Here is a 114175-nt window from a genome sequence, read left to right on the forward strand (position 1 = left end):
GGTGGATACCGCCGACCATCTGCGTGCCGTAATAGGCGAGCGCCTGCTCGGTGTGGAAAGTCCCGGTCTTGCCGGTCAGGCCCTGAACGAGGACCTTGGTGTTCTTATTGACGAGAATCGACATGAGGTCTGGTCCTTCCGTTAGCCGTTGATCGCGGCGACGATCTTCTTGGCAGCGTCGTCCAGATCGTCGGCGGCGGTGATCGCCAGGCCGGATTCGTTCAGGATCTTCTTGCCAAGCTCGACATTCGTGCCTTCGAGGCGAACGACCAGCGGAACCTTGAGGCCGACTTCCTGCACGGCAGCGACCACGCCTTCGGCGATGACGTCACACTTCATGATGCCGCCGAAGATGTTGACGAGGATGCCCTCGACCTTCGGGTCGGCCGTGATGATCTTGAAGGCCGCCGCCACCTTCTCCTTGCCGGCGCCGCCGCCGACGTCGCAGAAGTTCGCCGGCTCCTTGCCGTAGAGCTTGATGATGTCCATCGTCGCCATGGCGAGACCGGCACCGTTGACCATGCAGCCGATATTGCCGTCGAGCGCCACGTAGGCGAGGTCCCACTTGGAAGCCTCGATTTCCTTGGCGTCTTCTTCGGTCTCGTCGCGCAGCGCCTTGATGTCGTCGTGACGGAACAGTGCGTTGCCGTCGAACGAGACCTTGGCGTCGAGAACGCGCACGCGGCCGTTCTTCATGACAATCAGCGGGTTGATCTCGAGCAGGCTCATGTCCTTCTCGACGAAAGCCTTGTAGAGGATCGGGAAGAGCTTTTCGGCATCGGCCTTGGCTTCGCCTTCGAGCTTCAGAGCCGAGGTGAGCTTCGCCAGATCGTCGGCGGTGACGCCGGCTTCCGGGTTGATTGCGACGGTGAGGATCTTCTCCGGCGTGTCATGGGCGACGGCTTCGATGTCCATGCCGCCTTCGGTCGAAACGACGAAGGCAACCTGGCCGACGGAGCGGTCGACGAGCAGCGAGAGATACAGTTCACGGTCGATGTCGGCGCCGTCCTCGATATAGAGGCGGTTCACTTGCTTGCCGGCCTCGCCGGTCTGGGCGGTGACGAGCGTGTTGCCGAGCATTTCCTTGGCATGCTTCTTGGCTTCCTCGATCGAGAAGGCGAGGCGAACGCCGCCCTTGGCGTCGGGGCCGAGTTCCTTGAACTTGCCCTTGCCGCGGCCACCAGCGTGGATCTGGCTCTTGACGACATAGAGCGGGCCGGGCAGCGACTTCGCAGCCGCTTCAGCCTCGTCGGCGGAGAAGATCGCCACACCTTCGGCGACCGGCGCGCCGAAGCTCTTCAGCAGAGCCTTGGCCTGATATTCATGAATGTTCATGGGGATGATCCTGTTCTTACTTCAGCGAAGGCGCGATGTTGATGCAAGCTTCGCAAAGGCCGGCGACGGCCGCGACCGACTTCTCGAAGGCTTCCTGTTCGGCCTTGTTGAACTCGACCTCGATGATGCGCTCGACACCGCCTTCACCGATGATGGTGGGCACGCCGACATACATGTCCTTCACACCGTACTGGCCGGAGAGGTAGGCAGCGCAGGGCAGAACGCGCTTCTTGTCCTTGAGGTAGGATTCGGCCATTTCGATCGCCGAAGCGGCCGGCGCATAGTAGGCCGAACCGGTCTTGAGCAGGCCGACGATCTCGGCTCCACCGTCACGGGTGCGCTGGATGATTTCTTCGAGGCGTTCCTTGGTGACCCAGCCCATCTTGACGAGGTCGGTCAGCGGAATGCCGCCGACGGTGGAGTAACGGGCGAGCGGTACCATCGTGTCGCCATGGCCGCCGAGAACGAAGGCGGTGACGTCCTGGACGGAAACCTTGAATTCTTCAGAGAGGAAGAGACGGAAGCGGGCCGAGTCCAGCACGCCGGCCATGCCGACGACCATGTTCTTCGGCAGGCCCGAGAACTTCTGCAGCGCCCACACCATCGCGTCGAGCGGGTTGGTGATGCAGATGACGAAGGCGTTCGGGGCGTACTTCTTGATGCCGGCGCCGACCTGTTCCATGACCTTGAGGTTGATGCCGAGCAGGTCGTCACGGCTCATGCCGGGCTTGCGGGCAACACCGGCGGTGACGATGCAGACATCAGCACCTTCGATCGCAGCGTAATCGCTGGCACCCGTCAGCGAGGCGTTGAAGCCTTCGACCGGCGAGGACTGGGCGATATCGAGGCCCTTGCCCTGCGGGATACCGTCGGCGATGTCGAAGAGGACGATGTCGCCCAGCTCCTTCAGGCCGGCGAGATGCGCCAGCGTGCCACCGATCATGCCAGAACCAATAAGTGCGATCTTCTTGCGGGCCATGAAAGCTTCCTTTGCTCCGATCAACAGGCCCTCAATGTCGCAATTGCAGGACCTTTCGGCGCAAGGGCTTACGCTTCCCGGGTTAAAATTTCAACACATACTTTTGGACTGAAGTTTTTCAATCGGTTAGATGCAAAAATTCTTACGTCAACGTAAGAATATTCGTCATGCTTTCGTCACGACTTTGCTGTAACAGAGCTGTCTTGCGCTCCATATCTCGCATTGTGATCGGCGAGATATTCCGTGCTGCGGATTTCGATCAGGCGCGAGACCGTGCGGTCGAATTCAAACCCCTCCGTACCCTTGCGGGTGACGAGCAGGTTTTCGGGGGCGGCGGCCGCAGAGGCGAAGAGCCGGGCGCGATGATCGTAGATCGTATCGACGAGATTGATAAAGCGCTTGGTCTCGTTGCGTTTTTCGGCGCCCAGCAACGGCACGTGATCGACGAACAGCGTGTCGTAGTGCGACAGGATTTCGAGATAGTCCGCGGCACCCAGGGGCTTCTCGCAGAGATCGGCGAAGGAGAAGCGCGCAACACGGCCCGCTGCCTGCGGCACCGCAATGCTGCGCCCGCGGAAGGCGATGGTGGCCGGCGCCACGACGAGCCCCGCCGTCTCGCGCAGCCAGGCCGCATCCATCGCCCTGTCGGCCTTGTCGCCGAGCGGATGCCGGAAGACCGGCAGGCCGCTATCTTTCTCCATGCGATAATCCGTCAGCGAATCCAGCGGAACGATCTCGACATAGCGTTTGAGCAGATCGACGAAGGGCAGGAAAAGGCCGCGGTTGAGGCCGTCCTTATAGAGATTGTCGGGCTCGACATTCGACGTCGCCACCAGAATGCAGCCGCGCTGGAAAAGCTCGCCGAACAGCCGCGACAGGATCATCGCATCGGCGATATCGGTCACGGAAAACTCGTCGAAACAGAGAAGCCGGGCCTCCGAGACAAGGCTCTCCGCAACGGGCGGCACGGGATCTGCCTGCTTGGTTTCGCCGGCCTTCAGCTTCTGGCGATGCTTGTGGATGCGGTCATGCACATCGGCCATGAATTCATGGAAATGCGCTCGCCTCTTGCGCCTGACCCGCGCCAGTTCGAAGAACATGTCCATCAGCATGGTCTTGCCGCGCCCGACCCCACCATAGAGATAGAGCCCCTTGGGAGCGTTGACGGTCTCGGGTTTGCGGGAGGCGAAGAGCCAACCGAGCGCGCTGGACTTGCGCGCCGGACGCTGGGCGTGAAGATCGACAAGCAAACGGTCGAAGCGCGCGGCCATGGCTTTCTGCGCTGGATCCGGTTTCAGCTCGCCACTGGCGACAAGAGCCTGCAGCCTATCCGAGACGCCCTTGTCCGGATGCGTCAATCCGCTGTCCCAGTTCTTGGCCATGGGCGGCTTTTATCCGTGCCGTCTGAGAATGCAGATTAGCGCGAGAGGCTGACAGGCTGGCCCGAATTGGTCGTACCGCGGAACTGGGTATCGGCCGTCTTGTAGAGGCGTGCGATCGGGCTGCCGTTGCGATCCTTCAGCACGACCTGCTTGCCGGCGACTTCCCAGGAGCCCATGGCCGTCAGTTCGCCTGCGCAGCCGCGCGTGCCGCCGCGCGAACCGCTTCCGAGATTGGTCAACGTCAGGAACATGTCGCAGGAGGAAGCGCCGTTGGCAACCTTCCAGTTGCCGACCATGGCTTCCTTCTTGACATCAAGGCCTGCTGCCGCAGCAGCCGTATCGCCTGCAGTACCGGTGCCCGTCGCCATCGCGGTATCGGTCGTCGGCTTGTCGGGGAACTGGCCTGAAGTGTCGGTCGTCGGATCGGGCAGCTGGCTGGAAGAAACAGTACCAATCGGCTGCGCCTCCAGCGGCTGGATGTTCTGCTGCGTATTGACGCTGTCCATCGACGAAGTCCGCTGGCAACCCGCCAGAGCAAGCGCCATCATCAGTCCGCCTGCTACATGTACAACCCGCATGTCGAAACTCCTGATATCTGCCCGATACTGCTGCCCCGCAGCATTTCCGCCGAATTAACGTGAATCGCCCACACGAATCAAGACGAAACGGCCCGATTGTTCAAGCCGCCTCCTCACGTTTCGTGACTGCCGATTATGTAGGTCAGAGACGACGCTCGACCAGCATCTTCTTAATTTCGCCGATCGCCTTGGCCGGATTGAGGCCCTTCGGGCAGGCCTGCGCGCAGTTCATGATCGTATGGCAGCGATAAAGACGGAAAGGGTCCTCAAGGTTGTCGAGGCGCTCGCCGGTGGCTTCGTCGCGGCTGTCGATCAGCCAGCGATAGGCCTGCAGCAACACGGCCGGGCCAAGGTAGCGGTCGCCGTTCCACCAATAGCTCGGACAGGAGGTCGAGCAGCAGGCGCACAGGATGCACTCGTAGAGGCCGTCGAGCTTGAGGCGGTCCTCATGGCTCTGCTTCCATTCCTTGGCCGGCGTAGGCGATACCGTCTTCAGCCAGGGCTCGATGGAGCGATGCTGCGCGTAGAAGTTGGTGAGATCGGGGACGAGGTCCTTCACGACAGGCATATGCGGCAGCGGATAAACTTTAACCGCGCCCTTCACCTCGTCCATGCCCTTGGTGCAGGCGAGCGTGTTGGTGCCGTCGATGTTCATGGCGCAGGAACCGCAGATGCCTTCGCGGCAGGAACGGCGCAGCGTCAGCGTCGGGTCAATCTTGTTCTTGATGTATAGCAGCGCGTCGAGCACCATCGGGCCGCAATCGTCGACATCGATGTAGAACGTATCGACCGACGGGTTCTTCCCGTCATCCGGATTCCAACGGTAGATGCGGAATTCGCGGGTGTTCGTGGCGCCGGCCGGCTTCGGCCAGACCTTGCCTTCGGTCAGCTGCGAATTCTTCGGGAGAGCGAGTTCAACCATGTCCTGTTCTCCTCGATATCAGTAGACGCGCGCCTTGGGCGCGATCTTCTGGGGATCGATCCCGTCGGCGATGAGGTCGGTGTGCACCGGGCGGTAGTCGAGCTTGACGTCGCCCGCCTCGTTCACCCAGGCGAGCGTGTGCTTGCGCCAGTTGACGTCGTCGCGGCCGGCGAAGGGGCCGTCGACATAGTCTTCGCGGGCATGCGAGCCGCGGCTTTCCTTGCGGGCCTCGGCGCCATAGACGGTCGTGATGGCGTTGGCCATCAGGTTTTCCAGCTCCAGCGTCTCGACGAGGTCGGAGTTCCAGACCATCGAGCGGTCGGTGACCTTGATATCAGGCAGTTCCTTCCAGATCGCGGTCATGCGGCGGCAGCCGCTTTCAAGCGATTCCTGGGTGCGGAACACGGCCGCATCGTCCTGCATGGTGCGCTGCATCTTGTCGCGCAGGATGGCCGTCGGCGTACCGCCATTGGCGTTCCTGAGACGATCGAAACGGTCCATGATCTTGTCGCAGGCGGCGATATCGAGCGCCGGGACGGGGCCGACGCGGTCGATGACCTGGCCGGCGCGGATGGCGGCGGCGCGGCCGAAGACCACGAGATCGATCAGCGAATTGGAGCCGAGGCGGTTTGCGCCGTGCACCGAGGCGCAGCCGGCTTCGCCCACCGCCATCAGGCCGGGCGCGATGCGCTCCGGGTTCTGGCTGTCGGCGTTCAGCACTTCGCCCCAGTAATTCGTGGGAATGCCACCCATGTTGTAATGCACGGTCGGCAGAACCGGGATCGGCTCACGCGTCACGTCGACGCCGGCGAAGATCTTCGCGCTCTCGGAAATGCCCGGCAGCCGCTCGTGCAGAACGGCCGGATCGAGATGGTCGAGATGCAGGAAGATATGGTCCTTGTTCTTGCCGACGCCGCGGCCTTCGCGGATTTCCATCGTCATGCAGCGCGAGACGACGTCGCGCGACGCAAGGTCCTTGGCCGACGGTGCATAGCGCTCCATGAAGCGCTCGCCTTCGGAATTGACGAGATAGCCGCCTTCACCGCGGGCACCCTCGGTGATGAGGCAGCCGGCGCCGTAGATGCCCGTCGGATGGAACTGCACGAATTCCATGTCCTGCAGCGGCAGGCCGGCGCGGGCGATCATGCCGCCGCCGTCACCCGTGCAGGTATGCGCCGAGGTGGCGGAGAAATAGGCGCGGCCGTAACCACCGGTCGCCAGAACCACCATCTTTGCGGCGAAGCGATGGATCGTGCCGTCGTCGAGGTTCCAGGCGACGACACCGGTGCAGCGGCCATCGGCCGACATGATCAGATCGAGCGCGAAATACTCGATGAAGAATTCTGCATTGTTGCGCAGCGACTGGCCGTAGAGCGTGTGCAGGATGGCGTGGCCGGTACGGTCGGCGGCGGCGCAGGTGCGCTGCACCGGCGGGCCTTCGCCGTAGTTCTGCATGTGGCCGCCGAACGGGCGCTGGTAGATCTTGCCCTCGGCGTTGCGCGAGAAGGGCACGCCGTAGTGTTCCAGCTCATAGACCGCCTTCGGCGCTTCCATGGCGAGATACTGCATGGCGTCGACGTCGCCGAGCCAGTCGGAACCCTTGACGGTGTCATAGAGGTGCCACTGCCAGCTATCCGGCGTCATGTTCTGCAGCGAGGCCGCGATGCCGCCCTGGGCGGCGACGGTGTGCGAACGCGTCGGGAAGACTTTCGTGATGCAGGCCGTCTTGAGGCCCTGCTCGGCCATGCCGAGCGTGGCGCGCAGACCTGCACCGCCGGCGCCGACGACGATCACGTCGAAGGAATGGTCTACATAGGTATAGGCTTTGCCGTTGGCCGCCGGGGAGGAGATCGCTGCCATGGTGAATTATCCTGCGAAAGCGATTTTGAGGACGGCGAAAAGACAGAGACCGCCGACCAGGATCGCGAAGAACGTGTTGAGCATGAGGAGGCCGATCTTCACGCCTTCCGCATGCACGTAGTCCTCGATGATGACCTGCATGCCGAGCTTCATGTGAATGAGGCCGGAGATGACGACGAGGCCCATCAGGACGGCGACGATCGGGTTCGAAAGGGCTGCGGTGACTTCCGCATAGGAAGCGCCGTTGTAGCGGATGAGGAAGCCGACGAAGAACAGCATGAGCGGAACGTTGGCGACGGCCGTCAGGCGCTGGCGCCAAAAATGCTCCGTGCCGTCCTTTGCCGAGCCGAGACCACGAACCTTGCCGAGGGGAGTGCGCATGTCCATGGATGTTTCCTCAGCGGACCAGATAGCCGATGATCCAGATCAGCACCGTCAGGGCGACGGAGACGATCGGGGTCACGATAGCGAGCTTGGTGTTGAAGTGCTTTTCGTAGCCGCGGCCCATGTCCCACATGAAGTGGCGCAGTCCACCCAGCATGTGGTGCATCAACGCCCAAGTGTAGCCGAAGAGCACGAGACGGCCGATCAGCGACCCGAAGAGCCAGCTGGCCCATTCGAAGGACGCTTCGCCCGAAGCGGCGGCGATCAGCCAGAAGGCAACGAGCACGGTGCCGAAATACAGCGCCGCACCGGTGATGCGGTGCACGATGGACATGACCATCGTCGGGATCGGTTTATAGACTTGGAGATGCGGCGAGAGCGGCCGGCTTCGAGTGACATTCGCCATCTGAACCTCACGGAACCCCGGAGAGCCAAAAACTGGACAAATTTTCTCCGGAATTGCAGTATGTTGTGCACAATGCAGTGATTGCGACACTTACTCACCAGAAAGCGGAACCACAAGCCTCATTGCAGTGCAAAATGAATTTAATCGATTAAGAAGCGGACAGCGTTTGCGCCATTCCGGGACGCTTTTCCCGCATTAACGATATCGACAAAAATCGCAGGGAAATCCGTGACTTTCGCCGCCCCCTGCCCCATCTTGGCGTTAACGATTTGTTAAGCGTAACCCGGAAGGCAGGACAGAATGACTCTGTTTTCAGCGCCCCATGCGACCAAAGTTCTAGGACTTGCGATCGCACTCGCAACGAGCGGCATGACGGCCGCCCATGCCGGCGGCAACAGGGACGGCTTCGGCTGGTCCGAACCCAATATCGAAGGCCGCACCATCACGCGGCGTGACCGCGAGCGCCACCACCATCGCGAAGCCTGGCGGCATCGTGACCGCGAGGACCGCGGTTCGCGCTATTCGGAGCGCCGTCGCGAGCAGCGCGGCTGGGGCACGGGCGATTTCTACGGCGGCGCAATCACCGCCTATCGCGACCGTGGCAACGGCACCTATTTCTACATCGACAACGACGATTATTTCGGCGACGTGATCGAAGCACCGCGCTACAGCCGCGGCGGGCCGAAGGTCATCCAGGTCGTGCCGGGGCAGAATGACTGCTCATGGGAAATGGGCGTCTGCGTTATCCGGCCCAATTTCTGATCCGGAAATCTTCCGCGCAGAGCAGCTTCAGGCAGCGTCCGGACTGGCCTTGAACCGCCACACCGTGGTCTTCTTGACCTCGCTGTCCTCCAGCGCCCGCGTCACCGGCACCGTATAGGTCGCAAGCGCCTCCATGCGCTCGCGCGGGCAATAGGCGCGGCCGGGATCGCCGACCAGCACCGCCGCACCGCGCGCCGCAAGCCTTGAGAACCACGGGATCAGGACATCGGCGAAACCGCGATCGTAGAAAACGTCGCCGGCCAGCACCACGTCCCAGCCGTCATCGCGGCCCACCATATCCTCGACCGTGTAGTCGACCGACACATCGTTGAGCGCGGCATTCAGCCGGATCGCCGTCTCGCTCCACGGATCGATATCCGCCGCAAGCACGGCCGATGCGCCGGCCATGCGCGCGGCGATGCCGACGAGGCCGGAGCCACTGGCGAAATCCAGCACGGACTTGCCGGTGACGAGATCGTGATGATCGAGCACATGGCGGGCAAGCCCCTGCCCGCCCGCCCAGGCGAAGGCCCAAAAGGGCGGCGGCAGGCCGATCTTCTCCAGCTCCTCCTCCGTCTTCTGCCACAGGTCATGCGCCTCGGTCGCCAGCCGGAGTTTTATCTCCGGCACATGCGGCGGGGTCAGCACGCCGGTATTGTCCCGGATGAAGATTTCGGGGTCGGTCCTCACGTTCGCACCGCACCGAAATGGGAAATCCGGTTTTCGGAGAAAGCGACGCGAAAAGCAAAAGCGCGCAACATCAGCGCGGCGGGTTGTCGAGACCGCCCATGCGGCAGACCTCGATCCACTCCTCCTCCGTCACCGGCTGCACAGAGAGACGCATGGAGGTGACGAGCGACATGTTGGCGAGCTTCGGATTGGCCTTGATGTCCTTCAGCGACACCGGCTTGGGCATGTCCCGCACGGCGCGGATATCGACGCAGTCCCAGCGCGGATCCTCGCCGGCCGTCGTGTCCGGGTGCGACAGCGCACAGACTTCCGTGATGCCGACGATGTCGAGCCCCTCGTTGGAATGGTAGAAGAAACCCTTATCGCCGATCTTCATCGCCCGCATGTTGTTGCGCGCGAGATAATTGCGCACGCCGGTCCATTCGGTGCCCGCCTCGCCGGCGTCCTTCTGCATCTGCCAGGACCATTTGAAGGGTTCGGACTTGTAAAGCCAGAATGCCATGGGGCTTACGCCTCCGGATTATTGAAGACCCAGTTCCAGGCCTTCACATCAACGGCGGCGAACAGACCGGCCTTGGCATAGGGATCGTTTTCAGCGATCTGCCGCGCCTCTTCGATCGTCTCGGCCTTGACCACGACGAGGCTGCCGGTCGGCTTGCCGTCATCGCCGAGGAAAGGGCCGGCGAAGGCGAGCTTGCCGCCTGCATTGAGCTCGTTGAGATAGGCGACGTGATCCGGGCGCGTGTCCATGCGCACCTGAAGCGCGCCGGGCTTGTCCTGGCAGAGGAAGGCGAAAAGCATGGAAACGGTCCTTTCAGTGGTCATTCCTGGGTGATCGGGCGCGTCATCAGCTGCCCGATGGCGGTTTTCACGTCGAGCGTGCCATCGATGATGCGGGCGACCGCGTCGGTGATCGGCATGTCGATGCCTTTTTCCGCCGCCACGCCGGAGGCCACGGAGGCGGCAAAGGCACCTTCCACGAGATCGCCCGACCAGCCGGCGGCCGTGCCGTTGCGGCCGAGCGCGATGCCGAAGCGCAGGTTGCGCGACTGGTGGCTGGTGCCGGTCAGGACGAGGTCGCCGAGGCCGGAAAGCCCGGTAACGGTGATCCCCTCGCCGCCATGCGCCTCGACGAAACGCGACAATTCCGCAAGCCCGCGCGAAATCAGCGCCGCCCGCGCCGAATCGCCAAGCTGAGCACCCTCGATGATGCCGCAGGCGATCGCCAGAACGTTCTTCAGGGCGCCGCCGAGCTGCACGCCGATCCGGTCTGTCGAGGGATAGAGCCGGAAGGTGGGGCCGGAAAGCGCCTGCGCGAGCGCGGCACCGATCTCGGCAGACCGCGCCGCAACGACCATCGCCGTCGGCAGCCCCTTCGCGATATCGGCGGCAAAGCCGGGGCCGGAGAGCACGGCGACCTCGCGGCCGGGCAGTTCCTCTTCCAGCACCTCGGTCAGCAGACGGCCGGTGCCCTTTTCCATGCCCTTGGCGCAGATGACGACCGCCGTGCCCGGCGCCAGAAGCGGCGCGAGCTGGCGCGCGGCGTCCCGCTGTGCCTGCGAGGGCATGGCGAACAGCACGATGCCCGCGCCGCGCATGCATTCCACATCGGCACTGAAGGCTAAGGTTGCCGGCAGATCGATGCCCGGCAGCGCCTTTTCATTGCGCCGCGTCGTTCTCATGGCCTCCACCGCGGCTGCATCGCGGCCGATCAGGGTGACATCACCGCCGCTAGCCGCCGCCACGCTTGCCAGTGCTGTACCGAAGGCACCGGCACCGACCACGGCGATGCGCTTCGAAATCGTCATGCCTTGGCTCCCCGCTTGCCGGATCCGAGAAGGGTGGCCGCCTGTTTGTCGAGCGGCCAGCGCGAGCGCGGTGCCACGGCGAGATCGTCGGGCGCAAATCCGGCGGCCATGCGCTCCAGCCCCGCCCAGGCGATCATCGCGGCATTGTCCGTGCAGAGTGCGAGCGGCGGGGCGATGAAATGGAAGCGGTTCTTGTCGCAGAGCGCCTGCAACGTCGCGCGCAGTTCCGCATTCGCCGCAACACCGCCGGCCACGACCAGCGCGGGCATCGCCACATCGGGATAGAGCGCACGAAACCGCTCCAGACCGCGGCCGATGCGGTCCTTCAGCGTGCGCGAAACGGCGCGCTGGAAGGAGGCGCAGATATCGGCGATATCCTGCTCCGTCACCGGCTCGATCGACTGCGCCGCCTGGCGCACGGCCGTCTTGAGACCGGAGAAGGAGAAATCGAGCCGCGCCTCGCCGACCAGCGGACGGGGGAAGGTGAAGCGCTCGGGGTTGCCCTTTTTCGCCATGCGCTCGACAGCCGGGCCGCCCGGATAGGGCAGGCCGAGCAGCTTGGCCGTCTTGTCGAAGGCTTCGCCGAGCGCATCGTCGATGGTGGTGCCCCAGCGCTCGTAATCATCGACACCGCGGATCAGCACGAGCTGGGTGTGCCCGCCGGACACGAGCAGCATCAGATAGGGAAAGGAGAGCCCGTCCGTCAGCCGCGCCGTCAGCGCGTGGCCTTCGAGATGGTTGACGGCATAGAGCGGTTTGCCGGTCGCCCGCGCGATGGCCTTGCCGGTCATCAGGCCGACGATGAGGCCGCCGATCAGCCCCGGCCCACTCGTCGCGGCAATAGCATCGACATCGGCAAGTGATTTTCCGGCGCGCAGCAGCGCCTCGGAGATAAGGCTATCCAGCGCCTCGACATGGGCACGCGCGGCAATCTCCGGCACCACGCCGCCATAGGCGCTATGCTCTTCCAGCTGGCTCAGCACGACCTCGCCGAGAATCTCGCCTTTTCCCGAGGCATCACGAAGGACGACGGCCGCAGCGGTCTCGTCGCAGCTCGTTTCGATGCCGAGAATGGTCAATTGGGACGACATGAAGCACTAGGATTGATTGCGATGGGCCGGAAAGCCGGTTACGAGACATCCCGGTAACAATGGATCAAGGCGGATGCAAACAAAACCTTTCAGGATCGGCACCCGGGGCAGCCCGCTGGCGCTCGCCCAGGCCTACGAGACCCGCTCACGCCTGATGGCGGCGCATGGCCTGCCGGAGGATAGGTTCGAGGTCGTGGTGCTCTCCACGAAGGGCGACCGCATCACCGACCGTTCGCTGGCGCTGATCGGCGGCAAGGGCCTGTTCACCGAGGAGATCGAGGCGCAGCTGTCTTCCGGCGAGCTCGACTTCGCCGTGCACTCCTCCAAGGACATGCCGACCAGGCTGCCCGAGGGCCTGCATCTCTCCGCCTACCTGCCGCGCGAGGACATCCGCGACGCCTTCATCGGCCGCACCGCCCAGCGCCTGCTCGATCTGCCGCAGGGCGCCACCGTCGGCTCGGCGTCCCTGCGCCGCCAGGCCCTTATTCGCCGCCTGCGGCCCGATATCAACGTTATCGTCTTTCGCGGCCAGGTCGATACCCGCCTCGGCAAGCTCGCCGCCGGCGAGGCCGACGCCACGCTTCTCGCCTATGCCGGCCTGAAGCGCCTCGGCAAACTCGACGTGCCGACCGAGCTGCTCGATCCCGTCTCCTTCCCGCCAGCCCCGGCGCAGGGCGCGATCTGCATCGAAAGCCGCATAAACGACGACCGCATCAACGGCCTGCTTGCCGCCATCGACGACCGCCCGACCCGTGCTGCCGTCTCCTGCGAGCGCGGCTTCCTCGCCACGCTCGACGGCTCCTGTCGCACGCCGATTGCCGGCTATGCGACGGTCGAAGGCGATCATCTCCAGTTCCGCGGCATGATCCTGACGCCCGACGGCAGTGTCTTCCACGAAATCGAGACGAGCGGTGCGGCCGATAGCGCCGCGGACCTCGGCGAAGCGGCGGGGCAGGCGATCCGCGCGAAGGCGGGAGCGGGTTTCTTCGAAAGCTGGGGCTGATCCTTGCGCGTTCTCGTCACCAGGCCGGCACCCGCCGCCGCCCGCACCGCGCGAAAACTCGCCGCCCTCGGCCACGAGGCGGTCACGATGCCGCTTTCCGAAGCCGAACACGATATCGATGCCGCCCGCGCTGCTTTGGCGGAGCGCCATTCGGCAATCGCCATCACCAGCGCGGAAGTGGCGCGCCTCATCGGTAAGATCGGGCCCGCGCTCGACCGACATCTTCTGACCACCGTCTTCTCCGTCGGCCAGGCCTCCGCGCAGGCGGCGGAGGAAGCGGGTTTCCGCACGGTGTTGACACCCGGCGGCGACGGCAAGGATCTCGCCAACATGATCATCGAGCATTGCCGCGATTTCGGCATGCCGGCCGAACCGATCCTCTATCTCGCCGGACATCCGCGCGCCGCCGGTTTCGAAACACGGCTCAAGGAAGCCGGCATTCCACTGCGCACCGTCGAATGTTATCGAATGGCGCCGCTCGTTCCGCGGCGCACCGAAGTCGAGGCCCTGCTCAAACCGGTGCCGGACGCCGCACTGCTCTATTCGCGCGAGACGGCCCGCACCTTTTTCGAACTCGCGCCGCTGACGGAAACGCCCGAACGCTTTCTCTCCACATTGATGCTCTGCATGAGCGCCAATGTCGCGAAAGCCGTGCCGCAGCGCTTTGCCGCGCTCACCGTCGTCGCCTCGGCGCCGAACGAGGAAAGCCTGCTCGATCTCCTCTAGGCATTGGCAATGATGGACGAAATTGCCGCAAGGGTCTTTCCCTCGCTGCCTTCGCTGTCTAGGTTTAGTGCAATGCACATGAACGCGAGGAGATCGCCATGGAACCGGAAACCCCGTCTCGCCGCAAGAAGGCTGGTGACGAACCCGTGACGATCGATCTCGAAGCGGTTCAAGCCTCTGCCGAGACCGAAGCACGAACCGCCGAAGCGGATGCCGCAACGGCGGACACAGCCGAGACCGTAGCGGCGGAAGCCATTGCTTCGGAACCGGAAACCCCGCAATCCCAGGAAACCTTTGAAGAAAAGCCAGAGCCGATCGAACCGGCGCGCCCCGCCTATGAGGAACCGGTCTTCACCCAGACCGCCCCCGAGCCGCGCCGCGGCAATGCCGGCCCGCTTGCCGCCGGCATTCTCGGCGGCCTGATCGCCCTTCTCGGCGCCGGCAGCCTGCAATATGGCGGCTACCTGCCCGCCCTTGGCCCGGATCGTGCCGGCGACACCGGCGCACTGGCCAGCCTCTCCAATGAGATCGAGGCGCTGAAGACACGCCTTGCCGAAACGCCGGCGGCCAGCGGCGTCGATCTCCAACCAATCGAAACCCGCATCGCCGCTCTCGAAAAGGGCACCGGCGATAGCGGCGGCGCGACGGCCGCAAACCCGGAAGCGGTGAGCAATCTCGAAGGCGACGTGGCCCGCCTCAACACCGAGCTTGCGGCCCTGCGCGAGGCGATTGCCCGTACCACCGAAGCTGTCAACTCCACCGAAAGCCAGCTCACTCAGCGTATCGCAGCCGCCGAGCAGAAACTCGATGAACCGCGCAGCGATGTGGAAATGGCCCGTGCCGTGGCGGCAAGCGCGCTAAAGACCGCCATCGATCGCGGCGGGCCCTATCTCGCGGAACTCGAAGCCTTTGCCAGCATCGCGCCGGATGATCCGTCCGTCGTGGGCCTGCGTGAGCACGCCGCTGTCGGCGTCGCCTCGCGTTCCGATCTCGTGCGCGATTTCCAGCCGACCGCCGATGCCATCCTTGACGCCTTGCACCAGCCGGACGGCGATCAGGGGATTTTCAATCGCCTGATGTCGAGCGCCACCTCGGCCATCCGCGTGCGGCCCGTCGGCAGCATAGAGGGCGACACGCCGGAAGCCGTCGTCGCGCGCATCGAGAACAAGTTGCAGAACGGCGACTTCAAGGGCGCCCAGATCGAATGGCAGACCCTGCCGGAAGCGGGCCAGGCAGCGGCGGCGGAATACAAGCGCAAGCTCGACACGCGTGTCACCGTCGAAGGCCTGATCGGTGCGGCCGTCTCCGGCGCCATCGCTGGCAACCAGGGCTGAGGAGAGGACTTCATGGTACGCATTCTGGTCTTCGCTCTCTTCGTTCTCGCCCTTGCCGCCGGTTTTGCGTGGCTGGCCGATCGCCCCGGCGAACTCTCGATCATCTGGCAGGGCCAGCGCGCCGATATGAGCCTGATGGTCGCCGCCACGCTCGTCGTCTCGCTGATCGCCGCCGTTATGCTCTCCTGGTGGATCGTCCGCGTCATCTGGACGTCACCGCAGTCGATCCAGCGCTTTTTCCGCGCCCGTAAGCGTGACCGCGGCTATCAGGCGCTGTCCACCGGCCTGATAGCCGCCGGTGCCGGCGACGCCGCCGGTGCGCGCAAGATGCTCGGCCGCACCAAAGGCCTGCTGAGCGCCGATCAGGAGCCCCTCATTCATCTGCTCGAAGCGCAGGCCGCGATGATCGAGGGCCGCTACGACGATGCGCGCCGCAAATTCGAGCTGATGGCCGATGATCCGGAAACACGCGAACTCGGCCTGCGCGGCCTCTATCTCGAGGCCCGTCGCCTCGGCGCCAACGAGGCCGCCCGGCAATATGCCGAACGGGCCGCCGAAAAGGCACCGCAACTGCCCTGGGCGACGGAAGCAGCACTCGAGTACCGCTCCGAAGCCGGCGACTGGGACGAGGCGCTGAAACTGCTCGGCGATGGCCGCTCCGGCTCGGCGGAGGAGAAAAAGACCTATGCCCGCCGCAAGACCGTGCTGCTCACCGCTCGCGCCGCGGCAAAGCTCGACGCCGATCCGAAGGGCGCGAGAGAGGATGCCCATCAGGCGCTGAAGCTTGACGAGACCTTCGTGCCCGCCGGGCTGATCGAGGCCAAGGCGTATCTGCGCGAGGACAATCTGCGCAAGGCTGCTTCGATCCTGGAAAAGCTCTGGAAGACGACGGCGCATGGCGACGTGGCGAAACTCTATGTCCGGGCCCGCAGCGGCGATTCGGCCGCCGACCGGCTGAAGCGGGCGGAGAAGCTGGAAGCGATCCGCCCGAACAATGCCGAGGCGCTCTATGCCGTCGCCGAGGCCGCGCTGGAGACACGCAATTTCGCACTGGCCCGCAGCAAGGCCGAGGCCGCCGCGCGCCTTTCGCCGCGCGAAAGCGCCTTCCTGCTGCTGGCCGATATCGAGGATGCCGAGACCGGCGACCAGGGCCGCATCCGCCACTGGATGAACCAGGCGCTGAAAGCCCCGCGCGATCCGGCCTGGACGGCCGACGGCATCACCGCGCCGGAATGGCGCGCCGTCTCGCCCGTCACCGGGCGTCTCGACGCCTTCGAATGGAAGACGCCGGTCAGCGCGCTGGAAGGGCCGGTCGAGGAGGGATCGACGGATGCCGTCGACGAGGCGATCCGCACCCTGCCGCCGCTTGCCCTCGAGCAGAAGCCGGCCGCTAAGGTGGAAGAGGTCGTGAAGGTCGAGAAGGCGCCTGTCGAAAAACCCGTCGTGGTGGCCGCCGTCGTCGAGAAGACGCCCGTGGTCGTGGAAAAGGCCAAAGAGGAGGCATCGGTGCAGGAGGAGGAACGCCCGTTCTTCGGCCTGCCGGATGATCCTGGCGTGAAGAAAGGCGCTGCCGTCAAACGGGACGGCACGAGCGGCTTCCGCTTATTCTGATTGTTCTGGGGCTTGAGTGAACGGGGCTGAATCATCGATGTTCGAACGCTTGCAGCAATTTCTGGCGAGCCTTTCCGGCGGCGACAGCAAACCGGCCTTCGCCGCCGACGATCCGCGGGTCGCGGTCATGGCGCTCTGCATCCAGGTCATGGAAGCAGACGGCCAGGTGCTGGATGTCGAGAAGAAAGCGCTGCACGACCATTTCAGCGAGCTTTATAGCGTCGATGAAAAGGAGCTGGCAGCGCTGCTCGATGCCGGCGCCAGCGCAGAAAGCGAAGCGATCGATTTCTTTCACTTCACGTCCGAGCTGAAGCGCCAGCTTTCCGAGGACCAGCGTGTCGCCCTGATCGGCCTGCTCTGGGAGATCGTCTATGCCGATGGCGAGCGCAGCGAGATGGAAGACCATGCCATCTGGCGCATCGCGGACCTGCTCGGCGTTTCCGGGCGCGAGCGCATCATGAAGCGACAGGAAGTGGCCGAACGGGTGGGAGCTTCGGCAGCACAAAAGGAGCCGGACGAGGCCTGAGCCATGCTCGATTTCCCACGCAAGCAGCGCGCCAAGCGCCCCGTCCTTGTCGTCCTGCATCAGGAGACCTCCAGCCCCGGCCGTGTCGGGCAGATCCTGCAGCAGATGGGCCATGCGCTCGACATCCGCCGTCCCGTGCTTGGTGATCCCCTGCCCGAAACGCTCGCCCATCATGCCGGCGCCGTCGTGTTCGGCGGGCCTATGAGCGCCAATGACGACGAAGCCTATGTGCGCGACGAGATCGACTGGCTGAACGTGCCCCTGAAGGAGAACCGGCCCTTCCTCGGCATCTGCCTCGGTGCGCAGATGCTGGTCAAGAATCTCGGCGGCTGCGTCTTCGGCCATACCGAGGGTTGGACGGAGATCGGCTGGTATCCGCTCGCTGCGACCGAGGCCGGCACGGCGCTGATGCCCTGGCCTGACATGGTCTACCAGTTCCACCGCGAGGGCTTCGACCTGCCCTCCGGCGCGACTTTGCTCGCCACCGGCCATCACTATGAAAACCAGGCTTTCCGCTATGGCGACAATGCCTGGGGTATCCAGTTCCATGGCGAATTGACACTCGCCATGATGCATCGCTGGGTCGTGCGAGGCGCGCATCGCTTCGAACTGCCGGGCGCGCAGACGGGCCGTCTGCATCTCGATGGGCGCCTGCTGCACGATGCGGCGCTGCGGATCTGGATGACGTCCTTCCTCGACCGTATTTTTCACGAAGCCTGAGCTACAGCATTAAACATGTTGCCGCACCATCAGGCACGTGGCCTTGCTGGCGGGCCCTGCAATGGCTACATGTCGGGACGAAACCAATTGGAGACGTCAATGATAGCGGTCATCAACACCCTATTGTTCATCATCAGCATTGCATGGTTCCTGGTCATCGCCTCGGCGATCTTTTCCTGGCTCTATGCCTTCAATGTCATCAACGCGAACAATCAGGTGATCGCGACCATCGGTCGCTCGCTCTACCAGTTGACCGAGCCGATCTATCGCCCGATCCGCCGCGTCCTGCCGAATTTCGGCGGCGTCGACCTGTCGCCGCTCGTCGTGCTGGTCATCCTGTTCTTCCTCGAACAGGTCATCCGCACGGTTCTGGCGCCCGCGGTTCTCTGACAGTCGCTTCGACAACAAAAAACCCTCCGGATCGCTGGCGACCCGGAGGGTTTTGTTTTGAGATCCGAAAACGCGCCTGCGCTTACTTCGAGGCGTTGTAGCGCTCAACGGCTTCCAGAATCATCTTCTTGGCCGTGCCGACATCCTGCCAGCCGGCGATCTTCACCCACTTGCCGGGCTCCAGATCCTTGTAATGCGTGAAGAAGTGCTCGATCTGCTTCAGCGTGATTTCCGGCAGGTCGGTGTAGTTTTCGACCTTGTCGTAGCGGCGCGTCAGCTTCGGCACCGGCACGGCGATGATCTTCTCGTCCTTGCCGCCGTCGTCTTCCATGACCAGAACGCCGATCGGGCGCACATTGATCACGCAGCCCGGAACGAGCGGACGGGTGTTGGCGATGAGGACGTCGATCGGGTCGCCGTCTTCCGACAGCGTATGCGGCACGAAACCGTAATTGCCCGGATAGGTCATCGGCGTATAGAGGAAGCGATCGACGATGAGCGCGCCGGCTTCCTTGTCCATCTCGTACTTGATCGGGTGGCCGCCGACCGGCACCTCGACAATGACGTTCACGTCTTCAGGCGGGTTCTTGCCAACGGAAATCGCATCGATACGCATGGGGGCTCCCTCAGTGAGATGCAGTGATTTTCGGGCTTCCTAAAGCGAATCCCGCTGCGGCGCAACATGACTTTCGAATAGACCGGCCGGATCTGCCGTCTTCCTTGCAACCGGAGGATTTTTCATGCGCCTGACGCCGTTTCTGCTTTCCGTTTCCCTTGCCGCATCGATGGCCGTCGCCGCCAAGGCCAACGAGAGCGTCTATACAGACCGCGACCTCGACGCCTGCAAGACCATTTCGGGGGAAGAGGAAGGCGGAAGCGTCGACCTGCTCTGCAGCGGCTACAAGGACTTTGCCGTTTATTTCAAGGAAGGCGACCTCCGGCAGAGCATCGCCTATGGCCCGGTCAGCGACGCCTACATCGCCAAGGCGTTCGAGACCTTCGGGCCGTTCAATCACACCGGCGCCAAGATTGAGTGGCGGTTGGGCGCCGGTGGCACGCCCGTCGCTACCATCGTACGGTGGTTCGTCGCCGATCCCGAAACGACGGGCGAAGCGGATGCGCGCTATGGCCAGGTTCTCGTCGTCTCCACGGTGGCGACCAAGGACAACCCGACGAGCTGCGTCGTCGGCTATGTCGATGCGCTTGAGAACAAGGATGCCAACGCGCTCGCCCGCGCTGTGGCGGATGACGAGGTGGCCGGCTTTGCTTGCGGCGTAAATGAGCCGCAATGGCACGGCAAACGGGGGAAACTTGCGGGAGAACCGTCCCGGACCCTGCCTGGTGCCGCGGAATAGGCCTCAGGGCCAGACGAAACCGATCTTCTTCAGTTCCTTGTCGCCGAAATTCTCCATGCCCTCGGCAATGTCGCGGCCGCCGGCGGAGCGGAAGAATCGGTCGGCATGCTCGCTGTCTTCGAGGCACCAGGCGATCATGCCGTTGCAGCCGAGCGACTTCAAAAGCCGCTGTGCCTCGCCGAACAGCAGCCGGCCAAGGCCAATGCCCTGATATTCCGGGCGCAGATAGAGTTCGTAAATCTCGCCTTCCTGCGGCAGCGCGCGGGCGCGGTTGAGGCCGAGCGTGGCGTAACCGGCGACCGTGCCGGCGACATCGAGCACCAGCAGCGTCGCGGGGCCGCGCGTCGCCTTGCGCCACCAGCCCTCATTACGGCGATCGATCATATGGTTGAGCGGGATATGCGGAATAAGGCCGCCATAGGCCTGCAGCCACGACACCCGATGCGTCTCGGATATCGCGCGCGCGTCCTGCGGCTCGGCGCGCCGCACATCGATCGACAGTGTCTTCATAACACCACTCTTATTCCCGCACCGATTCCACCGGAATCCTTAAGACCCGCAAGGGCGCTGATTGCCCACAGGCGCGTTCCGCATGGCACCAATGAAAGTTAACGCTTTTTTAACAAGCGTCACAAGCCGTAAAACGATGACACACACATGAAAAACCCGGCCTCACGGCCGGGTTTGCATTCGTCCCGTTTCGGGAAAGGCGATCAGGCGGCGCCAGCGGCGCGCTGCTTTTCGAATCGCTTGCGATCGTTGGCGTCGAGGAACATCTTGCGCAGACGGATCGACTTCGGCGTCACTTCCATCAGCTCGTCGTCCTGAATCCACGACAGCGCGCGGTCGAGCGTCATGCGGATCGGCGGGGTCAGCTTCACGGCCTCATCCTTGCCGGCGGCGCGGATGTTGGTGAGCTGCTTGCCCTTGAGCACGTTGACCTCGAGGTCGTTGTCGCGCGAGTGGATGCCGATGATCATGCCGGCATAGACCTTCTCGCCCGGCTCGATGATCATCGGGCCACGGTCTTCCAGGTTGAACATGGCGTAGGCCACGGCTTCGCCCGAACCGTTCGACAGCAGCACGCCGTTGACGCGGCCGCCGATCGCGCCCTTGAAAGGCTGGTAGTCGTGGAACAGGCGGTTCATGATCGCCGTACCGCGCGTGTCGGTGAGCAGTTCCGACTGATAGCCGATGAGGCCACGAGTCGGCGCCAGGAACTTCAGGCGGACGCGGTTGCCGCCCGAAGGACGCAGTTCCGTCATCTCGGCCTTGCGCTCCGACATCTTCTGCACGACGATGCCCGAATGCTCTTCGTCAACGTCGATGACGACTTCTTCGATCGGCTCCATGGTGGTGCCGTTCTCGTCCTTGTGCATGACGACGCGCGGACGCGAGACGGCAAGCTCAAAACCTTCGCGGCGCATGGTTTCGATGAGAACGGCGAGCTGAAGTTCGCCGCGGCCGGAGACGTAGAACGAATCCTTGCCTTCGGCTTCCTCGATCTTCAGCGCGACGTTGCCTTCGGCTTCCTTGAACAGGCGGTCGCGGATGACGCGGCTCGTGACCTTGTCGCCTTCAGTGCCGGCGAGCGGCGAATCGTTGACGATGAAGGACATGGTGACGGTCGGCGGGTCGATCGGCTGCGCAGTCATAGCCTCGGTGACCGAGGGATCGCAGAACGTGTCGGCGACGGTGCCCTTGGAAAGGCCGGCAATGGCGACGATATCGCCGGCATGAGCTTCGTCGATCGCCGTGCGCTCGATGCCCCGGAAGGCGAGGATCTTCGAGATACGACCGGTTTCGATCAGCTTGCCGTCCTGGCCGAGAACCTTGACCGGCTGGTTGGACTTCAGCGTGCCCGAGGCGATGCGGCCGGTGATGATGCGGCCGAGGAAGGGGTTGGCTTCGAGGATCGTGCCGATCAGGCGGAACGGACCTTCTTCGACGACAGGCTCCGGCACATGCTTGAGTACGAGGTCGAGAAGCGGCGCGAGGCCTTCTTCCTTCGGGCCTTCCGGGTTGACGTTCATCCAGCCATCACGGCCCGAACCGTAGAGGATCGGGAAGTCGAGCTGTTCGTCGGTGGCGTCGAGATTGGCGAAGAGGTCGAAGACTTCGTTGATGACTTCTTCGTGGCGGCCGTCGGGACGGTCGATCTTGTTGATCGCGACGATCGGCTTCAGACCGACCTTGAGTGCCTTGCCGACCACGAACTTGGTCTGCGGCATCGGGCCTTCCGACGAGTCAACGAGAACGATGGCGCCGTCCACCATCGAGAGGATGCGCTCGACTTCGCCGCCGAAGTCGGCGTGGCCGGGCGTGTCGACGATGTTGATGCGAACGCCCTTCCACTCCACCGAGGTCGCCTTGGCAAGAATGGTGATGCCGCGTTCCTTTTCGAGATCGTTCGAATCCATCACGCGTTCGGCAACGCGCTGGTTTTCACGGAACGAGCCGGACTGCTTGAGAAGCTCGTCGACGAGCGTGGTCTTGCCATGGTCGACGTGCGCGATGATCGCGATATTGCGGAGTGACATGGTATAATCTCTGAGGTTCGGGGCGCGCGCAAAACGAGGGCGCCGTCTTCAATGGCCGGGCTCTTACATGTTTTTCCGCATTTGCGAAAGGGGCGGACCGCAACTCTGTTATCCGCCCGGCGCGCAGCTTGTCATCATGATGAACGCACCGGCGGCAGCACGACACGCCACAGCTCCTGATCCTCGCGGTCCATCAGCCGCACCGTCATCTCCTCGCTCGCGCCGTTGATATCGACCAGACCGAAGAATTGCAGCCCGGCAGAGGGCGGCAGATTGCTGTCGACGCCGCCCGAGGAGGCCTTGATGAAACGCACCTCCGGCCCGAATGTGCTGTCGAGCGGTTTCGGTCCATAGGTGCCGGAATGCAGCGGTCCGGACACGAACTCCCAGAACGGATTGAACTCCTGGAATTTTGCCCGGGACGGGTCGTAGTGGTGGGCGGCGGTGTAGTGCACGTCGGCCGTCAGCCAGACGACATTGTGGATGGCATTGTCGCGCATGAAGGAGAGAAGATCGGCGATTTCCCGCTCGCGCGCCGCCGGCGGGCCGTTCAGGCCGTCTGCCACGCCCTCGTAACCCAGGCTGTTGGCATAATCGTCCCAGATGACGAGGCCGAGCGGCATGTCGCAGGCGATCACCTTCCAGACGGCCTCGGAAGCCGACAGTTCGCGCCGCAACCAGTCCGCCTGCCGCCAGCCGAACAGGCCATTCTCCGTGCCGCCCTTGTTGGGGCTGCGGTAGGAGCGCAGATCAACGAAGAACACATCGAGCAGCGGCCCATAGGCAACCTTGCGGAAAATGCGGCCGGGCTCGGTGGGAAAGTAGCGGATCGGCGTCATCTCATGGAAGGCGCGGCGGGCGCGCTGTTCATAGACGCCGATATCCTTCTCCGGATAGCGCCGGTCGCCGGTCAGGTCGCTCGATTCCGACCAGTTGTTCAAGACCTCGTGGTCGTCCCACTGGAAAAAGGTCGGGCATTGCGTGTTGAAGGACAGGAGGTGCTCGTCGAGCAGGTTGTACTTCCACTGGCCGCGGAATTCGTCGAGTGTGCGCGCCACATTGCGCTTCTCGTCCGTGACGATGCGGTTCTTCCAGATGCCGCCGTCGCGCAGCGGGATTTCATCGGGGATCGGCCCGTCAGCGTAAACCGTGTCGCCGGAGTGGATGAAGAAATCCGGCTCGTGGCGCAGCATGGTCGAATAGGTCTTCATGCCGACATCGTCGATGCCCCAGCCCTGCCCCGCCGTATCGCCCGACCAGACGAAGCGCACCGAGCGTTTGCGCATCGGCGCGGTGCGGAACCGACCGACGACGGGCTCGGAAACGAGGTGGCTGGAATAAGGATCGCTCGCCGTGAACCGGTAGAAGATGTCCTGATCCGGCAGCAGCCCTTCGAGCATCGCCTTGACGGAATTGTCGGAGGTAGCAGTCGCCTTTTGAAGCGGCAGGCGCGTCACGTCGATAAAACTGTCGGTGGTCGAATATTCGAGCGTCACCTCGGCCGGCCGGTCGGTACGCGCCCAGACCATGCCGGAGGAACAATCGACATCGCCGGATTGCACGCCATGGGAAAAGACGGGGCTGCCGTGGCGCCGCGAATAATAGGGCACCGCCAGCGCCGAGGACGTCGCAAGAGCGCCGGCCCCTGCGGTCAAGAGAAACGAGCGCCGCGTCAGCGTCTCGGGAACAATCGCCATGCCACCTCCGGCCAAGCCCGCGAAAAGACGGGCAGACCATCGGTCGGCGACATGTCAGCCCGGTAACGGGAGCATGACGGTTCACCCAAGCTTTGGTGACGGGAGGATGACGGGTGCGGACGAAGCCACCGCCGTCTCCGACGGTACTTCTGCTTTAGCCACCACCCTCGCATCCCCACTGACGTCAGCCTCGGGCTCGACCCGAGGATCCACCCCCGCACCCGGAGCGTGGATGGTCGGGTCAAGCCCGACCATGACGGAGGAGAGGTGGAGTCCTTACAGGAAACAACGACCTCAGGCGCCTTTCTGACAGACCACTCAGGCCGCCAGCCCCTTCTTCTCCAGCATGGCCTCCGGCGTCGGTAGCTTGCCGCGGAAGGCCTTGTAGGCATCCTCGGGGTCCACCGAGCCGCCAACGGCGTAGATATAGGTCTTCAGCCGCGCCGCCATGGCGGGGTTGAAGGCGTCGCCCGTTTCCGTGAAGGCGGAGAAGGCATCGGCGTCGAGCACTTCCGACCACATGTAGGAATAGTAGCCGGCCGAATAGCCGTCACCCGAGAAGACATGCTGGAAGTGTGGCGTTGCGTGGCGCATGACGATGGATTTCGGCAGGCCGATCTTTTCCAAAACCTCGCCCTGCACCGCCATCGGGTCCTCGACCGGCCCACGCGTATGGAACGCCATGTCGACCAGCGCCGACGAGGTGAATTCCACCGTCGCGAAGCCGGAATTGAAGGTGCGGGCGGCCAGAACCTTGTCGAGCAATGCCTGCGGCATGGCTTCGCCGGTCTGGTAATGCACGGCGTAACGCGTCAGGATTTCCGGCACCGTCAGCCAGTGTTCGTAAAGTTGCGAGGGCAGTTCGACGAAATCGCGCGATACGCCCGTGCCCGACACCGAGGGATAGGTGACATCCGACAGCATACCGTGCAGCGCATGGCCGAATTCGTGGAACAGCGTGCGCGCATCGTCGAGCGACAGCAGCGCCGGCTTGCCCTCGGCGGGTTTTGCAAAATTGCAGACATTGTAGATGATCGGGATCTCGCCGACCGAACCGTTCGGCAGCGGCAGGCGATGCTGGCTCTGGTAGGAGCTCATCCAGGCGCCGGACCGCTTGGAAGAGCGCGCGAAGTAATCGCCGAGGAACATGGCGACCAGCCTGTTCTCGCGGTCGCGGATTTCGAAAACCCGCACATCGGGATGATAGACGGGCACATCCTTCTTCTCGACGGCGCGGATGCCGAACAGCCGCTCGGCAACGTCGAAGCAGGCGTCGATGATCTTTTCGAGCTGCAGATAGGGTTTCAGCTCGGCTTCGGAGAAATTGAATTTTTTCGCGCGCAGCTTTTCGGCGTAGTAGCGCCAGTCCCAGGGCATGACCTCGTGGTTGCGACCCTCGTCCGCGATGAGCGCGGCAAGCTCCGCCTCCTCCTCGCGCGCCCGCGCGACGGCCTTTTCCCAGACCTGCATCAACAGCCCGTTCACCGCATCCGGGGTCTTCGCCATGGTGTTGTCGAGCTTCAGTGCGGCGAAATTCGCGTAGCCGAGCAGCCCGGCCTTTTCCGCACGCAGCGAAAGCGTGTCCTTCACAATGCCGCGATTGTCCGTCTCGCCATCATTCTCGCCGCGTGCCACCCAGGCGCGGAACGCCTGCTCACGCAGGTCCCGGCGGGCGGAGGAGGCAAGGAAGGGCTCGATGATCGAGCGCGACAGGGTGACGGCATAGCGCCCGTCCTGTCCGCGGTCGCGCGCCGCAGCCGCCATGGCGTCCTTCAGGAAATCCGGCAGGCCGTCCAGCGCCTCGCCCTCGTCGAGAAAGAGCGCCCAGCTCTTCTCGTCGGCCAACACGTTCTGCCCGAATTTCGCGCCGAGGCCGGCAAGCCGCTCGTTGATCGCCGAAAGCCGGTCCTGCTCGGGCTTGGCTAGCTTGGCGCCCGACTTCACAAACCCCTTCCAATGCCGCTCCAGCACGCGGACCTGCTCCAGCGAGAGGTTGAGGCCCGCGCGGCCTTCCCACAGCGCATCGATGCGCTTGAAGAGCGCGGCATTGGTGCCGATTTTCGAATAGTGCCGCGACATTTTAGGCGCGATATCGCGTTCCAGCGCCTGGATCGTGTCGTTGGTGTTCGCACCGGCTCGGCTCCAGAACAGGGCCGAGACCCGCGACAGCGCGTCGCCGGCGATTTCTAGCGCCACCACCGTGTTCTCGAAGGTCGGCACGTCGGGATTGTCGGCGATGGCATCGATCTCCGCCTCGTGGGCGGCAAGCGCCGCATCGAAACTCGCCGCAAAGGCCTCGTCCCTGACGAGATCGAACCGCGGCAAGCCGTTGAGGCCGGTCCATTCGACGAGGGCGGGATCGATCGGCGTTTCGGTCATGGGAGATCCTTTCTGGCAAATCACTGTGCTTGGAATATAGGAACGGAGACGGGGTCCGGTACAGGGGAGCGGCACAAAAACCGGGAACGTAAACCGCACTGCCGCGTTAGACCGGCTGCGGCACCCTGCCTCTTGACGCGGACGGCAACTTCGGTGAAAACAGTCCGGTTCGCGGCCTTTTGACATCCCTGCCGCGACGAACCCTGGTGCCGGGCCCCTCTGGCGAGAGTTTTTACGGCGCTCTCGTGATGTCGGTACCGCCAGCAATGAGCCGGCGGATTCAAACGCACATGAACATCCTGACCATGCCTTACCCGCATGCCCGTTGTGGTATGCGCAACTTCACCTCCCGTATCTCCACCTCCATGGAGGTGCTGTCATGATTGGCAACGGCGAAGGCAAGACCACCCTCTCCTATCTCAAATGGGCTTTCATCTCGACCGTCATCGGCCTTGCGCTCGGCGCGTGGCTGGGCTGGCAGACGGAAGGCACGCTCGCCGGCATGGCGACCGTCTTTTTCATTTGCGCGGTTCTGGCGGTGCTGGAAATCTCGCTCTCCTTCGATAACGCCATCGTAAACGCCAACAAGCTCAAGGACATGACGCCGGTCTGGCAACGCCGGTTCCTGACCTGGGGCATCCTGATCGCCGTCTTCGGCATGCGTATCGTCTTCCCGCTGTTGATCGTTGTCATCGCCGCCGGCATCGGCCCGATCGACGCGCTCATTCTCGCGGCCCGCGAGCCGGCGGAATACGCCCGCATCATGAACGAGGCGCATCTGCCCATCGCCGCGTTCGGCGGTACGTTCCTGATGATGGTCGGCCTCACCTACTTCTTCAACCACGAGAAGGACGTGCACTGGATCGGCTTCATCGAGAAGCACATGGCACGCTCGGCGACCGTCAAGGGCATCGAGATCGCCTTCGTTCTGGCGCTGATCATCGGCTTTTCCAAGCTCTTGGAGCCGGCTGAGGCCAATACCTTCGTGCATGCGGCCGTCTACGGCCTCCTGACCTTCCTTGCGGTCGAAGTCATCGGCGGCCTGCTCGATGCCTCGCAGAAGGCGATGTCGGAAGCGGCCAAGGGCGGCCTCGGCGCCTTCATCTATCTGGAAGTGCTCGATGCCAGCTTCTCCTTCGACGGCGTCATCGGCGCCTTCGCGCTGACGCAGAACCTCTTCGTCATCGCCATCGGCCTCGGCATCGGCGCCATGTATGTGCGCTCGATGACCATCATGCTGGTGGAGAAGGGCACGCTGGCCGAATACCGCTACCTGGAGCACGGCGCGTTCTACGCGATCCTGATCCTGTCGGTCGTGATGTACTGCCAGACGCTGGTGCATATCCCCGAGGTCATCACCGGCCTTGGCGGCGCGACGCTCATCGGCATCTCGCTGTGGTCCTCCATCCGCTACAACAGGCGGGAGAAGGAACTGGGGCATCATGCGGCCCCGCATGCCGGCGACCGCGTCGCCGCGCAGCTTGGCGAGAACAAGGCTTAAAGACATTGGGCCGGCCGTTTCGACGGCCGGCCTTTCTTTCAAAGCAACGCCAAATATAGAAGGCCCGCTGGTCTTGCGACCAGCGGGCCTTTTTATCGGGAAAATTCTCGTGTCGCGTTAGGAGCGCGGGAAGCCGGCGGGGTCGATGCCGAGCGTCTTGAGGTCGCGTTCCCTCGGGCGACGGTGCCCTTCAACGGCCGCGGCGGCTGCGTTGGCAGCGCTCAGTACGGCGAAGGCCCGGCCGAAGAAGCCCTGGGCGAAGGAATTGCGGAGGGAGGTCATTGGAATGCTCGCTTTCTGTTTTAGCTTACGAGCACAAGATGATATCTCGGACCGAAAAGTACAACAGCCGGTTTGTCAGCCCAGCCATGCAACGAATGCAGGCCGGAAACGGGCGTTTCCGGCCTGCATTGTTTCAACACCCCTGGGAAAGACTCAGTCTTCGTTCGCCGCAAGCTGCGAGAGAACTTCGCCCCGGCCGCGGGCGCGCAGGATGAGCGGCACGGCGACGGCGAGGAAGGCGAGGCCGAAGAGCAGGACGGCAATCGGCGACATGAACAGGGCCGTCACGTCACCCTGGCTGATCGCAAGCGCCCGGCGCAATTGCTGCTCGGCCATCGGCCCCAAGATGAGGCCGACGACGACGGGGGCGATCGGATAACCGAACAGCCGCATGGCGAAACCGAGCAGGCCGAAAGCCAGGAGCATGCCGAGTTCGAAGACCGACGGATTGGCGCCGATCGTGCCGAGCGTCGCGAAGACCAGAATGCCGGCATAGAGCCAGGGTTTTGGGATGCTGAGCAGTTTCACCCAGAGGCCGATCAGCGGCAGGTTCAGCACCAGCAGCATGAAATTGGCAATGAGCAGGCTGGCGATGAGGCCCCAGACGAGCTGCGGATTGGTCGCAAACAGCAGCGGCCCCGGTTGCAGGCCATACTGCTGAAAGCCGGCGAGCATGATGGCGGCCGTCGCCGAGGTCGGAAGACCAAGTGTCAGCAGCGGAACGAGCGTGCCGGCGGCCGAGGCGTTGTTCGCCGCTTCCGGCCCGGCCACGCCTTCGATAGCGCCCTTGCCGAATTCTTCCGGATGTTTGCTCAGTTTCTTTTCCGTGGCGTAGGAGAGGAACGTACCGATCTCCGCACCGCCGGCCGGCATGGCCCCGATCGGGAAGCCGATCGCGGTGCCGCGCAGCCAGGGCTTCCAAGAGCGCGCCCAATCGGCCGCATTCATCCAGACCGAGCCCTTCACGGCCTCGATCTTGTCCGGCTCCGAATCGCCCTTGGAAGCGATGTAGAGCGATTCACCGATGGCAAACATTGCGACGGCCAGCGTCGTCACTTCCACGCCATCGAGAAGATCGGGAATGCCGAAGGACAGCCGCGTCTGGCCGCTCAGCTGGTCGATGCCGATGATCGCGAGCGTCAGGCCGACGAAGAGCGAGGTCAGGCCGCGCAGGGTGGAATCGCCGAAAGCCGAGGAGACCGTAACGAAAGCCAGCACCATCAGGGCGAAATATTCGCGTGGACCGAAGACCAGCGCGATCTTGACGATGAAGGGCGCGATGAAGGCGAGCGCCAGCGTGGCGATGAGGCCGGCGACGAAAGAACCGATAGCGGCTGTCGCAAGGGCCGGCCCGCCGCGCCCCGCCCGCGCCATCTTGTTGCCCTCGAGCGCCGTGACGATCGAGGCGCTTTCGCCGGGCGTGTTGAGCAGGATCGAGGCTGTCGAGCCGCCATACATTCCGCCGTAATAGATACCGGCGAACATGATGAGGGAGCCGGCCGGGTCAAGCTTGTAGGTGACCGGCAGGAGCAGCGCCACGGTGAGCGCCGGGCCGATGCCGGGCAGCACGCCGACGGCCGTGCCCAGCGTCACGCCGATCAGCGCATAGAGCAGGTTCATCGGCAGAACGGCGACGGCTAGGCCCTGAAAGAAGAATTCGAATGTCGACATGGCGTCGCCCCTTTAGAAAAACAGGCGTTCGAGCGGCCCGGCCGGCAGGGACAGCTGCAACAGCTTGGCGAAGATCACCCAGACGACGAAGGAAAGCGCGATACCGATCGGGATGGTCGCCCAGAGCTTGCGCCGGCCGAAGCCGCAGGCGGTGAGCGCGAAGAGCAGGCCCGTCGCAATCGAGAAGCCGGCCGGTTTCAAGAGCAGCATCTGCGCGGCGAGGCCCGCGACGAGACAGATGACCGGCATGCGGGCGACGGGCTCGCGCACCGGGAAATCGCCGCGCCAGGCCTCGAAAATGGTCCAGATGCCCAGGATCACGAGGCCGATCGCGATCCAGTGCGGCACCGTGGCGGGACCGATGGGCGCGACATTGCTGACGGCGGTGATGCGGGCGACATCCCACCAGATCACGGCGGCGACGATGAGGAGCGCGGGTCCGATGACCAGCGCCGCCCGGTCAGGGCGGCGCTTTCCTCGCGCGTGAGAGGACGAGACCTCGCTCATTTGACGAGCCCGATATCCTTGAGGATGCTTTCGGTCGCCGCGACATCCTTGTCGAGCTGCGCCTTGAAGGCATCACCGGCGAGGTAGGTGTCCTGCCAGCCCTTGGTCTTCAGGATGTCCTGCCAGGCGGCGGATTTGACCATCTTTTCGATATCGCCGTTGATCGCCGTGACCTGCTCGGCCGAAAGGCCGGGGGCGGCGGCAATCATGCGCCAGTTCTGCACGACGACGTCGAGGCCGCTTTCCTTGATCGTCGGGCCGTCGATGCCCTCGATGCGTGCGTCGCTGGAGATGGCGATCAGGCGCAGCGTGCCAGCCTTCACCTGGCCTTCGAATTCGCCATAACCGGAGATACCAGCGGTCACCTGGTTGCCGAGAATGGCGGCCAGTGCCTCGCCGCCGCCGGCATAGGCGACGTAGTTGATCTTGGTCGGATCGACGCCGGCAGCCTTGGCGATCAGGCCGGCCGTGATGTGGTCCGTGCCGCCGGCCGAGCCGCCAGCCCAGGAAACGGCGCCCGGATCGGCCTTCAGGGCCTTGATCAGGTCTTCCATGTTCTGGATCGGCGAGGCGGCGGGGACGACGATCGCTTCATATTCGCCGGTGAGGCGGGCGATCGGGGTCACGTCCTTCAGCGAAACCGGCGACTGGTTCGTGAGGATCGCGCCGACCATGACATAGCCGCCGACGATGAGGGCGTTCGGATTGCCGCTGTTCTGGCTGGCGAACTGGGCAAGACCGATCGTGCCACCGGCGCCCGGAACGTTCGTCACCTGCACGCTGCCGGAAATCTTCTCATCCTGCAAAACGGTCTGGATCGAGCGGGCCGTCTGGTCCCAGCCGCCGCCGGGGCCGGCCGGCGCGATGATAGAATAATCGGCGGCAAAGGCCGGAAGCGCCATGGCGCCGGCGATAAGGGATGCCAGGAAGAAATGTTTCAAAGGTCTGTCCTCCGTCAGGCGCGGTTTTCGCGCACGTTTCGATGGCGGGGGATAGGCAGCCGTGGCGGCGCGAACGTTTTGGTTCGCGGGCGCTGAAAAATTCGGCTGAAGTCTCCTCCCGATCTCCCGTCCGCCTCCACGGACGATGAAGAGCCCTAAACCAGCACAAAAAGCTGACATCTAACTGACATGGAGCACGGCGGCGTGTTGTCGAGAGGCCGGACGGGATACGACAGCCGCAAAAACCGGCCTATTGCTTGCGCAGAACCTCGTTCCAGCGCGCGATCAACCGGGCGCGTTTGACCTGGTCGAGATAGACCATCAGGCCGGGGCTGACAGGCACGGGTTTCAGCTGCGCGCCGAGCAGCGCGCTCATGGTGCGCGCCGTATTGGAACCGGAGACATCGGGGCTGACGGCGGCGATCTGCAATTCGCGCGACAGGATTTCCTGGCCCTCCTTTGACATGAAGAAGGCGAGGTAGCGCCGGCCGAGTTCCGGCGAGGCCGCCGCCTGCGGCACGAGGCCGATGCGTGACATGACGACGGTATAATCCTTCGGCAGCACGATGCCGACATTCGGATCGCGCGAGGCCCAGTCGGCGGCATAGGAGCCGAGGATATTGTAGCCGAGCACGAAGCGGCCGTCGGCGACGCGTTCAAGGATCGCCGAACTCGTCGAGTACAGTTTGACGCCGGCCGCCCCCATCGCCTGGATCACGGTCCAGATATCGCCGAACTGCTCCTGGTCGCGCGCCATGAAGAGGAAACCGACGCCGGATCGCTCGATGTCGTAGGTGCCGATGCGGCCGAAGACCTTCTCGCCCTCGCTCTTGAGATAGTCCACGAACTCCGCCCGCGAGGCCGGCGGCTTGCGACCCTTGAAGCTCGGCTTGTGATAGACGAAGACGGCCGGCTCGAAGGTCAACGCATAGGCGGTGTTGCGCCAGTTGGCCCATTGCGGCCAGCGGTCGCTCATCGGCAGGTCGCTGCGCTGGGCGTAACCGTCATTGCTGAGCTTGACCTGCAGGTCCATCGCCGAAGAGAAGGCGAAATCCGCCGTCTTCTCGCCCGCATCGGTCTCGCGCACGATGCGGTCATGCACCTCGCCGGTCAGCATTTCCTCATAGCGCACGGCGACATCGGGATTGGCCGCCTGGAACCCGCGGATCATCGGCCGCGCCAGCGGTTCGTCGAGCGAGGAATAGACGACAAGGACTGGCGCCTGCGCATTGCCGTCGCGCGCCGGAAACAGGGTGGCATCGGCGAAGGCGGAAAGCGGCGCGGAAAGCAGCGCGAGAAGGGTGAGGACAAGACGCATGGCGCGACCTTGCCAAAGCAAGGGCATGTTCACAAGTGCAGCCGCCACCGCTAAGGTCCAGTAGGGAGGACAACACGCTTGCGCATTCTATTGGTCGAGGACAACGAAGCCCTGGCGGATGGCCTTTTCGCGATCCTCAAGGGCACGGGCCATGCGGTGGACGTGGTGCGCGACGGCACCTCGGCGGATGCTGCCATCGCGTCGGAGAATTTCGATCTCGTCATCCTCGACCTGACCCTGCCCGAGATGGACGGGCTTGACGTGCTGCGCGCCATGCGTGCCCGCCAGAGCAAGGCCGCCGTGCTGATCCTGACGGCGCGCGGCGCCCCGGACGAACGGGTGCGCGGCCTCGATCTCGGCGCCGACGACTATATGATCAAGCCTTTCGATATCTCGGAATTCGAGGCGCGCGTGCGCATGCTGCTACGCCGGCAGGCCGGCCTGCGCTCCTCGGCGATCACCTATGGCGCCATCGCGCTCGATCTCAACTCCCGTACCTTCTCCGCCGACGGCGCGCCGCTCGATATTCCGGCCCGCGAGGTCGGCCTGCTGGAAATCCTTTTTATGCGCGCGGGGAAAGTGGTCTCGAAAGAGGCGATCATGCAGTCCCTCGCGGCCTTCGACGACGACCTCTCCGCCAACGCCATCGAACAATATGTTAGCCGGCTCAGGAAGCGTCTTGCGCCGCACGGCCTTACCGTGCGCACCGCCCGCGGCATCGGCTACTATCTCGACAAGGCGAGTGCGGCTTGACCCTCCTTCCCGCCTCCTCGCTGCGTCGCCGCCTGCTCGCCTGGCTGCTCGTCTCGACGGCCGTGATCGGCGTCATTGCACTCGTCGATACCTGGCGGGAAGCCGTGAAGACCGCCAATGTCGTCTCCGACCGCGTGCTGGCCGGCTCCGCGCTCGCCATCGCCGAGCGCGTCGTGGTCACGGAAAACGGCGCGCTTGAAGTCGACATTCCCTATGTCGCGCTGGAAATGCTGACCTCGGCGGCGCAGGATCGCGTCTTCTACCGCGTCGATGGTCCGCCCGGCCAGTTCATCACCGGTTACCAGACCCTGCCGACCATCCTCGACATGCGAGGGCAGGCAACAGCCTATCAGGATGCGACCTTCCGCGGCGAACCGATCCGCATCGCCGTGCTGCAACGCTCCGCCTCGACCGGCATCAATTCCGTGCCCTTCGCCGTGACAGTCGCCGAGACCACCATCGCGCGGCGCCAGCTGGCGCAGGCGATCCTGCTGCGCTCGGCACTGCGGCTTGCCATGATGATCGCCGGTGCCGCCACCATCGTCTGGATCGCCGTCACCGTGTCGCTGCGCCCGCTCTACCGGCTGAGCGATGCGATTGCCGAGCGCAACCCGAACGACCTGCACCCGATCGAGCAGCGCGTGCCGAGCGAGGTGCAGGGCCTCGTCGTGACCGTCAATTCCTTCATGGTGCGCCTGCAATCGGCGCTCGATGCGCTCCGGCATTTTTCCGGCAATGCCAGCCATCAGCTCAGAACGCCGCTTGCCATCATCCGCACCCAGCTCGCGCTCGCCGGCCGGGCCAGTACGCTGGAGGAAGCGCAGGAGGCCGCCCGCAAGGGCGATGCCGCCGTGGCGCATGCCGAGCGTATCCTCGCTCAGCTCCTGCTGATGGCAAAGATCGACGCTGCCGGCTCCAACGAGCCGCAGAAGCCGGTGCCAATCGACATCGCGGCCCTCACCCAGCAGCTGACGGCCGACCGTGTACCCTCCGCCGCCGACGCCGGCATTGATCTCGGCTACGAGGGCGATGGTCCTGCCTTTGCCCGCGCCGAGCCGCTGCTCTTCGGCGAACTGCTGCGCAACCTCGTGGAAAATGCGCTCGCCTATGCCGGTGACGGCGCGGTGGTGACGGTCAGCGTGCGCGAGGCGGCCAATACCGTTCTGCTCACTGTCGAGGACAATGGCCCCGGCATCCCGCCCGAGCGCCGCAGTCTCGTGCGCCAGCGATTTTCGCGTGGCGACCACCGCGATGCGCCCGGCATGGGCCTCGGCTTGCCGATTGTCGAGGAGATCGCCACGCTGTTCGAGGCGACCATGGCGCTGGAAAGCGGCGCGCACGATCGTGGTCTCCGCGTAACGATCCGTTTTCCCGCGGTGATCGCCTAGGGTTTGCGCCAGCCGAGCAGGCCAGGCGCGGCATGCCAGACGGCCTGAACGGCAAAACCCATGAAGAGCAGCCCCGACATGCGCACGATCGCCAGCTCGTGGCGGCGGTAGAAACGGCGCACCATGCCGGCGCCAATGATGCCGATCAGGATGATGTCCGCCATCAGGAAGCCGAAGAAGGACACACCGAGCAAAGCGGGTAGCGCGTCGAAATCCAGCGCGTTGGACGAGCCGGCGAGCAGCGCCGTGAAAGTCGCCAGCGCCACCGGATAGCCCTTGGGATTGGTGAGGCCGAAGACGAGGCCGCGGCGCAGCGGCTTTTCAACGGTCATGACGGCGGCACCGTCCTGCCGCGGCTTGGCACGCAGCGCAGACCAGCCGATCCAGGCGAGATAGAAACCGCAGAGTAGCCCGAGCACATCGAACACCATCGTGCCGATCGTCTTGGCGCCGACGATGGCGACGAGCGCCAATGTGGACCACAGGAGATCACCGGCAAGATGCCCGCCCATGAAAAGCGCGCCCGCCTTGCGGCCCTGCCCGGCCCCGATGCCGAGAAGGGCGAGAAACGCCGGACCGGGGATAAGCACATAGAGCAGAGCAGCCATGAAGGCGCCGAATAGCATCGAACCGGTCATGAAGGAATCCCCTTGAAACTTAAGGCATTCCAGCCCGCGGCAACGGTTTCGTCAAGGGTGCATTTGCCGTTTCGCAAAGCAGCCATGCACTGTCGCTCTAGCTTGACGGTTGTCCATTCTAGCGCCGCATAGTAAGGTAAACTTACATAACTCAGAAAGTGATCATGCCCTCCAGACCCGATCCCGACGCACTCGGTTTCGTCCTCATCGACGTTGCCCGCATGCTCCGCAGCGCCTTCGAGCGCCGCATCGCCACTGCCGGTCTCGGCCTGACGCCGGGGGAAGCGCGCACTCTGGTACGCATCGCCACATTGGAAGGCAGCCGCCAGCTCGACATCGCGCAGCGTATGGGCATCGAGCCGATGACGCTTTCGACCTATCTCGACCGCCTGCAGAGCCTCGGCTTCATAGAGCGGCGCCCGGATCCCTCAGACCGCCGCGCTAAGCTGATCTATACGACACCGACCGCCGGCGCGCTGATTGGCAATATCCGCGACGAGCAGATCGAACTCATGCAGCATGTAACGAGCGGCATCGGCGAGCAGGACCTCGAAGCCATGCGCGAAAAGCTGAAGCAACTGCGCGCCAATCTGTTCGCCCTCGAAGAAGACAGTGCCGCGCTGGCCCTCGTCAAGGAACTGGCGCAATGACCTTGCCGCGCATGAGCGAGCGGCGCACCAGCATCATCAGCGCGTTCCTGGTGGCGCTCGGCCCGGTCTCGATGGCGCTCTATACGCCGGCCATGCCCCAGTTGGTGCACGCCTTCTCCTCAACGGAATCGGCAATCAAGCTGACGCTCTCGCTCTATTTCGCCGGCTTCGCGCTGGCCCAGCTGGTCTCTGGTACCACGTCGGACGTGCTCGGGCGGCGCAAGACGACGCTGATCTTCATGTCCGTCTATCTCCTGGGAAGCCTGATGGCCGCCTTCGCGCCATCCGTCGGTGTGCTGCTTGCCGGCCGCCTCGTGCAGGGCATCGGCGCTTCCGTCGGCATGACTGTCTCGCGCGCCATCGTACGCGACCAGTTCACCGGCACCAAGGCTGCCCGTATCATGAACATGGTGGGCATGATGCTCGCCATTGGCCCGGCCGTCTCGCCGACGCTCGGCGGCTTCGCGCTCGGCCTGTTCGGCTGGCAGTCGATCTTTTTCCTGATGGTGGGTTTTGCGCTCGCCGCCTGCGGTGCGGTCTATTTCTGCATGAGCGAGACCACGGTACCCGATCCGGCCAAGGGCCATATCGGCCCGATCCTGCGCGGCTACGGCGAACTCGCCATGAGCCGCCGCTTCGTTTCCGCCACGCTCGTGATGGCCGGTGCCGTCGGCGCGCTCTACGGCCAGGCCACCATGCTGCCTTTCGTGCTGATCGACCGCGTCGGCCTGACGCCCACCCAGTTCGGCGTCGGCATGCTCATGCAGTCCGGCTTCTTCTTCGCCGGCACGGTCGTCGTGCGCCTTTTGATGCGCAAGTTCACGCCCGACCGGCTCGTTCCGGCCGGTCTTTCCTTCATCGGCGTCGCCAGCATCTTCATCGCGCTGGCCTCGCATCTCCTGGAAACACCGATCTTCCTCAGCGTCATGGGCCCGGTCGGCCTCTATGCCTTCGGCATCGCCTTCGTCATGCCCTATATGATGACGGCCGCCATGGAGCCCTTCCCGCATATTGCCGGCTCGGCCTCCGCCGCCATGGGCTTCATCCAGATGGGCTCCGGCTTCCTCGCCGGCCTGATCGCCGCCGCCATCGGCATGCCGCTCTTCGCCTTCGGCACGATCATTCCCTCGATGGGCCTGATGGCGATCGGCTCCTATGTCTGGTATCGCGCGGTGTGCAACCGTCAGGCACGGCTTGCGACGGAACCGGCGGAGTAGCGTACCACACGGTAGAGCGCAAACGGCAAAAGACCCGGATGCAGGGGAACATCCGGGCCTTCGGGGAGGTCAGTGGCCGGGTCGCTCAGCGGCAGACCTTGATGCGCTTGATGACGACATTGCCGTAGTAGTCGTAGGACTTGATCTTCTTGATGAAGCAGTATGGCTGGTAGTCGTAGCCGTAGTAACCGGCCTGCGAGGGGGCCGCGAAGGAGACGGAGGCGACGAGGGCAACGGCGGCGGAAACGATGAACTTGCGCATGGGGTCTCTCCTGATCTCTGGTTGAGGATGAGCCTCTCTCATCCGGTGATCTGAAGATCTCACATCCCTTCGTGTGCCGCTGTTTCCGATGGAACAGGCCAAACCACCCGCTTGCCGCCTCCCCACCCCTTGCGCGGTGACGTTTCCGGGACTATGCCTTTTTTCGCTCTAACGGGGTGCCCGCAGGTTTGCGGGCTGAGAGGCCTTACCGCCAACCCGAAGAACCTGATCCGGTTTGTACCGGCGGAGGGATTAGACGGCACAATCCAGCGCCCTATTCCCGTTTTGACGAAACAAGGAGGCGCGGATGCGCAAGACAGTTCTTTCCTCCCTCGCGGCGCTCGCCGTATCTTTCGCCCTGCCCGCCTTCGCGCAGGAAAAGACGCTGACCGTCTATACCTATGAAAGCTTCGTATCCGACTGGGGCCCCGGCCCGAAGGTCAAGGAAGAGTTCGAGAAGACCTGCGGCTGCAAGGTCGAGTGGGTCGGTGTTGCCGATGGCGTGGAGCTTCTGACGCGGTTGAAGCTCGAAGGTGAAGGCACCAAGGCCGACGTCGTGCTCGGGCTCGACACCAACCTGATCACCGAGGCGAAGGCGACCGGCCTTTTCGAGGCGCATGGCCTTTCGCCTGAGAACCTGACCGTACCGGGCGGTTTTTCTGACGATACGTTCCTGCCCTATGACTACGGCCACTTCGCCGTCGTCTATGACACCGAGGCGGTAAAGACCCCGCCGACGAGCCTCAAGGAACTGGTCGAGGGCGATCCCGCGCAGAAGATCGTCATCGAGGACCCGCGCACCTCCACGCCAGGCCTCGGCCTGCTGCTCTGGGTGAAATCCGTCTATGGCGACAAAGCCGGCGAGGCCTGGGGCAAGCTGAAAAACCGCGTGCTGACCGTCACGCCCGGCTGGTCGGAAGCCTACGGCCTGTTCACCAAGGGCGAGGCGCCGATGGTGCTCTCCTACACGACGTCGCCGGCCTATCACGTGATCGCGGAAAAGACCGAGCGCTACAAGGCGGCCGCCTTCTCCGAGGGTCACTATGTGCAGATCGAGGTTGCCGGCCTGACGCGGACCTCCGACGACAAGGACCTCGCCCGCCAGTTCCTGACCTTCATGACCGGCCCGGATTTCCAGTCGATCATTCCGGAAACCAACTGGATGATGCCGGCCGCCAAGACGAAAGACCCACTGCCCGCCGCCTTCGACGCGCTGGTGAAGCCGGAAAAGACCTTCCTGATGCCATCCGACGAGGTCGCCGCCAACCGCAAGGCCTGGATTGACGAATGGCTGGCCGTGATGAGCGCCAAGTAAGGAGCGATTGAAAATGTTCGCCCGCGCGGAACGAGGCACGCTGCGTGTCGCCGGGGGCCTTGCCCTCGGCTTCGTGCTCCTCTTCGCGGGCGCAGCGACGGCGGTGCTGCTGGCCCATGCCGGCGGCAGCGGCACCCCACTCTTCGATGCCTATACCTGGCGGGTGGCGCAGTTCACGCTGATGCAGGCGACGCTCTCGACGCTCCTGTCGGTGGTGCTCGCCATTCCCGTCGCTCGCGCCTTGGCCCGCCAGCGGACCTTTCCGGGCCGCGTGTGGATTCTCCGGCTCTCCGTCGTACCGCTCGGCCTTCCGGCGCTGGTGGCGGCGCTCGGCATCATCGAGATCTGGGGGCGGCAGGGCGTCGTCAACGACCTGCTGCGGCTCGGTGGGCTGGAAAGCCCCATCAGCGTCTATGGCCTTGCCGGAATTCTGATCGCCCATGTCTTCTTCAACCTGCCGCTCGCCGCGCGCTTCCTGCTGGCGGCGCTCGATCGCATCCCGCCGGAATACTGGCTGACCTCGGCCAATCTCGGCATGGGCAGCGGCGCGACCTTCCGGCTCATCGAATGGCTAGTTATTCGGCGTGTCCTGCCAGGTATCGCCGGCCTGATCTTCATGCTCTGCGCGGCGAGTTTCACCGTGGTGCTGACGCTCGGCGGCGGGCCGGCGGCAACCACCATCGAGGTGGCGATCTACCAGGCGCTGCGCTTCGATTTTGACCCGGAGCGCGCCGTGCTTCTGTCGGGCCTGCAGATCGCCGTCACGGGCGTGCTGATCTGGCTGCTCTCGCTGTTCGGCCGCCCACCGGAAGAGGGCATGACGGCGGGGCGGGATATCAGGCGCTTCGACGGCCGGCGCCGCCGTCTGTGCGATGGCCTCATTCTCTTCGTCTTCACGCTGTTCACCGCGGCGCCGCTTGCCGCCACGCTCGTCTCCGGCCTTTCGGCCGATTTCGGCCGGCTGGCGCTCGATCCGCTCCTGCATCGGGCGCTTGCCACGAGCCTCGCCATCTCCTTCGCCTCCGGCTGCCTCAGCCTCGCCATCGCGCTGCCCATCGTGCTGTTGCCGCGTCTGGCCGAGACCGGCGGCGCCGGGCTTGCCACGCGTCTGATGGCGCGGGCGCTGCCCGCGACGGGATCGCTGATCCTGCTGGTGCCGCCCGTCGTGGTGGCGACCGGCTGGTTCCTGATGCTGCGCACCTTCGGTGAGACCGGGCGTTTCGCGCCGGTCATCATCACCGTCATCAATGCGCTGATGGCACTGCCCTTCGTGGTACGCGTGCTGGAACCGGCCTACAGCACGCATCTCACACGCACCGCCCGGCTTGCGCTCAGTCTCGGCGTCACCGGGATGCATCGCCTGCGATGGATCGACTGGCCGGCGCTGAAAAAACCGTTCCTCACCGCCTTCGCCTTCGCCATGGCGCTGTCGCTCGGCGATTTAAGCGCCGTCGCGATTTTTGGCGCGGAAGGGTTTGCGACATTGCCCTGGCTGCTGTTCTCGCGCATGGCAAGCTACCGCACGGCGGATGCCGCAGGCATCGCCCTCATTCTCGGCGTGATATGCCTGCTGCTGACGCTGCCCTCTACAGCCACCGAACGCCCAACCGAAAGCCCGTCCGCCGATGCCTGATGCCGCCATTCGCCTGACTGATGTCACCGTGCGTTTCGACGAGAAGCGGCTCGCCTTCGACTGCGCCATTCCCGCCGGTGCGGCCGTCGCGGTGGCAGGCCCCTCGGGTGCCGGCAAATCGACGCTGTTCAACGTCATCGCCGGCTTCCAGAAGCCGGCGTCGGGCAGCGTCACGCTGCTCGGAGAGGACATGGCCGGGCGCGATCCGGCTGAACGACCCGTCTCGATCATTTTCCAGGACAACAATCTCTTCGCGCATCTCACCATCGCCGACAATGTGGCGCTCGGCATCCATCCGGGCCTGAAGCTCGACACTGCCCAACGTCAGAGCGTGTTCGCGGCGCTTTCGCGCGTCGGGCTCGGCGGCTACGAGCGACGCCTGCCCGGCTCGCTCTCCGGCGGTGAGCGGCAGCGCGTGGCGCTGGCCCGCGCGCTGGTGCGCCGCCGGCCGATCCTGCTGCTCGACGAACCCTTCGCCGCGCTCGATCCCGCCATGCGGGCGGATATGGCGAAGCTGCTGTCGGAGCTGCGTGCCGAGACGAAAAGCACCATGCTGTTCATCACTCACCAGCCCGACGATATCCGCCGTCTCGCCGGGGAGGTGATTTTCCTGGAAGCGGGTGTCATTCTGCTGGATGAACCGGCGCGTGACTTCCTGTCCCGCCGCGAGCCCTCGGCAGTTGCAAAATTCCTCGGCCACACCACCATTTAGCCGGAAGAGTTATCTTTTGACGGGATGTCGCGCCACAATTTGGACGCCCACCTGTGTCACCGGAGCCACAAGGGAACCGTTTGTCGACCAGGGAGTTGCCGGCCGGGTGTGGTGCGTCTATCTCATCCCTATGAGGACGCGAATTTTTGCACCTGCGCTGCACCTTAGGGATGCAAGGCGGGCGTGAACCCATCAGGGGGCGTGGGCAAGAGAGATGGCGAAGGTAACGCAGGCAGCTGCAACGGTATCCGGGCGCGGGGTTTTGAGACCCATCGCGGCGCTGATGCTGGCCGGCACGCTGCTGGCCGGCTGCCAGTCGATCATCGAGCAGACCTACGAGCCGACGATCTCGCCCTCCTCCAATCCGCAGATCGTCGATGAGGTGCAGAAGAACGATCCGCGCGCCCAGATGGGGGCTCGTGAACATCCCCGCATCGTCGCGAGCTATGGCGGCGAATACAAGGATGCCAAGACGGAGAAACTCGTTGCGCGCATCACCGGGGCGCTGACGCTCGTTTCGGAAAACCCGAACCAGTCTTACCGCATCACCATACTGAATTCGCCCGCCATCAACGCCTTCGCGCTGCCGGGCGGCTATCTCTACGTGACGCGCGGCCTGCTGGCGCTGGCAAACGACGCCTCGGAAGTCGCAGCCGTTCTATCGCACGAAATGGCGCACGTGACGGCCAATCACGGTATCGAGCGGCAGAAGAAGGAAGAGGCCGAGGTCATCGCCAGCCGCGTGGTGGCCGAGGTGCTCTCCAGCAACATTGCCGGCAAGCAGGCGCTGGCGCGCGGCAAGCTCAGGCTCGCCGCCTTCTCGCGCAACCAGGAACTCCAGGCCGACGTGATCGGCGTGCGCATGCTGGGCGAAGCGGGCTACGACCCCTATGCCGCCGCGCGCTTTCTCGATTCCATGGCGGCCTATGCCCGCTTCACGGCTGTTGATCCCGACAACGACCAGAGCCTCGACTTCCTGTCGAGCCACCCGAACGCGCCGCAACGCGTGGAGCTGGCCCGCCTGCATGCCCGCGCCTTTGGGGCGGAAGGCACGATCGGCGACCGCGGCCGCGACTATTATCTCGCCGGCATCGATGGCCTCCTCTACGGCGATGCGCCGGAAGAGGGCTATGTGCGCGGCCAGACCTTCATGCACGGCAAGCTCGGCATCCGCTTCGACGTGCCCAACGGCTTCCAGATCGACAACAAGGCCGATGCGGTGCTGGCGACCGGTCCGGGTGACGTCGCCATCCGCTTCGACGGCGTGGCCGACAGCCGCGGTCAGGATCTCGTCAACTATATCTCGAGCGGATGGGTGACCGGCCTGAAGCCGGAGACGATCCGCCCGATCTCGCTGAACGGTCTTGAGGCCGCGACCGCCAAGGCGGCCGCCGACCGCTGGGAATTCGACGTCACGGTCGTGCGCATCGACAAGCAGATCTACCGCTTCCTGACGGCTGTGCCGGCAGGCTCGAAGGCGCTGGAACCGACGGCGGCGATCCTCAAGAGTTCGTTCCGCAAGCTCACGCCGGCGGAAGTCGCCTCGCTGAAACCGCTACGCGTGCGCGTCGTGACGGCGCGCGCCGGCGACACGGTCGCCACGCTGGCCGGCCGCATGATGGGCACCGAGCGCAAACTCGACCTCTTCCGCCTCATCAATGCGATGACGGCGACGAGCACGGTGCGGCCGGGCGAGAAGTTCAAGATCATCAGCGAATGAGGGAACGCCCGTTAGGGTGTGCCGTGCCGCATTGATCCTCGGGCTCGACCCGAGGGTCCACACGCCGCCGTAAAACACCTTAAGCGTAGGCGAAATCCGTCGTCTTGCTGACCAGCACGGCCTTCAGCTTTTCCAGCGCCCGGTTTTCGATCTGGCGCACCCGCTCCTTGGAAATTCCAAGCACCGTGCCCAGTTCCTCCAGCGTAGCCCCATTTTCCGCAAGCCGGCGGGCGCGAATGATCTTCATTTCACGCTCATTGAGCTGGCCGAGAGCGGCATGCAGCCAGTGATGGCGGCGTTCGCCGTCAATGCTGTCCTGCGCCTGTTCGTCGGGAAGCGGTGCGTCGCTGGTCAGGAACTCCATGCGGCTCGAGCCCTCGCCGTCACCGGCGGAAACAGGGGCTTGCAGGGAGATGTCAGAGGAGGAGAGGCGCGCATCCATGGTGCGCACATCGGCGGTGCTCACACCGATCGCAGCGGCGATCTCCTGATGCATCGCCTCGGTGGTCAGATAGCTGTCGCCACGGGCAAGACGGGCGCGAAGCCGCCGGAGATTGAAGAAGAGCGCCTTTTGCGCCGAACTGGTGCCACCGCGGACGATCGACCAGTTGCGCAGCACATAGTCCTGAATGGAGGCGCGAATCCACCAGCTGGCATAGGTGGAAAAGCGGACCTGCCGCTCCGGCTCGAAGCGGGCGGCGGCCTCCAGGAGACCGATATAACCTTCCTGGACGAGGTCGCCGAGAGGTAACCCGAAGTTGCGGAACTTGCCGGCCATCGAAACGACCAGGCGCATATGAGCCATGGCGATGCGGTTGCGGGCTTCCTGGTCCTTTTTGTCCTTCCAGGCCTGGGCCAACGCCTGTTCCTCGTCGCGCTCCAGATAGGGAGCGGACATGGCAAGTTTGATCATGCGGCGGTCTGCGGTCGTCGTAGCCATGGCACTCTCCACGTTAGCCGAACCGGCACAGGGAGGCGCGCGCCGGCCCTGTCGCCCTTGAGAGAAGACGTCTCAGAAAGGGTGGCGAATGCCCGAGAATGGATTTCGGGCAAATTTCGCGGCGACACCAAGGTGCCGACCCCTCTTGCAAGCGGTCGTTCTCGGCATCACAACGGTGAAGGTGCAAAAAAGTTCCAATAAAAAACCCGGCTGTTGCCAGCCGGGCTTTAAAAGTTTGGACAGCGCCCTAAATCAGGCCGCTTCGTCCTGACTATCATCTTCTTCGATGGCCTTGCCGCGCTTCGGACCCTTTGCGAGGTTCGTCTCGACGAGGCGAACAGCTTCGGTTTCCGACATCTTGTTCACGGCGGCGATTTCGCGGGCCATGCGATCAAGGGCGGCTTCATAGAGCTGACGCTCGGAATAGGACTGTTCCGGCTGGTTTTCAGCGCGGTAAAGGTCACGGACCACTTCGGCGATCGAGATCAGGTCGCCGGAATTGATCTTGGCATCGTATTCCTGCGCGCGGCGCGACCACATGGTGCGCTTCACGCGGGCCTTGCCCTGGACAACCTTCAGCGCACGCTCGACGAAATCGGTCTCCGACAGTTTGCGCATGCCGATGGAAACGGCTTTGGCAACCGGCACCTTGAGGCGCATCTTGTCCTTTTCGAAATCGATGACAAAAAGCTCGAGCTTCATGCCGGCGACTTCCTGCTCTTCGATGGCAACGATCTGGCCAACGCCGTGAGCGGGATAGACGATCGACTCGCCGGTCTTGAAGCCATGGCGCGTGGAGGATTTCTTCTGCTGGGTCGTCATTCTGTTCAAATACTCCCTGTTACGCTCCCGGCGGGGCCGGGTGGGTCTGGGGACCCGGGAAAGACGGGGGCACCGTTGCGGTGTCACCACTCTGGTCCACCCTCCATGCGCAAAAAGGTCCCCGGCGACGCGTTCACATTTGAGCAACCGGAGTTGCCTATGGGAGGTGAGCGTCGTTAAGGGATCGTTTGCTTTCGTGGTGGTGTTCGGGCACGCAAAATGCCGCGAATTGGATCAGTATCCGGACCCTACCACAAAAAAGTGCCGAAATCAATAATTTGCTTCGCATGGGTCATCAAGCCTGTCCCATCGCCTTTTGGCGCGGACATGCTTTTTTCCCCAGATCGCTTGTCGCCGGTGGCGAGGCTCAGTCGCCCTTGCCGGGATTCGGCGAGAAGAACTGCTCGTACTTGTTCTCGACGCCGTCCATCTCCTTGGCCTCGGGCATGGCGTCCCGCTTGACCGTGATGTTGGGCCAGATCGCGGCGAATTCCGTGTTGACCTTCAGCCACTTGTCGAGACCCGGCTCGGTATCCGGCTTGATCGCCTCGGCGGGACATTCCGGTTCGCAGACGCCGCAATCGATGCATTCGTCGGGGTGGATGACGAGGAAATTTTCGCCCTCGTAGAAACAGTCGACGGGGCACACTTCCACGCAGTCCGTGTACTTGCAGCGGATGCAGTTGTCGGTCACGACATATGTCATGAGGAACTCCAGAAACGTCACGAAGCGGGCGGTAGCTCGTGGTCACCCTGACGGGGACCGGGGCGAAAAACCTCACCCGCGCAAGGCTATCCGGTGGTGGAGGTAAAGGCTTTGCAAGCGCTTGGCAAGCGCAATAGATGCGCCTTTATGCGCCTCGGAGGTATAGAATTCTAATCCTCGTCGTCGCCGGGACCGCCGTGCAGCCGGTCGATCTCGCGGCGCTCGCGTTTCGTCGGGCGCCCGGCACCGCGCTCGCGTGTCGCCTGCGCGAAAAGAGTGCGCTCTTCGCGCGGTGGCCGGGGCGGCGTCATGTCGTGATAGAGCAGGCGGGCTTCCTCATAGGGGCCGCGCCGCTCGCCCGGCAACAGCACCTTCACCACCATGTCGTGACGGTCGAGCGACAGCACGATCACGTCGCCCGGCCGCACCATATGCGAGGGTTGGCGGATGGCGAGATCGTTGACCCGGACATCACCGGCTTCGACGGATTTTGCCGCGAGCGAACGGGATTTGCGCAGGCGCGCGAAGAACAGCCACTTGTCGATGCGCTGGCGCGCGGCGGCCTGTTCTTCGTGTCGCGTCATGCCTTACTTCTTCAGTTGCTCCTTGAGCGCTGCGAGCTTTGCGAAGGGCGAATCCGGATCCAACGGCTTCTCCTTGCGGGGCGGCCGGGCCTCGAATTTCGCCTGCTGCGGCTTGGCCGAGCGGTCGTTGCGGTCACCCCGATGATCACCACGGTCGAGACGGTTGCCGCCCTGCGGCTTTCCGTCGCGGCCACCCTTGCCCTGATCCGGGCGGCCACCACGGCCGCCGTCACGGCGTTCACCGCGCTCGCCCCGTTCACCGGCCTGCTGGCCACGGTTGCGGTCACCACCGCGGCGTTCGCCCCGGTCCTGACGATCACCCTGGCGCTCGCCACCGTGGCGATGACCGCCCTGGCGCTGGTTGTCGTGACGCGAGCCCGGACGCCAGAGCAGCACGGGCTTGGCTTCTACCACCTCGCCTTCGACGGCGGCGTCCGCCGCTGCCGGAGCGTCCACGGTTTCAGCAGCAGGCGCTTCGGCGGCTGCGGCCGGGGTTTCGCTTTCGTCCGATGCATCGGCATCGTGTTCGTCGGAGGTTTCCGCAGCGGCTTCCACCGGGGTTTCCGTTGCGGCGGCGGCCGGAGCCTGGGCGGCGAGGAAGGCGGCTGCCTCCTCGGGCTTCACGCTGTCGGCGCGGTAACCGAGACCCTTGAGGATCTCTTCCATATCGTCGGGCGTCGCGCCGAGGATGGAGAGCATGGCAGTCGTCGCGGTGAAGCGGCGGCCGTCATAGGCGCCATCGGGACGCGGCGTGCCCGGCTTCCACTGGAGAAGCGGACGGATGAGGTCTGCAAGGCGCTCGAGGATGTCGATGCGCACCGCGCGCTTGCCGAGGAAACGGAAGCCGGCAAGCTTGTAGAAGGCGCGCTCGTAGCTCGGATCCGTGACGACGGACGTGCGGCCGGCGGCGAGCACCGGGATCAGGTCGCCATAACCTGGCTTGTCGAGGCCGTCGTTCTTCAGCGCCCATAGCAGCGTGATGAGTTCGGCCGGTGCCGGCTTCAGGAGTGCGGGCATGAAGATGTGGTAGGCGCCAAAGCGGATGCCGTGCTTGCGCATGGAGGCGCGGGCATCCTGGTCAAGCGTCTTGACGTCATCGGCGACATCACGGCGGAACAGCACGCCGAGGTTCTCGACGAGCTGGAAGGCGAGACCCTTGGCGAGACCCTGCAGGTCTTCGGCTCGCGAGAGGTCGTCGAGCGGCTTGAGAACCGTCGCGATGTGGTGGTTCACGAAACGCTCGATGCGGGCGGCGACATGGTCGCGCGCATTGCCCGTCAGCTGCTCGTCGGAGAGCAGAATGACGCGTGGGCGCATGATGTGATCGGAAGCGGCGAGACGGGCGACGGGATCGCCGAGCCAGCGCACCGTGCCGTCGGAGCCCAGCGCGAGATCGGCATTGCCGGCGGCATGCAGGCGCGCAGCGCGGGCTTCGAACTCCAGCGCGAGCGCCTTCTGCGCAGCAGCCTGCACGGCCTTCGCGTCGGGACCTTCGGTTCCGGAGACAAGCGTGAACCGGAAACCGGCCAACTGCCCGACATGATGTCCTTCCACGAAGACATCGCCATTCACACTGATTTCAGCTTCCAACATTGCATTCTCTCTCAGGCGCTTCATGAGCACAGATGTCCTGCGATCAACAAAGCGTTTCGTCAACCGTTCATGTAACGCATCGGACAATCGGTCTTCGATTTCCCGCGTCTTTTCCTGCCAGTGTGTCGGATCGGCAAGCCAACCGGGCCGATTCGATACATAGGTCCAGGTCCTTATCTGCGCGATTCGCGCCGAAAGCGTGTCGATTTCGCCATCGGTGCGATCCGCGCGGCGGACCTGATCCGCCATAAAATCCTCGTTAACCGTGCCACGCTTTACGAGATCCGCATAGAGCGTCGAAATGAGATCGGCATGCTGGGCGGGCGTGATGCGGCGATAGTCGGGAAGCGCGCAGGCCTCCCAGAGTTTTTGCACGCGCTCCGGCGTCGTCGCAAGGTCGCGAATGTCGGGATAACGCGAAAGGTGTTCCAGCGCCTGCTGGTCGACGGCCGGCAGCGCGCGCGTCAGGCCTGCGATCGGCGGGGCGGCCTCGAGCGAGAGGCGCAGCGATTGGAGCGAGGAATAGTCAAAGCGGGTCGTGCGCCATTGCAGCACCTTCACCGGGTCGAACTGGTGGGTCTCGATGCGCTTGACCAGCTCGTCGTCGAAGGGATCGACGCGGCCCGTCACACCAAACGTGCCGTCGCGCAGATGGCGGCCGGCGCGGCCGGCGATCTGGGCGAGTTCGGCGGGGTTCAGATTGCGGAACTGGTAGCCGTCGAATTTGCGGTCCTGCGCGAAGGCGACATGGTCGACATCCAGATTGAGGCCCATGCCAATCGCATCGGTGGCGACGAGATATTCAACGTCGCCTTCCTGATAGAGCGCGACCTGGGCGTTGCGGGTGCGTGGGCTGAGTGCGCCCAGCACCACCGCGGCCCCGCCGCGCTGGCGGCGGATGAGCTCGGCGATCGCATAGACCTCGTCGGCTGAAAACGCGACGATGGCGGTGCGCTGCGGCAGGCGAGTGATCTTCTTCGAGCCGGCATAGAACAGCTGGGAGAGGCGGGGGCGCTCGATGACATGGATGCCGGGCAGCATCTGCTCGAGGATCGGCTTCATCGTGCCGGCGCCGAGCAGCAGCGTTTCGTCGCGGCCCCTGAGATGCAGCACCCGATCCGTGAAGATATGGCCGCGCTCGAGATCGCCGGCGAGCTGTACCTCGTCGATGGCGACGAAGGAGGCGCGCGTCTCGCGCGGCATGGCCTCCACCGTGCAGACCGAGAAGCGCGCCATATGAGGCGTGATCTTCTCCTCGCCGGTGATGAGCGCCACATTGTGCTGCCCGACCTTGTCGACAAGCCGCGTATAGACCTCGCGCGCAAGAAGGCGCAGAGGCAGGCCGATAATGCCCGTCTCATGTGCCACCATGCGCTCGATTGCGTAGTGGGTCTTGCCCGTATTGGTCGGGCCGAGCACCGCGGTGACCCCGCGGCCGCTCAAGATCATGGGTGCTTGCGACAAGTCACGCCCCGGCTGTTTCAACGTAGGCCCACAGATGCCCATCGGAGCGGCCGATGGCAAGGGGGGCGGTATCGAATCGCGGGAACAGTTCAGACCGGATGGTCGTGCAATTCCGCCCCATCCCAACCGCCGCCGGCGTCGTAAAGCGGAAACACCTCTTCGGTGAGATACGGCCCACCGCCGACCGATTCCTTCGAGGACATCAGCACGAAACGGTTCACGCTGAAGGGGGCGGTGTGGAAATTGCCGCGGCCGGTGAGGTAGTGGGCGACATCTTCGGGGCGGACGTTGCGCAGGCGGGCGAGCGTTACATGGGGGGTGAACTTGCGCGGATCGGCCGGCAAGCCGAGGCGCTGGCAGATGCGCTCGATTTCCGCCTGGAGAGCATACATTTCCGGCGCCGGCGTCACGCCGGCATAGATGGAATGCGGCTTCTTGGAGCCGAAGGAGCCCATGCCCTGCAGCGTGAGCTGGAATTCGGGGCGCTCGATGCGGTCGAGCTTGTCGACCACCTCGTCGGCGGTGCGGCCGTCGATATCGCCGATGAAGCGCAGCGTGATGTGAAAATTCTCGACGTCGATCCAGCGGGCTCCTGGAAGACCGCCTCTCAGAAGCGAGAGGCTCATTGCCGCGTTGCGCGGCACTTCGAGGGCAACGAAAAGTCTCGGCATGGCGACTTCTCCCGACTGGAATACTGTCAGCGAATCATGCGGCGCCTTTTTAGGCAACCCTTATTTCGCACCCGCAAAAACTATTCCCCGGCTATGACGGATTTCAGAAAGGCCTCCGCCGTGGGCAGGATCTTCGCGACCATCACGTCGACGCCGGCCGGATTGGGGTGCATGCCGTCGTCGATCTGCAGGTCGGCCTGGGCGGCGACGCCATCCAGAAAGAATGGATAGAGCGCAACGCCGTGCTTTTCGGCCATGCGCTGATAGATGCCATTGAAGCGCTTTTCGTAGTCCGCACCCATATTGGGCGGCGCGAGCATGCCGGCGAGCAGAACGGCGATGCCGCGCTCCTTCAGCCGCGTCAGCATGGCGTCGATGTTCTTCTCCGTCTCCTCCGGCGCGATGCCGCGCAGCGCATCGTTGGCGCCGAGTTCGAGGATGACGCCTTTCGTGCCATCAGGCACCGACCAGTCGAGCCGGGCAAGACCGCCGGAACTGGTATCGCCGGACACGCCGGCATTGGTGATCTCGACGTCGTAACCCTTGGCCTTCAGCGCGGCCTCCAGCTTCACCGGAAACGCATCGGAGGCGGGCAGCTGGTATCCGGCCATCAGGCTGTCGCCAAAGCCGACGAGCTTGATAGGCTCGGCAAGGGCCGCGCCTGCGGATAACAAAGCTGTGATTGCAAGTGAGGCGAAAAAGCCGAGCACTGCTTTAAACGACATGTCGCTGATCCTAGATTGCCGGTATTCCAGTTTATCCCTCCCATATAGGGCAGAATTCCTTGGCCAAAACCATCATCGACCTGAAAAAAGCCGATCTCACTCTCGGGCAGGCCGCCGCCTCCGTCCATGTGCTGAAAGGGATCGACCTTGTCATCGATGCGGGTGAATCGGTCGGTATCGTCGGCCCCTCGGGTTCCGGCAAGTCGACGCTGCTGATGGTGCTGGCCGGTCTGGAGCGGCTGGACAGCGGTGAAATCCACATCGACGGTGCAGGCCTGCACGGCATGAACGAGGATCAGGTGGCGGACTTCCGCGGCCGCAATATCGGCATCGTCTTCCAGTCCTTCCACCTCATTCCCAACATGACGGCGCTGGAAAATGTCGCCGTGCCGCTGGAGCTTGCCAATGTGCGCGATGCCTTCGAGATCGCCCGGCGCGAGCTGACGGCGGTCGGTCTCGGCGAGCGCCTGTCGCATTACCCCGGCCAGCTCTCTGGCGGCGAACAGCAGCGCGTGGCGATCGCCCGCGCGCTGGCGCCCGCGCCGAAACTGCTGATCGCCGACGAGCCGACGGGCAATCTCGACACCGAGACCGGCCGGCAAATCGCCGATCTGCTGTTTGCCAAGCAGGCCGAGCGCGGCACGACGCTGGTGCTGGTGACGCATGATCCCGCACTGGCCGCACGCTGCGGCCGGCAGGTCGCCATGCGCTCCGGTGAGATCGTTTCCGGTGCGACCCCTGCGCGCGCTACGGCCCAGGCGGTGCCGGCATGAGGATCGGCGGGATCCTGCGGCAGTTTCCGCTGGCCTTTCGCCTGGCGCTGCGCGAGATGCGCGGCGGGCTGAAGGGTTTTTACATTTTCCTCGCCTGCATCGCGCTCGGCACGGCGGCAATCGCCGGGGTCAATTCGGTCTCGAGCGCCATCACCCAGGCCATCGCCTCGCAGGGCCAGTCGCTTTTGGCGGGCGATGTGCGCTTCGAGTTCAACAACCGATTTGCGACACCCGAGGAGCTGAAACATTTCCAGTCGCTGGGCGATGTTTCCCTGTCTTCCGGCCTGCGCTCCATGGCGCGCCTGCCCGACGGATCGGACCAGACACTGGTCGAGGCCAAGGGGGTTGACGGCGCCTATCCGCTTTACGGCACGCTGGAGACCGCGCCGCAGCGGCCGAGCGCCGAGCTCTTCGCCAAGCAGGGTGACGCCTATGGCGCGGTCGTAGCACCCCTGCTGCTCGACCGGCTCGGCGTCGCCATAGGCGACGAGGTGCTGCTCGGCACGGCGAAGCTGAAGATCACCGGAACGCTGGTGCGCGAGCCGGATGCCGTGTCGGAAGGCTTTGGCTTCGCGCCGCGCCTCATGCTGTCGGAAGACGCGCTGACGGCAAGCGGCCTCGTTCAGACCGGCAGCCTCGTCGAAAACGCCTATCGCGTGCGGCTTGCCGACCAGAGCCTTTCGCTGTCCAAGATCCGTGCCGATGCCAACAAGGCATTTCCGAAAGCCGGCTGGTCGATCCGCACCGCAAACAGTGCCGCGCCCTCGCTGACGGCCAACATCACCCGTTTCTCGCAGTTCCTGACGCTGGTCGGCCTGACTGCGCTGATCGTCGGCGGCGTCGGCGTGGCCAATGCCGTGCGCGCCTATCTGGATTCCAAGCGTTCGGTCATCGCCACCTTCAAGTGCCTCGGTGCGCCCGCCTCGCTGGTGGCGCTGATCTATCTCACGCAGATCGCGCTGATCGCCGCCGTTGGCATCGCCATCGGGCTCGTTGCCGGCGCGCTGATGCCGATGGTCGCCATGCGCTTCCTCGACGGCGTGCTGCCGGTGCCGGCGGAAACGGCGCTCTACCCCTCGGCGCTGCTGCTGGCGGCTGTCTTCGGCCTGCTGACGGCGCTCGCCTTCGCCATCCTGCCGCTCGGCCATGCCCGCGAAGTGCCGGCGACGGCGCTGTTCCGCGAACAGGGTTTTCAGAAGAGCCGTCTGCCGAGCTGGCCCTATCTGCTCGGTGCGGCACTGTTTCTTGCGGCCCTTGCCGGCCTTGCCATCGTCACGGCCTATGACCGCTATATCGCCATGGTCTTCCTCGGCGCGATCGCCTTTGCCTTTGTCGTGCTGCGCGTCGTCGCCATGCTGATCACGATGCTGGCGCGGCGCAGCCCGCGCGTCAATTCGCCGTCGCTGCGGCTGGCCATCGGCAACATCCACCGGCCCGGCGCGCTCACCGCCTCCGTCGTGCTGTCGCTCGGCCTCGGCCTCGCGCTGCTCGTGACGCTGACGCTGATCGACGGAAACCTGCGCCGCGAACTCACCGGCAACCTGCCGGAGCGGGCGCCGAATTTCTTCTTCGTCGATATCCAGGGCAGCGAGCTCGACGGGTTCCGCGACGTACTGAAGAGCAACATGCCCGATGGCAAGATCATCGAGGTGCCGATGCTGCGCGGCCGCGTGATGGAGTTGAACGGCGTCGAGGTCGCCAAGGTCAAGGTGCCCCAGGGCGGACAATGGGTGCTGCGCGGCGACCGCGGCATCACCTATGCCAAGCGCGTGCCGGAGAATTCGACGCTCGCCGAGGGGCAATGGTGGCCGGAGGATTATACCGGCGAGCCGCTCGTTTCCTTCGCCGCAGAAGAGGGCAAGGAACTCGGCCTGAAGATCGGCGACACCGTGACGGTCAACGTGCTCGGCCGCAACATCACCGCGCGCATCGCCAATTTCCGCACGGTCGAATGGGAATCGCTGTCGATCAACTTCGTCATGGTCTTCTCGCCAAATACCTTTGCTGGCGCGCCGCATGCCTGGCTGGCAACGATGATCGATCCAAAAGCGAGTGCCGAGCAGGAAGCCGCGACGCTGAAAGCCGTCACCAATGCGTTCCCGACGATCACCACCGTGCGCGTCAAGGACGCGCTCGACGTGGTCAACGAACTGGTCGGGCAGCTTGCGACGGCGATCCGCGCGGCGGCGGCGGTGGCGCTCATCGCCTCCGTGCTGGTATTGGCCGGCGCACTTGCGGCCGGCAACCGGGCACGCGTTCACGACGCCGTTGTACTCAAAACGCTGGGCGCGACGCGGGCGACACTGATCCGGGCCTTCAGCTACGAATATCTGATACTCGGGCTGGCGACCGCCGTCTTCGCGCTTCTGGCCGGCGGCGTGGCGGCCTGGTTCGTGGTGAGCACGATCATGAAGTTGCCGTCGAGCTTCCTGCCGGACGTCGCCGTGATGACGGTGGTGACGGCGCTCGTGATGACCGTCGGCATCGGCCTTGCCGGCACCTGGCGCATTCTGGGACAGAAGGCGGCGCCAGTGCTGCGCGAGCTATAGAATCATGGGCCTGCGCCGCCCGTCAGGGTCGCGGGTCTTGTGCGAGACACAATTCATGCGCATATTTACGTCAGGCAAGCTGGAGCCCGCAGCGGTTGCCTGGGCCCCGTAGATGTTCCGGCAACGGAACGAATAACAGGAGCCCGACACCGTAAACACTAGGGGCTTTGACAAGAGGAAAACATGGCTGATCTCCGCAATTACCAGACCCGCCCGGCGAATGCCGGCGCCCAGGCCGGTGCCGTCATAGACGAGGGCCTGCGCAGCTACATGCTGCGGGTCTACAACCTTATGGCCTTCGGTCTCGCCATCACCGGTCTCGTGGCGTATTTCGCCTCGCAGGCTGCATTCGCCGACGGCCAGCTGACCGCGTTCGGCCAGGCGATCTATGTGAGCCCGCTGAAGTGGGTTGTCATGCTCGCGCCGCTGGCGCTGGTCTTCTTCCTGAGCTTCCGCATCCACACGATGAGCGTTTCCGCCGCGCAGACGACCTTCTGGGTCTATGCCGGCCTGATGGGCCTGTCGCTGTCGTCGATCTTCCTGATCTACACCGGCGCCAGCATCGCGCAGACTTTCTTCGTCTCGGCCGCCGCCTTCGGCGCGCTGTCGCTGTTCGGCTACACGACGAAGCGTGATCTTTCCGCCATGGGCTCGTTCCTGATCATGGGCCTGTTCGGCCTGATCATCGCTTCGCTCGTCAATCTGTTCCTGCAGTCGTCGGCACTCGACTTCGCGATCTCCGCGATCGGCGTGTTGGTCTTCGCCGGCCTTACGGCCTGGGATACGCAGAAGATCAAAGAAATGTATTTCGAAGCAGACGACGCCGCCGTGGCAGGCCGCAAGGCCATCATGGGCGCGCTGACGCTCTACCTCGACTTCATCAACCTCTTCCTCTTCCTGCTGCGTTTCCTCGGAAACCGCGACTAATCACGGAAGCCGAAGGACTGAATGCAAAACCCCGCCGGAAACGGCGGGGTTTTTGTTTGGGACGAAGAAATGACGACGCTCGGGTACGATGCCCGCGAGCGGGCTACGTCTCGACAAGACGCAGCACCTTGTCGAAGACCTTCAGCACCTGCTTCAGCTCATGGCCGCGCTTCAGGATCGTGCCGTGCTGGTTGATGACACTATAGGCGCCCTGCTTGGCGGCGAGCTTCGGGTCTTTCTCGATGCGGTAGAGCGGCATTTCGCCGGAGCGCTTGAAGACGGAGAACACCGCCTTGTCGCGCATATGGTCGATGGCATAGTCGCGCCATTCTCCCTCACCGACCATGCGGCCATAGACCCAGAGGATCGCATCGAGCTCGCGTCGATGGAAAGTTACGGGCAGCGGGTCCTTGCTGCTCCTGTAGTCCCTGAGGTCGACCACGACATCGGAAGCCTGCAAATCCGGCTGATCAGTCATCGAATCTCCGCACCTTTTCTGTGACGGCACGGTGACAGTGTGCCTGACCGGAGATGAAATGCAAGGCTGAGGGGAAGACAGGGTAACGGATTTGCGATTTCGCAAAAATCCGCCCTGCCGCATTTCAGACAAACAGACGCCCAAATTTAAAGAGAGAGTTCGCCAGTCGCCGCCTGTCCCGGCCATCCGCTTCCCGCGGAAACCCGGCCGAACCGGCAAGCGTCTGTCGAGGTTGCCTTGTATTCCGTTGCCGGCAGCTTCGTCTCGGTCCGGTTCGTCTCCTTCGAACCCTCAAGCCCCAGCCCCTCGAAGTAGCCGGACCGGACCTCCCCAAAACGGGGAGGTTATCGGGTCGCCTTTTCCCCGGTCATCACCGTTGCGCCCAGAATGGCGCCGGGCGTATCGGCCGTCTTCATGCGCTGCAACAGGATGGCGCAGCCACCGGCTTTCTTTTTCTTCTTCAGCATATCGGCGGGAAGTACGAGGTTCGTCTCCTTGCCTTCCCACATGCCGATCGTCTCCATGTCGGTGACGGCATGCCAGTAGTTGATCGTCTTGCCGCGGTTTTCACCGGTGTCGATGTTGATCGTGCGCTCACGCTCGAAATAGGCAATCAGGATATTGGCCTTGCCCTCTCCCGCGCCCACCCGGATGCGCAGCTCGTCGTTCTTCACCTCAACATCGACAGGCACATCGAGGCCCTTGCCCTCGGCGGGCATCGTTTCCATGCGGTTGCGGATGCCGGCGATGTCAGCGCCGTTGATATGCTCGCGGCCGTTCAGCACGGCCTGGGGCGTATAGACGCCGTTGCGGCCGAACATACGGGCGTAGGCATATTGCCGGTCGGTATTGTCCTTGGAGGCGAGCGTGTCCGCCCAGCCGAGATAGTTCCAGTAGTCGACATGATAGGAAAGGGCTACGACCTTGCCTTCGCGGGCAAGCTGCTCCAGCGCCTTATCGGCCGGCGGGCAGGACGAGCAGCCCTGGCTGGTGAAGAGCTCGACGACACCCTTGGGCTTGATGGCTTCCTCGGCGGAGGCCGTGCTGGCCCCGAGCATCAGCAGGATCGCCAGACATTGCGGTCTATACAGTCTCGGCATGATCATTTCCAATGAAGCGCCGGCAAAGGCCAGCCCGTTGAAGCCTCATACGCGCTTGCCGCTTCAACAGGAAGTCACGATGGAGTGAGATTTTTGCCTCCAGGAACGGAAAATGCCGGGGTTTGAGGCCCCGGCATTTCTTGTTTCACGCTGAAAAAGATCAGGCGGCGAGGTCGCGAAGAACGGTCTGCAGGATGCCGCCGTTGTTCATGTAGGTGACCTCGTCGAGCGTATCGATGCGGCAGAGCAGCGGAACGTCCTTCACGGTGCCGTCGGAGTAGGTGATCTTGGCGATCTTCTTCTCGCGCGGCTTGATGTCGCCTTCCAGGCCCTCGATCGTGACGATCTCATCGCCCTTGAGGTCGAGCGACGCCCAGGTCGTGCCCTCCTCGAAGACGAAGGGCACGACGCCCATGCCGACGAGGTTCGAGCGATGGATACGCTCGAAGGACTGCGCGATCACGGCCTTGACACCGAGCAGGTTGGTGCCCTTTGCCGCCCAGTCACGCGACGAGCCGTTGCCGTATTCGACGCCGGCGAAGATGACGAGCGGAACGCCCTCGGCCTTGTACTTCATGGCCGCATCGTAGATCGAAAGCTCTTCCTTCGTCGGGTAATGGATGGTGTAGCCACCTTCCTTGCCGTTCGGGCCGAGCATGTGGTTGCGGATGCGGATATTGGCGAAGGTGCCGCGCATCATGACTTCATGGTTGCCGCGGCGCGTGCCGTACTGGTTGAAGTCGGCGACGGCGACGCCGTTTTCCGTGAGGTAGGCACCGGCAGGCGAGGCCGCCTTGATCGAACCGGCAGGCGAGATGTGGTCGGTCGTGATCTTGTCGCCGAAGAGACCCAGGACGCGGGCGCCCTTGATGTCCTTCAGGCCCGAGCCGGTCTTGCCCATGCCCACGAAGTAGGGCGGGTTCTGCACGTAGGTCGACTGGTCGTCCCATGCATAGGTCTGTCCATCCGGCACCTGAACGGCCTGCCAGTTGGCGTCGCCCTTGAAGACGTCGGCATATTTCGCGGCATAGAGCGCGCGGGTGACGTATTTCAGGATGAATTCCTGGATTTCCTGCGAGGTCGGCCAGATGTCCTTGAGGTAGACGGGGTTGCCGTTCTGGTCTTCACCGAGCGGTTCCGTCGTCAGGTCCTTCTGGACCGTGCCGGCCAGGGCGTAGGCCACGACGAGCGGCGGGGAGGCGAGGTAGTTCGCCTGCACGTCCGGCGAGATGCGGCCTTCGAAGTTGCGGTTGCCGGAGAGAACGCCGGCGGCGATCAGGCCCTTGTCGTTGATCGTCTTGGAGATCGGTGCCGGCAGCGGGCCGGAATTGCCGATGCAGGTCGTGCAGCCGAAGCCGACGAGGTTGAAGCCGAGCGTGTCGAGATCGGCCTGGAGGCCGGACTTGGCGAGGTATTCGCCCACCACCTGCGATCCCGGCGCCAGCGACGTCTTGACCCAGGGCTTGGTCTTCAGGCCCTTGGCGACGGCGTTGCGGGCGAGCAGGCCGGCGGCGATGAGGACCGACGGGTTGGACGTGTTGGTGCACGACGTGATGGCCGCGATGGCGACGTCGCCATGGCCGAGGTCGTAGTCCGTGCCTTCGACAGCGTAGCGGGTGGAGAGCTGGCCGGGCTTCTTGTAGTCGTTCTCAAGCGCCGTGGCGAAGCCCGATGCGATGTTTTCCAGCGGGATGCGGCCTTCCGGACGCTTCGGGCCGGCCATGGCCGGAACGACGTCGCCGAGGTCGAGTTCGAGCGTGTCGGTGAAAACGAGGTCGGCGCCGTCGCCGTCACGCCACATGCCCTGGGCCTTCGAATAGGCTTCGACGAGTGCGATGCGCTGCTCTTCGCGGCCGGACATGGTGAGGTAGTTGACGGTTTCGCTGTCGACCGGGAAGAAGCCGCAGGTCGCGCCGTATTCCGGGCCCATATTGCCGATCGTCGCGCGGTCGGCGAGCGTCATGTTGTCGAGGCCGGGGCCGAAGAATTCGACGAACTTCGAGACCACGCCCTTCTTGCGCAGCATCTGCACGACCATCAGCACGAGGTCGGTCGCGGTGACGCCTTCCTTGAGCTTGCCGGTCAGCTTGAAGCCGATGACCTCGGGCAGCAGCATGGAGACCGGCTGGCCGAGCATGGCCGCTTCGGCTTCGATGCCGCCCACACCCCAGCCCAGGACGCCGAGACCGTTGATCATGGTCGTGTGGCTGTCGGTGCCCACGCAGGTATCCGGGTAGGCGATGGTCTCGCCGTCTTCTTCCTTGGTCCAGACCGTCTGGCCCAGATATTCCAGATTGACCTGGTGACAGATACCCGTGCCCGGAGGAACGACGCGGAAGTTCTTGAAGGCCTGCTGGCCCCACTTGAGGAAGCGGTAGCGCTCGCCGTTGCGCTCGTATTCGAGCTCGACGTTGCGGGCAAAGGCGGTCGGCGTGCCGAATTCGTCGACGATGACGGAGTGGTCGATGACGAGGTCGACGGGAACGAGCGGGTTGATCTTTTCCGGATCACCGCCGAGCGACACCATCGCGTCGCGCATGGCGGCAAGGTCGACGACGGCGGGAACGCCGGTGAAGTCCTGCATCAGCACGCGCGCCGGGCGATAGGCGATCTCGTTTTCGACGGTGCCCTTGTTCTTGAGCCATTCGACGACGGAGAGGATCTGCTCCTTGGTGACCGAGCGGCCGTCCTCGAATCGCAGCAGGTTCTCCAGCAGCACCTTCATGGAGTAGGGCAGCTTGGAGATGCCGGCGAGGCCGTTCGCTTCAGCCTTGGGCAGGCTGTAATATACATAGTCTTTGCCGTTGATCGTGAGGACCGAACGACAATTGAAACTGTCTAGGGATTTGGACACTTGATACCCCGTCTCGTCTGGCGCCAGAAATCTGACGTACGAACGCCCGTGCGCGTTGAGCGCGAATGGGATGCGGGTGCGGTCATTTCCGCTGTCCGTACGCGGAAATCATTCCCGTGTTCGGCGCTTGGATGATATTCACGCCGACCGCTGGCGTGTTGCGGGGGTTATAGATAATTTCTAAGAAACGTTCCAGACCGCCTGACGGTAAATCGGGACAATTTTTTTGCGTTGCGACCAAGGTCGTAAAGGGAAAGTGAACAGTCATGCGGCTCGTCGCCGAAGGGTTGAGCGCCAGGCGCGGCGAAGACCTGATTTTCCAAGACATTTCCTTTGAAATCGCAGGCGGCGAGGCGCTGGTCGTCAAGGGCGCCAACGGCTCCGGCAAGTCCACCCTGCTGCGCGTTCTGGCCGGCCTCCTGCCGGCCGAAACGGGCTCTGCAAAGCTCCTTGCTGCAGCGCAACCGGTGGAGCGCCTGAGCGAGGCCGCGCACTATCTCGGTCATCGCAATGCGATGAAGCGCGAACTTACCGTCGAGGAGAATCTCGCTTTCTGGAAAGCCTTTCTGGGCGATTTCGCCGGCGGCGTTGGCGTGTCCATCGACGAGGCCGCCGAATCGGTCGGCCTCGGCGGCATCGTGCACCTGCCCTTCGGCTACCTTTCCGCCGGCCAGCAGCGCCGCATGGCGATGGCCAAGCTCCTCGTCGCCTGGCGCCCGGTATGGATCCTCGACGAGCCGACCGCGGCCCTCGATGTCGCCGCCGAAGCCATGTTCGCCGGCCTCGTCACGACCCATCTCGCACGCGGCGGCATCGCGATCGCCGCAACGCATCAGCCGCTGGGGCTGGAGGGGGTGAAGGAACTCAGGATGAAGGGTTTCGAATACAGCTCTTTGGAGGTCTGGGCATGATCGCCCTTCTCGCCCGCGACCTCAAACTCTCGGTGCGTGCCGGCGGCGGCGCGTTGATCGGCGTTCTGTTCTTCATGACCGTCGTTGCCGTCATTCCCTTCGGCGTGGGGCCGGATCTCAATCTTCTTGCGCGCATCGGTCCCGCGATCCTGTGGATCGGCGCGCTGCTCGCCTCGCTGCTCGGCCTCGACCGGCTGTTCCAGGCGGAGCGCGAGGATGGTTCGCTCGATCTTATCCTGATGCAGGAAACGCCGCTCGTGCTGACGGTCTTCGTCAAATGCGTCGCGCACTGGATTACCACCGGCCTGCCGCTGGTCATCGCCTCACCGCTGCTCGGCCTGTTCATGAACATGGACGAGGTGGCGATCGGCGCGACGACATTGACGCTTCTGGCCGGTACGCCGGCCATCACCTTCATCGGCGCGGCGGGGGCCGGCATTGCCGTGGCGCTGCCGCGCGGCGGGCTGCTCGTCTCCATCCTCGTTCTGCCGCTCGCCATTCCCGTGCTGATCTTCGGCGTCAGCGCCGTCTATGCGGCGATCCAGGAGCCGGCGCCCTTCCTGCCGCCGTTCCTCATCCTCGTGGCGCTCAACCTGTTCTTCGCCGTCATCGGCCCCGTCGCGGCAGCTGCGGCACTTCGCCTTTCCAGCGACTGACACAAATGTGATTGCGGCAGATCAATTGAAGCCGAGGGGATTGCGCGTTAAAGAACCATCATGAGCGAACCGAGCCTTGCCATCCGCAAATTCAGCGACCTCGCCAACCCGACGCGGTTTCTGGCGTTGGTCGCCACCGTCTGGCCGTGGCTTGCCGGGCTGACGCTCTGTCTGTTCGCGGTCGGGCTCTATCTGTCCTTCACCACCACGGGGGATTACCAGCAGGGCGAGACGGTGCGCATCATGTATGTGCATGTGCCGGCCGCCTGGCTCTCGATGATGTGCTATACCGTCATGGCGCTCTCGGCGCTCGGTACGCTCGTCTGGCGCCATCCGCTCGCCGATGTCTCGGCCAAGGCCGCAGCCCCAATCGGCGCTGGCTTCACGCTCGTCGCGCTCATCACCGGCTCGCTCTGGGGCAAGCCGATGTGGGGCACCTGGTGGGTGTGGGATGCGCGGCTAACCTCCGTCTTCGTGCTCTTCCTGATGTATCTCGGCCTGATCGCGCTCAACCGCGCCATGGACGACCCGACGCGTGCGGCCAAGGTCAGCGCCGTGCTCATCCTCGTCGGCTTCGTCAACATTCCGATCATCAAGTTTTCCGTCGAATGGTGGAACACGCTGCACCAGCCGGCGAGCGTCGTGCGCATGGGAGGCCCGACCATCGATCCGGAATTCCTGTGGCCGCTTCTGGTGATGGCGATCGCCTTCTCCATGCTGTTCTTCACGCTGCATATCCTGGCGATGCGCAATGAAATCCTGCGCCGCCGCATCGCCGTGCTACGCCGCCATGCCGCCCGCTCGGCCGGAGATGCCGCATGAGCCACGCCTTCTACGTCACGGCCTCCTATATCGCGGCCTTCGCCGTTACCTTCGGCCTCGTCGGCTGGGTCTTCATCGACCATCGCAACCGTCATCGCGAGCTGGAGCGTCTGGAAGCCGCCGGCATCCGTCGCCGCTCGGCGCGCGCAGAGGAAAGCCGATGAGCGAGAGCGAAGGCAATGCCGAAGGCGCCGGCACGCGCACGCGCCTCATCCTCGCCGCGCTGCCGCTAACGATTTTTTTGGGTCTCGCGCTGATCTTCTGGACGCAGCTCAATTCCGGCCGCGATATTTCGGAAATCCCCTCAGCGCTGATCGGCACCAAGGCGCCCTTCCGCGACCTCGATCCGCTCGCCGGTGCTATCAGGGACGGCGTGCCCGTGCCGGCGCTGACGAAGGAGACCGGCAAGGGCAAGCTGACGCTCGTCAATTTCTGGGCCTCCTGGTGCGTGCCCTGCCGGCAGGAGCATCCGGTTATCCTCGAACTCTCGAAGGATCCCCGCCTCACGGTCGTCGGCGTGAACTACAAGGACGGCAGCGAGAACGCGCTGCGCTTCCTCGGCGAGCTCGGCAATCCCTTCTCCGCCATCGGCCTTGATCCCGTTGGAAAAATGGCGATCGACTGGGGCGTCTACGGCATCCCGGAGAGCTACCTCGTCGGCCCCGACGGGACGATCCTCTACAAGCGCGTCGGGCCGTTCGACGACAAGAGCCTCAAGAACGGCCTCTATCCGGCGATCGAAAAGGCGCTGGGCACACCGGCGCAGGCGGGCTGATACTGTCGGCTACGGCAGGGTCTTCGGCGTCACGAAGGTGACAAGCCGCCCGGCACCGAGAGCGATGTCGGCCCAGCGTTCGCTATCGAAGCGGATCACCGCCAGCCCCGCGGTTGGATATTTCGCCCTGAGGCGCGCAAGCGTATCCGCGTCGCCCGCCGGCGCCAGCAGTGCCGCCAGATCCTCGAAGCCCGGATTGTGACCGATGACGAGCAGTGTTGCGCTCTCCTGCGGCGCCGCATGGATGGCCACCAGGATAGCAGCCGGCTCCGCCTCATAGATCGAGGCGACGGTTTGCGACGCGCAGTCCTTGCCAAGCGCCGGCGCGACCAGCGCCCAGGTCTCCTGCGTGCGCCGGGCCGAAGAGACCAGTGCGAAATCCGGATCGAGCCCCATTCCGGCCATATAGGCACCCATGCGCGGCGCATCGCGGCGGCCACGATCGGCAAGGGGCCGGTCGTGATCGTCCACGCCGCCGGGCCAAGCGGATTTAGCGTGTCGAAGCAGGAGCAGGGTCTTCATGGAAAGTGCCCGCCTTGAAACGAAAAAGACCGGCATTGCGCCGGCCTCTTCACTCCAAATTTCGAATGCCTCAACGGCACTTTTCGATCTGCTTCAGCGCTGCCGAGATGCCCGACAACGAATAGGAATAGGCGGTGCCCGTGCCGCGGCGCGATTTCGCCTGCACCTGCATGTCCTTGCCGGTCTTCATGGCATTGACGAGCGCCGGCTCTTCGGCGGCGTTTTCCACCCAGGCGGAGTTGCCCTTGGTGAACATCACGAAGGTGCGGCCGTCGATGACGACGTTGACCTTGGAGTTCTCCTGCAGCGGATAGCCCATCATCGCCTGCGGCTCGTAGCTGATGTTCTGGCCGGGGCGCTGCGAGACGAGGAAGAAGACATCACCGTGATCGACGCCAGGGGGCGTCTTTTCCTTCGGCACGGACAGAACGTAGCAGACCTTGCCGCCATTCGCCTGATACGAATAGGCACCCCAGGCGTTGAACTGCTGAATGCGCGTCGGCGTCTGAGCCGAGGCAACGCCTGCGGTCGCGATGACGAGGGCGAGTGCGGTTGCGAGCTTTCTTACGAACATGTTTTCCTGCCGGTTGTCTTGCCAGTGATTGCCGGCCGAAGGCAGAAGCCTGCCATGCCGGTGTCGGCCATGCATGATGACGATTTGGTTCATTTTGACTTAATTCAGGTTACCAAACCGTCAACATGCGTTCATTTAACGAGGGTCTTGCGTACCACGCCGGGACAAATTTGCGTTGAAAACTGCCGCCACCCTTGCCGGAAAGGCTGAGTGTCGCAGTCCCCATGCGGTGAGATAGATCCTGTCGAAATTCACTAATGGCAGAACGATTAGGGCAAGAATTTGACCCGCACAGTTGCGGGTCAAACAGTCACAACCGGATTAGCCCGCAGGCTGCATCTCCGGCTCGTCCTCGAGCGCCTTGTCGGCAGCGATGTAGTGGTCTTCGCGGATATGGCCGCGGATGGCGGCAAAGGCGGCCGTCAGCACTGCGATGTCGTCGGAAAACCCAACAAGCACGAAGAAATCCGGGATGCCGTCGAGCGGCAGCACGAAATAGGCGAGCGCTGCCAATAGGATACCGCGGACCTTGGTCGGCGTGCGCGGATCAAGCGCGCAATAGTAAGAGGCGACGAGATCGCGGGAAAACGGCACCTGCCGCATCGCGCGCTTCAAAACCGGCCAGAACCGCTTCTTGATGCGGGTTTCCTGACGCTCCTGCTCATCCCTGTCGCCCGGCAGCAGGATCTCGCCGATCTTCACATCATCCATTCAGAGCCCCCTCGGGTGGCAGCCGGCAAATCCCGGCGCGAAAACATATGGTGATGTCTTCACGCAGCTTCAACTCTTCGTGCGGAGCGCAGCCGCCTTCTCCATCGCGGTCGCCATCTTGAAATCCAGTTCGGTCAGGCCGCCCGCATCATGGTTCGTCAGACGGACGTCGACGCGATTATAGACATTGAACCACTCGGGATGGTGGTTGAATTTTTCCGCGGCCAGCGCCGCCTCGGTCATGAAGCCGAAGGCCTCGCGGAACGACTTGAACTTGAATGTCTTCTCGATGGCGATACCGTCGCCCGACCGGCTCCAGCCCTCGAGGTCGTCGAGCGCTTCGGAAATGGCGGTTTCGTCCAATTTTTCCTGTTTCATGGCGCCCTCGTTTTTTCGCATCCTAACCTATGAAAACGGCGCCCGAAGGCGCCGTGTTCCTTTGCCGGAAAATAAGGTCAGACGAAGAACTGGCCGCCGTTCGCCGAGATCGTCGAGCCGGTGATGAAACCGGCATCGTCGGAGGCGAGGAAGACCACGACGCGCGCGATTTCTTCGGGCTCGCCGAGACGGCCAACCGGGATCTGCGGGATGATCCGCTCGTTCAGCACCTTTTCCGGGATGGCACGCACCATTTCCGTGCCGATATAGCCGGGGCAGATGGCGTTGACCGTGATGCCCTTGGCCGCACCCTCCTGCGCGAGTGCCTTGGTGAAACCGAGGTCGCCGGCCTTGGCGGCGGAATAGTTCGCCTGGCCCATCTGGCCTTTCTGGCCGTTGATCGAGGAAATGTTAATGACGCGACCGAAGCTGCGGTCACGCATGCCCGACCAGACCGGATGGGTCATGTTAAACAGACCGGTCAGGTTGGTGTTGATGACGGCGCCCCACTGGTCGGGCGTCATCTTGTGGAACATCGCATCCTTGGTGATGCCGGCATTGTTGACGAGGATTTCGACGGGGCCGAGGTCGGCCTCCACCTTGGCGATACCCTCGACGCAGGACTCGTAGCTCGCCACGTCCCACTTGTAGACGGGAATGCCGGTCTCCGCCTTGAAGGCGGCGGCGGCTTCATCATTGCCGGCATAACTTGCAGCCACTTTGTATCCCGCCGCCTTGAGCGCCACCGAAATGGCGGCACCGATGCCGCGCGATCCCCCCGTTACCAATGCTACTCTGCTCATGTGGCTCACTCCCCTAGGCTGTTTTTTTGAGTCGACCTGTCGCCCTGCCGGCGGCAGGTCATGGCAAAGCAGAATGTCAGTCGATGATCAGAGCGTTTCCGCAAAACCGCTATGCGCTTTTGCGGAAATTGCTCAGAGGCTCTCGACGCACATCGCCACGCCCATGCCACCGCCGATGCAGAGCGTGGCGAGGCCCTTCTTGGCGCCGCGACGCTTCATCTCGAAGAGGAGCGTGTTGAGGATGCGGGCGCCGGATGCACCGATCGGGTGACCGATGGCGATGGCGCCGCCATTGACGTTGACGATATCGGGGTTCCAGCCGAGATCCTTGTTGACCGCGCAGGCCTGCGCCGCGAAGGCCTCGTTGGCTTCCACGAGGTCGAGATCGCCGATCTTCCAGCCGGCGCGCTCAAGCGCCTTGCGAGAGGCCGGAATGGGGCCGGTGCCCATGACCTTGGGATCAACACCAATCGTCGCCCAGGAGACGATGCGGCCGAGCGGCTGGATACCGCGGCGCGAGGCCTCGGCTTCGCTCATCAGCAGCGCGGCGGCGGCACCGTCGTTGAGACCGGAGGCGTTGCCAGCCGTCACGGTGCCTTCCTTGTCGAAGGCGGGACGGAGCTTGGCCATCTGGTCGAGCGTGGCGCCATGGCGAATATATTCATCGGAATCGACGGTCACGTCGCCCTTGCGGCCCTTGACGATGAAGGGAACGATCTCGTCCTTGAAGCGGCCGCCCTTCTGCGCGGCCTCGGCCTTGTTCTGCGAGGAGACGGCAAAAGCGTCCTGCTCGTCGCGCGACAGCTGCCACTGCTTGGCGACGTTTTCGGCCGTCGTGCCCATGTGGTAGCCGTAGAAGGCGTCGGTCAGGCCATCCTTGATCATGGTGTCGACCATCTTGAAGTCGCCCATCTTCACGCCGCCGCGCAGATGCGCGCAATGCGGCGCAAGCGACATGGATTCCATGCCGCCGGCCACGATGATGCTGGCGTCACCGGTGGCGATCTGCTGCATGCCGAGTGCCACGGCGCGAAGCCCCGAGCCGCAGAGCTGGTTCATGCCCCAGGCGGTCGCTTCCTGCGGAAGGCCTGCCTTCATGGCGGCTTGGCGGGCCGGATTTTGGCCTTCGCCAGCCTGCAGCACCTGGCCGAGGATCACCTCGTCGACCTCGCCCACTGCCACGCCCGCGCGCTCCAGAACCGCCGAAATGACCGTCGCACCCAGTTCGTGGGCGGGCGTGTTGGCGAAGGCTCCGTTGAAGGACCCGACCGCGGTGCGGGCGGCGCTAGCGATGACGATGGACGGGGTGCTCATGGTGTGCTTCCTCAATTCTGCGACCGGATGATCGGTCTTGGAACCGGCCTCGACGCACGAGCGGCGCGAGCCGGCGGTTCTCCCGAAATGAAAACTGGCAAAGCGAAGGGGGAGAGTCAAACAGGATATCCGGCCTCGCTAAAATTTCATGCCCGTGACATGCAGCATGAAAATCCATGTTGCGCAGCATTCCTCGCCGCATCGCACAATTCGATTGTCAGCCGCCGTCTTTTTGCGGATACTCTCGCCGACCAAAAAAGAAATGGAAATACGGGGATGAGGAGACCCTAATGGCCAGGAACGACGGTCAGATCGTCATCAAGAAATATGCGAACCGGCGCCTCTACAACACCGGCACGAGCACCTATGTGACGCTCGACGATCTCGCGGTCATGGTGAAGAAGGGCGAGGACTTCACCGTGCAGGACGCCAAATCCGGCGAGGACATCACCCATTCGGTGCTCACCCAGATCATTTTCGAGCAGGAATCCAAGACCGGCAACACGCTTCTGCCGATCTCGTTCCTGCGCCAGCTGATCTCGTATTACGGCGACCAGATGCAAATGGTCGTACCGAGCTATCTCGAGCATTCCATGCAGGCCTTCACCGACCAGCAGGCACAGATGCGCGAGCAGATCAACAAAACCCTGGGCGACACGCCGCTCGGCAAGAACCTGCAAGTGCCGATGGCGCTGATCGAGGAAACGACAAGGCGCAATACGGAACTCTTCCAGCAGGCGATGAAGATGTTCACGCCTTTCGCAGCGGCTGCGCCGCCGAAGGAAACGCGCAAGGCCGAGCCGAAGGATCTCGACGAGCTGAAGGAACAGCTGCGCGCGCTTCAGACGAAGCTCGACAATCTGAGCTGAGAACAGGCTGAGCTGACAGAATTGGCTGGCGCGGGCTCTTCCCGCGCCGTCTCAAAGCCCGATGGAGACGTCGCGGCCCGCCGTGCGGATCGACACCGCAAAGCCTGCGATGACGTCGATGAACGTGATCGTCATCAGGATGAAGAAGATTTGCGTCGCCGCGCCCTGCACCAGCAGGAACTCCACGAGAAACACCACGAACAGCACCATCGACAGCATGTGATCGAGCAGCGCGCGCGAGCCCGGCCGCGTGGCCTTCAGGATCTCCACGAAGAGCAGCACGAGGGCGATGAAAATCAGGAGATCGCCGAACGCCATGGTCCAGGTCGTGCCCGAGAGCATGTTAACCGCCAGGACCTCGCTGTCGAGAACGGCAGTGCCGCCATCGCCGAACAGGCCCGTCATGGCGAGGTTGTAGAGGGCGAAGGGGATGATCAGCAGCGGTATGGCCAAAAGCATCGGCAAAAACTCCGGGTAAGCGCCGGGCTGGCGGTTTTCAGACGGTCTTAGCCCAAGATCCGGCACAAGAAAATGTCGGCGCGTCGGAAAGGACAGGGCCAAAAAGAAAAGGCCCGGGAAAATCCCAGGCCTTGATCTCAGCTGATGCCGAAAGCGCTTATGCGCTTTCCTTCGGCGTCAGAACCTGGCGACCGCGATACATGCCGGTCTTCAGGTCGATGTGGTGCGGACGGCGCAGTTCGCCCGAGTTCTTGTCTTCGACGTAGGTCGAACCCTTCAGAGCGTCTGCAGAACGGCGCATACCGCGCTTGGACGGGCTCGTTTTTCTTTTCGGTACAGCCATTTCACTAACTCCACTTATCGGGCAAACACATCCTCACGCCACCGAATGGCTGACAAGGACATGTCGTTATTTCGGAAATTTGGCCGGCTTATACACAGCAAAAGCCTGCTTGACCAGTCCTCGTGCTGTTTTTTTCGACTCGTGCCCTCAGACCTCGTCTTCAGGGACGATCCAGGGCTCGGCCTCGGCCGCCGCCTGCCACTTCTGCCAGGCCGGCTGCGCCTTCACGCGCGCCATATAGGCCAATACGGTTTCGTCCTGCGTCAAGCAATAGGCCTCGAATCGGCTGACAACGGGCGCATACATTGCATCCGCCGCCGAAAACCCGCCGAACAGGAACGGGCCACCGGAGCGGGCGAGCGCATCCTTCCAGATCGTCTCGATCCGCGCGACGTCCTCCGTCACCCCGTGGGGCAGATCGATTTTGCCCGGCTTGCGGCGGATGTTCATCGGGCAGGCATTGCGGATGGCGCGGAAGCCGGAGAGCATTTCCATCGAGATCGACCGCGCTTCGGCGCGTGCCTCCGCATCCCGAGGCCAAAGACCCTTTTCGGGAAAAAGCTCGGCGACATATTCGATGATGGCGAGCGATTCCCAGACCCTCACCGCACCATGGTGCAGCACCGGTACCTTGCCCGTCGGCGAGAGGTCGCGGAACTTCGGGTTACCGGCAGCGAAATCGAAAGGAATTATCTTGTCCGTGAAGGGCACGCCCGCCGATTCCAGCGCAATCCACGGCCGGAAGGACCAGGAGGAATAGTTCTTGTTGCCGATATAAAGGATGAGGTCTGTCATTGGAGGCTCCTTGCGCACGCCGGACCCTAGATCGTCAACACAGGCAGGACCAATGAAAAGCCCTGAACTCAGTCATAAAGGCATTTGATATAATCGCCCGAACCGCTCGCCCGGCGTTCGATGAGCCGCGCCAGCCGCTGCAATCCGCGCCCCGGCTTGCCGGCATTTCGCTCGATCGGATTGGGCAGCGAGACGGCGAGAAGGGCGGCCTGGCGGCGCGAGAGCTTTGCGGCGGGCACCTTGAAATGATACTGGGCGGCAGCCTCGATGCCATAGATGCCAGGGCCCCATTCGGCGATGTTGAGATAAATCTCCATCAGCCGGCGCTTGCTCCAGACGAAATCCGCCGCCACCGCCAAAGGCAGTTCCATCGCCTTGCGCAGGAAGGAACGGCCGTTCCACAGGAACAGGTTCTTGGCCGTCTGCATGGGAATGGTGCTCGCCCCGCGCGTCTGCTCGCCGGCAAGCGCCTCGTTGACAACGGCACGCATCTGGCCCCAGTCGACGCCGGCATGGCGGCAATATTGCCCGTCCTCGGACATCATTACCGACTGCACGAGATTGGGTGAGATATCCTCGAACTCCACCCATTGCCGATCATAGCCGCGCAAAAGCACGAGATCGCGCAGCATCAGCGTGGAGACGGGACGGATGAAATCGATCGCATAGAGCACGATCAGCACATAGGGCAGCGCGACGAATGCCATGAAAGCAAGAGTAATCCGTCGCCAGTTCCGGCGCAGGCGGGTCATCCAACCCTCCCTCTCACCGGCCTCTGCCTCCGAATGATCCGTCTCTGCCCGTGTTTCCGGTACGATGTCCAAGTGCCGGCGCCCATCCTTGCGTCGCTGCGTCTTCATACCGTTCCGGCTTGCCAAAAACCAGCACTCCCCCGCGATTCTTTGCCGCCGTCCCGTCCTTCCCGTTGCCTCCGCCCGGCACCCATGCCAAAGAGCGGCCATGAGCGCACGTCAACAGGAATTCCAGGCCCGCCTGAAGGGCAATGCCGAAGCGGTGGAAGCGCTGCTGGCCGACCTGCTTTCCGGCGAAAGGCAGCCGGACGAGATTGCCCGCCCCGAGCGCCTGATGGCCGCGATGCGCCATGGCGTGCTGAATGGCGGCAAGCGGCTGCGACCCTTCCTCGTCATCGAATCGGCGGCGCTGTTTCCCGGCGTTGCGCGTGAAACGGCGCTGCGCATCGGTGCCGCACTCGAATGCATCCATTGCTATTCGCTGGTGCATGACGACCTGCCGGCGATGGACGACGACGACCTGCGCCGGGGCCAGCCGACCGTGCATATTGCCTTCGACGAGGCCGCCGCGATCCTAGCAGGCGACAGCCTGCTGACGCTCGCCTTCGATGTCGTCGCAGCACCCGAGACGCAACTGCCGGATGCCACCAAGATCGCGCTCGTTGTGGCGCTGGCGCGCGCCGCCGGCATCGGCGGCATGACCGGTGGCCAGGTGCTCGACCTGGCAGCGGAAAAAACAGCGCCGGACGAGAACGGCATTGTCACGCTTCAGGCAATGAAGACCGGCGCGCTTCTGCGTTTCGCTTGCGAAGCCGGTGCGATCATCGCCGGCGCGTCCGGCGACGAGCGGCTGGCGCTGCGCCGCTACGGCGAGACCGTGGGCCTCGCCTTCCAGATCGCCGACGACCTGCTCGATCTCACCGCCGACGCCGCGACCATGGGCAAGGCGACGGGCAAGGATGCCGACCGCGGCAAGGCGACGCTGGTGTCGCGCCGCGGCCAGGCCTGGGCGGAAGATCGCCTTCAGGCGCTTGTGACGGAGGCCGAGGCGCTGCTTGCGCCATTCAGCCATCGGGCCGCAATCCTGATCGAAACCGCCCATTTCATTGCCAATCGCAGGAACTGACGTCATGAGCAAATTCTGGTCGCCGATCGTCGCCACGCTCAAGCCCTATGTCGCAGGTGAACAGCCGCGCATTCAAAACCTCACCAAGCTCAACACCAACGAAAACCCCTATGGCCCCTCGCCCAAGGCGATCGCCGCCATGCAGGCCGCCGTCGCCGACAGCCTGAAGCTCTATCCGGACCCCTCGGCGCTGGCGCTGTGCCAGTCGATTGCCCGCTTCTACGGCGTCGATGCAGACGAAGTCTTCGTCGGCAACGGTTCGGACGAGGTGCTGGCGCACGCCTTCGTCGCACTTCTCAAGCACGACAAGCCGCTCGCCTATCCCGATATCACCTACAGCTTCTACCCGACCTATTGCCGGCTCTTCGGCATCGAATCGGTCGAGATCCCGCTCAAGGACGATTTCACCATCGATCTCGCGGACTATGAGCGCCCCTGCGGCGCCATCATCATCCCGAACCCGAACGCGCCGACCGGCATCGGCCTGCCGCTGTCCGCCATCGAGAAGCTGGTCGCCGAGCACCCGGACCAGCCCGTCGTCGTCGACGAGGCCTATATCGACTTCGGCGGCGAGAGCGCGATCCCGCTGACCAGAAAATACGACAACCTGCTCGTCGTGCATACTCTGTCGAAATCCCGCTCGCTGGCCGGCCTGCGCGTCGGCTACGCCATCGGCCAGCGCCCGCTGATCGATGCGCTGGAGCGCGTCAAGGACAGCTTCAACTCCTATCCGCTCGACCGCGTCGCCCAGGCGGGTGCCGCCGCTGCCGTGGACGACCGCGAATGGTTCGACGAAACGCGCGGCAAGGTCATCGAGACCCGCGATCGCGTTACCGGCGCCTTGCGTCAGCGCGGCTTCGAGGTACTGCCCTCGCAAGCCAATTTCGTTTTCGCCCGCCACCCGGCCCATAGCGGTGAGGCGCTCGCCAAGGGTCTGCGAGACCGTGCCGTGTTGGTGCGCCATTTCGCCAAGCCCCGCATCTCGGATTTTTTGCGCATCACCATCGGTACGCCGGAGGAATGCGACCGACTGATCGCGGCGATCGAAGAGATCGTCTGAGGTTTTCGGATAGCGTCTTCTCATTCGGCCTGGAAAGGCCGGATGACAGAGACAAGTGGTGCAATTCTCCGGCTTGGAGCCGGAAAACCGATCGATTATCGTTCGCCGACATAGCAGCGGTGAACCATGACTGAACTCACGCCCTACCTGCCGCAACTCGCCGTCGCCTGGACGGCCTATTTCATTGCGACGGCCTCGCCGGGGCCGGCGATCATCGCCATCATCGCGACCTCGATCAGCCAGGGACGACGCGCCGGTCTTGCGCTCGCCTCCGGCGTGCTGACCGGCTCCTATATCTGGGCGATCCTGACGGCCTCAGGCCTGTCCGCGCTCATCCGCACCTATGGCGAAGCGCTGATCGTCCTGAAGATCGTCGGCGGCTGCTACCTGCTGTGGCTCGCCTGGAATGCCTATCGAGCGGCCCGCAGGAGCGAGGAAACCTACCGCGCCCAAATGGCGGCGATGCCGGCACTGTCGCCGCGCCGGCAATATCTCAAGGGTCTCGGCATTCACATCACCAATCCCAAGGCGATCTTCAACTGGATCATGCTGACATCGCTCGGCATGCCGCCGGGCGCACCCGGCGGCGTCATGGCGGCCTTCATCGCCGGCTGCATGGTTCTGGGGGTCTGCGTCTTCCTCGGCTTCGCGCTGGTCTTCTCGCTTGGCCCGGTGCACCGCGCCTATCTGAAGTCGCGCCGCGTCATAGAAGGCGTCATGGCCGCCTTCTTCGCCTTTGCGGGTTTCAAGCTGCTGACGACGCGGCTCTAATTATTCAGCCGCCGCCTGGCCCTGCCCGTAGCGCTTCTCGATATAGTCGTTGACCAGCGTTTCGAATTCGCCGGCAATGTTGGTGCCGCGCAGCGTCATCGCCTTCTTGCCGTCGACGTAGACGGGGGCGATGGGGAGTTCGCCGGTGCCGGGCAGCGAGATGCCGATATCGGCATGTTTGCTCTCGCCCGGTCCGTTGACGATGCAGCCCATGACGGCGACCTTGAGGCCTTCGACGCCAGGATATTTTTCCCGCCAGACCGGCATATTCTTTCGGATGTCGTCCTGGATTTTCTGCGCCAGTTCCTGGAAGACAGTCGAGGTCGTGCGTCCACAACCCGGACAGGCCGCGACAACGGGAATGAACTGCCGGAAGCCCATGACCTGCAGCAGCTCCTGCGCCACCTGCACCTCACGGGTGCGGTCGCCGCCGGGCTCCGGCGTCAGCGAGATGCGGATCGTATCGCCGATGCCCTGCTGCATGAGAATGCCGAGCGAGGCGGAGGAGGCGACGACGCCCTTGGTACCCATGCCGGCCTCGGTGAGGCCGAGATGCAGCGCATGGTCGGAGCGGGAGGACAGCATTGCATAGACGGCGATGAGGTCCTGAACGTTGGAGACCTTGGCCGAGAGGATGATGCGGCTGCGCGGCAGGCCGATTTCTTCCGCCAGTTCCGCCGAGAGCAGCGCCGACTGGCAGATCGCCTCGCGCATGACCTGCTGGGCCGTCAGCGGAAAACCCTTGTTCTGGTTTTCGTCCATCAGCCGGGTCAAGAGCTCCTGATCGAGCGAACCCCAGTTGACGCCGATGCGCACCGGCTTGTCGTAGCGGATCGCCGTCTCGACGATGGCTGAGAACTGCTTGTCCTTCTTGTCCTTGAAGCCGACATTGCCCGGATTGATGCGGTACTTCGCCAGCGCCTCGGCGCAGGCCGGGTGGTCGGCAAGCAGCTTGTGGCCGATATAGTGGAAATCGCCGACCAGCGGCACGTCGAGACCGAGGCGCTCCAGCCGCTCGCGGATCTTCGGCACGGCCGCGGCACTTTCGTCGCGATCGACCGTAATGCGTACGATCTCGGAGCCGGCGCGATGCAGGGCGGCGACTTGCGCCACCGTGCCGTCAATATCGGCCGTATCCGTATTGGTCATCGACTGGACGACGACGGGCGCACCGCCGCCGACAAGCACGCCGCCGACATCGACACCGACGGACTGACGCCGCGGCTTCGGTTCAAAGTCGAAGGAAAAGGACATTTTGGAGCCTCTTGCTCGAAAAGCGGCCAGCGCCCGGAAGCGCGCGGCCTTTGCCCTCAGGTGGATCAGGAAGCCCGGCTTGTCAACTGCAAGGGCAGGTGCGCGCGACGATTTGATCGCCGCGCGCGGTTCGTCTCAGTGGTGCTCGCGCACATCCGCATGGATCGCGTGGCGCGACAGGAGGAGCACGACGATGAAGAGCACCGGCAAGAGTGTGAAGATGATGGCAAAGCCGGTGTGTTCGGCGATGAAGCCGATGACCGAAGGCGCGAAAAGCGAGCCGGAATAGCCCATGACGGTCGCGACTGACAGCGCGACACCCTGCGCGAAGCCCGGCAGGTTGCCGGCTGCGGAAAAGGCGATCGGCACCATGTTGGAAATGCCGATGCCGCAGAGCGCGAAACCGACCATCGCCACATAGGCATTCGGTGCCTGGCCGGCGATGACCATGCCGATGATCGCCATGACCGTGCAGAACCGCAACGTCTTCACCGCGCCAAAACGGTCGCGCACATGGTCGCCGGCAAAGCGCATGACGGCCATGGTGAGCGAGAAGGCGCCGAAGGCGAAGCCCGAGAGCGCCAGCGACGCACCGAGTTCGTCACGCATATAGAGCGCGCCCCAATCGAGGATCGCGCCTTCTGGCACCATGGAGAACAGTGCCATAATGCCGATCAGCCAGGGCAGCAGCGTCATTGGCAGGCGCACCTTCTGGCGCTCCTCGCTCGGATGCGGCGCATCGTGCAGCACGAAGGGCCAGATGACGACGAGCGCGACGATGCCGAGCCCCGTCAGGAGCAGCGCATGGCCCATCACACCCATCGTCTCGATGAGGAAACCGCCGGTGGAGGCGCCGATAAAGGCGCCGAGGCTCCAGAAGGCGTGGCAGGATGACATGATCGCCCGGCGCATCGATTTTTCCACCTCGACGGCATTACCGTTCATCGAGACGTCCATCGCGCCCATCAGGCCGCCGAAGAAGAAGATCGCGACGGCACCGACCGGAATGGTCGGTGCAATCGAGAGCAGCAGCATGGTGGTGAGGAACAGGATCGTCGCGCCCTTCACCGTGCGCGTCGTACCGAAATGCGCAATCAGGATGCCGGCAATCGGCATCAGCACCAGCGAGCCGATGCCGAAGCACATGATCATCAGGCCAAGACCCGATTCGGAGAGATCGAGACGGCTGGCGAATTCCGGAATTTTCGGCGCCCAGGCGCCGGCGAAAGTGCCGTTCAGCAAGAACAGGCCTGAGACGGCGAGCCGCGTCGAGGGGAAATAGGTCTTTGCGAAGGATTTGCCGGAAACGGCATTTTCGGGCGTCATCTTGGGAGTTCCATTGCTTGGGAGGGCTAGCTGGCCCGGATGGTTTCGATGCCTGCGCCTGCAAGCGCTGCAGCTTCCGCATCGTCCGCGTCCGCCTCAATGACGGCGCGCGTGACGCGGGAAAGCGGCACGACCGAATAGGGGGCCGCGGTGGAAAGCTTGTCGTTGGTGACGGCGATGAGCACGGACCTCGAGCGCGAGGCGAGGAAGCGCTTGAACTCGGCATCCTCGAAGGAATAAGCGGTGACGCCGGCCTCCGCATCAATGCCGCAGACACCAAGCACCAGGATATCGGGGCGGAAGGCCTCCGCATCCCGCAGTGCCTTGGCGCCGACCGCACCGCCGACAGCCGGATCGATCACCCCGCCAAGCTGGATCGTCCGTATATCCCGCTCGAGCACGGCCGCCGCGATGGTCGGCGCATTGGTCACCACCGTCAGGTCGACGCCGACAGGCAGCGCACGGGCCAGAGCGAGATTGGTGCTGCCGGCATCGAGAAACACATTGGAGCCGGATGGGATGAGCGCCGCCGCGGTCCGCGCCAGCGCCGCCTTGCGCTCGCCGCCGATCGCGATTCGTTCGGTCATCGAGACCTGCGCCTGGGAGATGCGCAGGGCACCGCCGTAGACCCGGCGGCAGAGGCCGGCCGAGGCCATCTCGCGCAGATCCCGCCGGATCGTGTCTTCCGACACGCCCAGTTCCTGCGCCAGTTCCGCCGCGATCACCCGCCCCGAAAGGTCGAGCCGCGTGCGGATGAGCGCCTGCCGCTCGCCAAGAAGAAGATCCTGTATCGACACCGCATCACCAAATCATGCATGATTGCGCTATAATGCGCACAATCAGGCATGAACGTCAATAAATGCGGACAATCACGTTTGTTTGCTTATGGCATCGTGCCGGGATAATCCGTTGCCGATGGCTCGCTTTCGGCGCCTTCGCCGAGCGCGCGCTGCATAAAGACCGTATCCAGCCATCGCCCGTGCTTGAAGCCTGTGGCAGTCATGCGGCCGGAATGCTCGAAGCCGGCGGCACTGTGTACGGCGATCGAGGCCGGATGCGCGCCGCCGATGACGGCCACCATCTGGCGAAAACCAAGGTCGGTCGCGCGGCGGATCAATTCGCCGAGCAGCGCCTTGCCGACGCCCTTGCCGCGCGCTTCCGGCGCCAGATAGACCGAATCCTCGACGAGCCAGCGATAGGCCGGCCGCGTGCGAAAGGCCGAAGCATAGGCATAGCCGAGGATGAGGCCGGTCTGCTCAACGGCGACGATATAGGGATAGCCCTTGCCGGTAATCGCGGTGAAGCGCGCCTCCATCTCGTCGAGCGAGGGCGGATCAATCTCGTAGCTCGCAACCCCGTTCAGCACGGATTCGCGATAGATCTCGGTAAAGGCGGCGATGTCGCCGAGGTCGGCGGTGCGAATGACGAAGCTCATGGAAGCCAACATTTGTTGAACAATTTCGCCGCGTTTTGCGTCCGCCCCCGCCGGAAAGCAAGACGAAAAAGGGGATGGGGTTAATCCCCATCCCCTGCAATTAGGCTTCCAGGTCGTGAGCCGGTCAGGCGCCGTAGACGATCAGCAGGTCCTTGGCGTCGATCTGGTCGCCGGCGCGGACCAACACTTCCGATATCGTGCCGTCCTTCTCCGCATGCAGCGCCGTCTCCATCTTCATCGCCTCGATGGAGAGCAGGACGTCGCCGGCCTTGACAGACTGGCCGGCAGACACCGAAACCGTCGAGATGACGCCCGGCATCGGCGCACCGAGATGGGCGGCATTGCCGTTGTCGGCCTTGCGGCGGACGGCGGAGGTAGCAGCGCGGTTGCGATCCGGCACCTTGATCAGGCGCGGCTGGCCGTTCAGCTCGAAGAACACCTTCACCATGCCCTGCGCATCCGGCTCGCTCGTCGCCTGGTGCAGGATGACGAGGGAAACGCCCTTTTCCAGCTCCGGCTGGAGCTCCTCGCCGGGCGCAAGCCCGTAGAAATAGGCGGGCGTTGGCAGGACGCTGACGGGACCGTAGGTATCGACAGCCAGCGCATAGTCGGTGAAGACCTTCGGGTACATCAGGTAGGAGGCGAACTCGAAGTCGTCGACCGGACGCTCCAGCTTGTCCTCGATAGCCTTGCGCTCGGCCGCGAGATCAGCCGGCGGCAGAAGCGAGCCGGGAACGGCGGTGTAGGCTTCCTCGCCTTTCAGCACCTTCTTCTGGAGCGCAGCCGGCCAGCCGCCCGGAGGCTGACCGAGGTCGCCCTTCAGCATGGAGACGACCGAATCCGGGAAGGCGATGTCGCGCGCCGGGTTCTCGACATCGGCAACGGTGAGGTCCTGGCTGACCATCATCAGCGCCATATCGCCGACCACCTTGGAGGACGGCGTCACCTTGACGATATCGCCGAACATCTGGTTGGCATCGGCATAAGCCTGGGCGACCTTGTGCCACTTGGTCTCCAGACCGAGCGAACGGGCCTGTTCCTTGAGATTGGTGAACTGGCCGCCCGGCATTTCATGCAGGTAGACCTCCGAGGCCGGCCCCTTGAGATCGCTTTCAAAGGCGGCATACTGGAAGCGCACGGCCTCCCAGTAGAAGGAGATGCGGCGAATCCATTCCGGATCGAGGCCCGGATCGCGCTCGGAGCCGCGCAGCGCCTCGACGATCGAGCCGAGGCAGGGCTGCGACGTGTTGCCTGACAGCGCGTCCATCGCCGCATCCACGACATCGACACCGGCATCGACGGCGGCAAGCACGGTCGCGGCTGCGATACCCGAAGTGTCATGCGTGTGGAAGTGGATCGGCAGGTCGGTCGCCTCGCGCAGCGCCTTGAACAGCACACGGGCGGCGGCGGGCTTCAGGAGGCCCGCCATGTCCTTCAGCGCGATCATATGCGCGCCGGCCTTTTCCAGTTCGCCGGCAAGGTTGGTGTAGTATTTCAGGTCGTATTTCGGGCGAGCCGCGTTCAGGAGATCGCCGGTATAGCAGATCGTCGCCTCGCAGATGCGGCCCTCTTCCGCCACAGCGTCCATCGAGACCCGCATGTTGTCGACCCAGTTCAGGCAGTCGAAGACACGGAAGACGTCGATGCCGCCCTTGGCCGCCTGACGTACGAAGTACTTCACGACATTGTCGGGATAGTTCTTGTAGCCAACGCCATTGGCGCCGCGCAGCAGCATCTGGAGCAGCAAGTTCGGCGCATCTTCGCGGATGCGGGCGAGACGCTCCCACGGGTCTTCCGTCAGAAAGCGCATGGAGACGTCGAAGGTCGCGCCGCCCCAGCATTCCAGCGAGAAGAGTTGCGGGAGCGCGCGGGCATAGGTGCCGGCGACGCGGGCGATGTCATGCGTGCGCATGCGTGTCGCCAAAAGCGACTGGTGCGCATCGCGCATCGTCGTGTCAGTCAGCAGGACCTGCTTTTGCCCGCGCAGCCACTCAGCGAATTTCTTCGGGCCGAGTTCATCGAGCTTCTGCTTGGTGCCATCAGGGATATCGCCATTGATATAGGGCACGACGGGCTTGGCGGCATCCGACGGCGGCTTCGGACGGCCCTTGGCCTCCGGATGACCGTTGACGGTAACATCGGCGATGTAAGTGAGCAGCTTCGTCGCACGGTCCTGCCGCTTCACCTGCTGGAAGAGTTCCGGCGTCGTGTCGATGAAGCGGGTCGTGTAGGTGTTGTCGCGGAAGGCCTCATGGCCGATGATCGCCTCAAGGAAGGTGAGGTTGGTCGCCACACCACGGATACGGAATTCGCGCAGCGCGCGGTCCATGCGGGTGATGGCTTCCGCCGCCGTGCTGCCCGAGGCCGTGACCTTGACGAGCAGCGGATCGTAATAGCGGGTGATATAGGCGCCGGTATAGGCCGTGCCTCCGTCGAGACGGATACCGAAGCCGGCGGCCGAACGGTAGCCGGTGATGCGGCCATAGTCTGGGATGAAGTTCTGCTCCGGATCCTCGGTGGTGATGCGGCACTGCAGCGCGTGGCCGTTGAGGCGGATGTTTTCCTGTGCCGGAACGCCCGATTCCGGGGTGCCGATCGCCTCACCATCGAGGATGTGGATCTGCGCCTTGACGATATCGATGCCTGTCACGACCTCCGTGACGGTATGCTCGACCTGGATGCGCGGGTTCACCTCGATGAAGTAGAATTTGCCGCTCTCGACATCCATCAGATACTCGACCGTGCCGGCACCGATGTAGTTCGTCGCCTGGCCGATCTTCAGCGAATAGTTGGCGAGTTCCTGGCGCTGCGCTTCCGTCAGATAGGGGGCCGGCGCGCGCTCGACGACCTTCTGGTTGCGGCGCTGGATGGAGCAGTCACGCTCGAAAAGATGTACGACATTGCCATGGGTATCGCCGAGAATCTGGCTTTCGACGTGGCGGGCGCGCTCGACGAGCTTTTCCAGATAGACCTCGTCCTTGCCGAAGGCGGCCTTGGCCTCGCGCTTGGCTTCCGTCACCTCGCGGATCAGTTCCTTCGGGTCGCGAATGGCGCGCATGCCGCGTCCACCGCCGCCCCAGGAGGCTTTCAGCATGACGGGATAGCCGATCTCGGCGGCGAGACGGTGGATCTCCGCTTCGTCATCCGGCAGCGGATCGGTGGCCGGCACGACCGGAACACCGACGGAGATCGCCAGATTGCGCGCGGCCACCTTGTTGCCGAGCTGGCGCATGGTCGACGGGCGCGGGCCGATGAAAGTGATGCCGGCGGCATCGCAAGCATCGACGAATTCCGGGCTTTCCGAGAGAAGGCCGTAACCGGGATGGATCGCATCCGCGCCGGAAAGCTTGGCGACACGGATGACCTCCTCGATCGACAGATAACTTTCGATGGGGCCGAGATCACGCGTGAGATGCGGGCCGCGGCCGATCTGGTAGCTCTCGTCCGCCTTGAATCGGTGCAGCGCCAGTTTGTCCTCTTCCGCCCATATCGCAACTGTTTTCAGACCGAGTTCATTGGCCGCGCGGAACACGCGGATGGCGATTTCGGATCGGTTGGCGACAAGGATCTTGGAAATGGGCAAGTCGAACTCCTCAAGACTTGGAAAACGGGAAATGCTGCACCCGCGAAGAGAATTATTAGCGGCTAATTTCCAAAGTGCAATTTTGTAGTCGTCATGGAACAAAAGATTTGCGCCGCTGGAAACAATCCAATCGGCCGCTAGGGGCGGTTTTTCGCCATAGATCCTTTTGAAACAAACAGTTGATGCTGAGAGCCAAAAGCCCGTCTTACGAGACGAGGCCAAGCCGGAAGGCGATGGCGACAGCGTGGTGACGATTGCGCGCGCTAAGCTTCTCCTGGATGCCGTTCATGTACCAGTCGACCGTATGGCTGGAGATGCCGAGAATCCGGCCGATGTCAGGCGATGTCAGGCCCTCGGCCAATAGACTCAACGCCTCCATTTCGCGACGCGTCAATTCGACGTCGACGATGGCCGAAAGCCGCGCCGCCATATCGGGATCGGCGATATGGATCAGTTTCCAGTACAGCCGTCGGGCAATGCTGTCGAAAAGGCCGAGCTCGACGCTTTCGAGCTCGACCGGTTTACCACCGAGGCTGAGGCTGCCGACAAGGCCGCGCCGTCCGTGCACGGGAAAGATGTACCCGTCCTCCAGCCCGTTCTGCCGCGCATCCACCATCATGCGCTCCATGCGCTTGCGGTGCGGGCTGGTGCGAAAAGCGCTCAACGTATCGCGCCAACGGAAGCCGGTCTGGGCATGGCCGAGATAGCGCACGGTCGGGTCGACCTGCATGTAGCGTTTCTTAAGATAGGTTTCCGGCCAGTCTTGCGGCCAGCGACCGGCGAGGATGAGGTCCGACAGGGTCTCGGCCGGCTTGGGCGCCCGGTTCAGCCAGTAATAGTCGAAACCATAAAGCGTCAGCAGACGCTCGAATTCGGCCGTTGTCTCCTCACGACCGCGCAACTCGTCGATCAGTGCAAGGAACTGCACCAGCACGTTGATCTTCATATGCCCTGCGCGGGAAGCGCCCCATTCCAACTCGGAGAAATAACCGGCCCTGTTCCGGCCAGTCATGTCCCATTCATGTTACCCCGCATACACTTGGCAGGATCGAATGATGAAAATCAATCGGATAAGGACGTCACGGCGCGCAATTCTCAAGACATCACGCAACATTTCATAGGAGTCATGAAATTTGCGCTGCCGTGGAGAACTTTCGCCCCTTGCGCTGCTTAACGCCCGTAGCGAAGGGATCGAGGGTGCGTGTATCGCACTGCACAATAGGTTTTGCCCGGAAAGGCCGCATTCGTGTCTTTGTTTCAGGTCTATGCACGGGCGCTCAGTTATCTGAGCGTCTACAAGCTCAGGGTAGGCTCGGTCGTTGCCGCCAACGTCGTGCTCGCCGTGATCGCCATTGCCGAACCGATCCTGTTCGGCCGTATCGTCGATGCCATCTCCACACAGGGCAATGTCACCCCGATGTTGCTGATGTGGGCGGGCTTTGGCTTGTTCAACACCATCGCTTTCGTGCTCGTCGCCCGCGAGGCCGACCGGCTGGCTCATGGCCGCCGCGCCAGCCTGCTGACGGAAGCCTTCGGCCGCATCATTTCCATGCCGCTCGCCTGGCACAGCCAGCGCGGCACCTCCAATGCGCTTCACACGCTGCTGCGCGCCTGCGAAACGCTGTTCGGCCTCTGGCTCGAATTCATGCGCACGCATCTGGCGACCGCCGTGGCGCTCGTTCTGCTCGTGCCCACCGCTTTCGCGATGGATTACCGCCTTTCGCTGGTGCTCGTCGTGCTCGGCGCGCTCTACGTGCTGATCGGCAAGGTCGTGATGAACCGCACCCGCGAGGGTCAGGCCTCGGTCGAGAACCACTATCACACCGTCTTCTCGCATGTGTCGGACTCCATCAGCAACGTGTCGGTCGTGCACAGCTACAACCGCATCGAGGCAGAGACGCGCGAGCTGAAGCGCTTTGCCGAGCGGCTGATCAATGCCCAGTATCCGGTGCTCGACTGGTGGGCGCTTGCCAGCGCGCTGAACCGCATCGCCTCGACCATTTCGATGATGACCATCCTCGTCATCGGCACGGTTCTGGTGCAGCGCGGCGAGATCAAGGTGGGTGACGTCATCGCCTTCATCGGCTTTGCCGGCCTGCTCATCGGTCGCCTCGACCAGATGAAAGCCTTCGTCACGCAGATTTTCGAGGCCCGTTCGAAGCTTGAGGACTTCTTCACGCTGGAAGATGCCGTGAAGGAACGCGAAGAGCCGGCAGGTGCCGGGGATCTCGGTGAGGTCAAGGGCCGGGTCGAGTTCCGCAATATCAGCTTCGACTTCGCCAATGCCACCCAGGGCGTGCGCGACGTCTCGTTCACCGCCGAGGCCGGTCAGACGGTCGCCATCGTCGGCCCGACGGGTGCCGGCAAGACGACGCTGGTCAACCTCTTGCAGCGCGTCTACGAGCCGCAATCTGGCCAGATCCTCATCGACGGCATCGATATTTCGACGGTGACGCGCAAGTCGCTGCGCCGTTCGATCGCCACCGTCTTCCAGGATGCGGGCCTGCTCAACCGCTCGATCTCCGAGAATATCCGTCTCGGCCGCGAGGGTGCGACAGAAGAGGAGATCATGGCGGCGGCGGAAGCGGCGGCGGCGAACGACTTCATCGTCTCGCGCCAAAGCGGCTATGACACCCATGTCGGCGAGCGCGGTAACCGCCTGTCGGGCGGCGAACGCCAGCGCATCGCCATTGCGCGCGCCATCTTGAAGAACGCGCCGATCCTCGTTCTTGACGAGGCGACGAGCGCACTCGACGTGGAGACGGAAGCCCGCGTGAAGGCGGCGATCGACCAGCTGCGCCGCAACCGCACGACCTTCATCATCGCGCACCGCCTCTCGACGGTCCGCGAGGCCGATCTCGTGGTGTTCATGGATCACGGCCAGATCGCCGAGATGGGTACCTTTAACGATCTCAGCCAGAGCAACGGCCGCTTCGCCGCCCTGCTGCGCGCCAGTGGCATCCTGACGGACGACGACGTGCGCAAGAGCCACACGGCGGCCTGAGCCTCAGGGCCCACGCTTCGGGCTGACCGCCCCTTCTAACCGGCAGGGCCTCGAACGCCCTGCCGTTTTGCGTTGGTGCTGGCGATCACGGCGGCCTGCCAGTCGAGATACCGCGCATAGACGAAATGCAGCGCGATGCCGGCCAGCGCATAGAGCGTGCCCAGGACGGGGCTCTTGCCTGTGACGAACATCATCACCTGCCCGACCATGGCGAGGATCGTGCCGAAGATGAAGACGGCGAGCGAATGACGGCCGACGGCCACCAACGGGTGGGAGAGTGGCAGCGCTGCCCAGTTCGACAGGACAGGGATTGTCGCCACAAGATAGGCGCCGGCCAGCACGTGCAGGAGGCGGGTGGTCGAGAGGAAGGTCTTGTCGAAGCCGGTCAGCACGGCAGGCAGGCCGTAGGAGAAATCGATGTTCCACCAGGAAAACACGACCCAGAGCATCGAGACGAAGAGATAGGCGGCGGACAGCACCGTCAGAACGCTGTTGCGGGGAATGCCGGCCCGTTTCGCCCTGAGCACGCCGACGAAGCCGATGACGAAGAGGAACTGCCAGGACAGCGGGTTGAGGAACCATTTGCCGTCGTCGAGGAAGTTCGAGGGCGCGATCTGCCAGATGCCGGCGCAGAGCCAGAGCGTGCCGGAGACGGCGAGCAGAAGCAGGGCGCTCTGCCGGTAGAGCCAGAGAAATCCGGGCAGCATCAGAAACAGCACGGCATACATCGAGAGGATGTTGTTGTAACCGAACTGGTGGCCGAGCAGCACCATGCTGACAACGCCCTGCTCCGTGCGATCGACGACGGCGCGCAGGTTGATTTCCGAGATCAAGTCCGGTCGCTCGAACCACAGGGCGCCGCCCGCGAAGATCGCGAAAGTCAGGATGCTCGTCATGATATGGGCGACATAGAGCGTCAGCGCCCGGCGCAGGATGCGCAGCGTCACCGCCAGCCGCTCGCCGACGGCAAAACGCGCGCCGTAGGCAAGCCCCACCGACATGCCGGAAATCAGCACGAAGGCCTCGGCCGAATCGGAAAAGCCGAAATTCTTGTGCGTTAGGTGTTCCAGATATTGGCCCGGAACGTGATTGACGAAGATCGTCAGAAGGGCGATGGCCCTGAAAACATCGAGGCGCGTGTCGCGTTGCCGCGGCACGGCGCCCGTCAGTCCGGTTTTGTCTGTCATGTCAGTCTGATCCACATCTGCGGATCAGAGCAAATAACCCTCGTTTGAAGATTTGATGACGGTGCCGTTCACATTAGCGAGCCATCCACCATCGTCACCGCGATCGACGCGGATCGTGATCTTCTTGCCATCGATGGTTAGCGTCGCGCCGTAGCCGTTCCAGGAAGAGGGCAGGACCGGATTGACGAAGAGGCGGTCACCTTCCTTGCGGATGCCGAGGATGCCCTCGACGGCCGCGCGGTAGAGCAGGCCCGCGGAACCGGTGTACCAACTCCAGCCGCCCTGCCCGGTGCGCTCGCCTTCGCCATAGACGTCAGCGGCAACCACATAGGGCTCGACGCGATAGCGTTCCGCCGCGTCCGGATCGAGCGCATGCTTGACCGGATTGAGGATGTCGAAGCAGGCAAAGGCATCATCGGCCCGGCCCTGACGCGCCAGAGCCAGCACGACCCAGGTCGCAGCATGGGTATATTGTCCGCCGTTTTCGCGAACACCTGGCGGATAGGCCTTGATGTAACCCGGATCCTGCGGCGTCTCGGCAAGCGGCGGGGTGAACAGGCGGATGATGCCGTTTTCCCGGTCGACGAGGTTTTCCAGCACCGCATCCATCGCCTGGCGCGAGCGTTCCGCATCGCCCTCGCCGGAGAGCACGCTCCAGCTCTGCGCGATGGAATCGATGCGGCATTCGGCGCTTTCCGACGAGCCCAGCGGCGTGCCGTCGTCGAAATAGCCACGGCGATAATAGCCGCCATCCCAGCCCGCCGTTTCCAGCGCCTGCTTGAGACGGCCGAGATGGCCTTCCCAGGCTTCGGCGCGACCATTGTCACCGCGATCGCGGGCGATGGCACTGAAGCCGCGCAGCGTGCCAGCGAGGAACCAGCCGAGCCATACGCTGGTGCCGCGGCCGGCTTCGCCGACGCGGTTCATGCCGTCGTTCCAGTCGCCGCCCAGAATGAGCGGCAGGCCGTTTTCGCCGGTGCGCTTGATCGCAAGATCGAGCGCACGGGCGCAATGCTCGTAAAGCGAGGCCTCTTCAGAGGAGCGGCCCGGTTTGTAGAAGGAATCGTGCTGGCCCTCGGCAAGCGGCTGCCCCTCGATGAAGGCGAGCTTTTCGTCGAGTACGGCGCGGTCACCCGAGGCGCGGCAATAATACTCCACGGCATGGGCAAGCCAGACCACATCGTCGGAGATCATGGTGCGCACACCGGCGCCGCTGTCCGGCAGCCACCAATGCTGCACATCGCCCTCGATAAACTGGCGCGAGGCGGCGTTGAGGATCTGCCGGCGGGCAAGCTCCGGCCGGTGCAGCACGAAGGCGAGCGTATCCTGCAACTGGTCGCGGAAGCCGTAGGCGCCACTGGCCTGATAGAAGGCCGAGCGCGCCATGATGCGGCAGCCGAGCGCCTGATAGGGCAGCCAGTCATTGACCATGCGGTCGAGCGCGGCATCGGGCGTCTTGACCTGCAAGGTACCGGTGAAGTCTTCCCAGAAGGCCCGCACCGCCACCATGACGGCGTCGAAATCCGCCGCGCGGCTCTTCTCGGCCAGCGCCTTGGCGCTTTCCGCATCCGCGGTATCGCCGAGCACGAAGATGAGCTCGCGCTTCTCGTCGGGCTTCAGCACGATATCGACGGATAGTGCCGCGCAGGGATCCCCCATGCCGTCGGCCGCACCCGAAAGGGCAAGGCCCGCCGCAAGGGCCGCAGGCGACGCGATATCGCCCTTGCCGATGAAATCGCGGCGTTTGGCCGTGAAGCCCGCAAGCGGCGCATCGACAGCAAAGAAGCTGGTCCGACCGGCAAAATCGAAACTGTAGGGATTGGTGGCGAAAAGAGCGCTGGTCTCTTCGTCATGGCTGGTCAGGATGAACGGCGCCGTCTTGACGGGATTGTTGCCAAGCACCCATTCGACATAGCCGAAGACCGAGAGATTGCGTTCCGTGTCGCCGGTGTTCTTCACGACGAGGCGCGAATATTTCACCGGATCCTCGGGATCGACCGTCTGCACGAGATCGAGCTCGATGCCGTCCTCCCAACTGCGGAAGGCAGTGTAGCCGAGACCGTGCCAGGTCTCGAACTTCACCGACGGACGCTGCGACAGCGCCGCGAACGGCGTCATCACGGTCCCGCGATCGCGATCGCGCACATAGAAGGCCTCGCCGGGGCGGTTGACGACCGGGTCGTTCGTCCAGGGCGTCAGCTGAAAATCGCGCGAATTGCGGCTCCAGGTGAAACCCGCGCCCTCGGCCGAAACGTGGAAGCCGAAGTCCCTGTTGGCGATGACGTTGATCCACGGCTGGGGCGTCGCCGCTCCGCCGCGCAGGCGCACCGCATATTCGCGGCGATCGGCGTTGAAACCGCCGAAACCGTTCCAGAAGGTCAGGCCCTCGCCGTCGATGGCAACCGGCTCCGTGGTAGAAGGAGCTGGCAGCTTTGGAACGACGATTTCGGCCTTCACATCGTCTTCACCACGCGGCGTGGAGAAGAGCATCGCCATGCGGTTGATCTGGTCGGAGAGCGTGCCGTTGCGCGCATGGAAGACGGCGCGGGCGGTGGCCAAGAGCGCCTGCCAGGTGGAAACCTCCATCAGGTCGCGGCGCACTGCGAAGATATGCTGGCGCATGCCGTCGGACTGGCCGCGCAGGCGCAGATTCTCGCACATCTGGTCAAGCGTGTGCTGCATGTCCTGCGCATAGGAGGATGCGCGCTCGTTGAGGATGACCAGATCGGCCGTCACGCCGCGGTGGCGCAGATACTCCTGCGCGCGCAGCGCCTCGCGGGCAACGTCGAGATCGATCTCGTCGTTGATGCGCAGGACGAAGATCGGGAAATCGCCCGAAATCGCCAGCGGCCACAGCGCCGACTGGGCCGTCAGCCCCGTCTGGATCGTGCCGGCATCGGCACGCAGGTGCATGTCGGGATAGGTGAGGTAGCGGCCGAGCGTCTGGAAGCTCGCCGCCTCCTGCGAGGTCACGCCGATATGGCGCATATGCACCTGCGAGCGCGTCCAGGCATGAATCATTTCCTGGTTGAAGCTCTCCGGATGGCGGTAGAGGTCGATGGCCGCATCCAACTCTGCCCGGCTCGGCGAAGCAATCGTCCAGAAAATGACCTTGACCTTCTTGCCGGCCGGAACGCGCACCACGCGACGCAGCGCCAGAACCGGATCGAGCGTGAAGCCGTCCGTGCCGGACAGCTGCGCGCCCGGATCGAAGGCGGCGGCGGTGGCGAGCGTGCGGCCACGGCCGATGAAGCGGCGGCGATCGGTCTCGACCTCGGTGCGGCGCGACGGGCCGGCATTATCGACGATCAGATGGGCGATCGCCATGTCGGGCTCGTTCGGATTGCGCTTGTTGCGCTCCGCGCGGATGACGTCGCCGCGCTTGCCGATCTCGGTGCGTATGAACATCTTGGAGAACAGCGGATGGGCGCTGTCGGCGTCGTCGGTCGAGATGACCGGCTCCATATAGGAGGTCACCTCGATGAAACGGTCTTCCGTGCCTGTGTTGAGCAGCGTCAGGCGACGCCCCTCGGCATCATGCTCGGTGGCGACGATGACCTCGACCTCGCTGGTGAGCGAGCCGATCGTCTTGACGAATTCGGCCTTGTCGTCGCCGAACTGCGTCTTGGTCTTCTCGCCCTCGATGCGCTTGGGTTCCGCCGTCGCGGACCACCATTCACCCGAGACGGTGTCGCGCAGGAAGAGGAAGGAGCCCCAGCGATCTTCGGTCGGATCAGGCTTCCAGCGCGTGACGGACTGGCCGTTCCAGCGCGAATAGCCCGAGCCGTTCGCCGTCAGCATCACCGAATAGTGGCCGTTCGACAGGAAGACGGTTTCCCGCTCCTTGGCGAAGGGGTTTTCGATGATGCGGATTTCCGGGCGCAAGAGGTCGGCCTGCGTGCTGCCGACGGTTTCCGGCTCACGCTTGGCATTGATAACCGGAATGTCACGCGGCGCCTTTTCCTGCAGCAGCAGCTCGGCCGCTTCGATGACAGGGTCGGCATGGAAGCGCTCGCGCAGCGCGCCGTTGAAGACGACGTTGGCGACGGCCGCAATCGACATGCCGTGATGGTGCGCCATGTAGTTCTTCACGACCACGCAGGTCTTGCCTTCCGGCACGCGGGTCGGCGTGAAGTCGACGGCGTCGTGGAAACCATAGACGCCGAGCGCACCGAGCTTACGCAGGCGCTCGAGGTTTTCGAGCGCTTCTTCCGGCGCGTACTGGGCGGCGAGCAGCGAGGCATAGGGTGCGATGACGGCGTTCTGGCCGAGGCCACGCTTCAGGCCGAGCGTCGGCACGCCGAAGTTCGTGTACTGATAGGTCAGCTCATGGTCGCGCGCATTGAAGGCCGCTTCCGAAATGCCCCAGGGCGTGCCGAGGCGGCGGCCATGGTTCATCTGCTCCTTCACCACCAGATTGTTGGTCTGGTTCAGGATACCGCCCTGACGTTCCTGCATGACCAGCGGCGGCATCAGATACTCGAACATCGAGCCGGACCAGGAGACTAGCGCGCCGCGCGAGCCGACCGGCACGACCGGACGGCCGAGCTTGTACCAGTGCTCGGTGGGCAGATCGCCCTTCGCGATGGCGAAGAGGCTGGTGAGGCGAGCTTCCGAAGCCAGAAGATCGTAGCAGGCCTCGTCGAGCTCGTTGGTCTCGACGCGGTAGCCGATGGAAAGCAGGCGTCGTTCCGGACGGAACAGGAAGCCGAAATCCATCGAGAAGGCGATGTCGCGGGCACGGTCGCGCAGCACGATGAGCCGGTCGCGCAGGCCCTCGATCGAGCCGAGGTCGAAGACGCTGTCGGCGATATGGGCCTCGCAGGTGGCGACCAGCGCGCCTGCCCATTTGGCAAGCTCGCCACTGTCGGCAGACTTGATCTCGTGGTCGAGATTGACGATCAGCTTGTTGACGTCGCGCGCCAGCACCGAGAGATTGATGACGCGGATCGAGGCGAATTCGTGCTCACGCTTGACGGCGGCAAGCGCGTTGTGGAAGCCGACGATACGCTCCTCGATGAGGCGGCGTAGCGGACGTACCGTCTTGCGGTCATCCGGCAGCTTCTTCAGCGTTTCCGAGAGGATCGAGGCCACGTCACCGATACCGTCGAGGCTGCCCTGAAGATGCGCCGAGGGCGCTTCCGCCCATTCGCGGCACATCGAGGAGATCGCGATGAGGTGGCCGGCGAGGTTGCCGCTGTCCACGGCCGAAACGTAACGCGGACCCAGCGTTTCAAGCGTGTTGGTGCGGTACCAGTTGTAGAGGTGGCCGCAGTACTTCGGCATGCCGTCGATGGTGGCGATGGTCTGTTCGAGGCGGCGGACCGTCTCCTCGAACGAGATCCAGCCGAAATCGCGGGCGGAAATGACCGAGAGCAGGTAGACGCCGACATTGGTCGGCGAGGTGCGTTCGGCGAGCACCGGCTGCGGCGTTTCCTGGAAATTGTCCGGCGGCAGATAGTGCTGCTCGGCGGTGACGAAATCCTCGAAATAGCGCCAGGTGCGGCGGGCATATTTGCGAAGCTCGGTCGCGACATAATCCGACACGACGAGCTGGTCTTCGGTCTCGGCCGTCTGGCTGACATACCAGGCAATGGCCGGCGAGAGCGCCCAGACGAGCGCGAAGGGCACACCGATGAAGGGCAGGCCCGTATCCGAGATCATGGCGAGCGCCACGGAAAGCACGGCAAGCGCCGGCGCCTGCCACATCGCCTTGTAATGGTCGAGGATGCCGCCGCGTGCCGCACTGTCTGCCTGGGCGGCCGTGCGCCATTCCAGCATTAGCTTGCGGCTTACGAAGGTGCGATAGACCGAGCGCACGATGGCATCCGCCATCAGCGCCGCCGAATGGGCGATGAAGGCGATACGGAGCGCAACCTGGGCATTGGAGGCGCGGATATCGGAGATGACCCGGTGCACATGGGCGCGCGCGACGATATCGCCGCGGCGCGGCATGATGCCGGAGATCAGCGAGAGCGTCGGTGCGACGAAGAGCAGGAAGATCAGCACGAGCTGCCAGATCAGCGCCTGGCGCGGCTCCATGTAGTACCAGCCCATGACGGAGGCGACGAGCCAGCCGATGGGGATGAGGCTGCGGCGCAGATTGTCGTACATCTTCCAGCGGCCGAGCATGGAAATGCCGTTGGCCGGGTTGAACAGATAGGGCAGGAGCTGCCAGTCGCCACGCGCCCAGCGATGCTGGCGCGAGGTTTCCGTGCCGTAGCGGGTCGGGAAGTCCTCGATGAGCTCGACATCGGTCACCAGTGCGCAGTGCGACAGCGAGCCTTCGAGCAGATCGTGGCTGAGCACTTCGTTTTCGCCGATGCGGCCCTTCACGGCCGCTTCGAAGGCGTCGACGTGGTAGAGACCCTTGCCGGTAAACGTGCCTTCGCCGGCGAAGTCCTGATAGACGTCGGACACGGTGAAGACATAGGGGTCGACGCCACGGTCGGCGGAGAAGATGCGCTGGAAGGTCGAGGCTTCCTTGCCTGTCGTCAGCGACGGCGTGACGCGCGGCTGGAGAATGCTGTAGCCGGCGGTGACCTTGCCCTTTTCGGCATCGATGACCGGACGGTTGATCGGGTGGTGCAGCTTGCCGACGAGCTTGGTCACGGCATCGCGCATCAGGCGCGTGTCGGAATCGAGCGTCATGACGTATTTGACGTCCGGCGGTACCACATTGGCGCCCGGTAGGAAGGTCGTGTCGCCGTCACCGCGAAGCAGCAGGTTCAGCTCGTGCAGCTTGCCGCGCTTGCGCTCCCAGCCCATCCACGCACCTTCGGAGGGATTGTAGAGGCGGCGGCGGTGCAGGAGGTAAAAGCGCGTGCGGCCATCATAAGCATAACGCGCCGAAAGCGCGGCGATCTCGCGCTTGGCGTATTCGAGCACTTCGAGGTCGGCGGGGGTTTCCTCCACCTGACTATCCGTCCAGTCGCTGACCAGCGCGAAATAGATCTCGCCGCGTGGATTGGCGAGGTAGTGCACTTCGAGATTGCGCACCAGTTCGTCGACATGGTCGCGCTTGGCGATCAGACAGGGCACGACGACGAGCGTGCGCGCATCGTCGGGAATGCCGTCCTTGAACTCATAGCCGACGAGCCGCGAGGGTGTCACGAAGAAGGTGACCAACGTGTTGAACAGGCCCGACGCGCCTTCCGAGGCCGGCAGCGCGAAGAGCACCAGCATGATCAGCCAGGCGCCGTTCGGAATATCGAGCTGATCGAGGAAATAGAAGACCGCGATCATCGCCAGAAGCGTCAAGAGAATGTTTGGCCCGGCAATGGCGAACCAGTCGAGCTTTCGGCCGAAACGCACGATGCGCTGAACGAACGAGGGGCGATAAGCGATGCGCTTTTCGAGCAGCTTGCGCTTTTTGCCGACGAGGAAGGCAGCGACATTGGCCTCGTAGTCGAGATCCTCGACATGGGCGGCGGCGTCTTCCGCCGTCATGGCGAGCGCGGTTTCGGTGACTTCCAGCTCCGTCTTGCCGGAGCGGCGGGCGAAACGCTCGATCGTGTTGCGGTACTTGTTGCGCGAGCCGAAATCGAGGTCGGAGTAGTCCGAGCCCTGGCGCAACGCCTCGTCGAGGCGGCTGACGCTTTCGAACCAGACCGGCCATTCCGTGTCGTCGACGGTGCGTAGGCTCTTGATGAGCGAGCTCATCGTGGCATTGCCGGAGGACAGGCGATTGTTTTCCGAGACGATCAGCTCTTCGAGGTCGCTGCCGCGGCTCTCGATCCTGCGCTCCAGCCATTGGATGACGGCGCCCGAGGCCTGCAAACCGTCGCGCAGCCGGTAGAGCAGCTGCGTGACGAAGGTGTTGTCCTCGGCGAAGCTCTCCATGGTGCGCAGATGCGCGATGGCCTTTTCCGGATCGTTGAGGCGGACCAGTTCGTCGGCCACCTCGTTCGCCTTGAAGCGCATCTTGCGCGAGCGCTCGACGCGGCTGGAAATGCGCCTGAGGTTTTCGAGCAGCACGAAGCGAATGAACGAGGGCAGCGCCCAGAGTTCGCCGATCTTCAGCGCATCGACCCGCTGGAAACCCTGCACGAAGGCCGTCAGGCTCTCATGCGAGATATTGCTTTGGGTATGCGCGACATAAAGCCAAGCGAGCACCAGCGTGCGCGGCACCGACGTTCCATCGATCGCGATGGTCGGCAGCTGGCGGTAGAAGCGTCGCGGGAAGTCGCGGCGGACCTCCTGGATAGCCTCTTCGATGACGTAATAGTTGTCGAGCAGCCATTCCGCGGCGGGTGTGATCTGCGCGCCGGCTTCCACGTCCTTGGCGGTCGCCTGATAGACGCGGAAGATTTCCTTCTCGTTTTCCTTATGCCGCGGACGGAATTCGAAAGGCTGATAGCCCGGCAGCGCAGCAGTCTTGTCGCGCGCCAAAGCCTCACCGCAATCGGCCAACTCCTCCAGCGTCAGATAGGTGGCGCGGATCGAGTCGTTATAATCGATCTGCTTGGCGTCTGCGTCGCGGGCGGCGTGCGGCGTATTGTGAAGGGACATATTTCTTAATCTGGATCCGGCCATGTTGAACCATCCGGCAAAGGCCTGTGCGCCGGATGGATTTTTGCGGGCAGGTTTCGTCTCTGTGCCGCGATCAGCCATGAGACCATGCGACGCCCTCATGGCGCTGACGGAAAGAACATGGCTCAGGCGACACGCTGATTGGCATCCTGGCCGCGTGGTGCATGAAAACGGCATTTTTTAGCCGTAAGGACAGAGACTTGCAACATCTGAGCGTGTCGGGATGGCTCGGCATCGGCCCTCATCTGCGGTTTTGGTGAATCACGCCCTCACCGCGTGATGAGCAAGGGGCGGGAGGCAGGCGAAACCCCAAATGCGCCGGTGGGAAAAAAGTTCCAGGCCTGTGCATGATGTCCTCTCATCCTTGACTTGCCCGTCGCGCCGAGCCAGTCTCCAAACGTCAGGGTCTTCCGAGTCGCATGCGGCTCGGAAGCTAAGAGGGAAGCCGGTGCGATGCTCCAACGAGGATCAAGACCGGCGCTGCCCCCGCAACTGTGAACGGCGAGCCGATGTCGCTCCATGCCACTGGTGTGAACCACCGGGAAGGCGAGACAAAGGCAATGACCCGCAAGCCAGGAGACCTGCCCTGACACGTCTGTAACGTCCATGGGCGGGGTGTCCCAAGGGTGCGCTTGTTGTCACCTTCGGGTGAGAATCCATGAGCGTGCGTCCGGTCATCCCCCAATTTTCGATTGGGGAAACAATGTTTCAATTCACCGACATCAAACCGTCCGGCACCGGCAAGCCGGAATCCGTGTTCATCTCTTGGCTGCTCTGGCAGCCGCGCGGCGCCGACCTCGCGGTCGAGGCGCTGAAGGAAGTGGAAAAGCTTGCCCGCTGCCGAAGCGCCGATCCCGATATCATCCGCCTCAAGGCGATGTTCGCCTCGCTTGCGGGGGCGGATGGGCCAATGCACTAGGTCAACCACATAAAGACATATTGACATAAAGATATGTTTATGTGACTCCGGTGCAGTTTTGCCTGCACCGGAGGGTTTTCCCATGGCTATTTCCCACTTGGACGATCTGTTCGGCCCCGAACAGCCGAAGCGGGATGGTGCCGAAATCCGCGCCGCGCTTGAAGCCGCCGCGCGCGAACGAATCCTCGTGCTCGACGGCGCAATGGGCACCGAAATCCAGACGCTGAAGCTGGTCGAGGACGATTTCCGCGGCGATCGTTTCGGCGACTGCGCCTGCCATCAGCAGGGCAACAACGATCTGCTGACACTGACCCAGCCCGGCGCCATCGAGGACATCCACTATCGCTACGCGCTCGCCGGCGCGGACATTTTGGAAACCAACACCTTCTCGTCAACGACCATCGCCCAGGCCGACTACGGCATGGAGCACATGGTCTATGAGCTGAACCGCGACGGCGCACGCCTTGCCCGCCGCGCCGGCCTGCGCGCACAGGAGAAGGACGGCAAGCGCCGCTTCGTTGCCGGCGCGCTCGGCCCGACCAACCGCACCGCCTCCATTTCGCCTGACGTTAACAATCCCGGCTACCGCGCCGTCAGCTTCGATGATCTTCGCATCGCCTATGCCGGACAGCTGCGCGGCATCATCGACGGCGGCGCCGACATCATACTGATCGAGACGATCTTCGACACGCTGAACGCCAAGGCAGCGATCTTTGCGACGCGCGAGGTCTTCGAGGAGAAGGGCATCGACTTGCCCGTCATGATCTCGGGCACCATCACCGACCTCTCCGGCCGCACCCTCTCCGGCCAGACGCCGGAGGCTTTCTGGAATTCGGTTCGCCATGCCAACCCCTTCTCCATCGGCCTCAACTGCGCGCTCGGCGCCAATGCCATGCGTGCCCATCTCGCCGAAATTTCTTCGGTCGCCGACACCTTCGTCTGCGCCTATCCCAATGCCGGCCTGCCCAACGCCTTCGGCCAGTATGACGAAACGCCGGACGAAATGGCCGCCCAGATCGAAGGGTTCATGCGCGACGGTCTGGTCAACATCGTGGGCGGTTGCTGCGGCTCGACGCCCGACCATATCCGCACCATCGCCGCGGCCGCCGCGCGCCACAAGCCGCGCGCCATCCCCGACATACCGCGCCACATGCGCCTGTCCGGCCTCGAGCCCTTCACGCTGACCGAGGCCATTCCCTTCGTGAATGTCGGCGAGCGCACCAACGTCACAGGCTCGGCGAAATTCCGCAAGCTGATCACGGCGGGCGACTATGCGGCAGCGCTCGACGTCGCCCGGGACCAGGTGGCGAACGGCGCGCAGATCATCGATATCAACATGGATGAGGGCCTCATCGATTCCGGCAAGGCGATGGTGGAATATCTCAACCTCATCGCCGCCGAGCCCGACATCGCCCGCGTGCCCGTGATGATCGACTCGTCCAAATGGGAGGTGATCGAGGCGGGCCTGAAATGTGTGCAGGGCAAGCCGCTGGTCAATTCCATCTCGCTGAAGGAAGGCGAGGAAGCTTTCCTGCACCATGCCAAACTGGTGCGCGCCTATGGCGCCGCCGTGGTCGTCATGGCCTTCGACGAGAAGGGGCAGGCAGATACGAAGGTGCGCAAGGTGGAAATCTGCACCCGCGCATACAAGCTCTTGACCGAAGTCGCCGGTCTCGCACCTGAAGATATCGTCTTCGACCCGAACATCTTCGCCGTGGCCACCGGCATCGAGGAGCACGACAATTACGGTGTCGACTTCATCGAGGCGACGGCCGAGATCACCGCGACCCTGCCGCATGCGCATATTTCCGGCGGCGTGTCCAACCTGTCCTTCTCGTTCCGCGGCAACGAGCCGGTGCGCGAGGCGATGCACGCCGTCTTCCTCTACCATGCCATTCAGGCGGGCATGGATATGGGTATCGTCAATGCCGGCCAGCTGGCGGTCTATGACACGATCGAGCCGGAGCTGCGCGAGGCCTGCGAGGACGTGGTGCTGAACCGCGTGCCGAAAGCCGGCGGTACCGCCACCGAGCGCCTGCTCGACATCGCAGAGCGTTTCAAGGGTGCGGCCGGCAAGGAAGCCAGAGAACGCGACCTCGCCTGGCGCGAATGGCCGGTGGAAAAGCGGCTGGAACACGCCCTCGTCAACGGCATCACCGAATTCGTCGAGCAAGACACGGAGGAAGCGCGGCAGAACGTCGAACGCCCGCTGCACGTCATCGAGGGTCCCTTGATGGCCGGCATGAACGTCGTCGGCGACCTTTTTGGCACGGGTAAGATGTTCCTGCCGCAGGTCGTCAAATCCGCTCGGGTGATGAAGCAGGCTGTCGCCGTGCTACTGCCTTACATGGAGGCGGAAAAGCTGGCCAATGGCGGCAGCGGCGAGCGGCAGAGCGCCGGAAAAATCCTGATGGCGACGGTCAAGGGCGACGTGCACGATATCGGCAAGAACATCGTCGGCGTCGTGCTCGCCTGCAACAATTACGAGATCATCGACCTCGGCGTCATGGTGCCGGCGACGAAAATCCTGGAGACCGCGAAGGCCGAGAAGGTCGACATCATCGGCCTCTCCGGTCTCATCACCCCCTCGCTCGACGAGATGGTGCATGTCGCGGCCGAAATGGAGCGCGAGGGCTTCGACATCCCGCTCCTCATCGGCGGCGCCACGACAAGCCGCGTCCATACGGCGGTCAAAATCCATCCACGCTACGACCGGGGCCAGGCCGTCTATGTCACCGATGCCAGCCGCGCCGTCGGCGTGGTCGGCAGCCTGCTCTCGCCGGAGATGAAGCCCGGTTATGTCGAGACGTTGAAGGCGGAATACCGCAAGGTGGCGGACGCCCATGCGCGCAGCGAGGCCGAAAAGCAGCGCCTGCCGCTGGCGAAAGCCCGCGAAAACGCCTTTAGGGCCGACTGGTCCGCCTACCGGCCGAAAACGCCATCCTTCCTCGGCACCCGCGTCTGGCAGGATTGGGATCTGGCCGACCTCGCCCGCTACATCGACTGGACGCCTTTCTTCCAGACCTGGGAGCTGAAGGGCGTCCATCCGAAAATCCTCGACGACGAAAAGCAGGGCGCCGCCGCCCGCCAGCTTTTTGCCGATGCACAGGCCATGCTGGAAAAGATCATTTCGGAAAAATGGTTCACGCCCAAGGCCGTTGTCGGCTTCTGGCCGGCCGGCAGCGTGGGTGACGACATCAGGCTCTTCGCCGACGAGGCGCGCGACACGGATCTCGCCACCTTCTTCACCCTGCGCCAGCAGCTCTCAAAGCGCGACGGCCGGCCGAACGTGGCTCTTTCGGATTTCGTCGCCCCCGTCAGCAGCGGCAAACAGGATTATCTCGGTGGCTTCGTCGTGACGGCCGGCATCGGCGAGATCGCCATTGCCGAGCGCTTCGAGCGGGCGAACGACGACTACAACTCGATCCTCGTCAAGGCGCTCGCCGACCGTTTTGCCGAGGCCTTTGCGGAGCGCATGCACGAAGTTGTGCGCAAGGAGCTCTGGGGCTATGCACCGGACGAAACCTTCACCCCGACCGACCTGATCGGCGAGCCCTATGCCGGCATCCGTCCCGCACCCGGCTATCCCGCCCAGCCAGACCATACGGAAAAGACGACGCTCTTCCGCCTGCTCGATGCGGAAAGGGAGATCGGCGTGACGCTGACCGAGAGCTTTGCCATGTGGCCGGGCTCCTCTGTCTCCGGCCTCTACCTCGCCTCGCCCGAGAGCTACTATTTCGGCGTTGCCAAGGTGGAGCGCGACCAGGTGGAGGACTATGCGCGGCGCAAGGGCATGGCGGTCGGCGAGGTCGAGCGCTGGCTGGGGCCGGTGCTCAACTACATACCGGCGACCGCGCGGGAAAACGCGGCCTGAGACTTCAGGCCGTCGCAAGGTTGAGCAGCAGCACCATGGCATAGCTTGCCGCCACCAGCACACCGAGCGACAGCACGACTGCGACTGTCACCCGCGGCCCCGCGTGCATCACCCTGCGTAGGTCGATACCGAGGCCAAGGGCTGCCATCGACAAAATCGTCAGCCCCGTGGCCACACCGTTCATGCGGGCGGCCAAGGCGGCATCGACGAGGCCAGTGCTGCGCGCAACGAGCAGCGCGAGAAAGCCGAGGATGAACCAGGGCACCATCCGGTGCAGCGCCGGGCGTTCGCCCCGCGCCTTGCCCGAGACGAGCGACAAGAGGAAAATCACGGGGCCGAGCATCAGCACCCGCACCAGCTTGACAAAGGTGCCGACCTGGATGCTCAGCGCAGAAACCGGTGCGGTGGCGGCAAGCACCTGCGGCACCGCATAGACCGTCATGCCCGCCATCACGCCATAGCCCGTCGCCGAAAGCCCGAGCAGCGGCACCAATGCCGGCAGAGCAAGCACGGTCAGCATGCCGAGAACCGCGGTGAAGGCGATGGAGGAGGCGACATCCTCCGCATCCGCCCGGATGACCGGCGCGGTCGCCGCGATCGCCGAATTGCCGCAGATCGAGTTGCCGCAGGCGATGAGCAGCGCGACGGGGCGCGATAACCCAAGCCCACGGCCGATCGCATAGCTTGCGCTGAGGGCGATGCCCACCACAACCGCAATGGCCGCGATCAGCGGCAGGCCCATCTCCGTCACCGCTGCAGCACTCACGCTTGCACCCAGCAGCACGATGGCAATCTCCAGGAAATACTTTGCCGAAAAGGCAATGCCGGGGTCGAACAGGGCAGGCCGGCGCAGCGCGAGACGGCAGAGCGCACCGATCAGGATTGCCAGCACCAGCGCCTCGACCCAGGCGCCACCCGTCAGCCATCGTTCCAGCTGCTCGGCGCAGAATGCGAGGCCGGAGACCAAGGCCGAGAGCAGCACGCCCGGAAACAGGGATGCGTTTCCAAAATTCCTGCGATTCTTGATCAAATTTTCCATGCGCCAAAAGTGCGCTTGAAAATCCATTCGATCCATCGGCAAATATCGGATGTTTCATTCGACTGGATCGAACAAATGATGACGCTTGAGCAACTCCGCATTTTCATCGCCGTGGCCGAGCGCGAGCATCTGACGCAAGCGGCCGAAGCGCTCCATCTCACGCCCTCGGCCGTCAGCTCGGCGATCCGGGTGCTAGAGGAGCGCTACGGCATCGCGCTGTTCCACCGCACGGGGCGGCGGATCGAGTTGACGGAAACGGGCGCAGCCTTCCTGCCCGAGGCGAAGGCGACGCTGGCGCGGGCGGCGGGCGCGGACCTCTTCCTCACCGAGATCGGCGGCCTGAAGCGCGGCACGCTGACGCTGGCGGCCAGCCAGACCGTCGCCGGCTCCTGGCTGCCGCCCCGGCTGATGCGCTTCAAGGCGGACTATCCGGCCATCGATATCAGGCTCGGCGCCAGCAACACCGAGCAGGTGGCGGACGCTGTGCTGGAGGGGCAGGCGGAACTCGGCTTCGTCGAGGGTATAGTGGATCATCCAGTACTTGCCCAGCGCATCGTCGCCCATGACCGGGTGGTGATCGTCGCGCCGTCAGGCCATCCGCTCGCCGGCCGCCCGGCGGATGCGGCGATGCTCACCACAGCCCGCTGGGTGCTGCGCGAACCCGGCTCCGGCACCCGCAGCGCGCTGATCGCGACACTTGCCGGTCACGGCGTGAGGGAGGATGCACTGGATGTGGCGCTGTCGCTGCCCTCGAACGAGGCGGTGCGCAGCGCGGTGCTGAGCGGCGACGCGCTGACGGCGGTATCCTTTTCCGTTGTGACGGACGACATCGCCGCCGGCCGGCTCCTGCCCGTCGGTTTCGACCTGCCGGAACGGGCCTTTCGCTCGCTGCGGCACAAGGAGCGCTACCGCTCCAAGGCCGCCCTCGCCTTCGAGGCGATGCTCTAGGATTTTGTTTTTACCGCACTATCCGACGCCGAAGCGAACGCGCTTCGGCTGGAAATGCTCTAGAAACCGTCGCGGCCGCGGAAGCGGCGCTGGTAGGCGGGGTCGTAGAGCGAGCTTTCGCGAAAATCCTCTGCCGCCAGCGAGCGGCCGACGAAGATCAGCGCCGTGCGCTCGATCGGCTCCACCGCCACCTTCGCCGCGATATCGGCAAGCGTGCCGCGCACCACGCGCTCATCCGGCCAGGAAGCCTTGACGACGATCGCGACAGGGCAATCGGCGCCATAGAGCGGCGTGAGTTCCGTCACCACCTGATCGAGCGCATGGATGGCGAGGTGGATGGCGAGCGTCGCGCCCGTCGCGCCGAAGCCCTGCAGGGTCTCGCGGTTCGGCATGGGCGAGGCGCGGCCGGAGACGCGGGTGAGCACGAGGCTCTGCGCGACGGCGGGGATGGTGAGTTCGCGGCCGAGCGCCGAAGCCGCTGCCGCAAAGGAGGGCACGCCCGGCGTCATCGTGTAGGCGATGCCGTTCTTCTCCAGCCGGCGGATCTGCTCGGCAACGGCGCTCCAGACCGAGAGATCGCCGGAATGCAGTCGCGCTACGTCCTCCCCCGCCGCGGCCGCCTTGACATATTCCGCCTCGATCTCGTCTAGCGACATCGGCGCCGTATCGATGATGCGCGCACCGGGCGGGCAATATTGCAGCAACTCCGGCGAGACGATCGAGCCGGCATAGAGGCAGACGGGGCATTTGCCTATGAGATCGCGGCCGCGCACGGTGATAAGGTCGGCAGCGCCGGGGCCTGCGCCGATGAAATGAACAGTCATCTTTGATCCTTGGATATGTCGGCCGGCTTGACCCAGCTCCATTGTGTGACCGGCATGGCCGGCCGCCAGCCTGTCATCTGCCCAACGGGCGATGCGCGGGCGATATCGATGCGGGTGAGCGAACCGCCGAGCCGGGCATGGTGGGCGAGCAGCACCGCTTCCATCTCCGTCGTCACCGCATTGGCGACCAGCCGGCCGCCGGGTTTCAGGCCGGCCAACGCCACCTCCATCACCCCCGCCTCGCTGCCGCCGCCGCCGATGAAGATTGCATCAGGGGCGGCAAGACCTTCCAGTGCGCCGGGCGCGGTGCCCTCGACGACCACTAGGCTCGGTACGCCAAAAGTCTGCGCATTGCGCCGGATACGCGCTGCGCGCTCGCCATGACCTTCGATGGCGATGGCCCGGAGCGACGGGTCTGCCAACATCCATTCGATGCCGATGGAGCCAGAACCGCCGCCGACATCCCACAGAAGCTCACCGCGCTTCGGCGCCAAGGCCGAAAGCGTCAAAGCGCGCACCTCGCGCTTGGTGATCTGCCCGTCATGGTCGAACAGCGCGTCATCGAGACCCGGCGTGAAGGCGAGCACGCGCGCCGCGCTGTCGGCCGAAACCTCCACCGCGCAGACATTCAGCATATCGGCATCGGCAAGCGCGAAACTTCGCGCCTGATGGCGGCTCACCCGCTCGCGCGCGCCGCCGAGTGCTTCGAGAACCGTGAGCGCCGAGCCGCCGAAACCGCTTTCGGAGAGCAGCGCCGCCAGCGCCGCCGGACCGTCGCTGTCCGAGGTCAGTGCGAGGATACGGCTGCCGGGATGCAAATGCGGGCGGATGAGATCGAGCGGACGGCCATGCAAGGAAACGCAGACCGTATCCTGCAAGGCCCAGCCCATGCGCGAGGCCGCGAGGCTGAACGAAGAGGGCGCCGGGAAGACCTGCATTTCGGCGCGTGCAATGCGCCGCGAGAGCGTGACGCCGACGCCGTAGAAGAAGGGATCGCCCGAGGCGAGCACCACCACCGGCCGCCCCCGCGCGGCAAGCACGGCCTCGACGGAGCGCTCGAAGGGGCTGAGCCAGCCCTGACGCTCGCCGTGGATGGCGGCGTCCGCAAGTTCCAGATGCCGCGCGCCGCCGAAGACGATCTCGGCGCGGCCTATCGCGGCCTTGGCCTCGTCACCGAGACCGGCTAGACCGTCCTCGCCGATCCCGATGATGGAAAGCCACGGGGCGGCGGAGACAAGGGATCGATCAGGCGTGGACAAGCGACGCATCCTCATTCTGGGCGGCACGACGGAGGCGCGCGATCTGGCCGGTCGCCTTGCCGAACGGACCGAGCTTGCCGTCACGCTGTCGCTCGCCGGCCGCACGCTCGATCCCGCCCCGCAGCCTGTGCCAGTGCGTACGGGTGGTTTCGGCGGTGCCGAAGGGCTTGCCGCCTATCTTGGATCGCACGCGATCGATCTCCTGATCGACGCCACGCATCCCTTCGCCAAGCAGATTTCCGCCAATGCCCGCGCGGCCAGCGGTATCACCGGCATCCCGCTGCTGCGGCTGGAGCGGCTTGGCTGGGAAGAGGTTTCCGGCGACTGCTGGACGCGCGTCGCCTCGGTCGCCGATGCGGTGGTCGCCCTTGGTGAAGCACCACGCCGCGTTTTCCTCGCCATCGGCCGGCAGGAGGCGAAGGCTTTCGATGCGGCCCCGCAGCATCACTATCTCGTGCGCAGTGTCGATCCCGTCGATCCGCCGCTCACCGCCCCTGATGTCGAATACCTGCTCGCCCGCGGCCCCTTCGCCGTCGAAGACGAGATCGCCTTGCTGCGCGCCAACAGGATCGACGTTGTCATCAGCAAGAATTCCGGTGGTGAAGCCACCTATGGCAAAATCGCTGCCGCACGCAGTCTCGGCCTTCCGGTCGTGCTCATCGAGCGATCGGCGGTCGCGGACGACCACCGCGCCGAAACGGTCGAGGATGCGATGCGGCTCGCCGATCATCTGCTCGCGTCCTTCAGGAAACGCGGCGTATAGACGAGATCGGCCAAGCCGGGGCGTGCGATGATACGGGTTTCCGGCGAACCGATGACGACGCAGGTCGCCATGTCGGCGCGCTCGGCTTCGGCCTCGCCCAACGGCATGACCAGCATGCGCTCATCCGGCCGGCCGGCGGCGCGGCCGAAAATGACGGGCGTCGAAGCCGGCAAGGTCTCGCGCAGGATCTCGAAGGCCCGGCCGAGCTGCCAGGGCCGCGCCTTGCTGATCGGGTTATAGAGCGCGATCACCAGGCCCGCCTCGGACACCAGACGCAGACGCTTTTCGATGATGTCCCAGGGTTTCAGATTGTCCGACAGCGAGATGGCGCAGAAATCATGGCCGAGCGGCGCGCCGATGCGGGCGGCGACGGCGAGCATCGCGGTGACACCCGGCACGACCGTCAGATCGACCGATTTCCACTCCTCCGGTCCCGCATCGATGGCCTCGCAGACCGCGGCCGCCATGGCGAAGACACCGGGATCGCCGCCCGAGACGACGCAGACGTCGACGCCTTCGGCGGCCCGCGTCAGAGCTGCCTGCGCACGGTTCAGTTCCTCGCGGTTGTCGGAGGCGACCTTGATCTGGTCCGGCCGAAGGTTCAGCCGGTCGATATAGGGAAAGTAACCGAAGAACTCGGTCGATGCGGCGACGGCAGCAAGCGCTTCCGGCGTCAGCTGGTCCGGATTGCCGGGACCGGTGCCGATGACGAATAGTTTGCCGGTCATGCCCGCGCGCTCCAGCCCGGCACGAGCACCAGCGAGAAATAGGGCGCGGTATCGTCGAGTTTTTCCGAGAGCCGCATGGATTTGCTCGTCGCCATGGTGCCGCGCTCGACATAGACCGCCTCACCGAGGCGACCGGCCAGCGAAAGCGCGCGGCGGATCTTCGGCAGATTACGGCCGACCTTCATGATGACGGCGGCCTCGGTATCGCCAAGCCGGCGCGACAGCTCTTCCTCGCGCATCGTGCCCGGCAGCACGGAGAGCACGTCATCGCCCTGCACGATGGGCAGGCCCGACAGCGACCAGCAGCCGGACATGGCGGTGATGCCGGGAATGACCTCGGTCGGGAAGCGGTCTGCCAGACGCACATGCAGATGCATGTAGGAGCCGTAGAACATCGGATCGCCCTCCGACAGGATCGCGACCGTGCGGCCGGCGGCAAGATGCTCCGCAACGGCCGCGGCGGAGGCATCGTAGAAGGCCGTGATCTGGCTCTTGTAGTCGTCGTGATCCTTGTCGATTTCCGTCGTCACCGGATAGTAGAGCGGCAGCTCCACCATGCTGGGCTTCAGCAGGCCTTCGACGATCGCCCGGCCATTGCCCGAGCGGCCGGCCTTGGCGAAATAGGCAAGCACATCGGCCTCGCCGATCGCCCGCACCGCCTTGAGGGTCAGAAGCTCTGGATCGCCCGGCCCCGTGCCCACGCCGTAAAGTCGTCCTGTCGTCATCGTCATACTCCCGGCCGTGCGAGCGAATTGAGGGCGGCGGCCGTCATGGCGCTGCCGCCGAGGCGGCCGCGCACGATGGCGAAGGGCACGCCGTAGGAATTGCCCGCCAGCGCATCCTTGGATTCCGCCGCCCCGACGAAGCCGACGGGCATGCCGAGGATCGCCGCCGGTTTCGGCGCCCCGTCGCGCAGGAGTTCGAGCAGGTAGAACAGCGCGGTCGGCGCATTGCCGATGGCGACAACGGAGCCGGCCATGCGCTCGAGCCACAGGCGGATGGCGGCGGCCGAGCGGGTATTGTCGATCTCCTTGGCAATGTCGGGCGTGCGCGGATCGCGCAGCGTGCAGATGACATCGTTATTGGCCGGCAGGCGGGCGGCGGTGACGCCGCGCGCCACCATTTCGGCATCGCAGAAGATCGGCGCACCGGCCTGAAGGGCGGCGCGCGCCGAGGAGACGAAATCCGGCGAGAAGACGAAATGCGCTGCGGCCTCGACGAGACCGGCGGCATGGATCATGCGCACGGCGACATCCGCCTCTTCTTCAGAGAAGCGCGAAAGGTCGGCTTCGGCGCGAATGATCGCGAAGGATTTTTCATAGATGGCCGTGCCATCCTTGATGTAGTCGTAATCGGTCATTGTTGGCCTTGATATGCGGAAACGAAAAGGGCGGGCGCGGTGCGGTCGATCAGGCTTTTCGCCGTTTCCCGGTTGTTACGGCGATTGCGCGAGAGGGCACCGAGACGCTGGATCGCCGGCACGAGGCCGTCGGCGGGAACGGTCACCAGCGCCGGGTCGGATGCCTTGCCGTTGACGACAAGGCCGACCCCATCGGCCGTACCGCACAGCGTGACGGCGGCGCGCGCCGGATGGGCGCAGCCTTTGGGGCAGCCGGAAACATGCACGTCGACGGTGCCGTCGAGCCATTCGGCCGCATGCGCGACAAGCGCATCGGCGGCGGCATGGGTATCGAAGCTGGCGGAAGCGCAACCGGCGGCACCGGCGCAGACCGAAATGGAGCGGCCGGGCGCCCTGTTCGTGCACCAGAAACCTTCGCGCTGCGCCGCGTCCTGCGCGGCAGCGAGCGCAGCCTCGGACAGGCCGCGCACCAGCAGCGTGCGGTGCGGCGCAAGGCGAAACTCCGTGGCACCACAGGACGAGAGGCTGCGCACGAGGGCAGCAAGACGATCAGCATGCATCTGACCATAGGCCGGGGAAACACCGAGAACGGGCGCACCGTCGATACGGTGGACGCCAATCGGATGGGTCGGGATGATGCCGGCAAGCGGTAAAGCTGGCATATTGAAGCGCGCCACCAGCGCTTCGGCATCGAGGTCGCGGCCACGGGTGCCCGCACCGGCCGCAGCCAGCGCCGCCACGACCGTCATCGCGCCTTCAACCACCGTTTCGGACGATAGCAAAGCGATAGGCTGCGCCGTTTCCCGGTCACCGCCAGCCGACAGGCGCCAGGCCACCGCATCGTTCGTCTCGACGGCATCGAGCCTGATATCTGCAACCATATCGGCAAGCGACAGCACGCCGCCGCCATCGACGACGATGGCAAGTTTTGGCGCAAGCGTCAGCGCGACGTCTGCGATAACATTGCGCAAGGCATCGGCAATCGGCGTGGCGTCGGCAATCTCGGAGGGATCGATGCCTGAAAGCGCCGGCGTTTCGATGGCGACGCCGGTCTGGGGCACGATGCCGGCGGCCTCTAGTCCCTCAGCAAGACGCGGCACGGTCCCCAGGGTCAGGCCGCGCAGCTGGATGTTGCCGCGCGCCGTGATTTCGATGAGGCCGTTGCCGGTTTCGCGGGCAAGATCGGAAAGCGCGAGAAGATCATCCGCCGTCAGCGCTACCGCAACCGGACGCAGGCGCACGAGAAAACCGTCGCCGGTGCGCATGGGCGTAGCGAGTGACGGGCAGGCGCCACGCCGTAGGGTGCCGGGATCGCAGGCGAGCACCGTGGTCATGCCGCGCCCTCCTCGCTTTCCACGGCGGGGCGGCGGATCAGGTAGGTGTCCATGATCCAGCCGTGTTCCGCGCGCGCCGTGCGGCGGGTCTCGGCGATGGTCTCGGCCATTTCGGAAAGGCGGCCGGAGAGCAGGATTTCGTGCGGCGTGCCGAGATAGGCGCCCCACCAGATTTCGGCTTCCGGATCCTCGACGGTGCGGAACGCCTGCACGCCATCGAGCATGACGAGCGCATCGCGCGCGCCCGCCGGCCAGCCTTCGGACAGTCTTCGGCCGGTGGTGATCTCGACGGGAAGGCCGATGCGGTTGAGCGCGATGCCGTGGCCGGCGCACAGCGCCTGAACGCTGGTGATGCCGGGAATGACCTCCATCTCGAAAGCGACACGCCCGGCGGCGCGTACATGCTCGACGATGCGCAAGGTGCTGTCATAGAGCATCGGGTCGCCCCAGACGAGCAGGCCCAGCGTTTGATCCTCGCCCACCTCATGCCCGAGCGTGCGCTCGTAGATCGCGGCGATGGCATGGTGCCAGTCGTGAACGCCGTCCTCGTAGGAACCGTCGGCGCGGCGCACCGGCACGGCGTAATCGAGGATGCGGCAGGCTTCGTTGGTGAGAAAACGATCGCAGATATCGCGGCGCGCGTCGGCGAGAAAGGCCTTCTCGGCTCCCTTGGTAGGGATCAGCAGCACATCGGCCCGGTTCAGCGCATTGATTGCCTGAACGGTCATGTGCTCGGGATTGCCCGCGCCGATCCCGATAACCAGTATCTTTCTCAAATCCGTCTCCCGTGCGGCTCGCGCTCCCGGTTTGCGGCCCGGTGTGGGTCCCGCATCCCCTTCCTAATCCCAAATGCGACAGGAAAACAGCCCCCGGTTCGCGTCCTTTGCCGGTCTGTTTGAGACGATTAGGCGGCTTTGCGGCTGGTGAGGTAGGCGCGCGGCGAAGTGCCGAGCATGCGCTTGAACATGGTGGTGAAAGCGGGAACACTCTCGTAGCCGGCGTCGAGCGCCACGCGCGTCACCGGCTCGCCGGCGGCAAGCCTTGGCAGGCAGGCGAAAAGACAGGCCTGCTGTCGCCAAGTGACGAAGCTGACGCCCGTCTCCTCGCGGAAAAACCGCGTAAAGGTGCGCCGGCTCATGTGGAGATGCCGCGCCCAGTCATCGATCTTGGCGACAGGCGACGGCGCCTCGACGAAATCGCGGCAGAGGCCGGCGAGCCGCCCGCTTGCGGGAAAGGGCAGGCCGAGGCGGCGCTCCGGCAAGCGGCCAATCTCGTCGAGCAGCAGCGCCATCACCAATTCCCCGCGTCCGCGATCCTCCGCAAGCGCGCCCTTGCGCACGGCCTCCGCAAGAAGCTGGCGCGCCAGATCCGTCACCTCGAGCACGGTGGGCTCTTCGGAGGCCGCACGGCCCTCCGGCGAATAGATATAGACCGAGCGCATGCTGACATCGCTCGCCATCTCGACGGAATGCTCCAGCCCGCGCGGGATGAGCAGCGCGTGGCCGGGCGGGATCATCCAGCGCCCGCGGTCCGTCGAAACCAGCACGACACCGGAGAAGACGCAGAGAAACTGCGTGCGCCGATGGCGATGCGGCGGCACGGTGTACCCACCCGGAATATCCGAACTGTGGACCAGAACGTCCTCGTTCGACTGCTCCATGCGAGAAAGATTGCGGATGTGGTCGTCATCGAGCGCTTTCAGGCGCGCCGGCGTCAATTTTTCCATATTTGGCCCACTCGCGTAAGAAATGGACCTCAGCACAAAAGCAGGCCGCGCGCAATCCTTGTATGGAACGGCAAATCGCGCCGCCTGCGGCGAACAGTTCGAGGCTCCCCATGTCGACAGTCGTCCCGGCCGCGCCCTCCCGCGCCGCCGCCACCACCTATTCCATCATCGTCGCGGTCAGCGCCTGCCACATGCTTAACGACATCATGCAGTCGCTGCTGACGTCGCTCTACCCGCTGCTCAAGGAAAACTACGCGCTCGATTTCGTGCAGATCGGCTTGCTCACCATGGCCTTCCAGGTCACGGCCTCGCTTTTGCAGCCGGCCGTCGGCATCGTCACGGACCGCTGGCCGATGCCCTTCTCCCTGCCGGTCGGCATGGGCAGCACCTTCGTCGGCCTCATCATGCTTGCCTACGCGCATTCCTTCCCGGTCCTGATCCTCGGCGCCTGCCTGATCGGCCTGGGGTCGGCGATCTTCCACCCGGAATCCTCGCGCGTCGCGCGCCTTGCCTCGGGCGGCCGCCATGGCCTTGCGCAGTCGATGTTCCAGGTCGGTGGCAATGCCGGCACGGCGCTCGGCCCGCTGCTCGCCGCCTTCATCGTGCTGCCCTTCGGCCAGACGAGCGTCGCCTGGTTCTCGGCCATCGCCCTTGTCGGCATGATCATTCTGACCTGGGTCGGCAACTGGTATGCCGGCGAGCGCCGCTCGTCGGCGGGCCGGCCCGCCGTCAGCCGCGAACTGCCGCTGCCGCGTGGAAAAGTCGCCTGGGCGCTGGCGGTGCTCGTACTGCTGACCACGACCAAGAACGCCTACCTCGCCAGCATTTCGAGCTATTTCACCTTCTACACGATCGGCCGCTTCGGGCTCGACGTGCAGCAGGCGCAGCTGATGCTGTTTCTCTTCCTCGGCTCCTCCGCGCTCGGTGTCTTCATGGGCGGGCCGATCGGCGACCGGTTCGGCACGCGCTTCGTGATCTGGTTCTCGATCCTCGGCGTTATTCCCTTCGCGCTGATGCTGCCCTATGCCAATCTATTCTGGACGGGCGTGCTGACGGTGATGATCGGCCTGATCTTCTCCTCGGCCTTCTCCAACATCGTCGTCTTCGCGCAGGAACTGGTGCCGGGCCGCGTCGGCATGATCGCCGGCATCTTCTTCGGCTTCGCCTTCGGCGCCGGCGGCCTGGGTGCTGCCCTGCTCGGCGGCGTCGCCGACCGTCACGGCATCGACTTCGTCTTCCAGGTCTGCTCCTACATGCCGCTGCTGGGCATCCTGACGATCTTCCTGCCGCGCCTGCCGGCCAAGCACTGAGACTTTTGCCTCCAGCAAACAAAAACGCCCGGCATCGCTGCCGGGCGTTTTTGTTTGGAGCATGTTGCTTTTAAAGCCGGGCGCCTGCGAAATGGGCGATCTGGGCGCCGAGTTCGTAATAGCCCTCGCGCGCCGAGCGGAAGGACTGGGCTTCAGGGTCGGTGACCGGCAGCGGCAGATCCTTTTCGGCGATCTCGCCGGAGATGAGTTCGGCCAGCGTGCGGCCGAAGACCGTGCCGGGCGCGATGCCCCGGCCGTTGTAACCGGAGAAGCCAATGACGTTTTCGGCCAGGCGATGGAAGCGCGGCAGGTTGTCGGTGGTCATGCCGATCTTGCCGTACCACTCCGCCTCGAAGGCGACGTCGCCGATGGCGGGGAAAAGCTTCTTCAGCGCGCGGCGTGCCCAGGCCTTGTGGATGCCGGTGCCCGTGCCGCGCAGCGCACCGACGCTGCCGAACACGAGGCGGCCCCGCTTGTCGAAGCGGAAGGAGGAGAGCACCTCCTTGGTATCCCAGGCGCCCTGCTTTTCGGGAAGGATTTTGGCCTGAAGCTCCGGCGAGAGCGGCACGGTGGCGAAATTGAAATAGGGCAGGTGCACGAGTTCGGCGCGCACCTCGTTCCACGGTGCCACCGTATAGGCATTGGTGGCGACCACCACCCAGTCGGCCGTCACCGAACCGCGGGCGGTGTTGACCGTCCAGCGTTTGCCATTGCGTTCCGCACCCGTCACCGGGCTTCCCGTAAAGACCTGGGCACCGGCGGCAATCGCCGCGCGGGCCAGGCCGCGCGCATAGGCGAGCGGCTGGATCGTGCCGGCGCGCATGTCGAGCAGCGAACCCGTATAGGCATCCGTGCCGACCTTGACCGCAGTTTCCGCCGCATCGAGCAGCCGCACCGGCGCGCCACGGCGCGCCCATTGCTCGGCGCGCTGCTTCAATTCGTCGAGGCCGGACTGGCCGACGGCGCAATGCAGCGTGCCGACCGGGTTGATCTCGCAATCGATGGCATGCTTTGCGACGAGATCGAACACGGCGCGCGGCGCATTGCCGAGCAGTTCGAGCAGGCGGCTGCCGTGCAGGTCGCCCAGAACGCCCGGAAGCTCGTCGGGCATCACCCACATGCCGGCATTGACGAGGCCGACATTGCGGCCCGAACCGCCATAGCCGATCTCCGCGCCTTCCAGCAGGATGACGCGCGTGCCGCGCTCGGCCAGATGCAGCGCGGTCGAAAACCCGGTGTATCCGCCGCCGACGATGACGACATCCGCCTCGGCCTTACCCGAGAAGGCAACCGTTTCGGGGGCGGGCGGGGCGGTCATCTCCCAAAGGCCATGGGAGCGCGGGTCGTTGAGCATAGTGGTCTGTCTTTTCGGAAAAGGAGGATGTTCGCCGCACAATCGGCCATGCGGCACGCCGACTAAAGCAAAAAATCAGAACGGGGTCATGCCCCGTCCGCATGATCGGTCGCTGGAATTCTAAGCCGGGAGCTCTTTGGCAATCCAGGCGCGAAACGCCTGGCTGAGCGGGTTTTCCAGCTTGCCCTCGGGCACGACGAGATAATAGTTGTTCTCCGTCTCCATCGGCCGGTCGAAGACCAGCGCGAGGCGGCCGCTCGCAAGCTCCTGCTCGATGAGATATTTCGGCAGGAGCGCAAAGCCGAGGCCGGCGACGGCGGATTCGATCACCATGGCGAACTGATCGAAGCGGTGGCCGCGATAGGCCGTCTCCGAGGCGGCACCGTTCAGCTCGAACCATTGCGCCCAGAGCTTTGGACGCGTCGCGAGATGGAGCAGCGGCGCCGTTTCAAGATCTTTCGGATCGGTCAGATCCCAGGATTTCAGGAGTTCCGGGCTTGCCGCCGGCAGGATGATCTCGCTGCAGAGATAGGAGCAGGCCGCGCGCGCCCAGACCGGCTGGCCGTAGTGGATCGCGAGGTCGAAATTCTCCTCGTCGAAATCGAACGGGGCCGAACGCGACGCGATGTTGATGATCGTGCCGGGGTTTTCGGCGAGAAAACCCGGAATGCGCGGCGTCAGCCAGCGGCTGCCGAAGGTTGGCAGCGTCGCGATGGCGAGGCTGTGTTCGGAGGACGCCGACGCCATGGCGCGCAGCATGGTCTCTTCGGTCTGGTGCAGGAGCTTGCGCACCTCCGGCAGGAAGCGCCGGCCGTCGTCGGAGAGCACCACGCGCTGACGCACGCGCTCGAACAGCAATACGCCGAGCTGTTCCTCAAGGTCCTTGATCTGGCGGCTGACGGCGCTTTGCGTGAGGTTCAGCTCATGCGCGGCCTGCGTGAAGGAGCCGTGGCGCGCGGCACATTCGAACGCTTGCAGCGTGGTGACGTCCGGGATCAGCCTTCGACTGAGCTTCATTCTTTCCTCGCATCAACATAGTCAGAACGGTCGCAATCGCTTGGAGAAACGATCCAGTATGATCCGTTTTGAGAATGAACAGGGCCCTCCCACCCTTGTAAGATGAGACCGCCTCCCATGAAAGCAAATTCGTACGTTTCCGCCGACAAGATCCGCTCGGATTTCTCCGCCGCCATGTCCGCCATGTATCGCGACGAGGTCCCGGCCTATGGCACGCTGATGGCGCTGGTCGCCAAGGTCAATGACGAGACGCTCGCCGCCGACCCACGTCTGAAGACGCGCCTCGAAGCGACCGATTCGCTCGACCGCATCTCGGAAGAGCGCCACGGCGCCATCCGCCTCGGGACGCCCGGAGAGCTTTCCATGATGCGCCGCGCCTTCGCCGTCATGGGCATGTTCCCGGTCGGCTACTACGATCTCTCCACGGCCGGCGTTCCGGTTCACTCCACCGCCTTCCGCCCGGTCGGCGCCGAAAGCCTCAGCCGCAACCCCTTCCGCGTCTTCACCTCGCTGCTGCGTCTCGACCTGATCGCCGACGAAACGCTGCGTGAAGAGGCCGCCGCCGTTCTGGCCGCGCGCAAGATTTTCACCGACGAAGCCGTTCGGCTGGTCGAGAAGGCCGAGCGTGACGGTGGCCTCGAGCCCGCCGACGCCGCCCGCTTCGTGACCGAAGTGCTGGAAACCTTCCGCTGGCACGACCACGCCATCGTCAGCACGGACATGTACAAGCGCCTGCACGACGCGCATCGCCTGATCGCCGACGTCGTTTCCTTCAAGGGCCCGCACATCAACCACCTGACGCCGCGCACGCTCGATATCGACAAGGTGCAGGCCCGCATGCCGGAAGAAGGCATCGCGCCCAAGGCCATTGTCGAGGGCCCGCCGACCCGCGACTGCCCGATCCTGCTGCGCCAGACCTCGTTCAAGGCGCTGGAAGAGGCCGTGTCCTTCATAGGCAGCGACGGCAGCTGGCAGAAGGGCTCACACACCGCCCGTTTCGGCGAGATCGAACAGCGCGGCGTGGCGCTGACCCCGAAGGGCCGCGCGCTCTACGACAAGCTCCTGAACGACACCCGCGCCCGCGTGCGCCCGGCCGCCGACGGCTCCAACGCCGCCGAATACGAGGCGGCACTCGCCGATGTCTTCAAGGCCTTCCCGGACACGTGGGACGGTATTCGCCAGGCGGGCCTTGGCTATTTCCGCTACTCGCTGACGGAAAAGGGCCAGTCCGTTACCGGCCGCAACGCCGATCTGGAAACCGCGATCGAAGCCGGCCTCATCCAGTTCGACCCGATCGTCTATGAAGACTTCCTGCCGGTCAGCGCCGCGGGCATCTTCCAGTCGAACCTCGGCGACGATGCGACGCAGGATTTCGTCGCAAGCCCCAACCAGGTGATGTTCGAGCGCGATCTGGGCGCCACGGTTCTGGACGAATTCGCCCATTATGCCGGCATCCAGCGCGCCTCGCTTGAAATGTGCCTTGGCATCGTCAACATGGCCGCCGCTGCAGAGTGACGGACGAAAGCATGATCGAGGCAAACCATATCGCGGTCTTGAAAAGCCTGCTCGGCGAGAAAGGTCTTCTCACCGAGCCCGCCGATATGGCCGCCTATGAGACCGGCGCGCGCTACGACAAAGGCCGGGCCGCCTTCGTCGCGCGCCCGGCAACGACCGCCGAGACCTCCGCCGTCATGGCCTATTGCGTGAAGAACGGCATCGCACTCATTCCGCAGTCCGGCAATACCGGCCTCGTCTCCGGCTCGACGCCCGACGACAGCGGCCGCCAAGGCGTTCTGAGCCTCGACCGCCTCACCGCACCGTTCGAGTTCGATCGCGTCAACCGCACGATCAAGGCCGGCGCGGGCGTGCGACTTTCCGACCTCAACGGCAAGCTCGAAGACACCGGCCTGTTCTTCCCGATCGACCTCGGCGCCGACCCGCGCCTCGGTGGCATGATCGCGACGAACACCGGCGGCTCGCGCTTCCTGCGCTACGGCGACGTGCGCCGCAACACGCTGGGCCTCACGGTCGTCCTCGCCGACGAGGCCGGAACCGTGCTCGACCTCTCTTCGGATCTGCGCAAGAACAATACCGGCGTCGACTGGAAGCAGCTGTTTATCGGCACGTCGGGCGCTTTCGGTATCGTCACCGAATGCGTGCTGAACCTCGAGCCCGCGCCGAAACAATCGGCGACCGCGCTTCTCGTACCCTCCTCGGCCGAACAGGTCGCCACGCTGCTGGTTGCCATGGAAGACGCGCTCGGCAGCTATCTCTCGGCCTTCGAGGGCATGTCCGGCAATGCCATCAGTGCCGCGCTCGACCACGTTCCCTCGCTGCGCAATCCCTTCCAGGGCGGCATCGTGCCCGATTTCGTCATCCTTGCCGAAATCTCCCGCTCAACGCCGCCGCGCGAGGGCGAACAGCCGCTCGATGCGGTGCTGGAGGAGGTGCTGGCCGCGATCTGGGAGCGTGAGGACGCGCCGCTCGCCGACGCCTTCGTCGGTCCGCCGCACGAAATCTGGGCGCTGCGCCACGCGCTGTCCGAGGGCGTGAAGCATAGCGGACGATTGATCGCCTTCGATCTGT

General features: G+C 64.1%; 103 protein-coding genes and 2 riboswitches (2 of these 105 only partly in view). Of the genes, 38 read left to right on the top strand and 65 right to left on the bottom strand.

All coding sequences use genetic code 11. The features are described 5' to 3' along the window. The 9 genes from sucD to sdhC form a co-directional block, all read right to left on the bottom strand. A protein-coding gene (sucD, locus tag D0Y60_RS17430) for a succinate--CoA ligase subunit alpha (RefSeq protein WP_117371242.1) crosses the window boundary here: on the bottom strand, nt 1–124 show its beginning. 779 nt of this gene lie to the left of the window's left edge; the window shows 124 of its 903 coding nt (coding positions 1–124); the start codon lies at nt 122–124; the stop codon falls past the left edge of the window. A gap of 17 nt (nt 125–141) precedes the next feature. Beyond that, nucleotides 142–1335 (bottom strand): ADP-forming succinate--CoA ligase subunit beta, encoded by a 1194-nt coding sequence (gene sucC, locus D0Y60_RS17435; protein WP_117371243.1) that lies wholly within the window; start codon nt 1333–1335, stop codon nt 142–144. 16 nt (nt 1336–1351) lie between these two features. Continuing rightward, on the bottom strand, nt 1352–2314 hold the full coding sequence (mdh, locus tag D0Y60_RS17440; protein ID WP_117371244.1) for a malate dehydrogenase: 963 nt from the start codon (nt 2312–2314) through the stop codon (nt 1352–1354). Between the two features lie 176 nt (nt 2315–2490). Continuing rightward, on the bottom strand, nt 2491–3696 hold the full coding sequence (gene zapE, locus D0Y60_RS17445) for a cell division protein ZapE (protein ID WP_117371245.1): 1206 nt from the start codon (nt 3694–3696) through the stop codon (nt 2491–2493). A gap of 35 nt (nt 3697–3731) precedes the next feature. Beyond that, a complete protein-coding gene (locus tag D0Y60_RS17450) occupies nt 3732–4274 on the bottom strand; it encodes a protease inhibitor Inh/omp19 family protein (protein ID WP_117371246.1) in 543 nt (180 codons plus the stop codon). A gap of 142 nt (nt 4275–4416) precedes the next feature. After that, nucleotides 4417–5196, bottom strand: a complete 780-nt coding sequence (locus D0Y60_RS17455) for a succinate dehydrogenase iron-sulfur subunit (protein WP_117371247.1) — start codon at nt 5194–5196, stop codon at nt 4417–4419. 18 nt (nt 5197–5214) lie between these two features. Beyond that, a complete protein-coding gene (gene sdhA / locus D0Y60_RS17460; protein WP_117371248.1) occupies nt 5215–7056 on the bottom strand; it encodes a succinate dehydrogenase flavoprotein subunit in 1842 nt (613 codons plus the stop codon). 6 nt (nt 7057–7062) lie between these two features. Further along, nucleotides 7063–7443, bottom strand: coding sequence for a succinate dehydrogenase, hydrophobic membrane anchor protein (gene sdhD, locus D0Y60_RS17465; RefSeq protein WP_117371249.1), 381 nt, complete (start codon nt 7441–7443; stop codon nt 7063–7065). A gap of 10 nt (nt 7444–7453) precedes the next feature. Then, nucleotides 7454–7846 carry a succinate dehydrogenase, cytochrome b556 subunit gene (sdhC, locus tag D0Y60_RS17470; RefSeq protein WP_117371250.1) on the bottom strand — a complete coding sequence of 131 codons (393 nt, stop codon included), beginning with the start codon at nt 7844–7846 and terminating at the stop codon, nt 7454–7456. Nucleotides 7847–8146: 300 nt separating this feature from the next. On the opposite strand from sdhC, the gene D0Y60_RS17475 reads away from it, so the two are divergent. Beyond that, complete coding sequence (locus D0Y60_RS17475) at nt 8147–8608, top strand: hypothetical protein (protein WP_117371251.1); 462 nt, start codon at nt 8147–8149, stop codon at nt 8606–8608. A 27-nt stretch (nt 8609–8635) separates the two neighbouring features. On the opposite strand, the gene D0Y60_RS17480 is transcribed toward D0Y60_RS17475, so the two are convergent. The 5 genes from D0Y60_RS17480 to tsaD form a co-directional block, all read right to left on the bottom strand. Further along, nucleotides 8636–9298 carry a methyltransferase gene (locus D0Y60_RS17480; protein ID WP_117371252.1) on the bottom strand — a complete coding sequence of 221 codons (663 nt, stop codon included), beginning with the start codon at nt 9296–9298 and terminating at the stop codon, nt 8636–8638. 70 nt (nt 9299–9368) lie between these two features. After that, nucleotides 9369–9800, bottom strand: coding sequence for an EVE domain-containing protein (locus tag D0Y60_RS17485; protein WP_117371253.1), 432 nt, complete (start codon nt 9798–9800; stop codon nt 9369–9371). Nucleotides 9801–9805: 5 nt separating this feature from the next. Further along, the gene (locus tag D0Y60_RS17490) at nt 9806–10099 is read right to left on the bottom strand and encodes a YciI-like protein (protein WP_117371254.1); all 294 of its coding nucleotides are present in this window, start codon (nt 10097–10099) and stop codon (nt 9806–9808) included. A gap of 20 nt (nt 10100–10119) precedes the next feature. After that, nucleotides 10120–11100, bottom strand: coding sequence for an NAD(P)H-dependent glycerol-3-phosphate dehydrogenase (locus tag D0Y60_RS17495; RefSeq protein ID WP_199564227.1), 981 nt, complete (start codon nt 11098–11100; stop codon nt 10120–10122). 2 nt (nt 11101–11102) lie between these two features. Beyond that, on the bottom strand, nt 11103–12197 hold the full coding sequence (gene tsaD, locus D0Y60_RS17500; RefSeq protein ID WP_117371256.1) for a tRNA (adenosine(37)-N6)-threonylcarbamoyltransferase complex transferase subunit TsaD: 1095 nt from the start codon (nt 12195–12197) through the stop codon (nt 11103–11105). Nucleotides 12198–12270: 73 nt separating this feature from the next. On the opposite strand from tsaD, the gene hemC reads away from it, so the two are divergent. The 7 genes from hemC to D0Y60_RS17535 all read left to right on the top strand — a co-directional run bounded on the left by hemC (nt 12271) and on the right by D0Y60_RS17535 (nt 18507). Beyond that, entirely contained in the window at nt 12271–13200 is a 930-nt protein-coding gene (gene hemC / locus D0Y60_RS17505) for a hydroxymethylbilane synthase (RefSeq protein ID WP_117371257.1), read from the top strand. 3 nt (nt 13201–13203) lie between these two features. Beyond that, nucleotides 13204–13926 (top strand): uroporphyrinogen-III synthase, encoded by a 723-nt coding sequence (locus D0Y60_RS17510; RefSeq protein ID WP_117371258.1) that lies wholly within the window; start codon nt 13204–13206, stop codon nt 13924–13926. Nucleotides 13927–14024: 98 nt separating this feature from the next. Then, nucleotides 14025–15260 (top strand): COG4223 family protein, encoded by a 1236-nt coding sequence (locus D0Y60_RS17515; protein ID WP_117371259.1) that lies wholly within the window; start codon nt 14025–14027, stop codon nt 15258–15260. 12 nt (nt 15261–15272) lie between these two features. Further along, nucleotides 15273–16871 carry a heme biosynthesis protein HemY gene (locus D0Y60_RS17520; RefSeq protein WP_117371260.1) on the top strand — a complete coding sequence of 533 codons (1599 nt, stop codon included), beginning with the start codon at nt 15273–15275 and terminating at the stop codon, nt 16869–16871. A gap of 37 nt (nt 16872–16908) precedes the next feature. Further along, on the top strand, nt 16909–17397 hold the full coding sequence (locus D0Y60_RS17525; protein ID WP_117371261.1) for a TerB family tellurite resistance protein: 489 nt from the start codon (nt 16909–16911) through the stop codon (nt 17395–17397). A gap of 3 nt (nt 17398–17400) precedes the next feature. Then, nucleotides 17401–18117, top strand: a complete 717-nt coding sequence (locus D0Y60_RS17530; RefSeq protein ID WP_117371262.1) for a glutamine amidotransferase — start codon at nt 17401–17403, stop codon at nt 18115–18117. Between the two features lie 99 nt (nt 18118–18216). After that, nucleotides 18217–18507: a YggT family protein gene (locus tag D0Y60_RS17535; RefSeq protein ID WP_117371263.1), complete on the top strand. Its 291-nt coding sequence runs from the start codon at nt 18217–18219 to the stop codon at nt 18505–18507. A gap of 82 nt (nt 18508–18589) precedes the next feature. Here D0Y60_RS17535 and ppa read toward each other — a convergent pair whose 3' ends face one another. After that, nucleotides 18590–19123: an inorganic diphosphatase gene (gene ppa, locus D0Y60_RS17540; RefSeq protein ID WP_117371264.1), complete on the bottom strand. Its 534-nt coding sequence runs from the start codon at nt 19121–19123 to the stop codon at nt 18590–18592. 124 nt (nt 19124–19247) lie between these two features. Here ppa and D0Y60_RS17545 point away from each other — a divergent pair, with 124 nt between their 5' ends. After that, entirely contained in the window at nt 19248–19862 is a 615-nt protein-coding gene (locus D0Y60_RS17545; protein WP_117371265.1) for a hypothetical protein, read from the top strand. Between the two features lie 3 nt (nt 19863–19865). Here the strand turns inward: D0Y60_RS17545 and D0Y60_RS17550 are convergent, their stop codons facing one another. The 4 genes from D0Y60_RS17550 to D0Y60_RS17565 all read right to left on the bottom strand — a co-directional run bounded on the left by D0Y60_RS17550 (nt 19866) and on the right by D0Y60_RS17565 (nt 26478). After that, nucleotides 19866–20372, bottom strand: coding sequence for a GNAT family N-acetyltransferase (locus D0Y60_RS17550; protein ID WP_117371266.1), 507 nt, complete (start codon nt 20370–20372; stop codon nt 19866–19868). A 203-nt stretch (nt 20373–20575) separates the two neighbouring features. Beyond that, nucleotides 20576–22402 carry a translational GTPase TypA gene (typA, locus tag D0Y60_RS17555; RefSeq protein WP_117371267.1) on the bottom strand — a complete coding sequence of 609 codons (1827 nt, stop codon included), beginning with the start codon at nt 22400–22402 and terminating at the stop codon, nt 20576–20578. A 134-nt stretch (nt 22403–22536) separates the two neighbouring features. Beyond that, a complete protein-coding gene (locus tag D0Y60_RS17560; protein WP_117371268.1) occupies nt 22537–24099 on the bottom strand; it encodes an alkaline phosphatase D family protein in 1563 nt (520 codons plus the stop codon). A gap of 318 nt (nt 24100–24417) precedes the next feature. Continuing rightward, a complete protein-coding gene (locus D0Y60_RS17565) occupies nt 24418–26478 on the bottom strand; it encodes a M3 family metallopeptidase (protein WP_117371269.1) in 2061 nt (686 codons plus the stop codon). A 379-nt stretch (nt 26479–26857) separates the two neighbouring features. Here D0Y60_RS17565 and D0Y60_RS17570 point away from each other — a divergent pair, with 379 nt between their 5' ends. Next, nucleotides 26858–27979 carry a DUF475 domain-containing protein gene (locus tag D0Y60_RS17570; protein ID WP_117371270.1) on the top strand — a complete coding sequence of 374 codons (1122 nt, stop codon included), beginning with the start codon at nt 26858–26860 and terminating at the stop codon, nt 27977–27979. 117 nt (nt 27980–28096) lie between these two features. On the opposite strand, the gene D0Y60_RS24885 is transcribed toward D0Y60_RS17570, so the two are convergent. The 5 genes from D0Y60_RS24885 to D0Y60_RS17590 form a co-directional block, all read right to left on the bottom strand. Beyond that, entirely contained in the window at nt 28097–28261 is a 165-nt protein-coding gene (locus tag D0Y60_RS24885; protein WP_199564225.1) for a hypothetical protein, read from the bottom strand. 153 nt (nt 28262–28414) lie between these two features. Further along, nucleotides 28415–29932: a tripartite tricarboxylate transporter permease gene (locus D0Y60_RS17575; protein WP_117371271.1), complete on the bottom strand. Its 1518-nt coding sequence runs from the start codon at nt 29930–29932 to the stop codon at nt 28415–28417. 12 nt (nt 29933–29944) lie between these two features. Next, complete coding sequence (locus tag D0Y60_RS17580) at nt 29945–30439, bottom strand: tripartite tricarboxylate transporter TctB family protein (RefSeq protein ID WP_117371272.1); 495 nt, start codon at nt 30437–30439, stop codon at nt 29945–29947. Continuing rightward, on the bottom strand, nt 30436–31380 hold the full coding sequence (locus D0Y60_RS17585) for a tripartite tricarboxylate transporter substrate binding protein (protein WP_117371273.1): 945 nt from the start codon (nt 31378–31380) through the stop codon (nt 30436–30438). Before D0Y60_RS17585 ends, D0Y60_RS17580 begins: the two co-directional genes overlap by 4 nt. Nucleotides 31381–31630: 250 nt before the next feature. Then, nucleotides 31631–32698: an ABC transporter substrate-binding protein gene (locus tag D0Y60_RS17590; RefSeq protein ID WP_117371274.1), complete on the bottom strand. Its 1068-nt coding sequence runs from the start codon at nt 32696–32698 to the stop codon at nt 31631–31633. A gap of 78 nt (nt 32699–32776) precedes the next feature. Here D0Y60_RS17590 and D0Y60_RS17595 point away from each other — a divergent pair, with 78 nt between their 5' ends. Together D0Y60_RS17595 and D0Y60_RS17600 are read left to right on the top strand one after the other, a co-directional pair. Then, nucleotides 32777–33451: a response regulator transcription factor gene (locus tag D0Y60_RS17595; RefSeq protein WP_117371275.1), complete on the top strand. Its 675-nt coding sequence runs from the start codon at nt 32777–32779 to the stop codon at nt 33449–33451. Then, nucleotides 33448–34839, top strand: a complete 1392-nt coding sequence (locus D0Y60_RS17600) for a sensor histidine kinase (RefSeq protein WP_117371276.1) — start codon at nt 33448–33450, stop codon at nt 34837–34839. Before D0Y60_RS17595 ends, D0Y60_RS17600 begins: the two co-directional genes overlap by 4 nt. Here the strand turns inward: D0Y60_RS17600 and D0Y60_RS17605 are convergent. Next, complete coding sequence (locus D0Y60_RS17605; RefSeq protein ID WP_117371277.1) at nt 34836–35477, bottom strand: LysE family translocator; 642 nt, start codon at nt 35475–35477, stop codon at nt 34836–34838. The two genes, D0Y60_RS17600 and D0Y60_RS17605, sit on opposite strands and share 4 nt — an antisense overlap. A 164-nt stretch (nt 35478–35641) precedes the next feature. Here D0Y60_RS17605 and D0Y60_RS17610 point away from each other — a divergent pair, with 164 nt between their 5' ends. Next, nucleotides 35642–36127 carry a MarR family winged helix-turn-helix transcriptional regulator gene (locus D0Y60_RS17610; RefSeq protein ID WP_117371278.1) on the top strand — a complete coding sequence of 162 codons (486 nt, stop codon included), beginning with the start codon at nt 35642–35644 and terminating at the stop codon, nt 36125–36127. Then, entirely contained in the window at nt 36124–37344 is a 1221-nt protein-coding gene (locus D0Y60_RS17615; RefSeq protein ID WP_117371279.1) for a multidrug effflux MFS transporter, read from the top strand. The genes D0Y60_RS17610 and D0Y60_RS17615 overlap by 4 nt, the downstream gene beginning before the upstream one ends. Before the next feature lie 85 nt (nt 37345–37429). On the opposite strand, the gene D0Y60_RS24775 is transcribed toward D0Y60_RS17615, so the two are convergent. Then, nucleotides 37430–37606 carry a hypothetical protein gene (locus D0Y60_RS24775; protein ID WP_158565505.1) on the bottom strand — a complete coding sequence of 59 codons (177 nt, stop codon included), beginning with the start codon at nt 37604–37606 and terminating at the stop codon, nt 37430–37432. 162 nt (nt 37607–37768) lie between these two features. Beyond that, a riboswitch (TPP riboswitch) is annotated at nt 37769–37875 on the top strand. A 38-nt stretch (nt 37876–37913) separates the two neighbouring features. Here D0Y60_RS24775 and thiB point away from each other — a divergent pair. The 4 genes from thiB to D0Y60_RS17635 all read left to right on the top strand — a co-directional run bounded on the left by thiB (nt 37914) and on the right by D0Y60_RS17635 (nt 42986). Then, on the top strand, nt 37914–38921 hold the full coding sequence (gene thiB / locus D0Y60_RS17620; RefSeq protein ID WP_117371280.1) for a thiamine ABC transporter substrate binding subunit: 1008 nt from the start codon (nt 37914–37916) through the stop codon (nt 38919–38921). Nucleotides 38922–38934: 13 nt separating this feature from the next. Beyond that, nucleotides 38935–40554: a thiamine/thiamine pyrophosphate ABC transporter permease gene (thiP, locus tag D0Y60_RS17625; protein WP_117371281.1), complete on the top strand. Its 1620-nt coding sequence runs from the start codon at nt 38935–38937 to the stop codon at nt 40552–40554. Next, entirely contained in the window at nt 40547–41266 is a 720-nt protein-coding gene (gene thiQ / locus D0Y60_RS17630; protein ID WP_117371282.1) for a thiamine ABC transporter ATP-binding protein, read from the top strand. Before thiP ends, thiQ begins: the two co-directional genes overlap by 8 nt. A 283-nt stretch (nt 41267–41549) precedes the next feature. Further along, entirely contained in the window at nt 41550–42986 is a 1437-nt protein-coding gene (locus D0Y60_RS17635; RefSeq protein WP_245409219.1) for a M48 family metalloprotease, read from the top strand. 79 nt (nt 42987–43065) lie between these two features. Here D0Y60_RS17635 and D0Y60_RS17640 read toward each other — a convergent pair whose 3' ends face one another. From D0Y60_RS17640 to D0Y60_RS17670, 7 genes are all read right to left on the bottom strand, one after another. After that, entirely contained in the window at nt 43066–43926 is an 861-nt protein-coding gene (locus D0Y60_RS17640) for an RNA polymerase factor sigma-32 (RefSeq protein WP_117371284.1), read from the bottom strand. Nucleotides 43927–44178: 252 nt separating this feature from the next. Beyond that, nucleotides 44179–44748, bottom strand: coding sequence for a CarD family transcriptional regulator (locus D0Y60_RS17645; protein WP_117371285.1), 570 nt, complete (start codon nt 44746–44748; stop codon nt 44179–44181). Between the two features lie 367 nt (nt 44749–45115). Continuing rightward, nucleotides 45116–45454 carry a ferredoxin FdxA gene (fdxA, locus tag D0Y60_RS17650; protein WP_117371286.1) on the bottom strand — a complete coding sequence of 113 codons (339 nt, stop codon included), beginning with the start codon at nt 45452–45454 and terminating at the stop codon, nt 45116–45118. Between the two features lie 170 nt (nt 45455–45624). Then, nucleotides 45625–46038 (bottom strand): RNA-binding S4 domain-containing protein, encoded by a 414-nt coding sequence (locus D0Y60_RS17655; RefSeq protein ID WP_117371287.1) that lies wholly within the window; start codon nt 46036–46038, stop codon nt 45625–45627. 3 nt (nt 46039–46041) lie between these two features. Next, nucleotides 46042–49080 (bottom strand): helicase-related protein, encoded by a 3039-nt coding sequence (locus tag D0Y60_RS17660; protein WP_199564226.1) that lies wholly within the window; start codon nt 49078–49080, stop codon nt 46042–46044. Between the two features lie 104 nt (nt 49081–49184). Beyond that, on the bottom strand, nt 49185–49766 hold the full coding sequence (thpR, locus tag D0Y60_RS17665) for an RNA 2',3'-cyclic phosphodiesterase (protein ID WP_117371289.1): 582 nt from the start codon (nt 49764–49766) through the stop codon (nt 49185–49187). A gap of 80 nt (nt 49767–49846) precedes the next feature. Then, entirely contained in the window at nt 49847–50491 is a 645-nt protein-coding gene (locus D0Y60_RS17670; RefSeq protein WP_117371290.1) for an arylesterase, read from the bottom strand. A gap of 59 nt (nt 50492–50550) precedes the next feature. On the opposite strand from D0Y60_RS17670, the gene D0Y60_RS17675 reads away from it, so the two are divergent. The 3 genes from D0Y60_RS17675 to D0Y60_RS17685 all read left to right on the top strand — a co-directional run bounded on the left by D0Y60_RS17675 (nt 50551) and on the right by D0Y60_RS17685 (nt 54740). Then, nucleotides 50551–51264: an ABC transporter ATP-binding protein gene (locus D0Y60_RS17675; RefSeq protein WP_117371291.1), complete on the top strand. Its 714-nt coding sequence runs from the start codon at nt 50551–50553 to the stop codon at nt 51262–51264. Continuing rightward, on the top strand, nt 51261–53813 hold the full coding sequence (locus D0Y60_RS17680) for an ABC transporter permease (RefSeq protein ID WP_117371292.1): 2553 nt from the start codon (nt 51261–51263) through the stop codon (nt 53811–53813). Before D0Y60_RS17675 ends, D0Y60_RS17680 begins: the two co-directional genes overlap by 4 nt. Nucleotides 53814–53996: 183 nt before the next feature. After that, entirely contained in the window at nt 53997–54740 is a 744-nt protein-coding gene (locus D0Y60_RS17685) for a Bax inhibitor-1/YccA family protein (RefSeq protein WP_117371293.1), read from the top strand. 103 nt (nt 54741–54843) lie between these two features. Here D0Y60_RS17685 and D0Y60_RS17690 read toward each other — a convergent pair whose 3' ends face one another. The 3 genes from D0Y60_RS17690 to acnA form a co-directional block, all read right to left on the bottom strand. Beyond that, the gene (locus D0Y60_RS17690) at nt 54844–55218 is read right to left on the bottom strand and encodes a DUF2794 domain-containing protein (protein ID WP_117371294.1); all 375 of its coding nucleotides are present in this window, start codon (nt 55216–55218) and stop codon (nt 54844–54846) included. Nucleotides 55219–55562: 344 nt separating this feature from the next. Next, a complete protein-coding gene (locus D0Y60_RS17695) occupies nt 55563–56276 on the bottom strand; it encodes a thioredoxin family protein (RefSeq protein ID WP_245409220.1) in 714 nt (237 codons plus the stop codon). 202 nt (nt 56277–56478) lie between these two features. Further along, nucleotides 56479–59172: an aconitate hydratase AcnA gene (acnA, locus tag D0Y60_RS17700; RefSeq protein ID WP_117371296.1), complete on the bottom strand. Its 2694-nt coding sequence runs from the start codon at nt 59170–59172 to the stop codon at nt 56479–56481. 266 nt (nt 59173–59438) lie between these two features. On the opposite strand from acnA, the gene ccmA reads away from it, so the two are divergent. Genes ccmA through D0Y60_RS17725 form a run of 5 tightly spaced genes read left to right on the top strand, consistent with a single transcriptional unit; the run spans nt 59439 to nt 62336 of the window. Next, on the top strand, nt 59439–60083 hold the full coding sequence (gene ccmA, locus D0Y60_RS17705; protein ID WP_117371297.1) for a heme ABC exporter ATP-binding protein CcmA: 645 nt from the start codon (nt 59439–59441) through the stop codon (nt 60081–60083). Continuing rightward, a complete protein-coding gene (ccmB, locus tag D0Y60_RS17710; RefSeq protein WP_117371298.1) occupies nt 60080–60739 on the top strand; it encodes a heme exporter protein CcmB in 660 nt (219 codons plus the stop codon). Before ccmA ends, ccmB begins: the two co-directional genes overlap by 4 nt. 60 nt (nt 60740–60799) lie before the next feature. Then, complete coding sequence (locus tag D0Y60_RS17715) at nt 60800–61561, top strand: heme ABC transporter permease (RefSeq protein WP_117371299.1); 762 nt, start codon at nt 60800–60802, stop codon at nt 61559–61561. Continuing rightward, a complete protein-coding gene (gene ccmD, locus D0Y60_RS17720; RefSeq protein ID WP_117371300.1) occupies nt 61558–61725 on the top strand; it encodes a heme exporter protein CcmD in 168 nt (55 codons plus the stop codon). Before D0Y60_RS17715 ends, ccmD begins: the two co-directional genes overlap by 4 nt. Beyond that, the gene (locus D0Y60_RS17725) at nt 61722–62336 is read left to right on the top strand and encodes a DsbE family thiol:disulfide interchange protein (protein WP_117371301.1); all 615 of its coding nucleotides are present in this window, start codon (nt 61722–61724) and stop codon (nt 62334–62336) included. Before ccmD ends, D0Y60_RS17725 begins: the two co-directional genes overlap by 4 nt. A 9-nt stretch (nt 62337–62345) precedes the next feature. Here the strand turns inward: D0Y60_RS17725 and D0Y60_RS17730 are convergent, their stop codons facing one another. The 6 genes from D0Y60_RS17730 to D0Y60_RS17755 form a co-directional block, all read right to left on the bottom strand. Then, nucleotides 62346–62858 carry a histidine phosphatase family protein gene (locus D0Y60_RS17730; protein WP_117371388.1) on the bottom strand — a complete coding sequence of 171 codons (513 nt, stop codon included), beginning with the start codon at nt 62856–62858 and terminating at the stop codon, nt 62346–62348. Nucleotides 62859–62928: 70 nt separating this feature from the next. Continuing rightward, nucleotides 62929–63432: an invasion associated locus B family protein gene (locus tag D0Y60_RS17735; RefSeq protein ID WP_117371389.1), complete on the bottom strand. Its 504-nt coding sequence runs from the start codon at nt 63430–63432 to the stop codon at nt 62929–62931. A gap of 321 nt (nt 63433–63753) precedes the next feature. Then, nucleotides 63754–64143, bottom strand: a complete 390-nt coding sequence (locus D0Y60_RS17740; protein WP_117371302.1) for a YkvA family protein — start codon at nt 64141–64143, stop codon at nt 63754–63756. Nucleotides 64144–64212: 69 nt separating this feature from the next. Next, a complete protein-coding gene (locus D0Y60_RS17745) occupies nt 64213–64521 on the bottom strand; it encodes a 4a-hydroxytetrahydrobiopterin dehydratase (RefSeq protein ID WP_117371390.1) in 309 nt (102 codons plus the stop codon). A gap of 77 nt (nt 64522–64598) precedes the next feature. Further along, a complete protein-coding gene (locus D0Y60_RS17750; RefSeq protein WP_117371303.1) occupies nt 64599–65324 on the bottom strand; it encodes a beta-ketoacyl-ACP reductase in 726 nt (241 codons plus the stop codon). Between the two features lie 132 nt (nt 65325–65456). After that, on the bottom strand, nt 65457–66638 hold the full coding sequence (locus D0Y60_RS17755; protein ID WP_117371304.1) for an acetyl-CoA C-acetyltransferase: 1182 nt from the start codon (nt 66636–66638) through the stop codon (nt 65457–65459). A gap of 290 nt (nt 66639–66928) precedes the next feature. Between D0Y60_RS17755 and phaR the strand changes: the two genes are divergently transcribed. Beyond that, nucleotides 66929–67507: a polyhydroxyalkanoate synthesis repressor PhaR gene (gene phaR / locus D0Y60_RS17760; RefSeq protein WP_117371305.1), complete on the top strand. Its 579-nt coding sequence runs from the start codon at nt 66929–66931 to the stop codon at nt 67505–67507. Nucleotides 67508–67558: 51 nt separating this feature from the next. On the opposite strand, the gene D0Y60_RS17765 is transcribed toward phaR, so the two are convergent. From D0Y60_RS17765 to mtgA, 4 genes are all read right to left on the bottom strand, one after another. Beyond that, a complete protein-coding gene (locus D0Y60_RS17765; protein ID WP_117371306.1) occupies nt 67559–67966 on the bottom strand; it encodes a hypothetical protein in 408 nt (135 codons plus the stop codon). A gap of 157 nt (nt 67967–68123) precedes the next feature. After that, entirely contained in the window at nt 68124–68309 is a 186-nt protein-coding gene (gene rpmF / locus D0Y60_RS17770) for a 50S ribosomal protein L32 (protein WP_024271259.1), read from the bottom strand. A 147-nt stretch (nt 68310–68456) separates the two neighbouring features. Beyond that, nucleotides 68457–69104 carry a glutathione S-transferase family protein gene (locus tag D0Y60_RS17775; protein ID WP_117371307.1) on the bottom strand — a complete coding sequence of 216 codons (648 nt, stop codon included), beginning with the start codon at nt 69102–69104 and terminating at the stop codon, nt 68457–68459. Between the two features lie 68 nt (nt 69105–69172). Further along, a complete protein-coding gene (mtgA, locus tag D0Y60_RS17780) occupies nt 69173–69856 on the bottom strand; it encodes a monofunctional biosynthetic peptidoglycan transglycosylase (RefSeq protein ID WP_117371308.1) in 684 nt (227 codons plus the stop codon). Nucleotides 69857–70064: 208 nt separating this feature from the next. Here mtgA and D0Y60_RS17785 point away from each other — a divergent pair, with 208 nt between their 5' ends. The 3 genes from D0Y60_RS17785 to D0Y60_RS17795 all read left to right on the top strand — a co-directional run bounded on the left by D0Y60_RS17785 (nt 70065) and on the right by D0Y60_RS17795 (nt 72813). Beyond that, nucleotides 70065–70982, top strand: a complete 918-nt coding sequence (locus D0Y60_RS17785) for a polyprenyl synthetase family protein (RefSeq protein WP_117371309.1) — start codon at nt 70065–70067, stop codon at nt 70980–70982. A 4-nt stretch (nt 70983–70986) separates the two neighbouring features. Then, a complete protein-coding gene (gene hisC / locus D0Y60_RS17790) occupies nt 70987–72042 on the top strand; it encodes a histidinol-phosphate transaminase (RefSeq protein WP_117371310.1) in 1056 nt (351 codons plus the stop codon). A gap of 126 nt (nt 72043–72168) precedes the next feature. Then, nucleotides 72169–72813 (top strand): LysE family translocator, encoded by a 645-nt coding sequence (locus D0Y60_RS17795; RefSeq protein ID WP_117371311.1) that lies wholly within the window; start codon nt 72169–72171, stop codon nt 72811–72813. Here the strand turns inward: D0Y60_RS17795 and ispG are convergent, their stop codons facing one another. From ispG to D0Y60_RS17825, 6 genes are all read right to left on the bottom strand, one after another. After that, nucleotides 72814–74067: a flavodoxin-dependent (E)-4-hydroxy-3-methylbut-2-enyl-diphosphate synthase gene (ispG, locus tag D0Y60_RS17800; protein ID WP_117371312.1), complete on the bottom strand. Its 1254-nt coding sequence runs from the start codon at nt 74065–74067 to the stop codon at nt 72814–72816. Between the two features lie 135 nt (nt 74068–74202). Next, nucleotides 74203–75393, bottom strand: a complete 1191-nt coding sequence (locus tag D0Y60_RS17805; RefSeq protein ID WP_117371313.1) for an MFS transporter — start codon at nt 75391–75393, stop codon at nt 74203–74205. Nucleotides 75394–75419: 26 nt separating this feature from the next. Next, on the bottom strand, nt 75420–76190 hold the full coding sequence (locus D0Y60_RS17810) for a DeoR/GlpR family DNA-binding transcription regulator (RefSeq protein WP_117371314.1): 771 nt from the start codon (nt 76188–76190) through the stop codon (nt 75420–75422). An 86-nt stretch (nt 76191–76276) separates the two neighbouring features. Beyond that, nucleotides 76277–76828: a GNAT family N-acetyltransferase gene (locus D0Y60_RS17815; RefSeq protein WP_117371315.1), complete on the bottom strand. Its 552-nt coding sequence runs from the start codon at nt 76826–76828 to the stop codon at nt 76277–76279. A gap of 124 nt (nt 76829–76952) precedes the next feature. After that, nucleotides 76953–80411, bottom strand: coding sequence for a pyruvate carboxylase (gene pyc / locus D0Y60_RS17820; RefSeq protein ID WP_117371316.1), 3459 nt, complete (start codon nt 80409–80411; stop codon nt 76953–76955). A 205-nt stretch (nt 80412–80616) separates the two neighbouring features. Further along, nucleotides 80617–81357 carry a LuxR family transcriptional regulator gene (locus D0Y60_RS17825; RefSeq protein ID WP_117371317.1) on the bottom strand — a complete coding sequence of 247 codons (741 nt, stop codon included), beginning with the start codon at nt 81355–81357 and terminating at the stop codon, nt 80617–80619. Between the two features lie 300 nt (nt 81358–81657). On the opposite strand from D0Y60_RS17825, the gene D0Y60_RS17830 reads away from it, so the two are divergent. Next, on the top strand, nt 81658–83415 hold the full coding sequence (locus D0Y60_RS17830) for a glucan ABC transporter ATP-binding protein/ permease (RefSeq protein ID WP_117371318.1): 1758 nt from the start codon (nt 81658–81660) through the stop codon (nt 83413–83415). A 35-nt stretch (nt 83416–83450) separates the two neighbouring features. On the opposite strand, the gene opgC is transcribed toward D0Y60_RS17830, so the two are convergent. Together opgC and D0Y60_RS17840 are read right to left on the bottom strand one after the other, a co-directional pair. After that, nucleotides 83451–84602 carry an OpgC domain-containing protein gene (gene opgC / locus D0Y60_RS17835; RefSeq protein WP_117371319.1) on the bottom strand — a complete coding sequence of 384 codons (1152 nt, stop codon included), beginning with the start codon at nt 84600–84602 and terminating at the stop codon, nt 83451–83453. Between the two features lie 24 nt (nt 84603–84626). After that, the gene (locus D0Y60_RS17840) at nt 84627–93113 is read right to left on the bottom strand and encodes a glucoamylase family protein (RefSeq protein ID WP_117371320.1); all 8487 of its coding nucleotides are present in this window, start codon (nt 93111–93113) and stop codon (nt 84627–84629) included. Nucleotides 93114–93520: 407 nt separating this feature from the next. After that, a riboswitch (cobalamin riboswitch) is annotated at nt 93521–93738 on the top strand. Between the two features lie 99 nt (nt 93739–93837). Here D0Y60_RS17840 and D0Y60_RS17845 point away from each other — a divergent pair. Beyond that, nucleotides 93838–94053, top strand: coding sequence for a hypothetical protein (locus D0Y60_RS17845; protein WP_117371321.1), 216 nt, complete (start codon nt 93838–93840; stop codon nt 94051–94053). A gap of 82 nt (nt 94054–94135) precedes the next feature. Beyond that, nucleotides 94136–97927: a methionine synthase gene (gene metH / locus D0Y60_RS17850; protein WP_117371322.1), complete on the top strand. Its 3792-nt coding sequence runs from the start codon at nt 94136–94138 to the stop codon at nt 97925–97927. Between the two features lie 4 nt (nt 97928–97931). On the opposite strand, the gene D0Y60_RS17855 is transcribed toward metH, so the two are convergent. Next, on the bottom strand, nt 97932–98966 hold the full coding sequence (locus tag D0Y60_RS17855; RefSeq protein ID WP_117371391.1) for a putative sulfate exporter family transporter: 1035 nt from the start codon (nt 98964–98966) through the stop codon (nt 97932–97934). 75 nt (nt 98967–99041) lie between these two features. Here D0Y60_RS17855 and D0Y60_RS17860 point away from each other — a divergent pair, with 75 nt between their 5' ends. Next, complete coding sequence (locus D0Y60_RS17860) at nt 99042–99914, top strand: LysR substrate-binding domain-containing protein (RefSeq protein WP_348627863.1); 873 nt, start codon at nt 99042–99044, stop codon at nt 99912–99914. Between the two features lie 59 nt (nt 99915–99973). Here D0Y60_RS17860 and cobM read toward each other — a convergent pair whose 3' ends face one another. Together cobM and cbiE are read right to left on the bottom strand one after the other, a co-directional pair. Next, nucleotides 99974–100738: a precorrin-4 C(11)-methyltransferase gene (cobM, locus tag D0Y60_RS17865; protein ID WP_117371323.1), complete on the bottom strand. Its 765-nt coding sequence runs from the start codon at nt 100736–100738 to the stop codon at nt 99974–99976. Then, a complete protein-coding gene (gene cbiE, locus D0Y60_RS17870) occupies nt 100735–102006 on the bottom strand; it encodes a precorrin-6y C5,15-methyltransferase (decarboxylating) subunit CbiE (RefSeq protein ID WP_117371324.1) in 1272 nt (423 codons plus the stop codon). Before cbiE ends, cobM begins: the two co-directional genes overlap by 4 nt. Between cbiE and D0Y60_RS17875 the strand changes: the two genes are divergently transcribed. Beyond that, nucleotides 101990–102760, top strand: a complete 771-nt coding sequence (locus D0Y60_RS17875) for a cobalt-precorrin-6A reductase (RefSeq protein ID WP_245409216.1) — start codon at nt 101990–101992, stop codon at nt 102758–102760. The two genes, cbiE and D0Y60_RS17875, sit on opposite strands and share 17 nt — an antisense overlap. Here the strand turns inward: D0Y60_RS17875 and D0Y60_RS17880 are convergent. The 6 genes from D0Y60_RS17880 to D0Y60_RS17905 all read right to left on the bottom strand — a co-directional run bounded on the left by D0Y60_RS17880 (nt 102724) and on the right by D0Y60_RS17905 (nt 107908). Continuing rightward, nucleotides 102724–103488 (bottom strand): precorrin-3B C(17)-methyltransferase, encoded by a 765-nt coding sequence (locus D0Y60_RS17880; RefSeq protein WP_117371326.1) that lies wholly within the window; start codon nt 103486–103488, stop codon nt 102724–102726. The genes D0Y60_RS17875 and D0Y60_RS17880 overlap by 37 nt on opposite strands. After that, the gene (locus D0Y60_RS17885; RefSeq protein WP_117371327.1) at nt 103485–104219 is read right to left on the bottom strand and encodes a precorrin-2 C(20)-methyltransferase; all 735 of its coding nucleotides are present in this window, start codon (nt 104217–104219) and stop codon (nt 103485–103487) included. The genes D0Y60_RS17880 and D0Y60_RS17885 overlap by 4 nt, the downstream gene beginning before the upstream one ends. After that, a complete protein-coding gene (locus D0Y60_RS17890; RefSeq protein ID WP_117371328.1) occupies nt 104216–104848 on the bottom strand; it encodes a precorrin-8X methylmutase in 633 nt (210 codons plus the stop codon). The genes D0Y60_RS17885 and D0Y60_RS17890 overlap by 4 nt, the downstream gene beginning before the upstream one ends. Then, a complete protein-coding gene (gene cobG / locus D0Y60_RS17895; protein ID WP_117371329.1) occupies nt 104845–106182 on the bottom strand; it encodes a precorrin-3B synthase in 1338 nt (445 codons plus the stop codon). The genes D0Y60_RS17890 and cobG overlap by 4 nt, the downstream gene beginning before the upstream one ends. Beyond that, on the bottom strand, nt 106179–106958 hold the full coding sequence (gene cobF, locus D0Y60_RS17900) for a precorrin-6A synthase (deacetylating) (protein ID WP_117371330.1): 780 nt from the start codon (nt 106956–106958) through the stop codon (nt 106179–106181). Before cobF ends, cobG begins: the two co-directional genes overlap by 4 nt. 128 nt (nt 106959–107086) lie before the next feature. Continuing rightward, the gene (locus tag D0Y60_RS17905; RefSeq protein ID WP_117371331.1) at nt 107087–107908 is read right to left on the bottom strand and encodes a helix-turn-helix transcriptional regulator; all 822 of its coding nucleotides are present in this window, start codon (nt 107906–107908) and stop codon (nt 107087–107089) included. Between the two features lie 110 nt (nt 107909–108018). On the opposite strand from D0Y60_RS17905, the gene D0Y60_RS17910 reads away from it, so the two are divergent. Continuing rightward, complete coding sequence (locus D0Y60_RS17910) at nt 108019–109218, top strand: MFS transporter (protein WP_117371332.1); 1200 nt, start codon at nt 108019–108021, stop codon at nt 109216–109218. A gap of 70 nt (nt 109219–109288) precedes the next feature. On the opposite strand, the gene D0Y60_RS17915 is transcribed toward D0Y60_RS17910, so the two are convergent. After that, a complete protein-coding gene (locus tag D0Y60_RS17915) occupies nt 109289–110572 on the bottom strand; it encodes an FAD-binding oxidoreductase (RefSeq protein WP_117371333.1) in 1284 nt (427 codons plus the stop codon). A gap of 120 nt (nt 110573–110692) precedes the next feature. Beyond that, nucleotides 110693–111589, bottom strand: a complete 897-nt coding sequence (locus tag D0Y60_RS17920; RefSeq protein WP_117371334.1) for a LysR family transcriptional regulator — start codon at nt 111587–111589, stop codon at nt 110693–110695. A 117-nt stretch (nt 111590–111706) separates the two neighbouring features. Between D0Y60_RS17920 and D0Y60_RS17925 the strand changes: the two genes are divergently transcribed. Together D0Y60_RS17925 and D0Y60_RS17930 are read left to right on the top strand one after the other, a co-directional pair. After that, complete coding sequence (locus D0Y60_RS17925; protein ID WP_117371335.1) at nt 111707–113104, top strand: VOC family protein; 1398 nt, start codon at nt 111707–111709, stop codon at nt 113102–113104. Between the two features lie 11 nt (nt 113105–113115). Then, nucleotides 113116–114175, top strand: partial view of an FAD-binding oxidoreductase gene (locus tag D0Y60_RS17930; protein ID WP_117371393.1) — the 5' portion only. It continues 359 nt past the right edge of the window; only the first 1060 of its 1419 coding nucleotides appear in the window; its start codon is at nt 113116–113118; its stop codon lies off the right edge, out of view.

It is taken from the genome of Shinella sp. WSJ-2, assembly GCF_003432075.1.
In the GTDB taxonomy this organism is placed as follows: Bacteria; Pseudomonadota; Alphaproteobacteria; order Rhizobiales; family Rhizobiaceae; genus Shinella.

Excerpts from the sequence above, each read along its gene's own strand:
- zapE (WP_117371245.1), bottom strand. The coding sequence starts at position 3,696 with ATGGCCAAGAACTGGGACAGCGGATTGACGCATCCGGACAAGGGCGTC.
- mtgA (WP_117371308.1), bottom strand. The coding sequence starts at position 69,856 with ATGACCCGCCTGCGCCGGAACTGGCGACGGATTACTCTTGCTTTCATG.
- fdxA (WP_117371286.1), bottom strand. The coding sequence starts at position 45,454 with ATGACATATGTCGTGACCGACAACTGCATCCGCTGCAAGTACACGGAC.
- cobG (WP_117371329.1), bottom strand. The coding sequence starts at position 106,182 with ATGACCACGGTGCTCGCCTGCGATCCCGGCACCCTACGGCGTGGCGCC.
- D0Y60_RS17580 (WP_117371272.1), bottom strand. The coding sequence starts at position 30,439 with ATGAGCGAGGTCTCGTCCTCTCACGCGCGAGGAAAGCGCCGCCCTGAC.
- D0Y60_RS17695 (WP_245409220.1), bottom strand. The coding sequence starts at position 56,276 with ATGCTCGGGGCCAGCACGGCCTCCGCCGAGGAAGCCATCAAGCCCAAG.
- D0Y60_RS17910 (WP_117371332.1), top strand. The coding sequence starts at position 108,019 with ATGTCGACAGTCGTCCCGGCCGCGCCCTCCCGCGCCGCCGCCACCACC.
- D0Y60_RS17795 (WP_117371311.1), top strand. The coding sequence starts at position 72,169 with ATGACTGAACTCACGCCCTACCTGCCGCAACTCGCCGTCGCCTGGACG.
- D0Y60_RS17575 (WP_117371271.1), bottom strand. The coding sequence starts at position 29,932 with ATGTCGACATTCGAATTCTTCTTTCAGGGCCTAGCCGTCGCCGTTCTG.
- ccmB (WP_117371298.1), top strand. The coding sequence starts at position 60,080 with ATGATCGCCCTTCTCGCCCGCGACCTCAAACTCTCGGTGCGTGCCGGC.
- D0Y60_RS17690 (WP_117371294.1), bottom strand. The coding sequence starts at position 55,218 with ATGACTGATCAGCCGGATTTGCAGGCTTCCGATGTCGTGGTCGACCTC.
- D0Y60_RS17490 (WP_117371254.1), bottom strand. The coding sequence starts at position 10,099 with ATGCTTTTCGCCTTCCTCTGCCAGGACAAGCCCGGCGCGCTTCAGGTG.
- D0Y60_RS17535 (WP_117371263.1), top strand. The coding sequence starts at position 18,217 with ATGATAGCGGTCATCAACACCCTATTGTTCATCATCAGCATTGCATGG.
- D0Y60_RS17845 (WP_117371321.1), top strand. The coding sequence starts at position 93,838 with ATGTTTCAATTCACCGACATCAAACCGTCCGGCACCGGCAAGCCGGAA.
- D0Y60_RS17775 (WP_117371307.1), bottom strand. The coding sequence starts at position 69,104 with ATGACAGACCTCATCCTTTATATCGGCAACAAGAACTATTCCTCCTGG.
- opgC (WP_117371319.1), bottom strand. The coding sequence starts at position 84,602 with ATGACAGACAAAACCGGACTGACGGGCGCCGTGCCGCGGCAACGCGAC.
- D0Y60_RS17475 (WP_117371251.1), top strand. The coding sequence starts at position 8,147 with ATGACTCTGTTTTCAGCGCCCCATGCGACCAAAGTTCTAGGACTTGCG.
- D0Y60_RS17840 (WP_117371320.1), bottom strand. The coding sequence starts at position 93,113 with ATGTCCCTTCACAATACGCCGCACGCCGCCCGCGACGCAGACGCCAAG.
- D0Y60_RS17670 (WP_117371290.1), bottom strand. The coding sequence starts at position 50,491 with ATGTCGTTTAAAGCAGTGCTCGGCTTTTTCGCCTCACTTGCAATCACA.
- D0Y60_RS17590 (WP_117371274.1), bottom strand. The coding sequence starts at position 32,698 with ATGCGTCTTGTCCTCACCCTTCTCGCGCTGCTTTCCGCGCCGCTTTCC.
- rpmF (WP_024271259.1), bottom strand. The coding sequence starts at position 68,309 with ATGGCTGTACCGAAAAGAAAAACGAGCCCGTCCAAGCGCGGTATGCGC.
- D0Y60_RS17530 (WP_117371262.1), top strand. The coding sequence starts at position 17,401 with ATGCTCGATTTCCCACGCAAGCAGCGCGCCAAGCGCCCCGTCCTTGTC.
- D0Y60_RS17660 (WP_199564226.1), bottom strand. The coding sequence starts at position 49,080 with ATGATCTTGAGCGGCCGCGGGGTCACCGCGGTGCTCGGCCCGACCAAT.
- D0Y60_RS17525 (WP_117371261.1), top strand. The coding sequence starts at position 16,909 with ATGTTCGAACGCTTGCAGCAATTTCTGGCGAGCCTTTCCGGCGGCGAC.
- D0Y60_RS17745 (WP_117371390.1), bottom strand. The coding sequence starts at position 64,521 with ATGAAACAGGAAAAATTGGACGAAACCGCCATTTCCGAAGCGCTCGAC.
- D0Y60_RS17715 (WP_117371299.1), top strand. The coding sequence starts at position 60,800 with ATGAGCGAACCGAGCCTTGCCATCCGCAAATTCAGCGACCTCGCCAAC.
- cobM (WP_117371323.1), bottom strand. The coding sequence starts at position 100,738 with ATGACTGTTCATTTCATCGGCGCAGGCCCCGGCGCTGCCGACCTTATC.
- D0Y60_RS17455 (WP_117371247.1), bottom strand. The coding sequence starts at position 5,196 with ATGGTTGAACTCGCTCTCCCGAAGAATTCGCAGCTGACCGAAGGCAAG.
- cbiE (WP_117371324.1), bottom strand. The coding sequence starts at position 102,006 with ATGCGTCGCTTGTCCACGCCTGATCGATCCCTTGTCTCCGCCGCCCCG.
- D0Y60_RS17915 (WP_117371333.1), bottom strand. The coding sequence starts at position 110,572 with ATGCTCAACGACCCGCGCTCCCATGGCCTTTGGGAGATGACCGCCCCG.
- thiP (WP_117371281.1), top strand. The coding sequence starts at position 38,935 with ATGTTCGCCCGCGCGGAACGAGGCACGCTGCGTGTCGCCGGGGGCCTT.
- D0Y60_RS17450 (WP_117371246.1), bottom strand. The coding sequence starts at position 4,274 with ATGCGGGTTGTACATGTAGCAGGCGGACTGATGATGGCGCTTGCTCTG.
- D0Y60_RS17560 (WP_117371268.1), bottom strand. The coding sequence starts at position 24,099 with ATGGCGATTGTTCCCGAGACGCTGACGCGGCGCTCGTTTCTCTTGACC.
- mdh (WP_117371244.1), bottom strand. The coding sequence starts at position 2,314 with ATGGCCCGCAAGAAGATCGCACTTATTGGTTCTGGCATGATCGGTGGC.
- D0Y60_RS17485 (WP_117371253.1), bottom strand. The coding sequence starts at position 9,800 with ATGGCATTCTGGCTTTACAAGTCCGAACCCTTCAAATGGTCCTGGCAG.
- ppa (WP_117371264.1), bottom strand. The coding sequence starts at position 19,123 with ATGCGTATCGATGCGATTTCCGTTGGCAAGAACCCGCCTGAAGACGTG.
- D0Y60_RS17550 (WP_117371266.1), bottom strand. The coding sequence starts at position 20,372 with ATGAAGACACTGTCGATCGATGTGCGGCGCGCCGAGCCGCAGGACGCG.
- D0Y60_RS17925 (WP_117371335.1), top strand. The coding sequence starts at position 111,707 with ATGAAAGCAAATTCGTACGTTTCCGCCGACAAGATCCGCTCGGATTTC.
- D0Y60_RS17570 (WP_117371270.1), top strand. The coding sequence starts at position 26,858 with ATGATTGGCAACGGCGAAGGCAAGACCACCCTCTCCTATCTCAAATGG.
- D0Y60_RS17735 (WP_117371389.1), bottom strand. The coding sequence starts at position 63,432 with ATGTTCGTAAGAAAGCTCGCAACCGCACTCGCCCTCGTCATCGCGACC.
- D0Y60_RS17755 (WP_117371304.1), bottom strand. The coding sequence starts at position 66,638 with ATGAGCACCCCGTCCATCGTCATCGCTAGCGCCGCCCGCACCGCGGTC.
- D0Y60_RS17725 (WP_117371301.1), top strand. The coding sequence starts at position 61,722 with ATGAGCGAGAGCGAAGGCAATGCCGAAGGCGCCGGCACGCGCACGCGC.
- hemC (WP_117371257.1), top strand. The coding sequence starts at position 12,271 with ATGCAAACAAAACCTTTCAGGATCGGCACCCGGGGCAGCCCGCTGGCG.
- D0Y60_RS17645 (WP_117371285.1), bottom strand. The coding sequence starts at position 44,748 with ATGACGACCCAGCAGAAGAAATCCTCCACGCGCCATGGCTTCAAGACC.
- D0Y60_RS17805 (WP_117371313.1), bottom strand. The coding sequence starts at position 75,393 with ATGACGCCCGAAAATGCCGTTTCCGGCAAATCCTTCGCAAAGACCTAT.
- D0Y60_RS17765 (WP_117371306.1), bottom strand. The coding sequence starts at position 67,966 with ATGCTTTTGGCCATACCGCTGCTGATCATCCCCTTCGCCCTCTACAAC.
- thiB (WP_117371280.1), top strand. The coding sequence starts at position 37,914 with ATGCGCAAGACAGTTCTTTCCTCCCTCGCGGCGCTCGCCGTATCTTTC.
- D0Y60_RS17515 (WP_117371259.1), top strand. The coding sequence starts at position 14,025 with ATGGAACCGGAAACCCCGTCTCGCCGCAAGAAGGCTGGTGACGAACCC.
- D0Y60_RS17685 (WP_117371293.1), top strand. The coding sequence starts at position 53,997 with ATGGCTGATCTCCGCAATTACCAGACCCGCCCGGCGAATGCCGGCGCC.
- D0Y60_RS17885 (WP_117371327.1), bottom strand. The coding sequence starts at position 104,219 with ATGACGATGACGACAGGACGACTTTACGGCGTGGGCACGGGGCCGGGC.
- D0Y60_RS17565 (WP_117371269.1), bottom strand. The coding sequence starts at position 26,478 with ATGACCGAAACGCCGATCGATCCCGCCCTCGTCGAATGGACCGGCCTC.
- D0Y60_RS17520 (WP_117371260.1), top strand. The coding sequence starts at position 15,273 with ATGGTACGCATTCTGGTCTTCGCTCTCTTCGTTCTCGCCCTTGCCGCC.
- D0Y60_RS17740 (WP_117371302.1), bottom strand. The coding sequence starts at position 64,143 with ATGGATGATGTGAAGATCGGCGAGATCCTGCTGCCGGGCGACAGGGAT.
- ccmA (WP_117371297.1), top strand. The coding sequence starts at position 59,439 with ATGCGGCTCGTCGCCGAAGGGTTGAGCGCCAGGCGCGGCGAAGACCTG.
- D0Y60_RS17610 (WP_117371278.1), top strand. The coding sequence starts at position 35,642 with ATGCCCTCCAGACCCGATCCCGACGCACTCGGTTTCGTCCTCATCGAC.
- phaR (WP_117371305.1), top strand. The coding sequence starts at position 66,929 with ATGGCCAGGAACGACGGTCAGATCGTCATCAAGAAATATGCGAACCGG.
- D0Y60_RS17860 (WP_348627863.1), top strand. The coding sequence starts at position 99,042 with ATGATGACGCTTGAGCAACTCCGCATTTTCATCGCCGTGGCCGAGCGC.
- D0Y60_RS24775 (WP_158565505.1), bottom strand. The coding sequence starts at position 37,606 with ATGCGCAAGTTCATCGTTTCCGCCGCCGTTGCCCTCGTCGCCTCCGTC.
- D0Y60_RS17605 (WP_117371277.1), bottom strand. The coding sequence starts at position 35,477 with ATGACCGGTTCGATGCTATTCGGCGCCTTCATGGCTGCTCTGCTCTAT.
- D0Y60_RS24885 (WP_199564225.1), bottom strand. The coding sequence starts at position 28,261 with ATGACCTCCCTCCGCAATTCCTTCGCCCAGGGCTTCTTCGGCCGGGCC.
- D0Y60_RS17655 (WP_117371287.1), bottom strand. The coding sequence starts at position 46,038 with ATGACGCGACACGAAGAACAGGCCGCCGCGCGCCAGCGCATCGACAAG.
- sdhA (WP_117371248.1), bottom strand. The coding sequence starts at position 7,056 with ATGGCAGCGATCTCCTCCCCGGCGGCCAACGGCAAAGCCTATACCTAT.
- D0Y60_RS17545 (WP_117371265.1), top strand. The coding sequence starts at position 19,248 with ATGCGCCTGACGCCGTTTCTGCTTTCCGTTTCCCTTGCCGCATCGATG.
- D0Y60_RS17785 (WP_117371309.1), top strand. The coding sequence starts at position 70,065 with ATGAGCGCACGTCAACAGGAATTCCAGGCCCGCCTGAAGGGCAATGCC.
- D0Y60_RS17920 (WP_117371334.1), bottom strand. The coding sequence starts at position 111,589 with ATGAAGCTCAGTCGAAGGCTGATCCCGGACGTCACCACGCTGCAAGCG.
- D0Y60_RS17635 (WP_245409219.1), top strand. The coding sequence starts at position 41,550 with ATGCTGGCCGGCACGCTGCTGGCCGGCTGCCAGTCGATCATCGAGCAG.
- D0Y60_RS17890 (WP_117371328.1), bottom strand. The coding sequence starts at position 104,848 with ATGACCGATTACGACTACATCAAGGATGGCACGGCCATCTATGAAAAA.
- ispG (WP_117371312.1), bottom strand. The coding sequence starts at position 74,067 with ATGTCCTTTTCCTTCGACTTTGAACCGAAGCCGCGGCGTCAGTCCGTC.
- D0Y60_RS17905 (WP_117371331.1), bottom strand. The coding sequence starts at position 107,908 with ATGGAAAAATTGACGCCGGCGCGCCTGAAAGCGCTCGATGACGACCAC.
- D0Y60_RS17855 (WP_117371391.1), bottom strand. The coding sequence starts at position 98,966 with ATGGAAAATTTGATCAAGAATCGCAGGAATTTTGGAAACGCATCCCTG.
- sdhD (WP_117371249.1), bottom strand. The coding sequence starts at position 7,443 with ATGGACATGCGCACTCCCCTCGGCAAGGTTCGTGGTCTCGGCTCGGCA.
- sdhC (WP_117371250.1), bottom strand. The coding sequence starts at position 7,846 with ATGGCGAATGTCACTCGAAGCCGGCCGCTCTCGCCGCATCTCCAAGTC.
- metH (WP_117371322.1), top strand. The coding sequence starts at position 94,136 with ATGGCTATTTCCCACTTGGACGATCTGTTCGGCCCCGAACAGCCGAAG.
- D0Y60_RS17815 (WP_117371315.1), bottom strand. The coding sequence starts at position 76,828 with ATGAGCTTCGTCATTCGCACCGCCGACCTCGGCGACATCGCCGCCTTT.
- hisC (WP_117371310.1), top strand. The coding sequence starts at position 70,987 with ATGAGCAAATTCTGGTCGCCGATCGTCGCCACGCTCAAGCCCTATGTC.
- thiQ (WP_117371282.1), top strand. The coding sequence starts at position 40,547 with ATGCCTGATGCCGCCATTCGCCTGACTGATGTCACCGTGCGTTTCGAC.
- D0Y60_RS17730 (WP_117371388.1), bottom strand. The coding sequence starts at position 62,858 with ATGAAGACCCTGCTCCTGCTTCGACACGCTAAATCCGCTTGGCCCGGC.
- thpR (WP_117371289.1), bottom strand. The coding sequence starts at position 49,766 with ATGCCGAGACTTTTCGTTGCCCTCGAAGTGCCGCGCAACGCGGCAATG.
- D0Y60_RS17750 (WP_117371303.1), bottom strand. The coding sequence starts at position 65,324 with ATGAGCAGAGTAGCATTGGTAACGGGGGGATCGCGCGGCATCGGTGCC.
- D0Y60_RS17880 (WP_117371326.1), bottom strand. The coding sequence starts at position 103,488 with ATGACCGGCAAACTATTCGTCATCGGCACCGGTCCCGGCAATCCGGAC.
- tsaD (WP_117371256.1), bottom strand. The coding sequence starts at position 12,197 with ATGTCGTCCCAATTGACCATTCTCGGCATCGAAACGAGCTGCGACGAG.
- D0Y60_RS17615 (WP_117371279.1), top strand. The coding sequence starts at position 36,124 with ATGACCTTGCCGCGCATGAGCGAGCGGCGCACCAGCATCATCAGCGCG.
- D0Y60_RS17680 (WP_117371292.1), top strand. The coding sequence starts at position 51,261 with ATGAGGATCGGCGGGATCCTGCGGCAGTTTCCGCTGGCCTTTCGCCTG.
- typA (WP_117371267.1), bottom strand. The coding sequence starts at position 22,402 with ATGTCACTCCGCAATATCGCGATCATCGCGCACGTCGACCATGGCAAG.
- ccmD (WP_117371300.1), top strand. The coding sequence starts at position 61,558 with ATGAGCCACGCCTTCTACGTCACGGCCTCCTATATCGCGGCCTTCGCC.
- D0Y60_RS17825 (WP_117371317.1), bottom strand. The coding sequence starts at position 81,357 with ATGAAGATCAACGTGCTGGTGCAGTTCCTTGCACTGATCGACGAGTTG.
- D0Y60_RS17640 (WP_117371284.1), bottom strand. The coding sequence starts at position 43,926 with ATGGCTACGACGACCGCAGACCGCCGCATGATCAAACTTGCCATGTCC.
- sucC (WP_117371243.1), bottom strand. The coding sequence starts at position 1,335 with ATGAACATTCATGAATATCAGGCCAAGGCTCTGCTGAAGAGCTTCGGC.